The sequence below is a fragment of the Brevibacterium epidermidis NBRC 14811 genome, assembly GCF_001570805.1.
Lineage (GTDB): Bacteria > Actinomycetota > Actinomycetes > Actinomycetales > Brevibacteriaceae > Brevibacterium > Brevibacterium epidermidis.
The window spans coordinates 1-114,065 of the sequence record NZ_BCSJ01000018.1; the positions used below are offsets into that span (position 1 = coordinate 1).

At 65.0% G+C, this 114,065-nt stretch carries 101 protein-coding genes, 1 tRNA gene and 1 riboswitch (1 of these 103 running past the window's edge); of the genes, 28 read left to right on the forward strand and 74 right to left on the reverse strand.

All coding sequences use genetic code 11. The features are described from left to right. Window positions 1-30: 30 nt before the first annotated feature. The 8 genes from glpK to BEP01S_RS14570 form a co-directional block, all read right to left on the reverse strand. Complete coding sequence (gene glpK, locus BEP01S_RS14535) at window positions 31-1,563, reverse strand: glycerol kinase GlpK (RefSeq protein WP_039206505.1); 1,533 nt, start codon at window positions 1,561-1,563, stop codon at window positions 31-33. Window positions 1,564-1,628: 65 nt separating this feature from the next. Continuing rightward, window positions 1,629-2,351, reverse strand: a complete 723-nt coding sequence (locus BEP01S_RS14540; RefSeq protein ID WP_039206504.1) for an MIP/aquaporin family protein — start codon at window positions 2,349-2,351, stop codon at window positions 1,629-1,631. Between the two features lie 132 nt (window positions 2,352-2,483). Next, a complete protein-coding gene (locus BEP01S_RS14545; protein ID WP_062244647.1) occupies window positions 2,484-4,202 on the reverse strand; it encodes a glycerol-3-phosphate dehydrogenase/oxidase in 1,719 nt (572 codons plus the stop codon). 204 nt (window positions 4,203-4,406) lie between these two features. Continuing rightward, a complete protein-coding gene (locus BEP01S_RS14550) occupies window positions 4,407-5,384 on the reverse strand; it encodes a Ppx/GppA phosphatase family protein (protein ID WP_062244650.1) in 978 nt (325 codons plus the stop codon). Between the two features lie 9 nt (window positions 5,385-5,393). Beyond that, a complete protein-coding gene (locus BEP01S_RS14555) occupies window positions 5,394-6,221 on the reverse strand; it encodes an enoyl-CoA hydratase/isomerase family protein (RefSeq protein ID WP_062244653.1) in 828 nt (275 codons plus the stop codon). A gap of 22 nt (window positions 6,222-6,243) precedes the next feature. Continuing rightward, window positions 6,244-7,365, reverse strand: a complete 1,122-nt coding sequence (locus BEP01S_RS14560) for a bifunctional 2-methylcitrate synthase/citrate synthase (RefSeq protein WP_062244656.1) — start codon at window positions 7,363-7,365, stop codon at window positions 6,244-6,246. After that, window positions 7,362-8,267, reverse strand: coding sequence for a methylisocitrate lyase (gene prpB, locus BEP01S_RS14565; protein ID WP_039206498.1), 906 nt, complete (start codon window positions 8,265-8,267; stop codon window positions 7,362-7,364). Before prpB ends, BEP01S_RS14560 begins: the two co-directional genes overlap by 4 nt. After that, on the reverse strand, window positions 8,267-9,763 hold the full coding sequence (locus BEP01S_RS14570) for an MmgE/PrpD family protein (protein WP_039206497.1): 1,497 nt from the start codon (window positions 9,761-9,763) through the stop codon (window positions 8,267-8,269). Before BEP01S_RS14570 ends, prpB begins: the two co-directional genes overlap by 1 nt. 196 nt (window positions 9,764-9,959) lie before the next feature. Here BEP01S_RS14570 and BEP01S_RS14575 point away from each other — a divergent pair, with 196 nt between their 5' ends. The 5 genes from BEP01S_RS14575 (at window position 9,960) to BEP01S_RS14595 (ending at window position 14,811) form a co-directional block, all read left to right on the forward strand. Next, window positions 9,960-10,499 (forward strand): DUF4916 domain-containing protein, encoded by a 540-nt coding sequence (locus BEP01S_RS14575; RefSeq protein ID WP_039206493.1) that lies wholly within the window; start codon window positions 9,960-9,962, stop codon window positions 10,497-10,499. A 184-nt stretch (window positions 10,500-10,683) separates the two neighbouring features. Then, window positions 10,684-11,601 carry a universal stress protein gene (locus BEP01S_RS14580; protein ID WP_062244660.1) on the forward strand — a complete coding sequence of 306 codons (918 nt, stop codon included), beginning with the start codon at window positions 10,684-10,686 and terminating at the stop codon, window positions 11,599-11,601. A 79-nt stretch (window positions 11,602-11,680) separates the two neighbouring features. Continuing rightward, a riboswitch (TPP riboswitch) is annotated at window positions 11,681-11,789 on the forward strand. A gap of 22 nt (window positions 11,790-11,811) precedes the next feature. Next, on the forward strand, window positions 11,812-12,441 hold the full coding sequence (locus tag BEP01S_RS14585) for an ECF transporter S component (protein ID WP_062244663.1): 630 nt from the start codon (window positions 11,812-11,814) through the stop codon (window positions 12,439-12,441). After that, complete coding sequence (locus BEP01S_RS14590; protein WP_062244666.1) at window positions 12,441-13,973, forward strand: ABC transporter ATP-binding protein; 1,533 nt, start codon at window positions 12,441-12,443, stop codon at window positions 13,971-13,973. The genes BEP01S_RS14585 and BEP01S_RS14590 overlap by 1 nt, the downstream gene beginning before the upstream one ends. Then, window positions 13,966-14,811 (forward strand): energy-coupling factor transporter transmembrane component T family protein, encoded by an 846-nt coding sequence (locus BEP01S_RS14595; protein ID WP_062245183.1) that lies wholly within the window; start codon window positions 13,966-13,968, stop codon window positions 14,809-14,811. Before BEP01S_RS14590 ends, BEP01S_RS14595 begins: the two co-directional genes overlap by 8 nt. Window positions 14,812-14,841: 30 nt before the next feature. Here BEP01S_RS14595 and BEP01S_RS14600 read toward each other — a convergent pair whose 3' ends face one another. The 5 genes from BEP01S_RS14600 to BEP01S_RS14620 all read right to left on the reverse strand — a co-directional run bounded on the left by BEP01S_RS14600 (window position 14,842) and on the right by BEP01S_RS14620 (window position 18,126). After that, a complete protein-coding gene (locus BEP01S_RS14600; RefSeq protein ID WP_062244669.1) occupies window positions 14,842-15,384 on the reverse strand; it encodes a hypothetical protein in 543 nt (180 codons plus the stop codon). Window positions 15,385-15,434: 50 nt separating this feature from the next. Then, window positions 15,435-15,755 carry a putative quinol monooxygenase gene (locus tag BEP01S_RS14605; protein WP_062244672.1) on the reverse strand — a complete coding sequence of 107 codons (321 nt, stop codon included), beginning with the start codon at window positions 15,753-15,755 and terminating at the stop codon, window positions 15,435-15,437. A 117-nt stretch (window positions 15,756-15,872) separates the two neighbouring features. Further along, window positions 15,873-16,616: a class I SAM-dependent DNA methyltransferase gene (locus BEP01S_RS14610; RefSeq protein ID WP_241897123.1), complete on the reverse strand. Its 744-nt coding sequence runs from the start codon at window positions 16,614-16,616 to the stop codon at window positions 15,873-15,875. Window positions 16,617-16,625: 9 nt separating this feature from the next. Then, window positions 16,626-17,228, reverse strand: a complete 603-nt coding sequence (locus BEP01S_RS14615) for a class I SAM-dependent methyltransferase (RefSeq protein WP_062244674.1) — start codon at window positions 17,226-17,228, stop codon at window positions 16,626-16,628. Window positions 17,229-17,250: 22 nt separating this feature from the next. Further along, window positions 17,251-18,126: a LysR family transcriptional regulator gene (locus BEP01S_RS14620; protein ID WP_062244677.1), complete on the reverse strand. Its 876-nt coding sequence runs from the start codon at window positions 18,124-18,126 to the stop codon at window positions 17,251-17,253. Window positions 18,127-18,304: 178 nt separating this feature from the next. Here BEP01S_RS14620 and BEP01S_RS14625 point away from each other — a divergent pair, with 178 nt between their 5' ends. After that, a complete protein-coding gene (locus BEP01S_RS14625) occupies window positions 18,305-19,525 on the forward strand; it encodes an NAD(P)/FAD-dependent oxidoreductase (RefSeq protein WP_244882270.1) in 1,221 nt (406 codons plus the stop codon). A 103-nt stretch (window positions 19,526-19,628) separates the two neighbouring features. Further along, on the forward strand, window positions 19,629-21,164 hold the full coding sequence (amaB, locus tag BEP01S_RS14630) for an L-piperidine-6-carboxylate dehydrogenase (RefSeq protein ID WP_039206476.1): 1,536 nt from the start codon (window positions 19,629-19,631) through the stop codon (window positions 21,162-21,164). 65 nt (window positions 21,165-21,229) lie between these two features. Here amaB and BEP01S_RS14635 read toward each other — a convergent pair whose 3' ends face one another. Further along, entirely contained in the window at window positions 21,230-22,747 is a 1,518-nt protein-coding gene (locus BEP01S_RS14635; RefSeq protein WP_062244680.1) for a class I adenylate-forming enzyme family protein, read from the reverse strand. Between the two features lie 235 nt (window positions 22,748-22,982). Continuing rightward, complete coding sequence (locus BEP01S_RS14640; RefSeq protein ID WP_157070584.1) at window positions 22,983-23,252, reverse strand: hypothetical protein; 270 nt, start codon at window positions 23,250-23,252, stop codon at window positions 22,983-22,985. Between the two features lie 206 nt (window positions 23,253-23,458). Between BEP01S_RS14640 and map the strand changes: the two genes are divergently transcribed. The 3 genes from map to BEP01S_RS14655 all read left to right on the forward strand — a co-directional run bounded on the left by map (window position 23,459) and on the right by BEP01S_RS14655 (window position 26,147). Next, window positions 23,459-24,226, forward strand: a complete 768-nt coding sequence (gene map, locus BEP01S_RS14645) for a type I methionyl aminopeptidase (RefSeq protein ID WP_062244686.1) — start codon at window positions 23,459-23,461, stop codon at window positions 24,224-24,226. 117 nt (window positions 24,227-24,343) lie between these two features. Then, window positions 24,344-25,711 carry a DNA repair protein RadA gene (gene radA, locus BEP01S_RS14650; RefSeq protein WP_062244689.1) on the forward strand — a complete coding sequence of 456 codons (1,368 nt, stop codon included), beginning with the start codon at window positions 24,344-24,346 and terminating at the stop codon, window positions 25,709-25,711. A gap of 43 nt (window positions 25,712-25,754) precedes the next feature. Then, on the forward strand, window positions 25,755-26,147 hold the full coding sequence (locus BEP01S_RS14655) for a VOC family protein (protein ID WP_039206470.1): 393 nt from the start codon (window positions 25,755-25,757) through the stop codon (window positions 26,145-26,147). Between the two features lie 4 nt (window positions 26,148-26,151). On the opposite strand, the gene BEP01S_RS14660 is transcribed toward BEP01S_RS14655, so the two are convergent. Then, window positions 26,152-26,955 (reverse strand): hypothetical protein, encoded by an 804-nt coding sequence (locus BEP01S_RS14660; RefSeq protein ID WP_244882272.1) that lies wholly within the window; start codon window positions 26,953-26,955, stop codon window positions 26,152-26,154. A 36-nt stretch (window positions 26,956-26,991) separates the two neighbouring features. Here BEP01S_RS14660 and BEP01S_RS14665 point away from each other — a divergent pair, with 36 nt between their 5' ends. Next, entirely contained in the window at window positions 26,992-28,023 is a 1,032-nt protein-coding gene (locus BEP01S_RS14665; RefSeq protein ID WP_039206467.1) for an iron-sulfur binding domain-containing protein, read from the forward strand. 21 nt (window positions 28,024-28,044) lie between these two features. Here BEP01S_RS14665 and BEP01S_RS14670 read toward each other — a convergent pair whose 3' ends face one another. Continuing rightward, window positions 28,045-28,629 carry an amino-acid N-acetyltransferase gene (locus tag BEP01S_RS14670; RefSeq protein WP_083532754.1) on the reverse strand — a complete coding sequence of 195 codons (585 nt, stop codon included), beginning with the start codon at window positions 28,627-28,629 and terminating at the stop codon, window positions 28,045-28,047. A gap of 106 nt (window positions 28,630-28,735) precedes the next feature. Further along, window positions 28,736-31,276, reverse strand: coding sequence for an ATP-dependent Clp protease ATP-binding subunit (locus BEP01S_RS14675; protein ID WP_039206466.1), 2,541 nt, complete (start codon window positions 31,274-31,276; stop codon window positions 28,736-28,738). 150 nt (window positions 31,277-31,426) lie between these two features. On the opposite strand from BEP01S_RS14675, the gene BEP01S_RS14680 reads away from it, so the two are divergent. Beyond that, complete coding sequence (locus BEP01S_RS14680; RefSeq protein ID WP_062244696.1) at window positions 31,427-32,317, forward strand: macrolide 2'-phosphotransferase; 891 nt, start codon at window positions 31,427-31,429, stop codon at window positions 32,315-32,317. A 292-nt stretch (window positions 32,318-32,609) separates the two neighbouring features. On the opposite strand, the gene BEP01S_RS14685 is transcribed toward BEP01S_RS14680, so the two are convergent. The 13 genes from BEP01S_RS14685 to BEP01S_RS14740 form a co-directional block, all read right to left on the reverse strand. After that, window positions 32,610-32,939 carry a histone-like nucleoid-structuring protein Lsr2 gene (locus BEP01S_RS14685; protein WP_039206464.1) on the reverse strand — a complete coding sequence of 110 codons (330 nt, stop codon included), beginning with the start codon at window positions 32,937-32,939 and terminating at the stop codon, window positions 32,610-32,612. Further along, window positions 32,905-33,150 carry a hypothetical protein gene (locus tag BEP01S_RS16870; RefSeq protein ID WP_098730500.1) on the reverse strand — a complete coding sequence of 82 codons (246 nt, stop codon included), beginning with the start codon at window positions 33,148-33,150 and terminating at the stop codon, window positions 32,905-32,907. The genes BEP01S_RS14685 and BEP01S_RS16870 overlap by 35 nt, the downstream gene beginning before the upstream one ends. 5 nt (window positions 33,151-33,155) lie before the next feature. Then, complete coding sequence (gene lysS / locus BEP01S_RS14690; RefSeq protein ID WP_062244699.1) at window positions 33,156-34,715, reverse strand: lysine--tRNA ligase; 1,560 nt, start codon at window positions 34,713-34,715, stop codon at window positions 33,156-33,158. 44 nt (window positions 34,716-34,759) lie between these two features. After that, window positions 34,760-35,650 (reverse strand): Rossmann-like and DUF2520 domain-containing protein, encoded by an 891-nt coding sequence (locus tag BEP01S_RS14695; RefSeq protein ID WP_062244702.1) that lies wholly within the window; start codon window positions 35,648-35,650, stop codon window positions 34,760-34,762. Next, the gene (locus BEP01S_RS14700) at window positions 35,647-37,506 is read right to left on the reverse strand and encodes a PH domain-containing protein (RefSeq protein WP_062244705.1); all 1,860 of its coding nucleotides are present in this window, start codon (window positions 37,504-37,506) and stop codon (window positions 35,647-35,649) included. The genes BEP01S_RS14695 and BEP01S_RS14700 overlap by 4 nt, the downstream gene beginning before the upstream one ends. A gap of 2 nt (window positions 37,507-37,508) precedes the next feature. Beyond that, complete coding sequence (locus BEP01S_RS14705; protein WP_062244706.1) at window positions 37,509-38,009, reverse strand: PH domain-containing protein; 501 nt, start codon at window positions 38,007-38,009, stop codon at window positions 37,509-37,511. Continuing rightward, entirely contained in the window at window positions 38,006-38,467 is a 462-nt protein-coding gene (locus BEP01S_RS14710) for a DUF3180 domain-containing protein (protein ID WP_062244710.1), read from the reverse strand. Before BEP01S_RS14710 ends, BEP01S_RS14705 begins: the two co-directional genes overlap by 4 nt. A 13-nt stretch (window positions 38,468-38,480) precedes the next feature. Next, window positions 38,481-39,443, reverse strand: coding sequence for a 2-amino-4-hydroxy-6-hydroxymethyldihydropteridine diphosphokinase (folK, locus tag BEP01S_RS14715; protein ID WP_062244713.1), 963 nt, complete (start codon window positions 39,441-39,443; stop codon window positions 38,481-38,483). Beyond that, window positions 39,440-40,318 (reverse strand): dihydropteroate synthase, encoded by an 879-nt coding sequence (gene folP, locus BEP01S_RS14720; protein WP_218004348.1) that lies wholly within the window; start codon window positions 40,316-40,318, stop codon window positions 39,440-39,442. The genes folK and folP overlap by 4 nt, the downstream gene beginning before the upstream one ends. Before the next feature lie 24 nt (window positions 40,319-40,342). Continuing rightward, on the reverse strand, window positions 40,343-40,966 hold the full coding sequence (gene folE, locus BEP01S_RS14725; protein WP_039206458.1) for a GTP cyclohydrolase I FolE: 624 nt from the start codon (window positions 40,964-40,966) through the stop codon (window positions 40,343-40,345). Beyond that, on the reverse strand, window positions 40,966-43,152 hold the full coding sequence (gene ftsH / locus BEP01S_RS14730) for an ATP-dependent zinc metalloprotease FtsH (RefSeq protein WP_062244716.1): 2,187 nt from the start codon (window positions 43,150-43,152) through the stop codon (window positions 40,966-40,968). The genes folE and ftsH overlap by 1 nt, the downstream gene beginning before the upstream one ends. 179 nt (window positions 43,153-43,331) lie before the next feature. Further along, window positions 43,332-43,883 carry a hypoxanthine phosphoribosyltransferase gene (hpt, locus tag BEP01S_RS14735; RefSeq protein ID WP_062244719.1) on the reverse strand — a complete coding sequence of 184 codons (552 nt, stop codon included), beginning with the start codon at window positions 43,881-43,883 and terminating at the stop codon, window positions 43,332-43,334. A gap of 47 nt (window positions 43,884-43,930) precedes the next feature. Beyond that, window positions 43,931-45,202, reverse strand: a complete 1,272-nt coding sequence (locus tag BEP01S_RS14740) for an MFS transporter (protein ID WP_062244722.1) — start codon at window positions 45,200-45,202, stop codon at window positions 43,931-43,933. 115 nt (window positions 45,203-45,317) lie between these two features. Between BEP01S_RS14740 and BEP01S_RS14745 the strand changes: the two genes are divergently transcribed. Continuing rightward, window positions 45,318-46,592, forward strand: a complete 1,275-nt coding sequence (locus tag BEP01S_RS14745; protein ID WP_062244728.1) for an amidohydrolase family protein — start codon at window positions 45,318-45,320, stop codon at window positions 46,590-46,592. Between the two features lie 3 nt (window positions 46,593-46,595). On the opposite strand, the gene tilS is transcribed toward BEP01S_RS14745, so the two are convergent. The 3 genes from tilS to dacB are packed head-to-tail and all read right to left on the reverse strand — an operon-like array spanning window position 46,596 to window position 50,162. Then, on the reverse strand, window positions 46,596-47,651 hold the full coding sequence (gene tilS / locus BEP01S_RS14750; protein ID WP_244882273.1) for a tRNA lysidine(34) synthetase TilS: 1,056 nt from the start codon (window positions 47,649-47,651) through the stop codon (window positions 46,596-46,598). Next, entirely contained in the window at window positions 47,638-48,654 is a 1,017-nt protein-coding gene (locus tag BEP01S_RS14755) for an Rv3626c family coenzyme F420 biosynthesis-associated protein (RefSeq protein ID WP_062244731.1), read from the reverse strand. The genes tilS and BEP01S_RS14755 overlap by 14 nt, the downstream gene beginning before the upstream one ends. Next, entirely contained in the window at window positions 48,651-50,162 is a 1,512-nt protein-coding gene (gene dacB, locus BEP01S_RS14760; RefSeq protein ID WP_244882274.1) for a D-alanyl-D-alanine carboxypeptidase/D-alanyl-D-alanine endopeptidase, read from the reverse strand. Before dacB ends, BEP01S_RS14755 begins: the two co-directional genes overlap by 4 nt. Window positions 50,163-50,270: 108 nt before the next feature. On the opposite strand from dacB, the gene BEP01S_RS14765 reads away from it, so the two are divergent. Together BEP01S_RS14765 and BEP01S_RS14770 are read left to right on the forward strand one after the other, a co-directional pair. Further along, window positions 50,271-50,759, forward strand: a complete 489-nt coding sequence (locus tag BEP01S_RS14765; protein ID WP_039206454.1) for an inorganic diphosphatase — start codon at window positions 50,271-50,273, stop codon at window positions 50,757-50,759. Window positions 50,760-50,965: 206 nt separating this feature from the next. Further along, window positions 50,966-51,607 carry a VOC family protein gene (locus BEP01S_RS14770; RefSeq protein ID WP_062244735.1) on the forward strand — a complete coding sequence of 214 codons (642 nt, stop codon included), beginning with the start codon at window positions 50,966-50,968 and terminating at the stop codon, window positions 51,605-51,607. An 89-nt stretch (window positions 51,608-51,696) separates the two neighbouring features. On the opposite strand, the gene BEP01S_RS14775 is transcribed toward BEP01S_RS14770, so the two are convergent. The 12 genes from BEP01S_RS14775 to BEP01S_RS14830 all read right to left on the reverse strand — a co-directional run bounded on the left by BEP01S_RS14775 (window position 51,697) and on the right by BEP01S_RS14830 (window position 66,181). Next, entirely contained in the window at window positions 51,697-54,198 is a 2,502-nt protein-coding gene (locus BEP01S_RS14775; protein ID WP_062244738.1) for a PhoX family protein, read from the reverse strand. A gap of 211 nt (window positions 54,199-54,409) precedes the next feature. Beyond that, window positions 54,410-55,171, reverse strand: coding sequence for a CPBP family intramembrane glutamic endopeptidase (locus BEP01S_RS14780; protein ID WP_062244741.1), 762 nt, complete (start codon window positions 55,169-55,171; stop codon window positions 54,410-54,412). Window positions 55,172-55,195: 24 nt separating this feature from the next. Continuing rightward, window positions 55,196-59,035: an efflux RND transporter permease subunit gene (locus tag BEP01S_RS14785; RefSeq protein WP_244882276.1), complete on the reverse strand. Its 3,840-nt coding sequence runs from the start codon at window positions 59,033-59,035 to the stop codon at window positions 55,196-55,198. 141 nt (window positions 59,036-59,176) lie between these two features. Then, complete coding sequence (locus BEP01S_RS14790) at window positions 59,177-60,430, reverse strand: MFS transporter (protein WP_083532756.1); 1,254 nt, start codon at window positions 60,428-60,430, stop codon at window positions 59,177-59,179. After that, window positions 60,427-61,293, reverse strand: coding sequence for a nitroreductase family protein (locus tag BEP01S_RS16875; RefSeq protein WP_157070585.1), 867 nt, complete (start codon window positions 61,291-61,293; stop codon window positions 60,427-60,429). The genes BEP01S_RS14790 and BEP01S_RS16875 overlap by 4 nt, the downstream gene beginning before the upstream one ends. Continuing rightward, window positions 61,293-61,823, reverse strand: a complete 531-nt coding sequence (gene msrA, locus BEP01S_RS14800; protein ID WP_062244744.1) for a peptide-methionine (S)-S-oxide reductase MsrA — start codon at window positions 61,821-61,823, stop codon at window positions 61,293-61,295. Before msrA ends, BEP01S_RS16875 begins: the two co-directional genes overlap by 1 nt. A 51-nt stretch (window positions 61,824-61,874) precedes the next feature. Further along, window positions 61,875-63,050, reverse strand: a complete 1,176-nt coding sequence (locus BEP01S_RS14805; protein ID WP_062244747.1) for a hypothetical protein — start codon at window positions 63,048-63,050, stop codon at window positions 61,875-61,877. Window positions 63,051-63,137: 87 nt separating this feature from the next. Then, entirely contained in the window at window positions 63,138-63,803 is a 666-nt protein-coding gene (locus tag BEP01S_RS14810; protein WP_062244750.1) for a peptide deformylase, read from the reverse strand. Between the two features lie 13 nt (window positions 63,804-63,816). Further along, entirely contained in the window at window positions 63,817-64,620 is an 804-nt protein-coding gene (locus tag BEP01S_RS14815; protein WP_062244754.1) for an HpcH/HpaI aldolase/citrate lyase family protein, read from the reverse strand. Window positions 64,621-64,628: 8 nt separating this feature from the next. Then, window positions 64,629-65,159 carry a MaoC family dehydratase gene (locus BEP01S_RS14820; protein WP_062244759.1) on the reverse strand — a complete coding sequence of 177 codons (531 nt, stop codon included), beginning with the start codon at window positions 65,157-65,159 and terminating at the stop codon, window positions 64,629-64,631. 92 nt (window positions 65,160-65,251) lie between these two features. Then, window positions 65,252-65,737: an SRPBCC family protein gene (locus tag BEP01S_RS14825; protein WP_062244762.1), complete on the reverse strand. Its 486-nt coding sequence runs from the start codon at window positions 65,735-65,737 to the stop codon at window positions 65,252-65,254. A gap of 93 nt (window positions 65,738-65,830) precedes the next feature. Beyond that, window positions 65,831-66,181, reverse strand: a complete 351-nt coding sequence (locus BEP01S_RS14830; protein ID WP_039206441.1) for an ArsR/SmtB family transcription factor — start codon at window positions 66,179-66,181, stop codon at window positions 65,831-65,833. 157 nt (window positions 66,182-66,338) lie between these two features. On the opposite strand from BEP01S_RS14830, the gene BEP01S_RS14835 reads away from it, so the two are divergent. Further along, entirely contained in the window at window positions 66,339-67,160 is an 822-nt protein-coding gene (locus BEP01S_RS14835) for an HAD-IIA family hydrolase (RefSeq protein WP_062244766.1), read from the forward strand. Window positions 67,161-67,320: 160 nt separating this feature from the next. Here BEP01S_RS14835 and BEP01S_RS16880 read toward each other — a convergent pair whose 3' ends face one another. Continuing rightward, window positions 67,321-67,782, reverse strand: coding sequence for a hypothetical protein (locus BEP01S_RS16880; RefSeq protein ID WP_157070586.1), 462 nt, complete (start codon window positions 67,780-67,782; stop codon window positions 67,321-67,323). A 36-nt stretch (window positions 67,783-67,818) separates the two neighbouring features. On the opposite strand from BEP01S_RS16880, the gene BEP01S_RS14840 reads away from it, so the two are divergent. Continuing rightward, window positions 67,819-68,472, forward strand: a complete 654-nt coding sequence (locus BEP01S_RS14840) for a hypothetical protein (RefSeq protein WP_157070587.1) — start codon at window positions 67,819-67,821, stop codon at window positions 68,470-68,472. A 290-nt stretch (window positions 68,473-68,762) separates the two neighbouring features. Here BEP01S_RS14840 and cls read toward each other — a convergent pair whose 3' ends face one another. The 4 genes from cls to BEP01S_RS14860 all read right to left on the reverse strand — a co-directional run bounded on the left by cls (window position 68,763) and on the right by BEP01S_RS14860 (window position 75,280). Next, window positions 68,763-70,235: a cardiolipin synthase gene (cls, locus tag BEP01S_RS14845; protein WP_062244772.1), complete on the reverse strand. Its 1,473-nt coding sequence runs from the start codon at window positions 70,233-70,235 to the stop codon at window positions 68,763-68,765. 180 nt (window positions 70,236-70,415) lie between these two features. After that, window positions 70,416-71,588 carry an acyl-CoA dehydrogenase family protein gene (locus BEP01S_RS14850; RefSeq protein ID WP_062244775.1) on the reverse strand — a complete coding sequence of 391 codons (1,173 nt, stop codon included), beginning with the start codon at window positions 71,586-71,588 and terminating at the stop codon, window positions 70,416-70,418. Between the two features lie 57 nt (window positions 71,589-71,645). Then, window positions 71,646-73,643 (reverse strand): acetyl/propionyl/methylcrotonyl-CoA carboxylase subunit alpha, encoded by a 1,998-nt coding sequence (locus tag BEP01S_RS14855; RefSeq protein ID WP_062244777.1) that lies wholly within the window; start codon window positions 73,641-73,643, stop codon window positions 71,646-71,648. Between the two features lie 23 nt (window positions 73,644-73,666). Then, window positions 73,667-75,280, reverse strand: coding sequence for a carboxyl transferase domain-containing protein (locus BEP01S_RS14860; RefSeq protein ID WP_062244780.1), 1,614 nt, complete (start codon window positions 75,278-75,280; stop codon window positions 73,667-73,669). Between the two features lie 134 nt (window positions 75,281-75,414). Between BEP01S_RS14860 and BEP01S_RS14865 the strand changes: the two genes are divergently transcribed. Then, window positions 75,415-76,041, forward strand: coding sequence for a TetR/AcrR family transcriptional regulator (locus tag BEP01S_RS14865; protein ID WP_062244782.1), 627 nt, complete (start codon window positions 75,415-75,417; stop codon window positions 76,039-76,041). 66 nt (window positions 76,042-76,107) lie between these two features. Here the strand turns inward: BEP01S_RS14865 and BEP01S_RS14870 are convergent, their stop codons facing one another. From BEP01S_RS14870 to BEP01S_RS14880, 3 genes are all read right to left on the reverse strand, one after another. Next, a complete protein-coding gene (locus BEP01S_RS14870; protein ID WP_062244784.1) occupies window positions 76,108-77,028 on the reverse strand; it encodes an NADP-dependent oxidoreductase in 921 nt (306 codons plus the stop codon). A 138-nt stretch (window positions 77,029-77,166) separates the two neighbouring features. Next, the gene (locus BEP01S_RS14875) at window positions 77,167-79,344 is read right to left on the reverse strand and encodes a 3-hydroxyacyl-CoA dehydrogenase NAD-binding domain-containing protein (RefSeq protein WP_062244787.1); all 2,178 of its coding nucleotides are present in this window, start codon (window positions 79,342-79,344) and stop codon (window positions 77,167-77,169) included. Window position 79,345: 1 nt separating this feature from the next. Further along, on the reverse strand, window positions 79,346-80,554 hold the full coding sequence (locus BEP01S_RS14880) for an acetyl-CoA C-acetyltransferase (RefSeq protein ID WP_062244790.1): 1,209 nt from the start codon (window positions 80,552-80,554) through the stop codon (window positions 79,346-79,348). A 285-nt stretch (window positions 80,555-80,839) separates the two neighbouring features. Here BEP01S_RS14880 and BEP01S_RS14885 point away from each other — a divergent pair, with 285 nt between their 5' ends. Further along, window positions 80,840-81,244, forward strand: coding sequence for a hypothetical protein (locus tag BEP01S_RS14885; protein WP_062244792.1), 405 nt, complete (start codon window positions 80,840-80,842; stop codon window positions 81,242-81,244). Between the two features lie 92 nt (window positions 81,245-81,336). Here the strand turns inward: BEP01S_RS14885 and BEP01S_RS14890 are convergent. After that, window positions 81,337-81,409 (reverse strand) — tRNA-Thr (locus BEP01S_RS14890). A 208-nt stretch (window positions 81,410-81,617) separates the two neighbouring features. Between BEP01S_RS14890 and BEP01S_RS14895 the strand changes: the two genes are divergently transcribed. Then, the gene (locus BEP01S_RS14895) at window positions 81,618-82,736 is read left to right on the forward strand and encodes a M20/M25/M40 family metallo-hydrolase (RefSeq protein WP_062244794.1); all 1,119 of its coding nucleotides are present in this window, start codon (window positions 81,618-81,620) and stop codon (window positions 82,734-82,736) included. A gap of 40 nt (window positions 82,737-82,776) precedes the next feature. Here BEP01S_RS14895 and BEP01S_RS14900 read toward each other — a convergent pair whose 3' ends face one another. Next, on the reverse strand, window positions 82,777-83,934 hold the full coding sequence (locus BEP01S_RS14900) for a DNA polymerase III subunit delta' (RefSeq protein WP_062244797.1): 1,158 nt from the start codon (window positions 83,932-83,934) through the stop codon (window positions 82,777-82,779). A 1-nt stretch (window position 83,935) separates the two neighbouring features. Continuing rightward, entirely contained in the window at window positions 83,936-86,845 is a 2,910-nt protein-coding gene (tmk, locus tag BEP01S_RS14905; RefSeq protein ID WP_083532769.1) for a dTMP kinase, read from the reverse strand. 130 nt (window positions 86,846-86,975) lie between these two features. Between tmk and BEP01S_RS14910 the strand changes: the two genes are divergently transcribed. Both BEP01S_RS14910 and BEP01S_RS14915 read left to right on the forward strand, forming a co-directional pair. Next, window positions 86,976-87,710: a lipoate--protein ligase family protein gene (locus tag BEP01S_RS14910; protein ID WP_062244800.1), complete on the forward strand. Its 735-nt coding sequence runs from the start codon at window positions 86,976-86,978 to the stop codon at window positions 87,708-87,710. A 9-nt stretch (window positions 87,711-87,719) separates the two neighbouring features. After that, complete coding sequence (locus BEP01S_RS14915; RefSeq protein ID WP_062244803.1) at window positions 87,720-88,214, forward strand: GNAT family N-acetyltransferase; 495 nt, start codon at window positions 87,720-87,722, stop codon at window positions 88,212-88,214. 104 nt (window positions 88,215-88,318) lie between these two features. Here BEP01S_RS14915 and topA read toward each other — a convergent pair whose 3' ends face one another. Beyond that, a complete protein-coding gene (gene topA, locus BEP01S_RS14920; protein ID WP_062244806.1) occupies window positions 88,319-91,150 on the reverse strand; it encodes a type I DNA topoisomerase in 2,832 nt (943 codons plus the stop codon). A 168-nt stretch (window positions 91,151-91,318) separates the two neighbouring features. Further along, window positions 91,319-92,971, reverse strand: coding sequence for a methyltransferase (locus BEP01S_RS14925; protein WP_244882279.1), 1,653 nt, complete (start codon window positions 92,969-92,971; stop codon window positions 91,319-91,321). Between the two features lie 34 nt (window positions 92,972-93,005). Here BEP01S_RS14925 and sftH point away from each other — a divergent pair, with 34 nt between their 5' ends. After that, complete coding sequence (gene sftH / locus BEP01S_RS14930) at window positions 93,006-95,282, forward strand: DEAD/DEAH box helicase (protein WP_062244809.1); 2,277 nt, start codon at window positions 93,006-93,008, stop codon at window positions 95,280-95,282. A 9-nt stretch (window positions 95,283-95,291) separates the two neighbouring features. Here the strand turns inward: sftH and BEP01S_RS14935 are convergent, their stop codons facing one another. The 9 genes from BEP01S_RS14935 to BEP01S_RS14975 all read right to left on the reverse strand — a co-directional run bounded on the left by BEP01S_RS14935 (window position 95,292) and on the right by BEP01S_RS14975 (window position 103,478). After that, window positions 95,292-95,609, reverse strand: a complete 318-nt coding sequence (locus tag BEP01S_RS14935) for an Rv3654c family TadE-like protein (protein ID WP_062244812.1) — start codon at window positions 95,607-95,609, stop codon at window positions 95,292-95,294. Beyond that, window positions 95,606-95,992: a TadE family protein gene (locus BEP01S_RS14940; RefSeq protein WP_062244816.1), complete on the reverse strand. Its 387-nt coding sequence runs from the start codon at window positions 95,990-95,992 to the stop codon at window positions 95,606-95,608. The genes BEP01S_RS14935 and BEP01S_RS14940 overlap by 4 nt, the downstream gene beginning before the upstream one ends. Window positions 95,993-96,000: 8 nt before the next feature. Beyond that, window positions 96,001-96,246: a DUF4244 domain-containing protein gene (locus BEP01S_RS14945; protein WP_083532757.1), complete on the reverse strand. Its 246-nt coding sequence runs from the start codon at window positions 96,244-96,246 to the stop codon at window positions 96,001-96,003. Between the two features lie 187 nt (window positions 96,247-96,433). Beyond that, window positions 96,434-97,036 carry a GNAT family N-acetyltransferase gene (locus BEP01S_RS14950; RefSeq protein WP_062244820.1) on the reverse strand — a complete coding sequence of 201 codons (603 nt, stop codon included), beginning with the start codon at window positions 97,034-97,036 and terminating at the stop codon, window positions 96,434-96,436. 89 nt (window positions 97,037-97,125) lie between these two features. After that, window positions 97,126-97,758 (reverse strand): type II secretion system F family protein, encoded by a 633-nt coding sequence (locus tag BEP01S_RS14955; RefSeq protein ID WP_244882281.1) that lies wholly within the window; start codon window positions 97,756-97,758, stop codon window positions 97,126-97,128. Next, window positions 97,719-98,414 carry a type II secretion system F family protein gene (locus tag BEP01S_RS14960; RefSeq protein ID WP_039211356.1) on the reverse strand — a complete coding sequence of 232 codons (696 nt, stop codon included), beginning with the start codon at window positions 98,412-98,414 and terminating at the stop codon, window positions 97,719-97,721. Before BEP01S_RS14960 ends, BEP01S_RS14955 begins: the two co-directional genes overlap by 40 nt. Then, the gene (locus BEP01S_RS14965; protein WP_062244823.1) at window positions 98,411-99,583 is read right to left on the reverse strand and encodes a TadA family conjugal transfer-associated ATPase; all 1,173 of its coding nucleotides are present in this window, start codon (window positions 99,581-99,583) and stop codon (window positions 98,411-98,413) included. Before BEP01S_RS14965 ends, BEP01S_RS14960 begins: the two co-directional genes overlap by 4 nt. Beyond that, window positions 99,580-100,587 (reverse strand): septum site-determining protein Ssd, encoded by a 1,008-nt coding sequence (ssd, locus tag BEP01S_RS14970; RefSeq protein WP_062244825.1) that lies wholly within the window; start codon window positions 100,585-100,587, stop codon window positions 99,580-99,582. The genes BEP01S_RS14965 and ssd overlap by 4 nt, the downstream gene beginning before the upstream one ends. Window positions 100,588-100,829: 242 nt before the next feature. Then, entirely contained in the window at window positions 100,830-103,478 is a 2,649-nt protein-coding gene (locus BEP01S_RS14975; protein ID WP_062244828.1) for a hypothetical protein, read from the reverse strand. Window positions 103,479-103,814: 336 nt separating this feature from the next. On the opposite strand from BEP01S_RS14975, the gene acs reads away from it, so the two are divergent. After that, the gene (acs, locus tag BEP01S_RS14980) at window positions 103,815-105,752 is read left to right on the forward strand and encodes an acetate--CoA ligase (RefSeq protein WP_062244830.1); all 1,938 of its coding nucleotides are present in this window, start codon (window positions 103,815-103,817) and stop codon (window positions 105,750-105,752) included. Window positions 105,753-105,931: 179 nt separating this feature from the next. Beyond that, a complete protein-coding gene (locus BEP01S_RS14985; protein WP_025778074.1) occupies window positions 105,932-106,339 on the forward strand; it encodes a phage holin family protein in 408 nt (135 codons plus the stop codon). Window positions 106,340-106,445: 106 nt separating this feature from the next. Here the strand turns inward: BEP01S_RS14985 and BEP01S_RS14990 are convergent, their stop codons facing one another. After that, entirely contained in the window at window positions 106,446-107,447 is a 1,002-nt protein-coding gene (locus BEP01S_RS14990; RefSeq protein ID WP_062244833.1) for a TetR/AcrR family transcriptional regulator, read from the reverse strand. A 109-nt stretch (window positions 107,448-107,556) separates the two neighbouring features. On the opposite strand from BEP01S_RS14990, the gene BEP01S_RS14995 reads away from it, so the two are divergent. Then, entirely contained in the window at window positions 107,557-108,516 is a 960-nt protein-coding gene (locus tag BEP01S_RS14995; protein ID WP_083532758.1) for an ATP-binding cassette domain-containing protein, read from the forward strand. A gap of 58 nt (window positions 108,517-108,574) precedes the next feature. After that, window positions 108,575-109,420, forward strand: coding sequence for an ABC transporter permease (locus tag BEP01S_RS15000; protein WP_062244836.1), 846 nt, complete (start codon window positions 108,575-108,577; stop codon window positions 109,418-109,420). 28 nt (window positions 109,421-109,448) lie between these two features. Here the strand turns inward: BEP01S_RS15000 and BEP01S_RS15005 are convergent, their stop codons facing one another. Beyond that, window positions 109,449-110,180 (reverse strand): NUDIX hydrolase, encoded by a 732-nt coding sequence (locus tag BEP01S_RS15005; RefSeq protein WP_062244839.1) that lies wholly within the window; start codon window positions 110,178-110,180, stop codon window positions 109,449-109,451. Next, window positions 110,177-110,953, reverse strand: coding sequence for an endonuclease III (nth, locus tag BEP01S_RS15010; protein ID WP_062244842.1), 777 nt, complete (start codon window positions 110,951-110,953; stop codon window positions 110,177-110,179). Before nth ends, BEP01S_RS15005 begins: the two co-directional genes overlap by 4 nt. 231 nt (window positions 110,954-111,184) lie before the next feature. Here nth and BEP01S_RS15015 point away from each other — a divergent pair, with 231 nt between their 5' ends. Beyond that, window positions 111,185-111,862 carry a Crp/Fnr family transcriptional regulator gene (locus tag BEP01S_RS15015; RefSeq protein WP_039211346.1) on the forward strand — a complete coding sequence of 226 codons (678 nt, stop codon included), beginning with the start codon at window positions 111,185-111,187 and terminating at the stop codon, window positions 111,860-111,862. Window positions 111,863-111,969: 107 nt separating this feature from the next. Here the strand turns inward: BEP01S_RS15015 and BEP01S_RS15020 are convergent, their stop codons facing one another. The 3 genes in view from BEP01S_RS15020 to BEP01S_RS15030 are tightly spaced (each overlapping or abutting the next) and all read right to left on the reverse strand, a layout consistent with a single transcriptional unit that may run on beyond the window. After that, complete coding sequence (locus BEP01S_RS15020) at window positions 111,970-112,734, reverse strand: MBL fold metallo-hydrolase (RefSeq protein ID WP_062244846.1); 765 nt, start codon at window positions 112,732-112,734, stop codon at window positions 111,970-111,972. Next, window positions 112,731-113,702 carry an NUDIX hydrolase gene (locus tag BEP01S_RS15025; RefSeq protein ID WP_062244850.1) on the reverse strand — a complete coding sequence of 324 codons (972 nt, stop codon included), beginning with the start codon at window positions 113,700-113,702 and terminating at the stop codon, window positions 112,731-112,733. The genes BEP01S_RS15020 and BEP01S_RS15025 overlap by 4 nt, the downstream gene beginning before the upstream one ends. Then, window positions 113,692-114,065: the 3' portion of a RidA family protein gene (locus tag BEP01S_RS15030; RefSeq protein ID WP_062244853.1), read on the reverse strand. Its footprint extends 100 nt past the window's final position; 374 of the gene's 474 nt are visible here — the last part of the coding sequence; its start codon lies beyond the right edge, outside the window — the gene reads right to left on this strand; the stop codon is at window positions 113,692-113,694. The genes BEP01S_RS15025 and BEP01S_RS15030 overlap by 11 nt, the downstream gene beginning before the upstream one ends.

Here is a 114,065-nt window from a genome sequence, read left to right on the forward strand (position 1 = left end):
AAGGTTGCTGGGCCGCCGTCAGGTAGTAATTCAGCCGTAGAGGGTCTCGGTGTCCTCGTCGACCCAGCCCTTGGAACGTTCGACTGCCTTGTTCCAGAGGCGGTAGACGCGCTCGACCTTCTCGTCGTCCATCGACGGGTTCCAGCGCTTGTCCTCGCGCCAGTTGTTTCGCACGTCTTCCTCACCGTTCCAGAACTTCACGGCGATGCCTGCCGCATATGCCGCACCCAGTGCCGTGGTCTCGATGACCTCGGGACGGATGACGGGCACGCCGAGGAGGTCAGCCTGGAACTGCATGAGCGTTTCGTTCGCGACCATGCCGCCGTCGACCTTGAGCTCGGTGAGCTCGACACCGGAGTCGAGGTTCATCGAGTCAAGCACCTCGCGAGACTGGAAGGCCACGGACTCCAGGGCGGCACGGGCGATGTGGTTCTTGTTCACATACCGTGTCAGACCCACCATCACGCCGCGGGCGTCGGACTCCCAGTGCGGAGCGAAGAGTCCGGAGAACGCGGGCACGATATAGCAGCCGCCGTTGTCGTCGACCTTCTTGGCCAGGGTCTCGACCTCGGGGGCGTCGTTGATGATGCCGAAGTTGTCGCGCAGCCACTGCACGAGCGAACCGGTGACGGCCACCGAGCCTTCGAGCGCGTAGACGGCGTCGTCTTCGCCGATCTTGTACGCAACCGTCGTGAGCAGACCGTTCTTGCTGGCCACAGGCTCATTGCCGGTGTTGATGAGCATGAAGTTGCCGGTGCCGTAGGTGTTCTTCGCCTGCCCCTTCTCGAAGCAGGCCTGACCGAACGTCGCTGCCTGCTGATCACCGAGGATGCCGCAGATCGGGGTGTCGATGATGAGTCCGTTCTTCGCCCCGTACCCATAGACCTCCGAGCAGGACTTGATCTCGGGCAGCATCTCGACGGGGATGCCCATATCTGCAGCGATATCGGGGTTCCAGTCGAGGGTGTCGATGTTCATCAGCATCGTCCGCGAAGCGTTCGTGACGTCGGTGACGTGGATTCCGCCGTTGACCCCGCCGGTGAGATTCCAGATCACCCAGGTGTCCATGGTGCCGAAGAGCAGGTCCCCGGCCGCGGCGGCTTCCTTGACCCCGTCGACGTTGTCGAAGATCCACTTGGCCTTCGGACCGGCGAAGTAGGTGGCCAGAGGCAGCCCCACACGGTCCTTGTACTTGTCCGGTCCTTCGTCCCCGGCGAGTTCGTCGCAGACCTTCTGGGTGCGCGCGTCCTGCCACACGATGGCGTTGTAGACGGGTTCACCAGTGTTCTTGTTCCAGATGACGGTGGTCTCACGCTGGTTCGTGATGCCCACGCCCTCGAGCTGGTGGCGGTTGATGTTCGCCCGGGTCAGGGCCTGACCGATCGCCTCGTTGGTGTTCTTGATGATCTCGACCGGATCGTGTTCGACCCAGCCGGCGCGAGGGAAGATCTGCTCGTGCTCGAGCTGGCCGGACGACACGATCTGCCCGTCATGATTGAAGACGATCGCCCGCGACGAGGTGGTGCCCTGGTCGATGGCGAGGATGAACTTTTCCTGACTCATTCTGACTCCTGTGTCCGTGTGGTTGTGAGTGATCGTACTCACTTGTCTGTTGTCTGTGATCGTACTCAGATGAAGGCCTGCGAGACCAGGCCGGCGAGGACGGCACCGACGAGCGGTCCGAAGACCGGCACCCACGAATAGGCCCAGTCCGAGCTGCCCTTGTTCGGGATCGGCAGCAGAGCGTGCATGATGCGCGGCCCGAGGTCACGGGCGGGGTTGATGGCGTAGCCGGTCGGTCCGCCCAGGGAGGCGCCGATGGCGACGACGATCAGTGCAACTGCCAGCGGTCCGAGTTTGTCCGGTGTTCCGCCGAAGAGCAGGATGACGATGACGAGCACGAAGGTGGCCACAACCTCGGTGACGAAGTTCCAGCCGTAGGAGCGGATCTCCGGCCCGGTCGAGAAGGTGCCGAGGATGTTCCCGGCGTCCTTCTCCTCGTCGTAGTGCTTCTTGTACACGGCCCAGGCGAGGAAGGCACCGATCATCGCACCGATGAGTTCGGCGGCGAGGTAGGCCACGGTGTTGGCGAAGTTGACGGGGATGCCCTCGGCATATTCGCTCGCCCCGCTGGAGAGGATTCCGAAGGTCACAGCCGGGTTGAGGTGTGCTCCGGTCTTATAGGCGACGTAGACACCGGCGAAGACCGCCAGCCCCCAGCCGAAGGAGATCAGCAGCCAGCCGCCGCCATTGCCTTTGGTTTTGCCGAGAACGACGTTGGCGACGACGCCGACACCGAGCAGCATGAGCATCGCAGTACCGGCGATCTCATAGAGGAAGATAGTGCCCATATCTCACAAACTCCTATTGTTTGTATTTCCGGTGGGTATTCCGGTCGATGGTCGACCCGGAGGGTGCTCCGGGGTCGGTCGATTTTCAGTTGTCGATATTCGGTTGTGGTCCCGCACTTCGCTGTGCACGGTTCAGTGGAGAGTCTCCCCGACCAGGGCCGCCGCCGAGGCGTCGTCGTCGGTGGACTCGGCCGCGACCTGGGCGTCGACGTGAGCGTTGAAATCCTCGACCTCGGCCGATTGACGCTCGGCGTCCCATCCGAGGACGGATGCGACGATGGCTGCGACCGCATCGGCGGCGCTCTTGCCTCGGTCCGGGGATTCGTAGTTCAGCCGCATCCGCCTCTCGAGGATGTCGCCGAGGTGGACGGCCCCCTCTGCGGCGGCCGCGTAGTGGGCTTCGACGCGCAGGTAGCGTTCGGCGCCTTCCAGCGGCTGACCGAGTTCGGGATCCTCATCGACGAGGTCGAGCAGATCCTCGATGAGGGTGCCGTAGCGACGGATGAGCCGTTTGACGCGGTCTTCGTCCCATCCGTATTTCTCCGCGATCCCGGACTGGCCGCGGCGCAGCGCACCCACTCCCTGGGCGCCGAGCAGCGGCACGGATTCGGTGAGTGACCGGCGGTCCTTCGCATCGTCGCCGAGGACGAAGTCGACGGCGTCTTCGGCCATCACCCGGTAGGTGGTGAACTTGCCGCCGGCGATCGCGGCCAGGGCCGGTTCGACCTCCATCACGGTGTGTTCGCGGGAGACCTTCGTCGAGGCCTGCCCTTCCTTGACCACCGGCTGGAGCAGCGGGCGCAGTCCGGAGTAGACGCCGATGACGTCGTCGCGGGTGAGTTTGTCGGCGAGGATCGCGTTGGCGTGTTCGATCAGGTAGTCGATGTCCTTCGAGGTCGCCACCGGGGCGTCGACGTCTTCGTTCCACGGGGTGTCGGTGGTGCCGATGACCCAGTAGCCTTCCCAGGGGATGACGAAGAGGACGGATTTCTCCGTCTTCGAGATGATTCCGGTATTCGGGTCGGCCTTGATCTTGTCCTCGGCCACGGTGATGTGCACGCCCTTGGAGGCGAGCACCTTGAGCCCGGCATCGGCTTTCGCCAGATCCTGCTGCTCTTCGGTCCAGACGCCTCCGGCGAGGAGGGTGCGGCGGGCGTGGATGTCGAATTCCTCACCGCTGATCTCGTCTCGAGCATGGACGCCCGTGACCTGGTCGCCGTCGTGGAGGTAGCCGATGACGGAGACGTGGTTGGCGGCAGCGGCTCCGTAGCTCACTGCCGAGCGGACGAGGGTCATGACGAAGCGGGCGTCGTCGACCTTCGCATCGTAGTATTCGAGGGCTCCGACGGCGGCGTCGTCGGCCAGACCCGGGAAGTGGGAGGCCAGGGCCTTTTTTCCCAGGTGACGGTGCATCGGCACAGCGCGTTTGCGGCCCGGCCGGGTGGCCATCGTGTCGTAGAGAAGCACGCCGGATCCGATGAACGCCCGGTCGATGAGGCGGTGTTCGAAGGGGAACACGAAAGCGACGGGTTCGACGAGGTGAGGAGCGGTGTGCTGGAGCAGCAGATCGCGTTCCTTCAGCGCCTCGGCGACGAGTTTGAAGTCGAGCATCTCGAGGTAGCGGAGTCCGCCGTGCATGAGCTTCGACGAGCGGGATGAGGTTCCCGAGGCCCAGTCCTTCGCATCGACGACACCGACCTTGAGCCCGCGGGTAGCTGCGTCGAATGCCGATCCTGCTCCGGTCACTCCCCCACCGACGACGAAGACGTCGAGCGGGTCGGCCGCGCTCGTCTTCTTCAGTGTCTCGAGTGCCCGGTCACGGAAGTTCGGGGACAGCTCACCATTTCGCATCGGCAGAAGCGCACTTTCTTTCAGACGTTATTGTCATTCACCATTGTCACCCCAGCGGTTGATGCCGAGGGCGCACTGCGGAGAATAATCAAAAACTAGCAGGCAATTCTGAACAGCGATACCGACCGGTAGCAGGAGCTTGCCGCGATCGGCAGCCGCAGCGCGGTGTGACCGACAGCCGCTGCGGGGGCTGCGAGGGGCGGCTCAGTCGAGGGCGGAGACGGTCTCCATGCGCATCGCCGAGGACTGCTCGGCCGAGTCGAGGAGGTCGAGTTTGCGCATGATGATGCCTTCGCGCAGCGCCCATGGGGAGATGTTCATCACGCCGATGTCGAAGATCGTGAAGGCCGCCTCGGCGACGATCGCTCCGGCCAACACCTGACCGGCACGGGCTTCGGAGACTCCGGGCAGGTTCGCCCGCTCTTCGGGGGTGCGCGAAGCGAGGGTGTCGATGATGCCTTCGAGATCGCGGCGGAAGAGCTTCCTGGGAGCATAGATTCCGTCTCCGCTCGGAGCGGCACCGGCGATGCGCGCCAGGGAGCGGAAGGTCTTCGACGAACCGACGATCTGGTCGGGCACTCCGACCCGGTTGATGTCGCCGGCGATACGTCCGATCTGCGCCCGGGCATGCTTGCGCAGTCGGTGGATGTCTTCTGCGGCGGGCACCGGGTCCGGTAGGAAGTCCGAATAGGTGCGTCCGGCGCCGAGTGGGATCGACACTGCCGCCTGCGGGTATTCGTCCTGACCTGCCGCGATCTCCAGTGAACCGCCGCCGATGTCGAGCAGTAGGATCTTTCCGGCCGACCATCCGAACCAACGGCGGGCGGCGAGGAAGGTCACGCGGGCTTCGTCGCGGCCGGTCATGACGTTGAGGGTGACCCCGAGCTGAGCGTTGATCGATTCGATGAGGCTGACCCCGTTCGGAGCTTCCCTGACCGCCGAGGTGGCGAATGCGAGGATCTGCTCTGCGCCTTGGTCTTCGGCGATCTCGACGGCATCGGCGATGAAGGAGCGCAGTCGTTCCTGCCCGTCGGCGTCGATCGATCCGTCATCGTTGAGATACTCAGCGAGTCGGAGCACCTCCTTGTGCGAGGTGGCCGGCAGGGGCGGTGCTCCGACGTGGGCGTCGACGACCAGGAGGTGGACGCTGTTGGAGCCGATATCGAGGACTGCTAGGCGCATTCGCTCAGTTTATCCTCTCTGCGGGGCTCCGTGCTCACGGACTTCGGAACCGTTCTGCCAAGCAGATTTGGCGAAGCCGAAGTCCGGCGGTTCCTTGGCGAAGAACGCTTCCTGACCGCGGGTGATCTCTGCCCGGTAGGCCTCATCGAGCCACCGAGGCGGTTGGGTGCCTTCGGCCAGCTCACCGTCGAGGATCGCTTTGGCTCCGACCTGACTGAGTCGGGACAGTCCCACGATCCGCTCCCCCAGTGCCTGTGCGGCCTCCAACGGGGTGTCGGAGACTTCGTGGAAGAAGCCGAGTTCGGCCATCTTCTCGAACTTCACGATCGAGGCCGTGATCAGCAGGTACCTCGCCCAGGCATCGCCGAGGATCTGAGCCAGGCGCTTCGTGGGGCCGGCCGGGTAGACGAGCCCGAGTTTGGCCGCGGTGACGCCGAAGATCGAACCGGGAGCGGCGATGCGGATATCGCAGGCCGCGGCGATCTCCGTTCCCCCGCCCACGCAGTTGCCGGTGATTGCTGCGATCGTCGGGGTCTGCGAGTTCGCGAGGGCCGCCTCGGCGGTGGAGTTGAGTTCCCAGAAGTCGTCGAGCGGCACATTGAGGTCGGCGATGTCCGAACCGGCGGAGAAGTGCCCGCCGGCCCCGGTGATCACGAGCGCACCGATCGAATCGTCGGCGTCGACGTTCGCGATGATCTGCGGCAGCGCCCGCCACATCGGCCGGGAGATCGCATTGCGCTTTTCGGTCCGATCAATGACGAGGGTTCCGACCCCACCGGAGACGGTGAAGTCGAAACCCTCGAGATCGACCGGACGGTATGAACCGTCTGGTCCCATGTGTGTTCTGCCTTTCGAGAGGTCAGCCCCGGTTGTCGGGAACCTCGCGCTGGTCCTCACCGTCGTAGGCGCTGAGAGGACGGATGAGAGCGTTGTTCGCCTGCTGCTCGAAGATGTGAGCAGTCCAACCGGTGATGCGGGCCATCACGAAGATCGGGGTGAACTGCTCGGTGTCGAAGCCCATGAGGTGGTAGGCCGGGCCCGACGGGTAGTCGAGGTTCGGGTAGATGCCCTTGCGTCCGACGAAGTCCTCTTCGAAGGCGTTGTACAGGTCGAGCAGATCGTTCGCACCCTTGACGGCGACCATATCTTCGAAGGCCTTGCGCATGGTGGGAACGCGCGAATCGCCGTTCTTGTACACGCGGTGGCCGAAGCCCATGATCTTCGCCTTCTTGGCGAGCGCATCGTCGATCCAGGCCGAAGCCTTGTCGGCGGTGCCGACCTCTTCGAGCATCGCCATGACGGCCTCGTTGGCTCCGCCGTGCAGCGGGCCCTTGAGTGCGCCGACGGCACCGGCGACTGCCGAGTACAGGTCGGACGTCGTCGAGGTGATGACGCGGCTGGTGAATGTCGAGGCGTTGAACGAGTGCTCGGCGTAGAGGATCATCGACACGTCGAAGCAGCGCACGACCTCGTCTGCGGGAACCTCGTCGAAGACCATCTTGAAGAAGTTCGCGGCGTAGCCGAGGTCCTTCGTGGGTGCGACGGGGTCGAGGCCGTGACGGCGACGGTGGTCGATGGCCACGATCGTCGGCAGCTGGGCGTAGAGACGCTCGGCCTTGGCCAGGTTCGCCTCGGGGCCTTCGGTGTCGGCCTCGGGGTCGACAGCGCCCAGGTAGGCCACGGCCGTCTGCACGACGTGCATCGGGTGGCAGTCCTTGGGCAGGTCGAGGATGAGCTGGGCGAGCTTGTCATCGACGGCACGCTGAGCGCGCTCGCGCTCCTGGAATTCCTTCAGCTGCGCCTCGGTGGGCAGTTCGCCGTTCCAGATGAGGTAGGCGACGTCCTCGAAGCTGCGCTTGGCGGCGAGCTCCTGCACGGGGTAGCCGCGATAGGTCAGCGAGTTGGTCTCCTGGACCACTTTGGACACTGCGGTGGTGTCGACCACGACACCGGCGAGGCCCTTCTTGATTTCTTCGGTCACTGGTGACCCTCCTGTGAGAAGTTGAAGACTGCGGAGTCAAAATCGTTGTACGCCGCGTAGTCGATCGTGTCATACAGGTCCGCACGTGTCTGCATGCCCTCGAGCAGGTCCACCTGAGTGCCCTTGTCCCGAATGGTCTGCAGGCCCGATTTGATCGCACCCATGGCGATGCGCAGAGTCGTGACCGGGTAGATCACAAGCTTGACTCCGACATTCGCCAGCTGTTCGGTGGTGAACAGTTCGCTCTTTCCGAATTCCGTCATGTTCGCCAGGATCGGCACATCGACGCTGGACGCGAATTTCTCGAACTCTCCGAGATCTCGCATCGCTTCGGGGAAGATCATGTCCGCACCCGCATCGGCGTAGGCCTTCGCCCGGTCGATGGCGGCGTCGAGGCCTTCGCCTGCACGGGAGTCAGTGCGGGCGCAGATGACGAAGTTCTCGTCCCTGCGTCCCTTGACGGCGGCCTTGATGCGCTTGGACATCTCGGCCGTGGTCACGACCTCCTTGCCGTCGAGGTGGCCGCAGCGTTTCGGATTGACCTGGTCCTCCAGGTGCATTCCGGAGATTCCGGCGTCCTCGAATTCCTGGACGGTGCGGGCCACGTTCATGGCTTCGCCCCATCCGGTGTCGGCGTCGATGAAGGTCGGCAGGTTCGTCACTCGGGCGATATTGCGTCCGTGGTCGGCCACCTCGGTGAGGGTGGTCAGCCCGATGTCGGGCAGACCCATGGCCGCGGAGAACGCTCCGCCGGAGATGTAGACGCCTTCGAAGCCGGTCTGCTCGATGATCTGAGCGTTGATCGGGTTGATGGCGCCGGGGAACTGGACGATCTGGTCGCCGGCGAGCAGCTCGCGGAACTTGGCGCGGCGCTCGGCGGGGGTTGCCTGTGCGCCGAGCATCAGAAGATGCCCTTCGATCCGCTGTGCTCGAGTCCGTCGACGACGAAGCTGAGTTCGCCGACGCCCTTGGCGTCGAGGCTCTCGAGGTTCTCGGCCAGGTCAATGAAGCGAGCCTGCTCCGAGTCGGAGACGATGCCCTCGGCCAGGGTCTTGAACTTCTCGATGTAGTTCGCACGGGCGAAGGGACGCGCACCGAAGGGGTGGGCGTCGGCGACGGCAATTTCGTCGACGAGGGTAGAGCCGTCTTCGAATTCGATCTCCACGCGTCCGCCGAAGGCCTTCTCGTTCGGGTCGATCGAGTGGTAGCGGCGGGTCCACTCGGGATCCTCGGTGGTCTCGATCTTGTGCCACAGCTCGACGGTGTCGGGACGGCCGGCGCGCTCGGGAGCGTACGAGTGCTCGTGGTGCCAGCCCTGGTCCTGCATGGCCACAGCGAAGATGTACATGATCGAGTGGTCGAGGGTCTCGCGGCTGGCCTTCGGATCCATCTTCTGCGGATCGTTCGCGCCGGTGCCGATGACATAGTGGGTGTGATGCGAGGTGTGGATGACGATGCGCTTGATCTTCGAGAGGTCTTCGATCTGTCCGCCGAGCTTGCGGGCGAGGTCGATCAGGGCCTGCGCCTGGTACTCAGCCGAGTGCTCCTTGGTGTAGGTGTCGAGGATTGCGCGCTTCGCTTCGCCCTTGCCGGGCAGCGGGATGGTGTAGCGGGCTTCGGGGCCGGAGAGGATCCAGGCGATGAAGCCGTCCTCACCCTCGTAGATCGGGTTCGGTGCACCTTCGCCGCGCATCGCACGGTCGACGGATTCGACGGCCATCTTGCCGGCGAAGGCCGGAGCGTGGGCCTTCCACGACGAGATCTCACCCTTGCGCGACTGACGGGTCGCGGTGGTCACGTGCAGTGCCTGCTGGACGGCCTGGAAGGTGACCTCGGTGGGCAGGTGGAGCAGTGCGCCGATGCCGGCTGCGGCCGAGGGGCCGAGGTGGGCGACGTGGTCGATCTTGTGCTCGTGCAGGCACATTCCCTTGACGAGGTCGACCTGGATCTCGTAGCCGGTGGCGATGCCGTTGATGAGATCCTTGCCGCCGATGCCCTTGTGCTGGGCGACTGCGAGAACGGCCGGGATGTTGTCACCGGGGTGCGAGTACTCGGCGGCGAGGAAGGTGTCGTGGAAGTCGAGTTCGCGCACGGCCACACCGTTGGCCCAAGCGGCCCATTCCGGTGAGAAGCGGTCGCTCACCGGCAGGCCGAAGATGTTGGCACCGGGGTTGAACGCGTGGGTCTGGGCCTGCTCGCGAGCGTGGGTCGGAGCGGAGCGGCGCACCGAGGCGGCAGCAACGGCGGCGTTGTCGATGATGCGGTTGATGACCATCTCGGTGACGTCGGAGTCGACCGGAGTCGGATCGGATGCGACCTCGGCGATCTTCCAGGCGAGCTGATCTTCGCGAGCCAGGTTCTCTGAGCTCTTGTAGGTACGGACTTCATGATTGATCATGGTTACCCCTTCATACGTCCTTGACCGGTTCCGGTCAGAGAGTGCTGACACAACTGTAGGCCACGTCACTTCTCGTGATGATGAGCGGTCGGAAATTTATCTCGACATCAAGATACTTTACCCGATACGTGTTCCAGTTCACCACCAGGCCCTCCAAGCTCTTCTGCCGTGAGGGTGGTTGTGGGAATATGGGGTCATGACCCGGACAGCCTTGGATTTCGACGAGAACTGGTTCGACGACGCGGAATACGCGCAGCTGCGCAGGCGCATGCCGATCCCCTACGTCAACGCCATCCCCGTACGGGTGGGCGAGACAGGCAACGTCGAGCGCATCGGCCTCCTGCTGCGCAGCCTCGAGGACGGAACCTTGGGACGAGAGGTCGTGGGTGGCCGGATCCGCTTCCACGAGACCATCCGCACGGCGCTGGTGCGTCACGCAGAGAACGACCTCGGCCCGATGGCGCTGCCGGTCATTCCGCCCGCGATCGCCCCGTTCCACATCGCCGAATACTTCCCCACCGAGGGTTCCGCCCTCCTCCACGATCCGCGCCAGCATGCGATCGCCATGTGCTTCATCATGGAGGTCCGCGGCGAATGCACTCCGCGAGCCGATGCGCTCAGCCTCGATTGGCTGACTCCCGAGGAGACCCTGCGTCCCGATATCGTGGGCGAGCTCTGCTACGGCCAGGACCACATTCTGCGCATTGCGCTGGCCCACCTGGGCTTCCGCGTCTGAGACATAAGCCCCGAGACGCAGGCACTTAGACACAGGCTCCGACGGGTGAGACCGGGCTTCTCGCGACGTGACTTTTCTACGGCCTGTAGAACTGCATTGGTAGACTGGAGCTGACGCGGACGATACCGCCAGTCGGGGCCGTCGTCCGCGCCGGGTTGGACAGGCCCCGATCGAGAGGTGCGAGATGTCTGCTCAAAACAATTCGTCCGAATCCGGCCTGAACCAAGAACTCGGCGTCCTCGTCGGCTTCGACGGCTCCGAACTCGCTGCCCAAGCCGTCCGCTACGGCGCCATTGAGGCCGAACGCCGCAAAACCGTTCTCACCGTCGTCACCGCCTATGAGCTGCCGACGATGATCTACCCGAATATGGCCTCCATCCCCAGCGAACCCGAGGATGACAAGGCGAAGACGGCAGCAGAGAAGACCCTCGCCGAGGCGGTCGAACTTCTGCGCGACTACAACGGTGAGAAGTCCTTCCGCACTGCACCCGGCAACTCCGCCGGTGCGCTCGTCACGCTCAGTGCCGGTGCCGAAGTCGTCATCGTCGGCGCCCGCGGTCGCGGCGGTTTCATGGGCCGCGTCCTCGGATCCGTATCCACGGCCCTGCCGGCGCACTCGCACTGCCCGACGATCGTCGTTCCCGAACGATCGACGCCGGCGTCCGCCGACAACGGACCAGTGGTCGTCGCCGTCGACGGCTCCGACGCCGGACGGGTCGCCATGTTCACGGCAGCTGCCACAGCCGACGCACGCAAGTCGGAGCTCGAACTCGTCGCGGTGCTGCCGGCCGGTGAAGAATGGCTCTACTGGTATCCCGACCTCGAGCTCAGCGCCGAGGTCACCTCCCGTCGGCAGAAGCAGCTGACCGAAGGACTGGAGAGGGAAGCCGCGACCTTGTCCGAGCAGTTCCCGGATCTGAAGGTGACCACCTCGGTGCCGGTCGGCGATCCCACCGAGACCCTCGTCGAGATCAGCTCGCGCGCACAGCTCACGGTGATGGGTACGCGCGGTCGCGGACCGGTCCGCAGCGCCCTGCTGGGATCCGTCTCGCGCGGAGTCCTCAACCACGCCGAAGGACCGGTCATGGTGGTCCCGAGCTGATCAGCTGAGTCCGGCAGCCGACGGGCCTCAACGAACCGACCGGCCCGACGAAGCGCCTCGCTCCCCTGTTGTACAGTGGAGGCTACGACAGGGGAGCGCCGTCAGGGGCGCTGAGAGTGCAGAAGAAGCTGCAGACCCTCGAACCTGATGCGGTTAGCACCGCCGAAGGAAGTCGAGACTCTTCACCCCTCCTTGAAAAGAGGAGGCACAATGCCGAATACCACCGCACCGAAAACCACCCCCACCTCCGCACGCGCTTTCACCGCGGCACCGAAATCCAGGAAGTGGCGGGTGGTCGACTATGTCACCACCGCTGTCCTCGGCATCGCCGTCGGACTCGTGTTCTGGGTGTTGGCGCTGAGTTGGAAGGTTCTCGAACTCGCCTTCCAGGCCTTCCCGCCGTCGATCGGTCTCATCGCCGGACTCTGGGTGCTTGCCGGTCCGTTGGCTGCGGCGATCATCCGCAAACCCGGTGCTGCGCTGATGTGCGAACTCATCGCCGCCATCGTCGAGGCCGTCCTCGGATCCCACTTCGGAGCAACAGTGCTGCTCTCGGGACTGCTGCAGGGCCTCGGTGCCGAACTCGTCTTCGCCGCCTTCGGTTACAAGCGCTTCACCCTGTGGGTCACCGCGGCCTCGGGGATGCTGGCCGCGGCGTTCATGGCCGTGAGCGAGAACATCATGTACAACGCCGAATGGCAGTTCGACTTCCAGGCGATCTACGCCGTATGCGCGATCGTCTCCGGCCTCGTCATCTCCGGAATCGGCGCGTGGTTCGCCTACCGGGCGATCGCGGCCACCGGAGCGCTGAGCTCCTTCGCTTCCGGCCGTCTGCGCTGATGGCACTGCCGATCACTGCTTCCGGCTTCTCGTGGACTCACGCCGACCGTGATCAGCCTGCGGTCGGTCCGCTCAATCTGCAGATCGCCGCCGGTGAGAAAGTGCTGCTGCTCGGCGCTTCCGGAGCCGGCAAATCGACAATCCTTCACGCTGTCGCAGGCGTCCTTCCCGAGGAATCAGGTGAGGCCACCGGTGAACTCCTCGTCGGCGGCGAGAAACCGGATCCTCGCCGAGGCAGCACCGGGCTGGTCCTCCAAGATCCCGATTCGCAGGTGATCTTCTCCCGCATCGGTGATGATGTGGCGTTCGGGATGGAGAACCTCGGACTCCCGGCCGAGACAATCGAGGCCCAGACGCTGAAGTCCCTGCGAGCGCTGGGACTCGATCTGCCTCCGGACCATCCGAGTGCGGCTTTGTCCGGCGGGCAGAAGCAGCGGCTGGCTCTGGCCGGGATCCATGCGATGGCTCCCGAGGTCATCGTCCTCGACGAACCGACCGCCAATATCGATCCCGCCTCGGCGACCGAGGTCCGCGATGCCGTGCTCACCGTGCAGGCCGATACCGCGGCGACCGTGCTTGTCGTCGAACACCGGGTCGAGCTGTGGATCGATCACGTCGACCGGGTCATCGTCCTCGGCGGCGAAGGGATCGTCGCCCAAGGTCCGCCCGCGCAGATCTTCTCCGATCCCGATCTGACCGACGTACTCATCGACTGCGGAATCTGGATGCCGCGGCACTCCCCCACCCCGCGCCGAGGCGGAAGCGACGGAATCGGCAGGACGTCGGGCCGCCTCGGCGAGGTTCTGCTGCGCACCGATGGGCTCAGCGTTGCTCGACCGCGCATGGCCACCCCTGCCGCGACCGATCTGGAGCTGAGTCTGTGTGCCGGTCAGGCGCTCGGAATCGTCGGCGCGAACGGGGCCGGCAAGTCGACCACGGCCCTGACCTTGGCGGGTCTTCTGCCTGAATTCTCGGGGCAGGTCCTCGCCGAGGCGGCCCTACGGGAAGGGGCCAAACGTGCCCGTCCGTTCGCCTGGCCGTCGAAGCAGCTGGCGGCGCGCATCGGCATGGTCTTCCAGGAGCCGGCCCATCAGTTCCTCACCTCGAGCGTGGCAGCCGAACTCGAGCTGGGTCCCCGCCTGGCCGGGTGGTCTGCCACGGAGTCACAGGCCAGGGTGGACGAGCTTCTTGAGGGGCTCGGACTCACCGGATTGGCGCATGCACATCCGCAGAGTCTCTCCGGCGGGGAGAAGCGCCGTCTGTCGGTGGCGGCAATGTTGGCTCCCCGGCCTAGGGTGCTCGTCGTCGATGAGCCGACCTTCGGTCAGGACGCACTGACCTGGGCGGGTCTGGTCGAGATGTTCCTCGATGCCTTGGAGCACGGCTCCGCAGTGGTCGCGGTCAGCCATGATCATGCGTTCCTCGAGGCCATCGGGGCCGATCTCCTCGAACTCGGTGACCGCAGTCGTTTAGTACGAATCGGCACCAGCGATTCGGATTCCCGCGTCAGGGCGGGTGATCGCAGTGAGTGAGAGTCTCGATCAGCGCACTCGTCCCTCCCCCGAGGTCGCCGTTCAGGATCCTGGGCAGCTCATCCCCGTGGTGCGTTCCACTGCTTTGGGTCGGTGCAATCCTCTGACGAAGATCGCTGTGGCGCTCATCCTCATGGTCGGAGCTCTGTTGAGCATTGATCTGGTCTCTGCCGGAGTCGTGCTGCTGGCGGCACTGCTGGTTCTGCCGGCGACGGGACTCGATCTCGTGGCTGCAGCCAAGCGGCTGTGGTTCCTGCCCGCAGGAGCTCTGCTTGCCGCCTGGGGCACTGCACTCCTGGCGGAGAAGACCGGGGATGTGGTCGTCGACTTCGGTCCGGTCCTGTTCACCACGGGTTCGTTGGCGGCGGCCGCGGCGATCTTCGTCCGCGCCCTTGCCTTGGCGATTCCGCTCATCGTGCTCGCGTCGACGATCGATCCGCGTGATCTCGCGGATTCGCTGATCCAGCATCTGCGGCTGCCCGAGGTCGTCGTTGTCTCCATCCTGGCGGCCTCACGTCTGCTCGGGCTTCTGGTCAGTGAGTGGCAGGTGCTGGCGATGGCCAGGCGTGCCAGAGGAGTCGCCGGCGGTTCGCTTCTGCGGCGCACAGCCAGCCTCTTCAGCGGAGTCTTCGTCCTGCTCGTGGTGTCGATCCGCCGGGCAACGACCTTGGCGATGGCGATGGAGGGTCGGGCATTCGGTCGACCAGGGCGCACGTGGCGCAGGCGCTCGACTTTCGCGGGACGGGATGTCGTGGCGGTGTTGGTCAGCCTGGCGGTCTGCGGGGTCGCAATCGGAGCAGCTCATGTGCTCGGAGTCTGGAACCCGATCATCGGCTGAAACGATATCGCCCGAAACGAAGCGGGACCGTCAGAGCCGCTTGAGCAGATCCTTGCCGAAGGCCCGCCATTCTTCGAGAGCCTCGGGGCTGGGCAGTTTCGATGCGGTGAGGACGAAGAGGGTCTTGTCTTCGCTCTTCGTCTCGGCAGCGGCTTCGACCTTGATGCCGCCGTCGAGGTTCGCTCGCCAGAAGGAGCGCTTCGCCGTCTCTGAGGTGCGGGGATCACCGTCGAGGGCCACCTCGTTGAGGGTGTCGCCGACCAGGGAGGCGAACTTTTCGATGAGTTCGGAACGGTCGCCGGGGATCGTGCGGGACACGGCCACGTCGAAGGTGCCGTCTGCGCGCTGGCCGGGCACGCGCCGGCCGATCTCCTGCTCATAGGCGACGACTGCGCCTTGGACCCACCAGCCATGGTTGTCGACTTTGCCGTCGAACTGGGGATAGAGAGCGTCGGCGAGTTCTTTGTGACTCGCCGACGCTCCCCCGGCCGCTTCGAGGCGAGCACGGGTGTCAGCCCATGGTTCGCCTAGGGCCTTCTCGATCGATGCGATGTTCTGCGCTTTGGTCGCCATAACAGAAGTCTATTCGCCCAATCGTTCCGAGTTGAAGGCCTAAAAGTCGATCAGTCGATCTTGAGTTCGCCCATCTCGTCCCAGCCTTCACCGTCGATCTTGCGGGAGATGATCTTCGGGGTCGAAGCCAGGTGCGGGCGCATGGCTTCGAGGCCAGCGGCGAAGTGATCGCTGGTGACGTGCGGTTCTGCACCTTCGTCCGTGAACGCCTCGACGAGGACGAACTCGTTCGGGTTCTCCAAGCTCTTCGACCATTCGAAGAAGAAGTTGCCGGGTTCGGCGCGGGTCGCTTCGGTGAAGGTCCGAACGGCTTCGGGGAACTTCTCGACGCTTTCGGGTTTCACGTCATACTTCACGACGATGAAGATCATAGTGGTCTCTCCTTCAGCTGTTTTGTGAGTGGTTCGACTTCAGCCTAGTTCGCTCTGTCGCCCGAATCGACCGGTATTCGGCAATCATGGCCGCCGCCGTCGTCTGGGGTGACCGGGTCAGCCGGGGTTCTTGACTGCTTCAATCACCATCAGCGGCTCCGAGGCCTTTCCAGTGAACGGCGTCCGGTCCCATGATCTCCACACATTAACGACCCGCAGACCGGCGGCGGTCAGATCTCGAACCAACGTATCGAAGGAGCGAAACTGCAGACGCTGAGTGGTTTCGACGATTCGGCCAGCATCGATGAAGTCATTTGAACAGGTCATCGTCACGATTCCGTTCGAGTCTGGTTCCGAGACGGTCTCAGTCTCCCGCAGTTTCCCCACTGCCGTATTCCTCACCTCTCGCGATGAGTTCCACTTGGTCCACGCCTCCGCCAGCGGATTGCGGGATTCGAAGACGAGTCTGCCGCCGGGTTTCAAGCCACGCGCAATGTCTCGAAGCGCAGAAGACCAAACTTCTCCGAGAATATGCATCGCCACATTCCCGCTCATGATGATCAGGTCATTGGCTTCGCGATCGATGAGTTCAGAGGTGCCCAATCGCCATTCGACGCAGTCTCCCCCGGGACGGGATTCGGCCCGGGCGAGCATCGCAGCCGCTGGGTCGATGCCGGCTACAATGCGACCGGGTCCGGCGAGAGTGACTGTGAGGATTCCCGTTCCGCAGCCGAGATCGGTGATGGACGCGGCCGATATCTCGTCGGCCACTGACCGAAAGTAGTCGTGATCAGCCCCGTCGGGATTGTCATCATCGTAGATCGCAGCGAGGAGCTCATCGTCATAAGCGCCGACGTCCATCCGCGCGGCTCACAGCCTTTCGGCGATGAGGACGATGAAGTCGCTGTCAGCCTCGAACGGGCGGAGTTCCCAGGTGGAGAACTTCTGGTCGATGAACATCCCCGTGGCTTTGACGTCTTCGATGAAATCGTCGAAGTCGTAGCCTCGACCGGCACCGAAGCCGGCGACGAAACGTCCGCCATGTTTGAGCGTTGACTTGATGTTGCCCAAGGTCTGCCGACGGGAGGAAGGATCGAGGAAAGACAGGACGTTTCCGGCGCAGAACGCCACGTCGATCTCATTGATCCCGGCACCGGCAAAATCGAAGTCGGCCAGGTCGCCTGTGTGCCATTCACCGCTGGGGAAGTCCTCCTCGGCGACGGAGATGAGGAATTCGTCGAGGTCGACACCGAAGACCGTGTGCCCTTCGTCGATGAGCAGTCCGCCGGCCCGTCCGGTACCGCAGCCGGCGTCGAGGATGCGCGAACCCCGCGGAGCCATGGCATTGACGAACCGGGCCTCACCGCCGATGTCATGCCCGGCAGCCGCGAGATCACGCCACCGCTGTGCGTAGTTCGCCGAATGGTCAGGGTTGGCCCTGCGTACCTTGTTCCACTGATGGTCGAAGCTCATGCCCACATCCTAGGCCGGAACCTCATGCGAAGAGTTCGGTGACCACCTCGGCGACGGCTCGGACGGGATCGCTGGGGTCCGGGGAGGTCAACACGATGATCTCGCGTCCGCCCGCCTCGGCAACGGGATGGAGGTCGACATCGGGCCCGCCCAACGACATCATGATCGGCGTCGCCAAGGTCAGGCCGAGCCCCGTTCCGGCGAGTGCCAACGCGACCGCGGTGTCCGTGACGATGTGGGTCTCCTTCGCATTGATTCCCAGCGCCGAGGTGGCCAACCGCATCGCGCGGCCGAAGAGTTCCTCGGCCGGTGGGAGGATCCAGTCGGCCTCGGCCAGTTCGGCATCGCTGGGTCGGGACGTCCCCGCGGGGACGACGATGCCGAAGTCCTCGTCCGCCACGGCCTCCCAGCGCAGCCCGCGCATGGGTGGCAGCGGCGCGGCCGGATAGTTGATACCTATCCCCAAATCGATGACGCCGTCGATGACGGCCGCCGACATGGTCTCGACGTTGATCTCCCGCGCCCGGACCTCGATATGCGGATAGCGCTGAGCCAATTCCCGCACTACCTTTGGCAACGCCGTCGTCGAGGCGGAGCCGAAGACGCCGAGGGTGACGATCGCTTCACTGCGGAAGTCCCGCCCAAGCATCGCCATCTCCGCCTGCTGCTGAGCGGCGAGGATACTCCGGGCCCTGGGCAGCAGAGTTCGCCCGGCTTCGGCGAGGACGAGTCCGCGACCACGCCGCCTGAACAGATCGGAATCAACGACTTTCCGCAGCGCGGCCATGTGCTGTGACACGGCCCCGACGCTGTAGCCGAGATGGTCGGCCGCCCGTGTCATCGATCCGAGCTCGGCCACAGCGACGAATGTGCGCAGCTGTCCCAGCGTCCACGTCATGGCAGCCACCCCCTGTCTTTAGGTTTCCTGAAAGCAGTGTTCACAAACTCTCCCTTGCCCTTAAGTGTGATGGCAACCACAATGAAGTCAAGACACAGACGCCGACATCGTCGTCGGCATTCTCCGCTGTCGGGGCGACCAATGGGGGTCGCCCCGACAGCAGACAGCGAGGTGAACCGTGGAATCTCCAACCGCATCGACCACCGCACCCGACACCGACGGGTCCGCTAGCACGACCGGGCCTCTGCCCACCGAAGCCTCCGTCGTCATCATCGGCGCCGGCGTCATGGGAGCTGCCATCGCCTTTCACCTGGCCGAACGCGGAGTCGAGGACATCGTCATCGTCGAACGCGACACTCCCGGAGCCGGATCGACGTCGAAGGCCGCCGGAGGGGTGCGTTGCCAGTTCTCCGACGAGGTCAACATCGCCTTGGCCGCCCGCGGGCTCGAGGTGCTGCGGAACTTCGAGGCCGATTTCGGCAACGACATCGATCTCGTCAGCAACGGCTACCTGTTCCTCCTCGACTCAGACGAGTGCGCCAGGACCTTCGCCGAGAACGTGGCACTCCAACAGAGGATGGGCTTGGATTCGCGGATGCTCACCCTCGCCGAGGTGGCCGAGCTGGCCCCGTTCGTCAACACCGAAGGGCTCGTGGCCGGGGCGTACAACCCCGGCGACGGTCACTGCACCCCCGAGGCCGTCGTCGCAGGCTTCGTCACCGCCGCCCGCGAGCGCGGAGTCACGGTGGTCAAGCACTGTGAGGTCACCGGTTTCGACACCGGCGGTGGGACGGGTCGCAGAGCCACCTCGGTGATCACGAATCAGGGCACGATCAACTGCGAACAGGTTGTCGTCGCTGCGGGAGCCTGGTCCGGACCCATCGGGGACATGGCCGGGGTCGACCTTCCGGTGAAGCCCCTGCGGCGGGAGATCATGGTCTCCGATCCCGTCGATTTCGACACCTCGCGGATGCCCTTCACGATCGACTTCACCACCAGCTACTACGTGCACCCGGAAGGGGCCGGACTGCTGTTCGGCTGCCCCGATGAGGTCGATGACTGGTCCTTCAACGACAAACGCGACCCGAACTGGCTGGCCACCCTGGCCGAGCACATCGAAGCCCGCACCCCGGAACTCGGCGACGTCGAAGCGAAGCACGGGTGGGCGGGACTCTATGAGATGACGCCCGACCACAATGCGCTCATCGGTGAGGCTGAAGAACTCCCGGGATTCTTCTACGCCTGCGGGTTCTCCGGCCACGGCTTCCTCATGGGTCCAGCCGTCGGGGAGGTCGTCGCGGACATCATGACCGGACGCACTCCCTTCGTCGATGTGTCGCCCTTGGACAAACGGCGCTTCACCACCACCGGACTCCGCAAGGAGCTCAACGTGATCTGAGTCCTCGCACACCCTCTCCTCCCACCCGACCTCCCCAACAACCATTAGTCACCACCGACCGGCCACGCCGCCGATCGACACAGCAGATGACGAAAGGACAGAAATGACCGCACTGCCCACCGATCAGACCATCACCGACCTCCTCACCTCAGGACTGAGCGCCTGCGGAGTGGACACCTCCGTACTCGAGGGGTCGGCCGCCTCGGCGAGCCTGTCTGCCCGCTCCCCCATCACTGGACAGAACCTCGGCACGATCGCCGCGGACACAGCGCAGACGGCGAGCGACAAGATCGCCGCAGCCCAGACCGCGTTCGAGACCTGGAGGGACGTGCCCGCGCCCGTCCGCGGCCAGCTGGCGCAGCGGTGGGGACAGCTGCTCGGCGAGCACAAGGAGGACCTGGCGAAGATCATCACCGTCGAAGCCGGCAAGACACCGTCGGAGGCGGCCGGTGAGGTGCAGGAGATGATCGATGTCTGCGAATTCGCACTCGGTCAGTCCCGGCAACTGTGGGGCAAGACCATGCCCAGCGAACGACCCGGTCACAGGCTCATGGAGACGTGGCACCCCCTCGGCGTCGTCGGGGTCATCTCCGCGTTCAACTTCCCCGTGGCCGTATATTCCTGGAACACCGCGCTGGCCCTGGTGGCCGGTGATGCGGTCGTGTGGAAGCCGTCGGAGAACGCCGTGCTCGCAGCCCTGGGGGCACAGTCCTTGCTGGCCCGGGCCGCCGCCGAGGTGGGGGCTCCGGAGAACCTCGCACCTGTCCTCATCGGTGGCCGGGACATCGGCGATGTCATGGTCCGCGATGAACGCGTGGCCTTGGTCTCGGCGACGGGATCGGTCCGGATGGGACGCGAGGTCGGACCGGTCGTAGCCGAGCGCTTCGGTAAGATCCTGCTCGAACTCGGCGGCAACAATGCCGCCATCGTCGCCCCGAGTGCCGACATCGATCTGGCACTGCGTGGAGTGGTCTTCGCAGCAGCCGGCACCGCCGGTCAGAGGTGCACGACTCTGCGGCGGCTCATCGTGCACGAATCCATCGCCGATGAGTTCGTCGACAAGGTCGTCGCCGCATATAAGACACTGAGCATCGGCTCGCCCACCGAGGACGGAGTGCTCGTGGGACCGCTCATCAATTCGGCGTCGTACGACGGAATGCAGGCGGCTCTCAAGCAGGCAGAGGCAGAGGGCGGCGAGGTCCTGTGCGGAGGCGGCAGGGTGCTCGCCGATGAGCGCCCGGACGCCCACTACGTCGAGCCTGCCGTGGTGCGGATGCCCAGCCAGACTGCGGTGGTCAAGGACGAGACGTTCGCGCCGATCCTCTACGTCATCACGTATTCGGATCTCGATGAGGCACTGAAGATCCATAACGATGTTCCGCAGGGACTGTCCTCGGCGATCTTCACCGCCGAACTCGCCGAGTCCGAGAAGTTCCTGTCCCGCTCCGACTGCGGAATCGCCAACGTCAACATCGGCACCTCGGGTGCTGAGATCGGCGGTGCCTTCGGTGGTGAGAAGGAGACCGGCGGCGGACGGGAGTCCGGTTCGGATTCGTGGAAGGCCTATATGCGCCCGGCCACGAACACGATCAACTACTCCGGCGAACTGCCGCTGGCGCAGGGAGTGGAGTTCCTCTGACCAGGTAGGGGTACAGCAAGCGGGCGTCGGTCAGTGGCCGACGCCCGCTTGCTGTGGTCACACGATCATTCGCTGAGCTTGCGGCGCATCAGCTTGCCTGACGAGGTCGTCGGCAGAGATTCCCGGAACCGCACCTCTCTGGGTCGCTTATACGCGGCGAGTTGGTCCTTGCAGAATTCGAGGATGTCCTCGGCGGTGGGAGCAGTTCCCTCGCGGACGACCACATGGGCGACTGCGATCTCGCCCTTGACGTCATCGGGTTCGCGTCCGACGGCGACCATGGCCACGTCGGGATGCTGGGCGACGACGCGTTCGATCTCAGCCGGATAGACGTTGTATCCGCCGGTGAAGATCACGTCCTTGAGTCGGTCGACGATGAAGATGTGCCCGGTCTCGTCAAGGTAGCCGACATCGCCGGTGTGCAGCCAGCCATCGGCGTCGATGGTCTCGGCCGTGGCTTCGGGCCGACCGTAGTAGCCGAGCATGACCAGCGGTCCTCTGACGACGACTTCGCCCGGCTCGCCCTGCGGCACCGCACCTGTTCCTCCGTCGATCGGGGCGATGGCGATATCGAGCGTCGGCAGCGATACGCCGATCGAGCCGGGAGTCGAAGGGGCCAATGCCGAATGTGTCGTGCCCAGCCCGGACAGTTCAGTCATGCCCCACAGATCGAGCAGCGGAGCCCCGGTGAGCTTCTCCCATTTCTCGATGATGATCGGTGAGAAAGTCTGTCCGCCGACGGTGGAGAGTCGGACCGTGCCGAAATCCGTCGTTTCGGCCGCCGAGGAGGCGATCATCATCGAATACATCGCCGGGACGCCCTCGATGACCGTCACGCTCTTATCTGCAACGGTCTGCAGCGCATCCTTCGGGTCGAATCGTTCTTTGAGGACGGCCGTGCCGCCGGCCAACAGAGTTCCGTTGACGGCGACGTTGCCGTACACGTGCGCCAGGGGAAGCGCTGAGAAGGAGACCTCGGAGTCGAGTTTGCCATGCATCGTGGCCGTGTAGGAGCAGTTGAGGAGCACGCTCTGCAGGCTCTGCATCGCGCCCTTCGGATGCCCTGTGGTGCCTGAGGTGTAGCCGATGCTGCCGAGATCCGTCGGCTGGCGATCCGGCAGTTCGACATCCTCGGTGGAGGCGCCTTCGATCATCTTGTCCCACTGATCGTCGAAGGTGATGGCGAAGTCGAGCTGTTCGAGGCCTTCGATGGCAGCGCCGACCCGTTCCTTCTCCGCACCACCGAGGAACAGTCCGATCGCTTCGCAGTCATTGAGCACGTACTTGAGTTCGTGACCGCTGAGCATGACATTGACCGGGTTGACCACTCCCCCGGCTTTGAGGATGCCGTGGTAGGTCACCAGCCAACGCCAACTGTTCTGGCCGAACAGGGAGACGACCGCCCCGTCCTTGACGCCGCGGGAACGCAGCACCACAGCCACAGCGTTCGAACTTTCGTTGAGTTCCCGATAGGTCATCGTCGTCTCATCAGTGATGAGTGCGGTCTTGTCCGGATTCCGCTGTGCGGCCCAGGGAAGCAGTTCGGCGAGACTCACCTTCGGGCGAGGCAGGCGGGCCGTCATCGCTGATCACCCGCGGTGCGTTCGATCGCCAAGAGTGGTGAGTGGACGGGGGTGCTGATGACAGCAGACATGTGGCCTCCTTGCCATAGCCGGAACTTACGTTCCAGCAGAACGTAGCAGCAACATGCTATCTCCGTTCACAGCGCCCGAGTGCCGCCGGATCACGCCTTGGAGTTGCCGGTCGGCGGGCCGATCTGCTGGTTCGTCGCGCGACCACAGGAATCGGACACCAGCCTCAGCTGAGGGAGCTGGAGTGCACGTCGCCCTCAGTTGCATGGTCTGGCGCGTCCGAACGCTCCTTCACTGCCGCGTCAGCACGCCCTCCCTCTGCCGATTCCCGTCGCTTGTAGTCGCGGAGAGTGAAAGCGAGACAGAGCAATGCGCAGGCGGGAAATACGATGAGCGAAAGAATCCAGGGTCCGCCTGTCCGGAGGTCCTCTTCTCCTGCCAGCACCCAGACCGCGAGGCTCATGCCCGCGCTGAACGCCATGATGATGTACCTCATGCCCCGCACCCTACGTATCGGGGAACAACAGCACAAGTCTTCTTGCAGGAAATTCGAGCAACTGCGAGAATTCTCTGCCTCTCACTGACCTGTCTCCTTGCCCACAGATCCGGGTGCGACCGCGACTTCGGGACCGCCGAGTACTAAAATCGTGTCTGGACCTGTGAACGCCGTTGAACCCTGCACCTTGCTGAAGGAGACCACCTGTGATTGAGCTGAAGACGCCCGCCGAGATCGACAAGATGGCGGTGACCGGCCGTTTCATCGCGAAGACCTTGGCCGAGCTGACCTCGATCGCAGAACCGGGCATGGACATCATGCACCTGGAGAAGACCGCACGGAAGCTCATCGACGATGCCGGCGCGAAGTCCTGCTACTGGGATTACGCCCCGTCCTTCGGCTCCGGCCCCTTCCGCAATGTCATCTGCCTGTCCGTCAATGACGGCGTCCTGCACGGCAAACCGCACAGCTATGTGCTGAAGGACGGCGATCTGCTCACCCTCGACTTCGCCGTATCCATCGACGGCTGGGTCGCCGACGCCGCACGCTCCACCGTCGTCGGCAACGGCAGCGAAGAGGACCAGCGCCTCATCGACACCACGTGGGCCGGCCTCGAAGCCGGAATCGGTGCCGCCCAAGCCGGGAACCGCCTCGGCGATATCTCCAAGGCCATCGGTGACGTCGCCGATTCCCACCGCATCCCCGTCAACCTCGACTTCGGCGGGCACGGCCTCGGCCACACGATGCACGAGGATCCGCACGTGCCCAACCGCGGCAAGGGCGGTCGCGGGCTCGTCCTCAAGCCCGGACTGACCCTGGCGATCGAACCGTGGTGGTCGTTCACGTCGAAGAAGCTCACCGTCGACAAGGACGGCTGGACCCTGCGTCTGGCCGACGGTTCGAATGGTGCGCATTCGGAGAACACGATCGCCATCACCGAGGATGGTCCCCGAATCCTCACCGCGCTCGACTGACCGAACTGCCGCACTCTGGACGCAAGGGGCGCCCGACGAACTCATCGTCGGGCGCCCCTTCGCCTTTGTCAAAGCTATCCGGACTCCCATGTCAGTGGCCCGTGCCAGAATTGCGGTATGTCTTTCACGTGCTCGGAATGCGGCTATGCGACGGTCAAATGGTTGGGACGCTGTCCCGAATGCCAGGCCTGGGGCACTCTTGAGGAAAAGGGTGCGAACTCGTCGAAAGTGAAGACGAAGGTCAAGAAGTCCAATGCGGCGAAGCCGATCAGCGAGATCGACTCGACGCTCGCGCAGGCGAGGTCGACGTTCGTCCCCGAGTTCGATCGGGTTCTCGGCGGTGGCATCGTCCCCGGAGCCGTCGTCCTGCTCTCGGGAGAACCCGGAGTCGGCAAGTCGACGCTGCTTCTCGACGTCGCCGCGAAGATCGCGATGTTCGGGGTCAAGGTCCTCTACGTCACCGGTGAGGAATCTGCCGGGCAGGTTCGCCTGCGTGCAGAACGGATCAACGCTCTGGCCGACTCGCTTCTCCTCGCCGCCGAGACCGATCTGGGATCGGTGCTGGGAATGATCGAATCCGAACAGCCGGAGCTGCTCGTCGTCGACTCGATCCAGACGCTGGCCTCCTCCGAGGTCGAAGGCATCCCCGGCGGAGTCACCCAGGTCCGCGAAGTCGCCTCCGCCCTCATCCGAGAGGCCAAGGCCCGGTCTCTGCCGACAGTGCTCGTCGGCCACATCACGAAGGACGGCACCATCGCCGGCCCGCGCCTCCTCGAACACCTCGTCGATGTCGTGTGCACCTTCGAAGGTGAGAGGCATTCGCGTCTGCGCATGCTGCGAGCGGTGAAGAACCGCTTCGGCCCCACCGACGATGTCGGCTGCTTCGATATGGAGGAGAACGGGATCAAGAGCCTGGAGGATCCGTCGGGGCTGTTCCTCTCCCGCAGCGGCGCGAACCCGCCGGGAACGTGCCTGACGGTGACGCAGGAGGGCAAGCGTCCGCTGCTCGTCGAAGTCCAATCGCTCATCACCGAATCCGCCGGGGGTCAGTCCCGCCGGTCCGTCTCCGGAGTCGACTCCTCCCGTGTGGCGATGATGTTGGCCGTGCTCAGCCAGAACGTCGCACAGGCGAACCTCGCCAAGAGCGATGTCTTCACCGCCACGGTCGGTGGGGCGAAGCTGTCGGAACCGGCCAGCGACTTGGCGATCTGCATGTCCCTGGCCTCCGCAATGCTCGGCAAATCACTGGCTCGCCAACTCGTCGCGATCGGCGAGGTCAGTCTGTCCGGCGAGATCCGAAACGTCCCCAACCTGGGCCAACGCCTCAACGAAGCCAAACGCCTCGGCATCACTCACGCGGTCGTGGCTAAGGGAGCGATGACCAACGTGGCGGCACCGGAGAAGATGAAAGTCGAGGAGTGCGAGCACATCGCTGGGGCGGTCGAACTGATGCTGACGAAACAGGCAGTTCGGGGTGAGATTTGAGAAAGTTCGGGACTTTCGCACGGTTTTGAAGCATCCTGGTGTCATGACCACGACAGTTTTTCCAGCATTCCGGACCACCGATGCGGCAGCGACGATCGAACTGCTGATCACGCTCGGATTCACCGAAAGACTGATCGTGCGCAATGAGCAGGATCCTGCACTCGTCGATCATGCCGAATTCGCGCTCGGCGACACCGGCGGAATCATGTTCGGCTCGGTCCGCAACGACGGGTCGGCGCTCGACGCGGTGGGCGGTGGCTCGATCTATGTCGTCGTCGACACCGAACGCGAAGTCGACCGGCTCTACCAGGAGATTGTTGACCTGGGACATGCGATCGTCCGACCGGTTGCGACTCAGGAACACGGCGGCCGCGAATTCGACTTCCGCGACCACGATGGAAACTCGTGGGGAGTCGGGTCCTACCGAGGCGCCTGAGGACTCAGTCCTGCGGCTCCTCTGACTTCTGATCACCCGAGGAATCCGTCTCGCCTGAATCCTCCGCCGACTTCTTCTCCTCGTCCGCTTTCTTCTTCTCCTCCGCGGCCTTCTTCTCCTTGGCCTTGGTGGCGGCATCCTTTTCGAGCGTGAACTTCGTCGGTTCGCTCTTCTTGTCGTCGAGCTTCACGATGAGCTCATAGTCGCCGGGGGCGAAGTCATCGTCGGTGCGGTTGCAGTTTTTGTCGACCTTGATCCGGTTCCACTTGAGCTTTGCGGTCTTCTCCGACTCAGGAGCGAACTCGGTGGAGGCCTCTGCATTCTCGTCTTTCGCTGCTGCACAGTACTCCGACGACCACACGACGTCACCGCCCTTTTCGACGATGAATTCCTGCTTTTCGGTGCCGACCTCGATGAGGCACGTTGCGGTGTGCCTGTTCTCGATGACCATGCCGAATTCGGGTTCTTTCCCGTCCTTCACGGATTTCGGATCGACCTTTGCCTTGAGTGAGACCTTGTCCTCGGGGCACTTTCCGCTCGCTGCCTTCTCATCCGGCACCGGTGCCGCGGTCGTCGTCTCCGCCGGGGTCGTCTCCTCTGCTGCGACCTTGTCCGAGCCGTCGCTGCCACCACCGATGGCCTTGACGATGCCGACGATTCCGAGGACCAGGAGTCCTACGACGACGAGGCTGAGCACACCGAGTGTGATGCGGCGTCTGCGGTACACGTGAGCAGGCAGCTTCCCGCTAGACTGGCGAGGCTGCCCGGCAGCTCTGTTCGGCTGCGAACCACGATTGGAAGGAGTCATCGCTTTGAGCCTAGGCCGAAGCGAATGAGCATCCAAATGACACACCGAGCCGGTCCCGAAACGAAATCCTCCGGGTCGTCAGCCGCCTTCCCCGAGGTGGCCGAACCTGAACTCAGACGAGTCCAGGACACCATCATCACCTGGTTCGAAGAAGCCGCCCGTGACCTGCCCTGGAGGCATCCGAACACAAGCGCCTGGGCGATCCTCGTCAGCGAGATCATGTCCCAGCAGACCCCTGTATCCAGGGTGGAGCCCAGGTGGCGTGCCTGGATGGACAGGTGGCCGACACCAGCTGACCTCGCTGCCGCATCGACTGCCGAAGTCCTCCACGCCTGGGACCGGCTGGGATACCCGCGCCGGGCCCTCCGGCTGCAGGAAGCCGCCGAAGTCATCGCAGCGGACCTGGACAACCAGGTCCCCGAGACGACCGAAGAACTCGAACGCCTGCCGGGCATCGGTTCATACACCGCAGCTGCGGTCTCCTCCTTCGCCTTCGGCCGCAAGACGACCGTCCTGGACACGAACGTGCGTCGAGTCCTCATCCGTCTCTTCGCGGGCCGAGAGCGCCCCACCACCTCACCCGGCCGGAAGGAGACCGCTTGGGCGTCGGGCTTCGTTCCCGAGGACAAGCATGTGGAGTGGAATGCCGGAGTCATGGAGTTCGGGGCCCTCGTCTGCACGGCACGCAATCCCGACTGCCCTGCCTGCCCGCTCCAGGACATCTGCACGTGGAACCAATTGGGCAGGCCCGCCTCGGCGACGAAGCCGAAGACTCAGAAGTGGGCGGGCACGGATCGACAGCTGCGCGGAGCGATCATGGACGTCCTCAAGGCCGCACATGCCGCCGGGGATGACCGGCACGGCGTCAGCCTCGACGTCTTCACCACCTCGGTGACTGATTTCGATCCCACGCTCGCCGAATCTCTGGCGGAATCGACGGCCGCAGCGGTGGCACGAGTGCGTGAACTCAGTGCCGACAAGGACAGGATCTCTCGGCTCATCACCGATCTCGTCACCGACGGACTGGCACAACAGATCGACGGCCGTTTGGCACTGCCGAACCGGTGAGAGGTTCGACCAGTATCTGCCTCAGAGGTATTTGATCATCCGCGAGTTGCCCAGGGTGTTCGGTTTGACCCGGGCCAGGTCGAGGAACTCTGCGACGCCCTCATCGGTGGAGTGAAGCAGCTCGACGTAGACCTCGGGTGAGACGGGGATGCCCTTGATCGGCTCGAACCCGAGCGATCCGAAGAATCCAGTTTCGAAGGTCAGGCAGAACACCCGGTCGACACCGATCTCACGGGCATCGGCGAGCAGCTGTCGGATGATCGCCTTGCCCACTCCCCTGCCTCGATAGTCCGGTGAGGAGGCGACAGTGCGGGCCTCGGCGAGGTCCGACCAGATGATATGCAGGGCGCCACAGCCGGCGAGGATCTCAGAACCATCGGGCTGTGGGTCGACGACCAGCCAGAACTCCTGCAGCGATTCGAAGTACGTCACTGTGTCCTTGGCGAGCAGGATCCGCTGTTCGGCCAGCGGGGCGACCAGGGCTTCGATTCCTTTGACATCACCGGTCCTGGCCCGTCGCAGGTACAGGCCTCCGGGGAGTTCGTGTTTGGAGTGGTGGTCCGCGGAGATCCGTCCGTGATCGAAGGTGCCTTCATCAGTGCTCATACCGACATTCAACACCATCATCAGGGGCGGACACGAAAGAGTCCGGGGAGCCGGCTGCTGCCGACTCCCCGGACTCTTAATTGTCATCCGAGAAGGTGACGAACGATCAGGCCGATGTCTCCGAGGATCCGCTCGAACCGGACGAACCCAGACCTGCGAGTTCGCTGTCGGCGTCCTCCGCGGGCTTCAGGCTCTCGGTTTCGATGCCTTCGAAGGTGAACTCAGCGTCCTTTCCTTCACCCTTGACGTCGACCTTGATGGTCTGGCCGCGTCCGATCTCCTTGAACAGGATCTTCTCCGACAGCGTGTCCTCGATCTCGAGCTGGATGGTCCGACGCAGCGGACGGGCACCCAGGACGGGATCGTAGCCGCGCTCGGCGAGCAGATCCTTCGCCTCGGACGTGACTTCGACCTTCATGCCCTGATCGGCCAGGCGGACGTCGAGGCGTTCGAGGAAGAGATCGACGATCTTGATGATCTCGGTCATGCTCAGCTGCGGGAACACGATCGTGTCATCGACACGGTTGAGGAACTCGGGACGGAAGTGCTGCTTGAGCTCTTCGTTGACCCGCTGCTTCATCCGGTCGTAGTTGGTCTTCGTGTCACCCTCGACCTGGAATCCGAGCTGGAGTCCACTCGAGACATCACGCGTACCGAGGTTGGTCGTCATGATGATGATGGTGTTCTTGAAGTCCACCTCACGACCCTGCGAGTCGGTCAGGCGACCGTCTTCGAGGATCTGCAGCAGCGAGTTGAAGATGTCCGAGTGGGCCTTCTCCACCTCGTCGAAGAGGACGACCGAGAACGGCTTGCGGCGGACCTTCTCCGTGAGCTGACCGCCCTCTTCGTAGCCGACGTATCCCGGAGGCGAACCGAACAGTCGCGAGACCGTGTGCTTCTCCGAGTATTCGGACATATCGAGGCTGATGAGCGAATCCTCATCACCGAAGAGGAACTCCGAGAGTGCCTTGGCCAGCTCGGTCTTGCCGACGCCCGTGGGGCCGGCGAAGATGAACGAACCGGAGGGACGCTTCGGATCCTTCAGTCCTGCGCGGGTACGACGGATCGCCCGCGAGATCGCCTTGACTGCGTCGTCCTGACCGATGACGCGCTTGTGCAGCTCGTCTTCCATCCGCAGCAGACGCGAGGACTCTTCCTCGGTGAGCTTGAAGATCGGAATACCGGTGGCAGAGGCGAGCACTTCGGCGATGAGATCGGCGTCGACGACCTTGGAGGTGTCGGTGCCGGACTTGCGCCAAGCCTCGGTCTGCTCTTCCTTCTCCTTCTGCAGCTTCATCTCGGAGTCGCGCTCCGAGGCTGCCAGTTCGAAGTCCTGAGCATCGATGGCGGCTTCCTTGCGGTGGCGGGCCTCGAGGATCTTCTCCTCCAGGTCACGGACCTCCTGGGGAACCGACAGACGCGAGATGCGCAGCTTGGCACCGGCTTCGTCGATGAGGTCGATCGCCTTGTCCGGCAGGTACCGGTCGTTGATGTAGCGATCGGACATGTTCACGGCGGCAGCCAGGGCACCGTCGGTGACGGTGACCTTGTGGTGCGCTTCGTATTTATCGCGCAGACCCTTGAGGATCTCGATCGAATGCGCCAGCGACGGTTCGGGAACCTGGATCGGCTGGAACCGGCGCTCAAGAGCGGCATCCTTCTCGATGTGCTTGCGGTACTCGTCCAGAGTGGTCGCACCGATGGTCTGCAGCTCTCCGCGAGCCAGCATGGGCTTGAGGATCGAAGCGGCATCGATCGCACCTTCGGCGGCTCCCGCACCCACCAGGGTGTGGATCTCGTCGATGAAGAGGATGATGTCGCCGCGGGTGCGGATCTCCTTGAGCACCTTCTTCAGGCGCTCTTCGAAGTCACCGCGGTAGCGGGAGCCCGCGACCAGCGAACCGAGGTCGAGGGTGTAGAGCTGCTTGTCGGTGAGGATCTCGGGCACTTCGCCGTTGACGATGGCTTGTGCGAGTCCTTCGACGACAGCGGTCTTGCCGACGCCGGGTTCACCGATGAGGACCGGGTTGTTCTTCGTGCGGCGCGAGAGGATCTGCATCACGCGCTGCATCTGCTCGTGGCGGCCGATGACCGGGTCGAGCTTGGCCTCGCGGGCTTCAGCGGTGAGGTTGGTGCCGAACTGGTCGAGCACGAGCGATCCCGAGGGGGTTCCCTCTTCGCGACCGCCGGCGGACACGGGTTCCTTGCCCTGGTAGCCCGACAGCAGCTTGATGACTTCCTGACGGACGCGTCCGAGGTCCGCGCCGAGCTTGACGAGCACCTGCGCGGCAACGCCTTCGCCCTCACGGATGAGGCCGAGCAGAATGTGCTCGGTGCCGATGTAGCTGTGACCCAGCTGCAGTGCTTCACGGAGGCTGAGCTCGAGGACCTTCTTCGCCCGCGGGGTGAAGGGAATGTGGCCGCTCGGAGCCTGCTGACCCTGACCGATGATCTCCTGAACCTGGTCGCGCACCTGCTCGAGGGAGATGTCCATGCCCTCCAGAGCCTTCGCTGCCAGACCTTCACCCTCGTGGATGAGGCCGAGCAGAATGTGCTCGGTGCCGATGTAGTTGTGTTTGAGAAGTTTCGCTTCTTCCTGCGCGAGCACCACAACGCGTCGTGCTCGGTCGGTGAACCGCTCGAACATATTCATCCTCCTCGGTCTTCTGATTCTTCTGAGCCTAACCACCACGACCGCGGTTCTATTGCACGTTTCGCCATGAGCCGAAAGCGTTTGGCTGTGGGCGAAATTCTCTAGACTCGAGAGTCACGCGGCGCAGACAGAGAGGTTGCCGACATGTCCACCGACCAATCGACCATCACAGAGCTGGCCCGGGCCCATGGCCTTCACATCATTGCCGATTCCATCGTCATCAACGAGCTTGGCCTCGATTTCCAGGTCGCCATCGCCGAGGCGGTCGACGGAGATTCGTGGGTGCTTCGGATACCTCGGCGTCCGGATGTGTCCGCCCGTGCCGCCGTCGAGGACCGTTTCCTGAGAGCCATCGCACCGCACCTGAGCATCGCGGTCCCCGATTGGCAGATACACACCGAGGAGCTCATCGCGTACCCGCTGCTGCCGGGAACTCCCGGACTGACGATCGATGACAGTGGACAGCCGCAGTGGCATTTCGATGTCGAGTCCCCCGAATACGCTGCGTCGCTCGGATCATTCCTCGCCGAACTCCACACCGTCGCCCCGGAAGCTGTCCGTGGCTCCGGGATCTCGGAGTACTCCCCCGCCGAGATCCGGCAGCGCAAGCGAGACGATATCGATCAGGTCGCATCGGAGTTCGACGTGGCACCGCACCTGCTCCGGCGGTGGACCGCGTGGCTCGACGACGACAGCTATTGGCCGACGTTCACGACCGTGACCCACGGCGAGGTGTATCCGGCGCATCAGCTCATGGACGGACCCGTGAACCTGAGCATCCTCGACTGGACGACGGCCTCGATCGGCGATCCGGCCCGCGATTTCATATTCCACCACTCCAGCGTTTCGGCTTCGGCGTTCGAAGCGACGACTGCGCGATATGTGGAAGCCGGTGGTCGGGTCTGGCCCAGATTCGCCGAGCACTGTGGCGAGCTCTACTCGATGTCGCCTGTCGAATTAGGTCTTTTCGCATTGCAGACGGAAGTACCGGAGTATTTGGACGCGGCAAAGGCTCAACTCAACCCGAACGACTGAACCACCAACATAATCGGCTCGATACTCAGCAGAGTTTCCTCGCACACACTTCAGGCTCCCTTGATTCGTGACTCACATCATCGAATCATTTGCCGGATCATTGATCGATATGATCTTCAACTACTCAGTGTCTGGCAATTGTCTGTGTTGTTTGATCACTGATGTTCTGCTACATCGTTCGAAGAGGCATTTGATAATGCCGGGAACGCATATAAAAGACCCGAGGGGCCAGCGATTCAATTCGCTGACCCCTCGGGTCTAATCGGAAGTTATCGGCTTTCGAATGAGCCTCTTACTTCTCCGCTGCTTCGTATGCTTCGACGATCTCCAGTGGGATCCGTCCGCGGTCACCGAGCTGGTATCCGTTGTTCTGGGCCCACTCGCGGATCTTCGCCGTGTCCCGCTTGGGACCTGACGAACCCGCACGGCGGCCACGGCCACCGGTGTTGGCTACACGACGTGCTTTGGCGATGAATGGGGCGAACGTTTCGCGGAGCTTTTCGGCATTCTCGGTTGAGAGCTCGAGTTCATACGTTGCCTGGTCGAGGCTGAAGCGAACGGTTTCCGCCGCTTCGCTTCCGTCGAAATCATCCGTGAGAACGAGGCGCATTTCCCTTGCCATGTTCACTCTTTTCGTAATCAGAGGATTTTGTCGATGTCATCTTAACATCCGTTTCGGGATTATCGTCGACTTCGCTAACTTCAATCTCTGAATAGTATTTATCAACCTGTTCGCGTTCATTGCGATCTGCGCGGATGATATTCCGGAACACATACCAGAACAGCAATCCCACACAGATCGACGGGAGCAGCGCTTTGAGGATATCCAACATCGTAATCAGCCCTCCTGAGCCGAGTCCTCCTGCGAAGAAGCCAAAGGCTTAGTGAATGGGAACAGAATGGTTTCGCGGATTCCCAGACCCGTCAGTGCCATGAGCAGACGGTCGAGTCCCATTCCCATTCCGCCGGTCGGCGGCATTCCGTGCTCCATCGCCATGAGGAAGTCCTCGTCGAGGCCCATCGCCTCATCGTCACCGCGGGCGGCGTCGGCAGCCTGGGCTTCGAAGCGCTGACGCTGGATGATCGGGTCGACGAGCTCCGAATAGCCGGTAGCCAGCTCGAAGCCGCGGACGTACAGATCCCACTTCTCCACGACGCCCTTCTTCGTCCGGTGCTCACGCACCAGAGGTGAGGTGTCGACGGGGAAATCGGTGACGAAGGTCGGAGCCCACAGCTTGTCCTGGTAGAAGTGCTCCCACAGCTCTTCGACGTACTTTCCGTGTGAGCGGAAGACTCCGCCCAGGTCGACGTTGTTGTCTGCGGCGATCTTGTCGAGCACGTCCAGACCGGTCTCCGGGGTCACCTCGACGCCGGATTCCTCGGACAGGGAGTCGTACATGCTCACGACCGGCCAGTCTCCGCCGAAGTCGTATTCGGTGCCGTCGTCGAGTGTGACGACGAGCGATCCGGTGGCTTCCTGAGCGGCGTTCTGGATCAGGGTCTTCGTCAGATCGGCGATCGAGTGGTAGTCGCCGAAGGACTGGTAGGCCTCGAGCATCGCGAATTCCGGGGAGTGAGTGGAGTCAGCGCCCTCATTGCGGAAGTTGCGGTTGATCTCGAAGACGTTCTCGATTCCGCCGACGATCGCCCGCTTGAGGAACAGCTCCGGGGCGATGCGCAGGTACATGTCGATGTCGTAGGCGTTCATATGCGTCTTGAACGGACGCGCGGCGGCACCGCCGTGCATGGTCTGCAGCATCGGCGTCTCGATCTCGACGAATTCCTGGTCTGCGAAGGTCTTCCGCAGTGAGGACATCACCTTTGCGCGGGTGAGCATGGTCTCCCGGGCCTGTTCGCGGGTGATGAGGTCGAGGTAGCGCTGGCGGACGCGAGTGTCCTCGGCGAGTTCGGTGTGCAGTCCGGGCAGCGGGCGGATGGCCTTCGATGCCATGGTCCAGGAGTCCGCGAGCACGGAGAGCTCACCGCGCTTGGACTTGATGACTCGTCCGTGCAGGAACAGGAAGTCGCCGAGGTCGACATCGGTCTTGAAGTCATCGAGGCGTTCCTGCCCGACTTCGCGCAGCGAGAGCATGCCCTGCAGGCGGGTGCCGTCACCGGCCTGCAGTGTGACGAAGCAGAGTTTGCCGGTGGTGCGGACGAAGACTACGCGGCCGATGACGCCGACGACGTCGTCGGTCTCCTCCCCCGTTTCGAGTCCGTCGTGGGCGGCGTGGACCTCGGCGAGGCTGTGGGTGCGGGGCACCGTGACCGGGTAGGCGTCGGTTCCGTCATCGAGGAGACGCTGGCGCTTGTCCTTACGGATCCGGATCTGTTCCGGATCGAGGTGTTCGGGTGAAAGGTCTGCGTTCTCAGGTGTCTTCGAGTCGGTATTCGCCATGCTTCAAGGCTACCGTGGACGGGCCGTACGGGGTAATTCGGCGGTCAGTCCAGAGCAGTCAGAATCTGCTGTGCCTGGGCTTCTGTGATCCGTCCCATTGCCAGCGCCTTCGCGGCCGTCGATCGGGCGAGTGCGATATAGCTGTTGCGCACGGACGGGTTCGACCGACTGAGGCTGAACTCGCTCAGCGCCGCCAGGTGCGCTTCGACGGTTCCGACGTCACCGCGACTGATCGGGCCGGTCAGCGCCTTGGGCCCGTTCTGCATGGTGTTGGCGACACTGGCATCGACGAGGGCGTGGAGGACGGCCGAGGGATCGGCGACCCCCGCCTCGCTGAGCAGTTCCATGGCTTCAGCGAGGATCGTGATCGAATGATTCGAAGCATGCGTGATTGCCGCGTGGTAGAGGGGACGGTCCGCCTCGGCGATGTCGATCGGTTCGGCACCGAGTTCGACGACGAGGGCCTCCCCCACCGGGCGGATCGGTGCGGGTGCGGTGACCGCGATCGTCGCCTGCCGCAGTCGGCTGAGATCGACCTCGGTTCCGGTGAACGTCAGGGACGGGTGCAGGGCGATGGGCAGAGCGCCGAGGCTGGTCCCGGCTTCGAGGACGTCCGTTCCGTACCGGCCGGAGCAGTGCATGAGGATCTGTCCGGCGTGGATGTGTCCGAGGTTCGCCAGTCCTGTCACCAATGGTGCGATCTCGTCATCGGGGACGGCGATGAGGACGAGTTCGGCGCGTTCGGTGATCTCGTCGGGGTCGAGGACGGGCACTCCGTGCAGCATCTCTTCGGCCCGTTCGAGGCTCGCCTCCGAGGTGGCGCTGACTCCGATGATCGCGTGCCCGGCCTGCCTCCAGGCGGCTCCGATGGTGGCTCCGACTCGGCCACAGCCGATGATTCCGATGCCCAGCCTCGGTGCGTCGCCCTGGTTCATCCTTCGTCCTCCTCAAGGGTCTGTGTTCGGTTAGTGTGGGCACTCTTCGCCGCCGCGTCGAAGGTCTGGCGGGCGATCCGAGTGCGTTCGGCATGTTCGTTGAAGAAGCGTTTGGCTCCGTCCATGCTCTGGTGCTTCACGAGCGGGGTGATGGGTCCGGCCGTCGAATGCACGGCCACCGACCCCAGGTTGAGCGCCCGCATCAGCGGTCCCTGATAGTAGCGCAGGGATTGGACGCGCACATGCGGCACGAAGTCGACGCGACGGTCGAGGATGCCCAGGCGCAGCACGAGCATCGAATCGGTGAGCGCATAGGCCCGTCGTTTCCATACGAACGGGTCGACCAGTCGCGACGATCGCGGCTGCGGGTGGAACAGCTCTTCGGCCGCGGCTGCGTTCGGGTCGGCAGACTTCCGGTCGTACATCGCCGAGCGCACCAAGGTGTCGGCGCCGATGCCCTCGGGCAGCTGCGGATCCGGCAGTGAGAGACCGACCATGAGCAGTGCCTGGTCGATGTCGCCGACGGGCAGCAGCAGGTTCGACTCGGTCTTCCCGCCGTCACTGGCGATATTGAATTGGGCCTCCCACCATCCGGCCCACCGCCACAGCAGGGGCTGGTGCAGGGCCACTGCCTGGATGCGGTCGAGCGGAATGACCTTGCGCGAGGTGGAGAAGAGTCCGTGGTTGACCGCCAGTCCGTTCTCGCCGAGGCGGACGACGAAGTTCGCATTGTCGAGGTTCTTCCGGAACACGGAGAACGCCATGAAGACACCGGGCAGGACACCGACGAGGATCGGGAAGAACGCCTCTTTGATTCCGAAGGCCAAGAGCACGATCGCCGTGATGACGACGATGATGACGACGGCCACGGACACCAGGGTCTCGGCCTTGAGCAGGGAGGAGACGACGACCCGGTGGACGGGCACGCGGATGATCTCACCCTCGTCGCCCACCCGCGGATTGAGATTGTATGGGGCGAGCAGGTCGCCGAGGCTGGATTCGGCTTCTTCGGAGACTTCATCGGCAAGGGTGCCCAGTCGCTTCGTCAGCCGCACACCGAGGCTGTCCCCGCCTCGTTCCGGAACCGACAGATCGGTTCCGGACTGCCCACCGGGCCCCGAGGCGCCGTCGGCCGGGCCGGTGACCCCGGACGAGTCCGCACCGAGATCCGCTGCCGCACCGTCGGCCGCAACCTCGGAACCGACCGACCCGTCACCGACCGGACCGGACGCGGACGAAGCGGATCCGGGGATGCCGGGAGTCGCCTCGGTGCGGGTGTGTCCCTGTCTGCGGGAGCGGACGGCGGAGAGAAGTTCGTCGCGCAGCTCTTCGGCCCGCTTCTTCGACAGATACTTCAGGGAGATGTTCGAGTCGGTGCCGCCGGCGACGTCGAAGACGAGTTCGGCCATGCCGAGCAGTCGCGGCAGCAGCTTCTGCTGCAGATCGATGGACTGCACGCGGTCGAGTCGGGCCTTGCGCAGCTTCTTCGACAGCAGTCCGCGCCGATAGTAGATCGCTTCGGCGTCGACGCGATAGCCCATGACTCGCCACGCCAGCCAGCTGAAGAGAGCGGTGAGCAGGAGGACGAGGATGATTCCGCCGACGACGGCGAGGATCACCAGCGGATGGGCGCCCAGCCATTCGGCGAAGGTGAGGTTGACGGAACGGCCGGACGCGAGGTCTTCGACGGCGCTCTGGAAGAAGTTCTGCAGACCGTAGGCCGCGGCGACGAAGATACCGACGAGAACGCCGAGGCTCTCGAGAATCGGCGTCAGCGGATGGACGCGGTGCCAGACCTCCGGTGCGGCCGCCTCGGTGCTGGCGTTCGGGTTGTCGGGCGAGGGTTCGTCGCTCATGGTCACAGTCCGGCGAGATTGGCCTGGCCGAGTCCGGCGAGGCTGTCGCGCAGGCGATCGGCTTCGGCACGGGGCAGACCGGGGATCGTCGCGTCGGTCGCGGCGGAGGCCGTGTGGAGTTTGACGGTGGCCAGGCCGAACATGCGGTCGATGGGGCCGGCGTCGACGTCGACGAACTGGAGTCGGCCGTAGGGCACGACGGTGGCGCGGTGGAACATGATCCCGCGGCGGACGAGCAGGTCGTCCTCACGTTCGGCATAGCCGATGGCGCGGGCCTGGCGGAGGATGATGATCGTCGAGATGATGCCGTACGCCAGGACGGCGATCCAGATCACGTGCAGCCAGGGCACCTCGGAGGTGAAGATGATCGCGAAGACCAGGGCGGCGATGAACAGCGGGACGAGCAGCGTCAGTGAGGCGAGGACCTCTTTCAGCCCGTACTTCGGGCTGATCCGGTTGAAGGGCACATCGGCTCCGATGGAGAAGGAGAGGTCGCGGTTCATGCTGTTTCAGCTCCCGGCGGGTCTTGGGGTGGGATCTCGCAGAATCCCTCGACGATCATACCGACGATCATGAGCACGGCGGCGGAGATCATTGCGACAAGCATACCTGCGGCGATGTCGTTGCGGATCCCCGGCGCGGACAGGAAGTAGTACCCCGCGTTGCCGAGGTACCAGCCGGAGAGACCGGCCCCGGTCAGGGCGCTGGCCTTGGCCATGATCGCGACTCTCGCCGCTTGGAGCGGGTCGATCTCCTTCGTCCGGTCCCCGTCGTTCCATTTCTTGATGGGCCAACCGAGCAGCAGAAGGATAGCGGAGAGCACGAGCATGCCGATGACTGCGAACCATGGCAGGCCGGGCAGTGAGAACCCTTGGCTTTCGAGCACCACGTCGGCCACGACCGCGAGAACCGTGCCGATGACGGCCCAGACTGCGAGGGTGGACGAGGAGGTTCTCTGCATGGTTCCCAGTCTCTCAGATCGCGGTCGGTTCTCCAGAGGTGATTCGGTCGATGTCCTGGTCGTCGAGTTCGGCCAGAACCGCGCTGATGGGGCGGCGCCCCTGCGGGGTGTCGATGAGTGTGTCTCCGACGAGCTCGGCCCACGGAGCGAGGACGAAGGCGCGTTCGTGGGCGCGTGGGTGCGGCAGCGTCAGTCGCGGGGTCTGGCTGCGCAGCTCCTCGTCCTCGGTTCCGAAGCGGATGAGGTCGATGTCGAGGGTGCGCGGTCCCCACCGGAGTTCGCGCGTGCGCCCGCAGGCGACTTCGATCCCCTGCGCCACCGAGAGCAGTTCGAGTGCCGGCAGCGTGGTGGTCACGAGCACTCCGAGGTTGAGGAAGTCGTCCTGTTCGACTCCGCCCCAAGGTGCGGTGCGGAAGAGTGAGGACCGGCGGGTGACAGTGATGTCCGGGTGACGGTCGAGGGCCGCCACTGCCTGGTCGAGGGTGTCCGCAGCATCGCCGATGTTCGCCCCGAGGTTGAGATAGGCTTCGGTCCCCCCGTCCTTCGCGCTGTCCGTGTCAGGCGCGGAGGTCGCGGGATTGACGGTCTCCCCCGCCGAGGCGGTGGTGCGGCTGCGTTCGACGCGGATGCGCACATCGTCGAAGGTCCGTTGGATCGGTGCCGAGGGTTTGTGGACGACGACTTCGACGTGCTCGCACAGGCTCAGGCAGTGGTCGGCGATGCGTTCGGCCAGGGTTTCGATGAGGTCGAAGGTGTTGTTCTCGACGATTCCCGCAACATCTTCGGCGAGTTCGCCGTAGTGGATCGTCTCGGCGAGATCGTCGGTGGCTGCGGCGCGTGCGACCGAGGTGTGGAGGGTGACGTCGATGACGAAGTCCTGGCCTTCGCGCTTCTCGAAGTCGAAGACGCCGTGGTTGCCGCGGACCGTGAGTCCGCGCAGTTCGATGCGGTCGGGGGCCGCCTCGGTGCCGGTCATCGTTCGGTTCCCTCGTTGTCGATGTTCGCTGCGGGGTTCGCTGCTGAGGAGTGTTCCCTGACCGCGGCGACGACCTTGCAGGCGACCGCCGAGGTGGCCGGATCGTGGACGCGGACCGCCCAGGCTCCGGCCTGTGCGGAGATCGCGGAGATCGTGGCCGTGGCTTGATCCTTCGCCGCCTGTTCGGCCTGTTTCGGGTCGTCGGGGGTGAGCAGGGACGCGATGAAGCGCTTCCGGCTGGCTGCGACGAGGAGCCTGTGGTCGAGAGCGGAGAATTCGTCGAGCGCGCCTAGCAGCTGCCAGTTGTGTTCGGCGTTCTTCGAGAATCCGAGGCCGGGGTCGACGATGATGTTCGCAGGGTCGACGCCGACGGCGATGGCTTCGTCGATGCGGGTGCGCAGTTCGGCGATCACCTCGGCGACGACATCGTCGTAGTGGAAGGTGGCCGAGGCCTGATCGAGGTAGCCGCGCCAGTGCATGAGCACGATGGGGGCCCCGGATTCTGCGGCGACGCTGAGCATAGTCGGATCCGACTGCCCGGCGGAGACGTCATTGATGATGTGCGCACCAACCTCCAGGGATTCTGCGGCAACACTGGCACGCATCGTGTCGACGCTGATGACGGCTCCGGCGGCAGCGAGCTCACGGACGACCGGGATGACTCGGCGCAGCTCTTCGGCTTCGTCGACGCGAGCCGATCCAGGACGCGTCGACTCCCCTCCGACGTCGATGATGTCGGCGCCGTTGGCCATGAGTTCGAGCCCGTGGGCGACAGCCCGGTCGTGGTCGAACCACAGTCCGCCGTCGGAGAAGGAATCGGGGGTGACGTTGAGGACGCCCATGATCTGCGTCGTCTTCACTGCTGCATCGTCCATCGCTGTGGGATCCGTGTTCCGGCCTCAGCGGCCGAGGATGAGACTCATCGCTTCTGCTCGGGAGGCGCTTTCGCGCAGCTGCCCGCGCACGGCCGAGGTGATCGTCGAGGCTCCGGGTTTGCGGACGCCGCGCATGGTCATGCACAGGTGTTCGGCTTCGACGACGACGATGACGCCCTGTGGGTCGAGATGCTCGACGAGCGCATCGGCGATCTGCGAGGTCAGGCGTTCCTGCACCTGCGGGCGACGAGCATAGATCTCGACGAGGCGGGCCAGTTTCGACAGCCCTGTGACCTTGCCGTTCTTGCTCGGGATGTAGCCGATGTGGGCGACGCCGTGGAAGGGTACGAGGTGGTGTTCGCAGGTGGAGTAGAGGTCGATATCGCGGACGAGGACGAGTTCCTCGTGGCTGATGTCGAAGGTGACGCCGAGGACTTCTGCCGGGTCGCGGTGGAGTCCGGCGAAGATCTCCTCATAGGCCCTGGCCACTCGGTCCGGGGTCTCGAGCAGACCTTCGCGGTCGGGGTCTTCGCCCACGGCGATGAGGATCTCACGCACGGCAGCGGCGATGCGCGCTTGGTCGACCTTGTTCGCCTGCCCTGTGGGGGCGGGGCCGAGACCGGCGGAGACCTCTTCGATATCGGCCATCAGTCGTTGTTCCCTCTGTCTTCGTTCGTGCCATTCGTCGTCGGTCCCCCGGTTCCGGGACCACCCGTGCCGGGTCCTCCGGTCGGTCCCCCGGTGGGGCCGCCCGTCGGGCCGGTCGGGCCGTTGGGGTTCTCGGGGCCCGGAGGGTTGTGCGGGACGTGGGGTCCGCTGACACCCGTGGGTCCGCCTCCGGGGATGTCGGTGGTGTCCACCTCGGCCCCGGTCGATCCTTCACCGTCGTTGCGCTCACTCAGCGGTGCCGGCGGGTCGATGGGGCCGCGTTCGGATACGGGACGATCATCGTGGGCCAGCCACACTTCGCGGGTGGGGCGTTTGACGACGGGGGCGAAGATCTCCGTGAGGGCGGCCTGATCCAGCGTTTCGCGCTCAAGCAGCTGGTAGGCGAGGTTGTCGAGGACATCGCGGTTGTGCGTCAGCGCCCAGTAGGCGTCGGCGTGTGCGGAGTCTATGAGGCCGCGGACTTCGCGATCGATCGAGGACAGAGTCGAGTCCCCGTATTCGTCGCCGCCGCCGTAGCCGCGCCCGGCGAAGGGCTCGGACTGGTCGTCGCCGATCTTCACCATGCCCAGCTTCTCGCTCATTCCGTACTGAGTGACCATCTTCCGGGCGATGTTCGTCGCCTTCTCGATGTCGTTGCTGGCGCCGGTGGTCGGATCGTGGAAGACGATCTCCTCGGCCACGCGCCCACCCATGGCGTAGGCGAGCTGGTCGAGCAGCTCGTTGCGCGTCGTCGAGTACTTGTCCTCGCTGGGCAAGACCATCGTGTAGCCCAGAGCCCGTCCGCGTGGGAGGATCGTGACCTTCGTGACCGGGTCGGTCTGGTTCATGGCCGCGGCGACGAGGGCGTGACCGCCCTCGTGGTAGGCGGTGACGAGGCGTTCCTTGTCGTTCATCAGCCGGGTCCGCTTCTGCGGGCCGGCGATGACTCGGTCAATGGCTTCGTCGAGGATCCGGTTGTCGATGACCTTCGCGTTCTCACGCGCGGTGAGCAGGGCCGCCTCGTTGAGGACGTTCGCCAGGTCGGCACCGGAGAATCCGGGGGTCCGCTTCGCGACCTGACCGAGGTCGACTTCGTCGGCCAGCGGCTTGTCGGCAGCGTGGACCTCGAGGATGTGCTTGCGGCCCTTCATGTCCGGGGCTTCGACGGGGATCTGCCGGTCGAAGCGGCCCGGGCGCAGCAGCGCCGGGTCGAGGACGTCGGGACGGTTGGTCGCTGCGATGAGGATGACGTTGGTCTTGACGTCGAATCCGTCCATCTCGACGAGCAGCTGGTTGAGCGTCTGTTCGCGCTCATCGTGTCCGCCGCCCATTCCTGCACCGCGCTGGCGTCCGACGGCGTCGATCTCGTCGATGAAGATGATGCACGGGGCGTTCGACTTCGCCTGTTCGAACAGGTCACGCACACGGGAGGCACCGACTCCGACGTACATCTCGACGAAGTCGGAACCGGAGATCGAGTAGAACGGGACTCCGGCCTCACCGGCAACGGCCTTGGCCAGCAGGGTCTTGCCCGTACCGGGCTGACCGTAGAGGAGCACACCCTTGGGGATCTTCGCTCCCACGGCCTTGAACTTCTCCGGTTCGGCGAGGAACTCCTTGATCTCTTCGAGCTCTTCGAGGGCCTCGTCGACTCCGGCGACGTCCTTGAAAGTGACGTCCGGGTTCTCCTTGTTGACGAGCTTCGCCTTCGACTTGCCGAAGTTCATCATCTTCCCGCCCGACATCTGCGAGATGAGGAACCAGAAGACGACGAAGATGATGACGAACGGGATGAGCGTGCCCAGCAGCGACATCAGCCACGACTGCTTGGGAACCTCATCGGTGAAGCCCTTGTCCGGGCTGGCGGAGTCGACGGCCTTGACGACCTGCTCGCCGCGCTGTTCGACGTAGAAGAACTGGACCTTCTTGCCGAAGTCCTTGTCCTCGACCTTGAAGTCGTCTTTGAGAGTGAGGTCGACGCGTTGGTCCTTGTCGACGATCTTGGCCTGTTCGACCTTGTCGTCCTTGAGCAGCTGCAGACCCTGTTCGGTGTCGATCTGGCTGAACCCGGACTGGCTGAACAGCAGAGCACCGATCGATACGACGAGCAGTGCCAGGACGATCCAGACCAATGGGCCCTTCGTCGCCTTGTTCAGCAGGGGGCGACGTTTGTTCGACTCGGCCATAAGTCCTCTCAGGAAAAAGATGTGGGCAACCGTTTCAGGCTACCGAGGCTGCCTGGGAACATCCCCCACAGCCTAGTACTTCGCACCCCTATAGCCCGAATGCGTGCCGAATCTATTCCGTCACAGACCCCGGACCCGGCCCGGGTTCGCCGCGGGCGTAAAAAGCGGTGCGGTCAGGCTCAGCTGTAGACGTGTTGAGCCAGGGTCGCGACGAACGGCACGTTGCGGTACTTCTCCGCGTAGTCCAGTCCGTAGCCGATGACGAATTCGTTGGGCACATCGAAGCCGACGTATTTGACGTCGATATCGACCTTGACGGCTTCGGGCTTGCGCAGCATTGTGCAGATCTCGACGGTTGCGGCTCCGCGGGTGCGCAGGTTCTGGATCAGCCAGGACAGGGTGAGGCCGGAGTCGATGATGTCTTCGACGATGAGGACGTGACGGTCGGTGAGGTCGGTATCGAGGTCCTTGAGGATCCGCACGACGCCGGAGGACTTCGTGCCCGATCCGTAGGAGGACACTGCCATCCAGTCCATCGTCACCGGTGAGTGCAGGGCACGGGCGAGGTCGGCCATGACCATGACCGCACCCTTGAGGACGCCGACGAGGAGGATGTCCTTGTCCTTGTAGTCTTCATCGATGGCGGCGGCCAATTCAACGAGTCGTGCGGCTATCTGCTCTTCCGAAACGAGTACTTTTTCGATGTCATTGCCGAGATCGTTGATGTCCACGAGTGTCGATTCTCCTCAGAAGCGGGTCCTTGAGATTCCATTATGGGTCACTTTGCCTCACCGGTGCCACCGTGCCCGGAAGTCGGTGCCAGTTCGTCGTCGACATTCCCCGGACCTGCCGACAGCCAGCCGGTGATCGCCATGAGCGCGGAGATGATGACCATGAACCACAGCGGCACCTGCCAACCGCCGCTGAGGCCGAGCAGTCCGCCCACCGCCAACGGGCACAGCGCGGCGAGCACGTAGCCCGTGGACTGGACGAAAGCCGAGGTCGAGGCCGTGACAGAGACTTCGCGGGTGCGAGAGGTGATCAGGGCGAGCGCAGCGGGGAACGCGAACCCGCCGTAGCCGAGCAGGACCGCCCACAGCCAGGGGACGGTGGCCGGGCTGAGCAGCAGTCCCGTATAGCCGATGACGGCGCTGACGCCGAAGGAGACGAGGAAGGCTCGCGGGGCGATGTTGCGAACGATGATCTGCGGGGCGAGGAATCCGCCGGGCAGTCCGCCGAAGGTCACAATGGTGAGCATGATTCCGGCGAGGAAGGGGTCGAGCCCGGCATCGCGGTAGATCTGCGGCAGCCAACCGAACTGGACATAGGCGTTGGCCGATTGGAGGCCGAAGAATATCGCCATATACCGAGCCTTGGGTGAGGTGAAGACCGCTCGCCGAGGCGGCGCTTCCACCCGTTCGCCCCCGGGCTCCGCCGCCTGTCCGGAGAGGACGGGCACGGACTTCAGGGTCCGCAGCACCGACCAGGTGATGAGTGCGGAGAAAGGCAGCACCACCCAGAAGCCGAGGCCGACGCGCCACCCGCCGAAGGCTTCAGCCAGGGGTGCAGTGAACAGCGAGGGCAGCATCGAACCGAGTCCCAGCGAGACGGTGAACGTCGTCGCGCCCAAGGTGGGCCGGTGTGGGAAGCGGGACTTGACGTAGACGGGCAGGATGACATTGCCGATCGACATTCCGGCCAGGGCGAGGACCGTGAGCAGAGCGAAGGCCACCCATTCGGTGACGACCGCGCGCAGACCGACGCCGGCGACGATGAAGGCGGCGCTCATGGCCAGGGCCGTGAATAGACCGAGTCGTTTGAGCACGGGTACGGCGATGATGCCGCAGATGGCGAAGACGAGTCCCGGCAGTGCCGTGAGCAGACCTGTCTGCCATTCGGCCAGGGAGAATCCGTCTTTGACCTCGGAGAGCACGGGCCCCAGGGAGGAGGCGGCCGGGCGCAGTGAGGCGCCGATGAGGACGAGGCAGGCCAGGGCCAGAACGTCGAGGCCGCGGGAGCGTCGGAACCCCTGCTCGGGCGAAGTCGTCATGGCCTCATCCTTTCAGACTGCTGTTGCTGTGGTACACGCGGGCCACGGGCCTCCCGAGCGCACAATCGAGCACAAGTTCCGATGGTATACCGTCCTGCGGTCGTAGGCTGAGCCCATGACCGTTGTGAAGAACGTGCGCCTCTTCCCGCGCACCCCGGATACTCCCGCCGTCGATGTCGAGATCACCGAGGGACGATTCTCTCGCATCTCCCCCGCCGAAGATGCCGCCCACGACTCAACCCAACCGCGAACCGGGTCTGCACCGACCGGGGCTGAGGTCATCGACGGGGCGGGACGGATCCTGCTGCCCAGCCTCGGCGACGCCCATGCTCATCTGGATTCGAATCGGATGGGCCAGACGTTCCGCCCGCATACCGCCGACGGCACTCTGCACGGCTTCATCAAGAACGATCGGGAGAACTGGCGAGGCGGCGAGCGCAGCATCGCCGATCAGGCAGCGTATGCGATTGGGAAGATCGTCGCGTCCGGAGGCACGCGCATCCGCTCGCATGCTCAGGTCGACGCCGACTGCGGACTCGAACGCTTCCACGGGGTCAAGGCCGCGCTCGAAGCTCATGCCGATGTCCTCGACTTCCAGATCGTCGCCTTCCCACAGGCAGGGATCGTGCGGGAACAGGGTGTCCGCGAACTGCTCGATGCGGCTCTGGCCGAGGGCGCAGACCTCGTCGGCGGACTCGATCCGCTGCTCTATGACCGAGATCCGGTCGCACACCTCGACACCGTGTTCGCTCTGGCGGACAAGCACGGCAAGGGCATCGACATCCACCTCCACGAGGCGGGCACCGCAGGGCTGTTCTCGCTCGAAGAGATCGCGGCCCGCACCGCAGCTGCGGGCATGGCCGGACAGGTCACGGTCTCCCACGCATTCGCCCTCAACACGAACCCGGAAACCGAGGTCGCGAAGGTCCTCGACGCCCTCACCGAGGCGGGAGTGGTCCTGACGACGGTCGCTCCGGCCAAGGGTGTGCTGCCGCAGGCGCTCATCCGTGAGCGCCGCATGGCTCTCGGGCTCGGCGAGGACGGGCAGCGGGACTACTGGAGCCCGTACGGTGACGGTGATCTGCTGCGTCGGACCTGGCAGCTGGCGTTCACGAACGGGTTCCGTGCCGATTCCGATATCGAAGGCTGTCTCGATATCGCCTCCCGCGGAGGCGCCCAGGTCATGGCCGGTGCCCGTCCCGACGGCTCATCGCTGGCCGACGATGCCCGGTTCGGTCTGGGTGTGGGTGCTCCCGCCGACTTCGTGCTCGTCGCCTCGGATACGGTCACCTCGGCGATCATGGACTGCCCGCAGGACCGCGATGTGTTCAAGGCGGGTCGGCTCGTCGCCTCCGGCGGAGTACTGGCAGGCGGTGCTCGTCTGGGCTGAGGCTCAGCGCGCTTTCGCCGCGAGCTGGAACACGGCGTGACTGTCGGAGATAACGACCTCCGTGTCCCCGGGCAGGGACAAACGGCCCCGCTTGCGGTCGCGGATGAGTGCACAGAGTTCGGCGACGCGCTTCGCGCCGAGGTTCTGTCCGGGCACGCCGAGTGAGATCACCCAGTCGCGCACGACTCGGCTGAGCACGGCATCGTCGAGAGCAGTGAAATCCTCCACCGGCACTGAGGCGGCTCCCCGGATCCACTGCCCGGCCGCCTCGGCGCGGGCATCGATGAAATCCGCGTCCGCCCGGCACAGGTCGGCGGTGCGGGCGAGATTCGCGGTGATCGGCTGGCCGAGTTCGGTTTCGAGTCCGGCAAGCAGCTGCCGGGCCCGGACTCTGGAATACGCGGTGTCGGCGTTCATCGGGTCATTCCAGATCTCAATGCCCTGGGCCCTGCAGGACGCTTCCGTCTGGTCCCTGTCGAGGCCGAGCAGCGGGCGCATGAGGTGTCCGGAGACCGGGCTCATCCCGGCCAGGGACCTGGTGCCCGATCCGCGCATGAGGCCGAGCAGAACGGTCTCGGCTTGGTCGCTGCGGGTGTGGGCGGTGAGGATCCAGTCGGCCCCAGCCTCGACTCGTGCGGTTTCGAGGGCGGCATAGCGGGCGGTTCGTGCCGCGGCTTCGAGCCCTTCTTCGCCGGCGTCGATACTCACCGTCGCCACTTCGGCGGGCGCTCCCCATGATTCTGAGGTGGCGGCGACCCGTTCGGCCACCTCGGCGGTGACGGTCTGGAGTCCGTGGTCGACGGTGACGGCTCGGGCGCGGATCTCACCGCGCCGGTGGAGGAATGCGACCGCATGGAGCAGCGCCATCGAATCCGCTCCCCCGGACACCGCGACGATGAGCCCCGGGACTGACGGTTCAGTGACGGCGGGGACGGCATCGGACGATCCTGCCGTGGTCTCGTCTGCGGCGGCGAGAGCTGCGCGCACGGCGTTGCGAATGGCTCCGCTGGCCGGGTCGAGGGTCGGCCGCCTCGGCGAGGAACCCTCAGCCGTGGACACGATCGAGCCAGAGCTGCGGGTCGTGGATCTCTGCCGTGCGCGGAAGGTTCGCAGGTTCCGCATAGATGCGGGAGAAGCCCTTCTGCCCGACCTCACGGCGGACGGCGCGGACGAACTTGGCCCCGTCGCGATACTGCGCGAGTTTGAGGTCCATCCCGAGCAGGTTGGTGAGGAACCCGCCTTGGCTGGCGTCACGGCGGGCCTCGAACCTGCGGCGCAGTTTGCGCACGCTCGGGATCACTCCGGCGCCCACTTCGTCCATGACAACATCGGCGTGGCCTTCGAGCAGGGACAGGATCGCAGTGGCTTCGTCGAGAGCGGCGCGCATCTTCTCGTCGCGTATGAGGTCGACGATGCTGGCCTCACCCTTGATGATGCGTCCGAAGGTGGCGAAGAGGTCGACGATCCCGCCGACCCCGGGCATCGTCAGCCGGGTCGACACGGCTCCGGAGAGCAGAGTGCGCATATGCTCGCGCAGCCAGGGTGCGGTCGCGAACTGCACTTGGTGGGTGGCTTCGTGGAGGGCCACCCACATGCGGAAGTCACGCGGGTCGACGTCCATGGCCTTCTCGGCGATGAGCACGGCGGGGGCGACGAACATCAGCCGTCCCGTCTCCACTGCGAAGGGGTCGAACTGGCCGAGCACACGAGTCGACAGCAGAGAGAGCACCCCGGCGACCTCGACGGCACCGGCCATCGCGGTGGCGGGGCTGACCGGGGCGGGCAGGGCCGCCTCGTCGAGCATTCCGTTGACGGACTGGGCATTGGCCTTGACCCAGCTGACCTGGTCGAGGACGAGCACCGAACCGGCAGCGAGCCGGCCGCGCACATCATCGGCGTGATCCGGCGGCAGCAGGAACGAATCGAGCACGAGGTCCTGAGCGGTCAGGGCGTTGTCCTTCATCCCTTCGACGAGCTCATCGAGGACGCCTGGTTCGGGGACCTTCGCTGCGGAGACGAGCTCACGGGCGGTGCGGGCGGCGAATCCCTCGTCGATGATCATCGGCAGCCGCAGTTCGCGAGTGCGGTGACGATATCGTCCACGGTCTTTCTGGCTTCCAAGATCTTGTCCTTATCCACGTCGTCGATCTGGATGGAGAATACGAGGTAGCGTCCCTCCGCGTCGAGCACTCCCCCGGCCAGGGAGGTCACGGTGGACAGCGTTCCGGTCTTCGCGTGCACGACTCCGGAGGCGTTCTTCTCATCGAGGAACCGGTCGTGCAGGGTGCCTGTCAGTCCGCCGACGGGGAAGTAGCTGACGAGTCCGGCCAGTGAGTCATCGGCGACGACCGAGGCCTGCAGGACGGTCGTGAGATCGTGCGGGGCGATCCGGTTGTCATAGGACAGACCCGAAGTGTCGACGAGATGTGTGCGCCCGAGATCGACAGATTCGCCGAGGGCTTCGAGCACGGCGTCGGGACCGTTTTCGAGGCTGCCGTCCTTGCCCTGGGCGATGGCGACCTCGTTGCCGAGCACTTCGGCGACGACATTGTCGCTGTGCACGAGTGCGTATTCGACGATCTCGGAGATCGTCGCCGATTCCACCCGGGCGAGTTCCTTCGGGTCCGCGGATTCGGACGAATTCTCGGAATCGGACGGCTCCTCGGAATCGGACTCGGCGGCCGCCTCGGTGACGGTGATTCCGGTCTTCTTCAGTTCCTTCTCGAAGATCGAGAACGCGTCCTTGGCCGGGTGTTCGCTGCGGCCGCGCCATTCGGCGTTCTTCGACCCGACGTAGGCGGTGTCGACCATGATCGGCTGGATCGGGGTGATCACGCCCTTGGCGATATCGACCCGTTCCCAGCCGGAATCGAAGTCCTCGCCGACGTACCGGCTCGTATCCAGGCTGAGCGCCACCTCGGTGACGTTCTGGTCCTTGAGGGCGGCCGCGGTGTCCTCGGCCAGGGTCCGCAGGCCAGCGTGCCCGTTGACCGAGCCGGGGTCCGAATCTCCGGCGGACAGGAGCACGTCCCCACCTCCGGTGAGGGTCAGGGTGTTCGTGTCCGCGTCGAAGTCCGTCGTCGTCGCCAGGCGCTTCTCCCCGCCGATCGCGGACAGGGAGGCGGCCGCAGTGAGCACCTTCGTCACGGAGGCGGGAGTGCGCGGCTTCGTCTCGTCCTTCGCGTAGAGGACATCGTCGCTGAGTCCGTCGCGGACTTCGAGGCCGAAGCCCTTGACCTTCGAGTCCTTGAGCACAGCGTCGATCGTCTTCGGGATCTGCGTGGGCACGGGAGCGGAATCGTCGACCGCCGAGGCGGGGGCGGGCACCTGCTGGGCGTTCGCCTGCGGGGTGGGCACGGTCTGGACCTCGACCTGGGGTTCGGTGGTCAGCACGCTCGGCAGTCCGGGCACGAGGTCATAGGCGTCGACCGCGGCATAGGCACCGAGAGCCAGCACAATGACGCCGGCGGTGATCGCACCGCCCTTCTTCCGTCGCGATCTGCCCTCTCTGCGGTCGCGGCGCGGGGAGCCGGAGTCCGACGGGTTCTGCGGCGCATCGGTGTCGTTCAAACGCAGACTCTCATTCCTCGACGACCGTGAGGTGGTCGCCGTCGGTGGGCGGTGACGGGGACTTGTACCATCTATTCTAGTGATGCACCCCTAACGTGAAGGAGCACTATGGAACTGTTGGCCACAATCGAGATCCCCCAGGGGTCCCGCAACAAGTACGAAGTCGATCATGAGACCGGTCGGGTCAAGCTCGATCGCTACCTCTATACCTCGATGCAGTACCCCGCAGATTACGGCTTCATCGAGGACACGCTCGGAAACGACGGCGACCCTCTCGATGTGCTCGTGCTGCTGCCCGAGCCGCTGTTCCCCGGTGTGCTCATCGACATCCGCCCCATCGGCATGTTCCAGATGGAAGACGAGGCCGGCGGCGATGACAAGGTCCTCGCCGTTCCTGCTGGAGATCCCCGCTGGGATTCCTACACCGATATCTCGGATGTGGACCAGTTCATGCTCGACTCGATCGAACACTTCTTCAACCGGTACAAGGACCTCGAGCCCGGCAAGTACGTCAAGGGTTCGAGCTGGGCCGGTCGCGAAGCCGCCGAGGCGGAGATCAACGCCTCCATCGAACGTTTCAAGGCCGAGGGTCACTGAGCCTTCCCCTCTCCATGCGCTGAGGATTCAGCTCTGGTTCACGACCGCCCGGATATCATCATCCGGGCGGTTTCGTTTTGGCCTCGACCGTCGCGCGGGACGCCGTGCGGGAGAACGCCTGGGGCACCGCTTGGGCGTGACAATGATCACGATTTCTTAGGTGACCCTAAGGGGCAGTGTGAGCCAGGTTATGCGATTGTCGAGTCATGAAACTCGATCATGTGTCATACGCCAGTGAACCTGACGGCTACCGTGCGACCGCCGAGCGGATCGCGGAGAAGCTCGGAGTGGTTCCCTACGACGGCGGTGTGCATCCTCGATTCGGCACCAGAAACCTCATCTTCCCCCTAGCGAACGGCCATTACCTCGAAGTCGTGGAAGCCTTGGAGCATCCGGCCGCTCTCTCGACACCGTTCGGCCAGGCGGTCCGGGCTCGTTCCGAGCTCGGCGGCGGCTGGATGGGCTGGTGCGTCTCGGTCGAAGATCTCACTGCCGTCGAGGCCCGCCTCGAACGCAAGGCCGTCGATGGAAACCGCACGCCGGAGTCCGGTTTGGAACTCAGGTGGCTGCAGATCGGCGTCAAGGGGCTCATCGCCGACCCCCAGCTGCCGTTCTTCATCAAGTGGTCCGCCGATTCCTCGCAGCATCCTTCGACGTACAAGACGAATGAGGGCGTCGCTATCGACACCCTGCAGATCGCCGGGGACCGCGATCGTCTGCGCGATTGGCTGGGCACTCAGGATGCCAAGCCGATCTCGGAGATCAACATCGACTGGTCCGCACCCCACGGGACGCCGGGCATCATGTCGGTGAGCTTCAACACGGAGAACGGCCCCGTCACCATCTGAGCACATCAGAGTCCGCGTACTCTGCGGAGTCGAAGAAGGCCAGAGGCAGTGTCGCCTCTGGCCTTCTTCAGCTTATGGTCGTGGAGTCATCAGTCGCCCTGAGTCTCCATCGGCGATCCCTGCTCGCTTTCCGTCCCGTCTGCTTTCTTCCGACGCAGATGAGCGGCCGTCGCCATCGCACCGCCGGCGGCGAGGAGACCTGCTCCGCCGCCGAGCAGCGGCAGAGTGCTGTCAGTGCCGGTCCACGGCAGTTCACCGCCGTCCGAAGAACCGCCGCCCGAGCCGGATCCGCCGGAGCTGCCTGAACCTGAGCCGCCGTCGCTTCCGGCGCTCGCGGCCGCACCAGCTGCCGCGGCATCCTTCGCGCCGTCCTGCGACCCGGCAGTCGATCCGGAGCTGTCGGCGTCCGTTCCGGTCCTGTCGCCCTTGGCATCGGTGTCCTCACCCGTTCCGGCACCATCTGAGCTGCCGTTCTCATCCGAGTCCTTGGCCCCTTCATCTGTGCCGTCGGCGTCGGAGTCCTGGTCCTTCGGCGGTTCAGTCGGATCCGGTGCCGATCCGCCGTCGCCCTTGATGACCTGCACGACCGTGGGCCGCGGCATCGCGGCCACTCCCTTATCGACATCGGTCGCGTCGACATAGTCGGGGAACTGCGAGTGCTGATCGGCATAAGAGCCGTCCTCACCTGGGTGCTGGACCGCAACGAAAGCTGACTCATACTCGTCATGGACGAGTGGTCCGCAGACCTCGGCTTCGCGAGGCACGGACAGGAACTGTTCGACCCGACCGCGCTGGTCACCGTCGATCGTGACCTTGAACAGCCCGTCGCAGTAGCCGATGCCGTCGGGAGCACCGTCGGTGGAGATCCACAGGTTTCCGGCGGTGTCGAAGGCCACATTGTCCGGGCAGGAGATCGGTGAGACCTGATCGGCGGGGAAGCCGGAGAAGTAGGTGGCGTCGCCCTGCTTCGGGTCTCCGCAGACCAACAGCAGCGTCCAGTCGAATTCGGTGCCCGTATGATCGCCGGAGCGCTCGGTGATTTCGACGATGTGCCCGTCGCGGTTCTCCGTGCGCGGATTGGCCTCATCTGCGGCGGCCTTCCCGTCGGTGCCGCGGTCGGAGTTGTTCGTGCAGGCGACGTAGATGCGGCCGTTGACCGGGTTCGGTTCGACGTCTTCGCAGCGGTCCATCTTCGTCGGTCCGACCTTGTCGGCGGCCAGTCGGGTGTTGACGAGGACCTCTTCGACGGAGAATCCGGACACCTGCGACTTGCCGTCCTTGACCAGCGGAAGCCACTGTCCGCTGCCGTCGAACTCGCCGTCGGCGGGCACCTCACCGCTGCCGTCGATCTCGGACTTCGGTGAGTTGCCGGTGAACTTCGCGACGTAGAGGTCGCCGTCGGTCAGCAGCGTCTTGTTGTGTTCGCGGTCGCCCTCGACGTAGGTGTCCTTCGAGACGAACTTGTAGAGGTAGTCGAACTTCTCATCGTCTCCCATATAGGCCACGGCGTGGCCCGAATCGGAGATCGTGATGTTCGCCCCTTCGTGTTTGAAGCGGCCCATGTTCGTGTGCTTATGAGGGGTGGAGTTCGGGTCCCAGGGGTCGACTTCGACGATCCAGCCGAAGCGATTCGCTTCGTTCGCGTAGCCCGGGTTGTTCGTATCGAATCGGTCGACATCGGCTTCCCACCCGTTGGCCGAGTCTTCGCTGTCGAGACCGTAGCGCTTATCGGCCGCCGAGGTGCCCTGCGCCTTGAAGTACGAGTTGAAGTTCTCCTCACCGGACACCAGAGTGCCCCAGGGCGTGAGCCCGCCCGAGCAGTTGCCGAGAGTGCCCTGCGCCTTGTCACCGTTCGGATAGTCCTTCGTCCGCAGCAGATCGGAACCGGCGGCGGGACCGGTGAACTCGTATTCGGTGTCGATGAGGAACCGGCGGTTCTTCTTTCCGTTGACATCGATCGTCCACGTCGACTTCTCGTCCGTGCGAATGAGTTCGGCAACGGTCAGTCCGTGGGCTTCACGGCTGATCGCCCGCTGATCGGCTCCGTCCATGTCCTCGGGGTACATGATGGCGTCGTTCGTGTATTCCTGGTTGGCGAAGAGCACGGCCCGGTTGGAGTCATCGGGGTCGATCTGGATGGACAGGAAGTCGTTGTTGTAGCCGAACTGGCGGCGCTGCGCCTCTGGGCTCTGATTCTCCGGGTCAAATTTCGGAGAGTCGGGGAACAAGGGGTCTCCCCAGCGGACGATCGGATGCCAGGAGTAGCCTTCGGGGACGACGAATTCGTCGACCTCATGCTGGACCGGGTCGATGGCGGTGAAGGCCAGACTGCCTGCGGTGGCTGCGGTGGCTGCGGCGGCAGAGCGTGCGGTCGGACTCGGTGCGGTGGTCACTGCGATGGCCAAGGCACCGGCAGCAGAGGCACCGAGAACCGCGCGACGGCTGAGCTTCGCATTGACGATATCGCGGAAATACCCATTTGCCGATGTGTTGCAGGTGGCCTTGAGGCAGGCGTTGTCGCACTTCAGTGCGCACGTGACGGGGCTGCGCTTGCCACGCACATGGTCGGCCATCGGCAGAAAGGTTCGCATAGATTCTCTCCTTGTATCGGGTATCTTCCCAGTCCGGGGCCCGCCCGGCACAGAGGGCGGAACCGGGAGGGCTCACCCGGTCGAGACTGTCACCGGCAAGCGGCCCTGGAACTACCCGTCGGTGAACTGCCGGTGAACCCAGCAGGTCGAGTGAGTGTCCCATTCGCCTGTCCCGGCTTCGGGTCCTGGTCTCAGCCTGGGGCTCCTGGCCTCAGCCGAAGTCGACGAGGGCGAGCACTCCCGGGGCGAGGAATCCGACGGCGTCGATGATGACATGCGCCCACACCAGCGGCATGAGTCTGCCCTTGCGCAGGAAATACCAGCCGAAGATGATGCCCATGGCGACGTTGCCGATGAACGGGCCGATGCCCTGATAGAGGTGGTAGCTGGCGCGGAAGAGAGCCAGGGAGATGATGATAGGCCAGGGCCCGAACCCCAGCTGCCGCAGTCGCAGCCACCCGAAACCGAAGATGATGACCTCTTCGACGATCCCGTTCTTCGCGGCCGAGAGCAGCAGGACGGGAATCGTCCACCAATGATCGCCGAGGTTGGACGGCTGGATCTCGGCCGTGATCCCCAGTGCCCTGCCGCCCGCGTACACCCCGAGGGTGCCGATGCCGATCACGAGGAAGATGAGGACACCGTGGCCGAGGTCGCGCCCTCGGTGCCCGTCGACTCCGAGTCGGGTCGACAGCGGCTGCGCCGGCCGGTCTCGGCTGAGCAGGTAGATCGCGAGGGCGACGGGAACGAGGGTGAAGCCGATGTCGAGAAGCTGGTAGATGAGGTCGAAACCCGGCCGGGGTGAGATCGAGGTATTGAGCTTCGCCTGGGCGTCGCTGATCGGCCCACGGGTGGCGATATCGGCCAGGCGCACGATTGCATAGACGGCCGACTGGCCCAGCGACAGGGCCGCAATGAGGCCGAGCTCGAACCACAGGCGCTTTCTCTCCTGTGGTTCGAGCTCGGTCGTCATGGACTCAACTCTAGCCGGGACGGATCAGTGTTTGGGTTCACCGTCCCCGTCGTCGCGGCGCGGGTTCTGGCTGCGCAGGGTGAAGTCCGTTTCCTGCCCGCTGCCTCGCTCCGCGTCGGCCTCCCGCCCGCCGCCTCCGTGGTCGGCGTCCGTCGATTCATCCGACGCCGAGGCGGTGCTGCCCGAATCCGTGGACCTCGGGTCCGCAGTCGGTGCGGCCTCCTCGGTGGGGGCCTCCCCCTCTGTCCGTGTCCGAGGTTCACCGAAACCGGCGGCTGCGGCTCCCGCACCGGCGGGCACCGTGGCGGTCTCCCGCTGGTTCGCCCGGGCTTCGGCGGCGTCGAGGACCTCTCCGCGGGCCATGTTCTTCACGTACTTCTTCTCGGCCCGGCGTTCCTTCACTCCTTCGAGCAGCAGGTAGAGCACCGGCACGAGGATGAGCGTGAGCAGCGTCGAGCTGACCAGGCCGCCGATGACGACGATCGCCAACGGCTTCGAGATGAACACTCCCCCGCCGGTGAGCCCGAGGGCCATCGGCAGCAGCGCGAAGATCGTGGCGGCCGCGGTCATGAGAATCGGACGATAACGCAGCCGGGCGCCGTGGACGACGGATGTGCGCAGGTCGACCCCGCGAACGCGGAAGTGGTTGATGAGGTCGATGAGCACGATCGCGTTCGTGACCACGATGCCGATGAGCATGAGCAGACCGATCATCGACGTCAGCCCCAGCGGGGTGTTGGTGATGAGCGAGAGCGCTACCGAACCAGTGGCCGCGAACGGAATCGAGACCAGCAGGATCAGCGGCTGCAGCAGCGACTTGAACGTGGCGACCATGATGACGAAGACGATGAGGATCGCCGCGAGCATCGCCAGTCCCAGCTGGGAGAACGCCTCGTTCTGCTCCTGAGTGGCACCGCCGGTGTCGACGGACACCGTATCGGGCAGGTCCACCTCGTCGAGTGCGGACTGCACCTCGGTCGAGACTGCACCGAGGTCGTCGCCCTCTGGAGTCACGGACACGGTGGTCGAGCGCTGTGAATCCGTGTGGCGGATGGTCGGAGCGGTCTTGACCTCCTTGACGTCGGCGACCTCATCGAGCTCGATGAAGCGCGGCTCCGAAGTCACGGGAGCACCCGCATTCGGATCTCCGCCGGCTGCGCCACCGGCGCCACCTGCTCCTCCGGCTGCACCTGCGTCGCCCGAACCTCCGGCTCCACCGGCAGCTCCTGCTCCACCGGCCGCGCCGGCGTCACCTGAACCACCGGCACCGCCGGCTCCTCCGGCAGCGCCTGCCGCACCGGCTCCGCCAGCGGGCGCCGTTTCTTCCGGCTTGCCCGGGATCTTGAGTTCGCGCAGCTTCTCCACGGTGTCGGCATTGCGGTCGAAGAGCAGCACCGAATGCGAGACATCGTCGATGACGACCTCACCGATCTGCTGACCGTGCATGGCCCGCTGCACATACTGGCCGATGGATGCCTCGGTGAGGTTCTCCTCGGCGGCCTTCTCATGATCGACCTTGACTTCGATCACAGGCTGGACCGCAGCGATATCGCTGGTCACCGACTGTGCTGAGGACACGCCCTCGAGCTTGTCGCTGACCTTCTTCGTCGCGTCCTCGAGCTCCTCGGGATCGGTCGCCGTGAGAGTGACGTCGATCGTCTGCGCACCGGGCGTCGAACTCTGGCTTGCCACCTCGACATCACCGGCACCATCGAGGTCGTCGAACTGCTTCTGCAGGTCGGCGGAGATCGACTGAGCGGAGACTCCGGACTTCGTGTTGACGATATACGTGCCCGTCAGGGACGAGTCATCGGTGAAGCCGAACGTCGTACCGCCCAGGGACAGCTGGTAGTTGTCGACATCAGCGGTATCAGCGAGGATGTCCTCGACCTTCTCCGCCTGCTTCGAGGCCTCATCGAGGTCGGTGCCCGGGTCGAAGGTCTGCGAGATCTGCAGGGAATCCTGCCCGGTGTCGCCGAAGAGTTCGGTCTTCAGCTGCGGAATCATCGCTCCGGTGCCCGCAAGGACGAGCACGGCGACGAGGATCATGACGATCGGGTGCTTGGTCGAGAACCCGATGACCGGCATATAGGTCTTCTGCAGACGCGTCACCGGCGAATGCATTCCGGCGAGCTCGTCGACGGCTTCCGTGCCGTCTTCGGATTCACCGTAGCGCGGACCGTCCGCGGCGACTCCGGCCGACTCGGAACGAGTGGAGGCCACGGCACTTTCGCGGGGACCGGTGTCCTCGGCTTCAGCACCGGCGGCGACGATGTCGCGCTTCTTGTCGGCCTTCTTCGCTGCCTTCTTCTCGGCCCGCCACTGCGACAGCATCGACTTGCGGCTGCGACGGATCTCCGCCTTCTCCGCACGGGTGAGCTTGACCTTCGCCTCACGCTGACGCAGGAACCAGTAGGCGAGGACGGGCACGATCGTCAGCGCCACGAACAGGGACGAGAGCAGAGCGATCGTCGCGGTCAGGGCGAAAGGTCGGAACATCTCGCCCGTCTGGCCGGTCACGAACGCCAGTGGCAGGAACACGGCCACTGTGGTCAGAGTCGAGGCAGTGATGGCCCCGGCGACCTCGGAGACGGCGGCGAGGATGTTCGAGAATTTGTCGCCGCCGGAGGCATGGCGTCTGCGGATCGCCTCGATGACGACGATGGAGTCGTCGACGACGCGGCCGACGGAGATTGTCAGCGCGCCGAGGGTGAGCATGTTGAGGGTCTCTCCGCCCATCCACAGCCCGACCATGGCGATGAGGAGGGAGAGCGGGATGGAGATGGCGGTGATGATCGTCGCCCGCACCGACAGCAGGAAGACGAGGATGACGAGGACCGCGAAGATCAGGCCCAGCCCACCCTCGTTGAGCAGGTCGTGGATGGACTGCTCGATGAACGGAGCCTGGTCGAACGCGGAGACGAACTCCGTGTTGTCGCCCATCATCTTCTCGAGTTCGGGCAGCTTGTCGGCCACCGCGTGTGAGACGTCGACGGTGTTCGCGTCGGATTCCTTCATCACCGACACGGACAGCGACGGCTGTCCGTTGGTGCGCGAGATCGATTCGACGGGCTCGTCGACGAGCTTGACGTCGGCGACGTCGGAGACCTGGATCGGTCCGTCCTTGCCGGAGATGACGAGGTCCTTGATCGCATCGATCGAGCGGATGCGCGTGCCGACCTCGACCGGGGCCGTGCCGTCGGCGCCCTTGAGCTCACCCGCCGAGGTGGGGACGCCGTTGGATTGGAGGATTCCGGCCACCTCGTCGAGGTTGGCTCCTTCGTCCTCGAGATCGTCACGACGGATGCTGATCTCGACCTGTTTGGTCTTCGCACCGGCGATCTGCACCTGGGAGACTCCGTCGACCTTCTTCAGCTCCGGTTCGACCATGTCCTCGAGATTCGCGGCCAGCTGGTCTTCATCGGCGTCGGAGGTCACGGAGAGGGCGAGCACCGGAATATCGTCGGTGCCCATCATCATGACGTTCGGTTCGACCCCGTCGGGCAGGGTCGGCTGCACTTGGGAGACCGCGCGCTGCAGAGCACGGACGACGTCATCGGAGTCGTCGCCGTACTTCGTGCCCACGGTGATCTGCGAACTGCCCGCCGAGGATGTCGAGGTCATGTCCTCGACTTCGGGCAGTGCGGTCAGCGCCCCTTCGAGGGGGTCGGTGACTTCGGATTCGACGGCCTCGGGGGTCGCCCCCTCGTAGGAGGCGGTGACCGTGGCCTGTGGGTTGTCGAGGGATGGGAAGAGCTCTTGCTTGAGGGCACCGGCTCCGATGACGCCGAAGATGACGGCAACGACGGAGATCAGCGCGATGAGCGCCCGGTTCTTCAAGCTCAGTCGAGTCAGGAAACTCACAGAAGGGGACTTTCTTTGTCGTAGACAGGGCGACGACGCAGAACGCCGACAGAGCCATCCTAGTGAGTGTCCGCTGAGCCGCCCATGAGGAAAACCTGACTTCTCGGAATCAGAACCGGGGCGCGCCCAGCCGCACCTGCGTCACTGAGTCGAAGCCGGCTGCCTCGGTCGGGTCTCGCGGCCGAAGAACCACAGACCGGCGGCGATGATGCCGAGGACACCGGTGAGCAGGAACGCCCACGAGTAGTCGAAGTGGTCGACGACGGCTCCGGCGATGATCGGGCCGAGGATCGCTCCGCCGTCGAGGGCCATCTGGTAGCGGGCGAGCACTCGGCCGCCCTTGCGTTCGCGGCCGATGACATCGGCGACGGTGGCCTGTTGCGCGGGATTGGCCAGGCCGGATCCGACTCCGGCGATGACCGAGAAGGCGAAGAACAGCCAGATCGAGTCGATGAAGGCCAACGCCGCGGTCGTCACGCCGAGGACGAACAGACCCCATTGGATGAAGGGCTTGCGCCCGACGGTGTCCGCGAAGCGCCCCACGACCGTGACCGCCGAGGCATTGCCGATGGCGAACATGGTCAGAGCCAGTCCGGCCACGGCCGTATCGGCCTTGAGTGCCTGGATGGCGAAGAGCGGGTAGATGGCCACGCGGATGCCCATCGCCGACCAGCCTTGGACGAAAGCGGAGATGAGCGCGGAGCGGTAGGCCGAATCCTTCCAGGCTTCCCGGAAGGACATGACTTCCTGCTGCTCCTTGTCCTTCTCCGCCTCCAGGCGGGCACGCCCGGACTTCGTGGAGGAGCCGAATGAGGCGGTGGAGCCGAGGAAGACGCGGACGACGATGGCGGCGATGAGCAGACCGACGGCGTAGATGACGAACGGGATGCGCATCCCCCATCCGGCCATCGCTCCGCCGAGGACGGGGCCGGCGATATTGCCGACAAGGAACGCAGTCGCATAGGTCGACGAGGCTTTCGCACGGGCGTCGATCGGGGCGAGGCGGACGATGAGCGCCATCGCGGAGACGCTGAACATCGTCGAGCCGATGCCGCCGAGTCCGCGGAATATCAGCAGCTGCCAGTAGCTCTGGGCGAAGGCGACGGCCGCGGTGGAGGCGGCGACGATGAGGAGGCCGGTGATGTAGATGCGGCGTTCGCCGAAGGCATCGACGAGGCGGCCCGACGAGGGTGAGAACACGAACCGGAAGAACGCGAACGAGGAGACGACGATGGTTGCGGCGGTGACTCCGAAATTGAAGCTCGCCGCGAACTGCGGCAGGACGGGAGCGATGATGCCGTACCCCAGGGCCACGATGAAGGCCGCTGCCACGAGGACGTAGATCTCCTTGGGCAGGCGGCGGGTTTCTGGAGTCTCGGTGTCGGGTGTGCTCACAGGGTATCGAGGAACTGTTCGGGTTTCGGCAGAGGGCGGGTGCTCGTGGTCAGGCGCTGTCGGTAGCGTTCGGGAACGGCTCCGATGTAGAACCAGCCCATGAGCAGTTCGTGGTCGTCAAGGCGGTGGAGGCGGCGCACCGATTCGGTGTTCGTCAGGGTTCCCGACCGCCACATCACTCCCCAGCCTGCTTGCCACAGGGCGAGTTCGAGAAGGTGTCCGGCACCGGCGGCGGTGGCGTGCTGCTCCCATTCGGGAACCTTGTCGTGCTTGACCGGTGAGGAGACGAGGGCGAGCAGGAGTTCTGCTCGCAGCGGCTTCGTGTTGGTCTCTCCCGGTTTGCGGACCACTCCGGCGGCTTCGTCGAGGGCCTCGCCGAGGCGGTACCGGTCGTCTCCGCGGATGATGAGGAAGCGCCAGGAGCGCAGGGCCTTGTGGTCAGCGACCGAGGAGATCGAACGGATGATCTCGAGCAGATCGGAGTCGTTCGGGGTCTCCGGGTCGACCTTCGAGATCGACCGCCTTGTGCTCAGGGCGTGGAGGACGGGATCGGCGACGATGTCGATCGATGACGGGACCGAGTAGTCGGGTCCGCGGCGGGTGGACGCGATGGTCGCGGTGCCGGCCTTCGCCGAGGAGGCGGCATCCTCGGCGAGGTCGGTGTTCTTCTCACTCCGCGCCGAGCGAGCGGTCCGTGCGTCTTGCGCGGCGAGATCCTTCGCCCACGGGCCGGTGTTGCCGTCGAGGAAGTGGGCGCGCACGCGGTCTTTGGTCACTTCGCAGGCGTCGCCGCTCGCGTCCTTGGACCGTTTGTGGTGCTTGTGTTTGGACTTCTTGCACTTGTCCTTCTTGTGGCTGCCCATCAGCTCACCCATTCGGCGAACGCGGTGCGTGCCTTGCTGAGTTTCGGGTCGATGATGACACGGCAGTAGCCGTTGCCGGGGTTCTGGGTGTAGAAGTCCTGGTGAACATCCTCGGCGGGATAGAACGTGGCGAGGGGTTCGAGGGTAGTGACGATCGGATCGTCGAACAGGGACTGCGCGGATTCGATGGCTTCGGCGAAATGCTGCTTCTCGGTTTCGTCACGGTAGAACATGGCCGACCGGTACTGGGTGCCGACGTCGTAGCCCTGACGATTGAGGCTCGTGGGGTCGTGGCCGGTGAAGAACAGGCCGAGGATGACCTCTTCGGGGACGATGTCGGCGTCGAAGGTCACCTGCAGGGCTTCGGCGTGGCCGGTCATGCCGGAGCAGACCTCGCGGTAGCCGGGGTTGTCGGTGTGGCCGCCGGTGTAGCCGGAGATCACTTCTCTCACGCCGGTGGTCCGCTGGTAGACGGCGTCGAGGCACCAGAAGCAGCCGGCGCCGAGGGTGAGGGTATGAAGATCGCTCATAATCCGTATAACGATGACACGCTCAGGTTATTCCCGGCACCGGCGGTTCGGTCAGTTGCCATCGGTTCGAAAGGTCAGCTGATCGGGCGCGGGCCACGTCGCCAGCATGGTCGACTGTTCTTCCTCGTCGATGATCTCGAAGCTGCTCCAATAGCCCGCATCGTCTGACTCCTGTTCGAGCCCCTCGGGGTGAAGCGTTCCCGGCACAGAATCAGCAGGAAGATCATCGGAGACTCTGACCTCGGAATCGGGAGCGCTGAACGAGATTCCGTCGAGATAGCCGTTGACGATGCTCAGGCTCAGTTCCATCACAGATGTCGCCCCCGGCTCCTTATCCATGGTGTCTCTGATGCCGACGACTGGGTATGTCTGCGTTCCCGGGACCACGCGCGGGGATGAAGCAGAGGGATAGACATCGATGCGCTCGATGTCCTCGTCACCGATGACCTCGGCCAGCTGGTCGGGGGCCAGCGTGATCGGTTCGTTTCCCGGATACTCAGTACGCGGGTAGTTGACCCAGACGACGAAGCGGGCGGTGTCGAGCTGCTCGGACACAGCCTCAGCGGTGGTCTGCCCTATGGGATGCGGCTGTGACAGCAGGAGGTTCACGGACTCCCGGATGTGGGTGGGCAGTTCGATCTCGACCGGTGCGTAGTCGAGGTCCTCGACGTCGTCGGCCCAGCTCTCGACCTTGTCGATGAGAACGGCTGTCAACGCGACGATTCCGCCGTTGACGACGGCGTTGAGACCGCGGCCGACTCCGCTCGGAAGTTTCTCATCGACTTTCTCCGCCAACCGCTCCGTCAGCGGCCAGAGCGCCCAGGAAGCCGCTCCCGCTGCTGCCGCGGTGACCGCATTGAGGAACGCCGGTGACGTCACGCTCGCGTGCTCGTCCCACCAGGTATCCGCGTCGGCATCGCTGTCGAGTGCTCCGACGTCAGAGATGTGCGCAGGAGTGGAAGCATATCGGACGGGTCCGCTGTCTCTGCTGGTGAAGACCTCGAGGAACTCGTTGAGGCCGCTCGATCCACCGACCCGTCCGAGGAAGGCGCTCGACCCGGTCAACCAGGTCAGGCCCGCATTGGCCAGGGCGTTTCCCGCTCTCAGGCCGGTCTGGCGTTCGGCAGAGACGTCGCGGCGGCGCACCAGTGCGAGGGCACCGGTACCGAGTGCGGCAGCGGTGCGGACGGTTCGGTGATGACGAAGGGGGATGTCGGGAAGTCGCATGTCCTCATCGAAACATGCCCGCCTGTGACGCAGATGAGAGCGGTCAACAGTCCCGGCGGCGTCCGGACCGGCGACCGCGGCGGAAGTTCACATCACCATGCCCGAAGGCAAAGAGAAGCCGAGTTCGGCGGCGGCCTTCTGCGTCGAGGGGTGGTGCCAGAACTTCGCCACGGATTCGTTCGTCGCCAGGGACCGCATCTCGGCTTTGTCGAGGAAGAGGATCCCGGACAGGTGGTCGGTCTCGTGGGCGACGATGCGCGCCGACCAGCCGCTGACCTCCTCGGCGATGGGGTTGCCTTGCAGGTCACGGCCGGTCAAGGCGATTTTGCGCGGACGGGCGACGACGGCCTGGTAGCCGGGGATCGACAAGCATCCCTCATAGAAGGCGACGTCCTCACCACCGGCGCGTTCGTAACCCGCGTTGAGGACGACTCGCAGCGGCATCGGTTCCCGCTGCCTGACTTTCGCGACTTCGGGATCGCGGGCGCCGGGATCCTCGGCGACGAACATCGACAGGGCGATGCCCACCTGCGGGGCGGCGAGGCCGACGCCAGGCGCTGCGAGCATGGTTGCTCGCATCACCTCGGCGAGCTGCTCGAGTTCGGCGTCATCGACCTGCCCGTCGAAGGGGCGGGTGTCGGTGCGCAGGACCGGGTCTCCGGCCTCGACGATGGGCGCGGTCCCGTCCCCCGCCTCGGCGGCGGTGAGGACGGCGCGGATCTGGTCGGCGACGAGCGCGTCGGCGGCGTTCACGAGGCGGTGCCCCTCAGCTCGCGCGGGCGACGATGAGTTCGGCGTGCTTGAGCAGCGGGGCGTCGATCATCTTGCCCTCGAAGGAAAACGCACCCTTCTCCGTCTTCGCCAGATCGAGCACGGACTGCGCCCATTTCAGCTGTTCGTCGCTGGGACGGAAGGCGTCGCGGACGACGGGCACGTGATTGGGGTGGATGGAGACCTTGCCGGAGAATCCGGACTGCACGGCGTCTTCGGCTTCGGCTGCCAGTCCTTCGAGGTTCGGGATGTCGGCCCAGATCGAGTCGAGGGCGAATTTGCGGTGGGCCCGGGCGGCGAGGAGGGTCTGGCTGCGCACCTGCTTGGCCACGTCCCGGTAGTCACCGTCGTCCTTACGCGACGAGCCTCCGCCGAGGTCGGCGATGAGATCCTCTGATCCCCACATCAGCGCGAAGACATTCGGGGCGGCGGCGATCTCGGCGACGTTGACGGCCCCGAGCGCGGTTTCGATGAGTGCGATGACCTGGAATCCGGACAGGATCGACAGATCCGTTGCAAGCTCTGCCTTCGGCAGCATCACGGCCGTGTACTCGGTGCGCGCAAGCATCTTCAGGTCCTCGCCGAGGTGGCCCGAATCGTGGGAGTTCACCCGCACGACCGTACGGGTGGGGTCGAGCGGGAAGTCGACGACGGACTCTCGCGCCGCGGCTTTGTCGGCCTCATTGACGGCATCTTCGAGGTCGAGGATGACGATGTCAGAGCGTTCGGCCGCTTTCGTGTAGCGGTCGGGGCGGTCGCCGGGGACGAAGAGCCAGGCGGGTTTGAACTCGAGTGCCATGTGGGTGCTCACTTTCCGGATTCGGACTGGTCGGCGGTGTCAGCTGCGGACTTCGTGGTTGCGGACTCGTGGCTGGAGTCGAACATCATCGCCTGGCGGACGGCCTTCGCAACGAGCTTGCCGTCCTGGTTGTAGCCGCGGTGTTCGAAGGTGACGATGCCCTGGCCGGGACGCGACTTCGAATTGCGTTTGTCGAGGATCGTCGTCTCCGCGTAGAGGGTGTCGCCGTGGAACATCGGTGCCGGGAAGCTGACCTCGGAGAAGCCGAGGTTGCCGACAGTCGTCCCCTGCGTCAGCTGGGACACGGACAGACCGATGAGGGTGGCCAGGGTGAACATCGAGTTGACGAGGCGCTCACCGAAGGGCTCGGTGGCCGACCATGCTGCGTCGAGGTGCAGGGCCTGGGTATTCATGGACACGGCCGTGAACAGGGTGTTGTCCGCCTCGGTGATGGTGCGGCCCGGTGCGTGCTTATAGGTGGCGCCGACTTCCATCTCGTCCAGCCACAGACCTCGTTGTGCAATGACCTTGTCGCTCATGTAACGCTCCTCACTAGTCGTGATTTGAGTTTATCGCCATTCACCGGATCCCTGCGACCCCGGGTCGCAGGGGTCCAGTGGAAGCAGTTCGACTAGGCGCTGAGTTCGGTGTCGAGTTCGTTGAAGGCCGATGACCATCCGTCGTACGCGCTTGCGTCCGAGCCCGAGTCGTTGGGCAGACCGATGAGAGTGAAGGTCATGCGGGTGTGGTCGGCGTCGATCTCCTCGAGTGCGACGCTCATGCGCGGAGCGTTATCAACGTCACCGGGACTCCCCCACGTGAAGTCGAGGCGGGCCGGTTCGTCGATGTGGAGGTACTTCCCGGCGGTCGGGAATTCCTGGCCCGTGTCGGGGATCCGCATCGTGTAGGTGTATTCGCCGCCGACCCTCAGGTCGACGGATACGGATTCGCGTGGGGTCACCAGCGTTTCGGGGTGAAACCAGCGGGCCATGACGTCCGGATTCGTCCAGGCTTCCCAGACGCGGGCGCGCGGTGCGGCGAATTCGCGGACGATGGTGAATCCGGGCTCCCCCGCCTCTGCGCTGATGGGGTCGATTACTGTGCTCTCGGCGTTCATCGCTGTTCTCCTCCTTGAGTCGTGCATGATGCTGAGTCGTATTTGATGTCGGCGTCGTTCGGTTCGTCGTTTTGTCGATGTCGGTGCCGCGGTTCAGTCCGCGGCCGACGGATCGGTCGTTGCAGGGTCGGTGGGCACCTCCTCGGCGAGGATGCGGTCGAGGTTGTCGAAGCGCTGCTGCCATTCGTCGTGGGCCGACTGCAGCCAGCCGGTCGCCTCGGTGAGAGCATCAGCATTGAGCGAGACGATGCGCTGCTGCGCGGATTTCGACCGCGTGATGAGCCCTGCCGTCTCGAGCACCTTGAGGTGCTGGGAGACCGCGGAACGGCTGATCGGCAGCGGCTCCGCAAGCTCACCCGCACTCTTGTCTCCTTCGCGCAGCCGATCGATGATCGCCCGACGAGTCGGGTCGGCCAACGCCGCGAAGACGAGATCCATACTCATTTAAGCATCCCCTTAATTAAGTGATTACTACAATACACTTCTCGGTCACGACGTCAAGGGATACGGCATCATCGGATCGGACTTCTCAGCACACTTGCGTCCAACCCGACTAGGCTGGAAGCAGCCGCTTCGGCCCACCCCGAGCTCGAGGAGAGACATGGATCGCGATTCGATCGACTGCTGGCTGACCGACATGGACGGCGTCCTGGTCAAGGAGAACAATCCTCTGCCGGGAGCCGCAGAGCTGCTCGCCCAGTGGCGCCAGGCCGATATCCCCTACCTGGTGCTGACAAACAACTCCATCTACACCGCTCGCGACCTCTCCGCCCGGCTGCGCTCGAACGGGCTCGACGTCCCCGAGTCGAACATCTGGACCTCGGCGATGGCCACCGCGGATTTCCTGTCCAATCAGGTCGAGCGCGGAACGGCCTACGTCGTCGGCGAGGCGGGGCTGACCACGGCGATCCACGAGGCCGGGTTCGTCATGACCGAGCACGACCCGGACTTCGTCGTCGTCGGCGAGACCCATTCCTATTCATTCGAGGCGATTACGAAGGCCATCCGCCTCATCGATGCCGGCTCCCGGTTCATCGTCACGAACCCGGACGCCACCGGCCCCTCCCCCGAGGGCGTCCTGCCGGCCACCGGCGCCATCGCCGCCCTCATCACGAAGGCGACGAACCGCGAGCCCTACGTGGTGGGCAAGCCGAACCCGATGATGTTCCGCTCGGCCCTGAACAGGATCGGCGCCCATTCGATGAGCACCGCGATGATCGGCGACCGCATGGACACCGACATCATCGCGGGTATGGAAGCGGGCATGCACACCGTGCTCGTGCTGTCGGGAATCTCCACCGCCGAGGATGTCCGCCGCTTCCCGTTCCGACCCAACGAGATCGTCGACGGAGTCCACGAGCTGCTCGATGTGCCCCTGGAGAACCGCGGAGAGCTCGGCCCCGACCCCACCGGCTCCGCCTGAGGCAGCCCCGCACCTGCGGCGCCGGACATACAGCCTCCCAGCGGCGAGAAGCTGGCGCCTGCAGCCTCCACCTGGCGACAAACGGGTTGAGGCACACGTCGATTCGCCGAAAAACGGGCTGAGTGTCGAGACACGGGTGTGCCCACGCGTTTTTCGACACTCAGCCCGTTTCTCGATGAAGCTGCCCCGGCGACCGCTCCGCGGCCCGCGGCCGCCCCAGCACAGGAGAGCACCCACGCCAGACTCTCCGGAACCCGATTACCCAATGCTGAATATGCGGTTTGATGCCATTTGATCTTTTTTCATTGCATTTATTGCGTATTTGGTTCATGCTTGATGAATGTTCCAAGTGCTGACGACGCGGCAGCTCCGTGAACTCGGTATGACCCGCAAACAGATGGCCGAAGCGGAACGATGCTGCCTGCGCAGAGTCAGGAAGGGCCACTTCGTGATCCGCAGGGCCTGTGACGATGACCATCACGGACCCATCCGCGGTCTTTCTACGGATCACGACACTTCGTTCCCGACTGTTTTCGGAGATCTGCGAGACGAAGCCGAGGAACTGCGGGTCCAGATCGCATGCCGCCTCGATTCTCTTCGACCGGGAGATGTGTTCTCTCATGTATCGGCTGCGCTCATCCACCGTCTCGACCCGGCCTTGATCGAATCATCGAAAGTCGAAATCTCCAGGGACTCCCCTACCCGCAACTACGATGACGTGCTGATGTACTCGCGAAGACTTCCACCGGAAGAGATCTCATCCGAGTTCGCTTATCCGGTCACTACTCTGCCCAGGACCTTGGCCGATGTTTCCCTTGACCGTTCGCTCGAGGTTTCCGTGCCGCTCATCTCTCAAGCGCTCCGTGCGGGAAAGGTCGACCGGTCGGACATCACAGAGCGGCTGGTGAAAGGGAAGCGGGGACGCAGAAGAGCCCTATTGGCTGTCGAGCTCTCGAGTGCTGAGTATGAATCCCCTGCCGAGGCGGTATGTGCGGTGAAATTCCACCGGTTCGGAATCACTGGGATGGTCCCGCAGGTCGAGACCTTCACAGAGTCAGGCAGATTCATCGGCCGAAATGACTTTCGGCACAAGTGTGCAGCCGTCGCAGTGGAAGTCCATGGTGTCGGCAAGTTCTACCTCAGCCCTGACGGTCCCGATGAAGCGTCCAAAACGAGCCATCAGCGCAATATGGATCTGCTCAATGCAGGCTTCACCGTCTTCAACCTGAGCTTCGGAGACCTCTTCAGGCCCCGTATTTTCGCCGCGATCAAGCGAGCTATCGAGACCGCGAATCAGCGAAAAACGGGCTGAGCGTCGAGACACGGGGGTGCCCACGCGTTTCTCGACGCTGAGCCCGTTTCTCGGTGAAGCAGCCTTGCCGCAACCCGTTTCTCGACACTCAGCCCGTTTCTCGATGTGTCAGTACACTGCACCCGAGCGCTTCAACAGCCCGTACATCGGAGAGCATCGGGGCGAGAGGAGGTCTCGCTACGAGTCAGGCGCCTCGAGCGCCCCGCGCTGCACCGCCCGCGCCGCAATGCGAGCGCCTGCCCCTCACCGCAGAACCCGCACCCGCCGCACACGCGGCCCCAGCTGCCCGGCTACTGCAGCGAAGAGGTCAGGCGCATGACGGACTCCATATACCGGCGGGGCCATGGCCGCTTCTCCCATTCCTCGAGGGTGAGTTCGCGGCTGACGTCCTGGTAGTCGGCGACGACGTCGATGATGTCATCAACTAAATCCCCTCCCGTGGTCAGCAGGCTGATCTCGTAGTTGAGGCCGAAGGAGCGCATGTCCATGTTCGAGGAGCCCATCACGGCATAGATGTCGTCGACGATGAAGCACTTCGTGTGCAGCACAGCGGGTTTCGGGTACAGGAAGATCCGCACCCCTGCCTCGAGCAGCGATCGGTAGTACGACGACTGTGCCCGGTCGACCATGTACTGGTCGGCCTGCTCGCTGACGTAGAGCTCCACGTCGACCCCACGCCGGGCCGCGGTCTCCACTGCGGCCAGCAGCGATTCGTCGGGCACGAAGTAGGGACTGACGATGGCCAGACGCTTCTGCGCCAGATACATCATCGACGTGAAGACCTTGAGGTTCGGAGACGTCGTGAATCCGGGCCCGGAGGGAATCAGCTGCATGGCGCTCGTCGCTCCGCCGACCTCGGGCTCATTGCCGTCGCGTTCGTAAGGGCGGATGCCCAGCGCCTGCCCCGATTCGGAGTACCAGTCGGTGGAGAACGCCGCTTCGATCCCAGCGACGATGGGCCCGGAGAGCTCGACCATGATGTCGTGCCAGTTCCGGCCGATCTGCGAGTTCTTCCTGTTGAGGTAGCTCGAGTCGATCATGTTCTGCGAGCCCATCATCGCCCGCCTGCCGTCGATGACGAGCAGCTTGCGGTGATTGCGCAAGTCGATGCGACGGGCTTTGCCGCGCCACGGAATGAACGGCAGCATCAGGTGCCACTCGATTCCCGCGGCGTTCAGGCGCTTTCCCAGCCGATGGAATCCCGGATACTTCCGCGACCCGATGTGGTCGAAGAGGACGCGGACTTCGACTCCGCGTGCCGAGGCCCGCTCCAGCGCCCGGAAGAACACGTCCGTCGTCTGATCCCACGCCATAATGTAGATCTCGACGTGGACGTACTCTGCGGCTTCGTCGACGAGTTCAGCCATCCGCTCGATCGATTCTTCGTAGTCCGCGATCACTCCATGGCTGTCGCCGGTGACCATCGGCAGTGCGGTCAGTGCCCGTCCCAGCTGGGCGACGGAGACGAATTCCGGCTCGGCGACCAGCGACGGCGGCACATCGGGCAGGTCATCGGCACCTTCGTGCATGAGTTCGTTCGCTTCGGCCTGGATCCGGGCGCGGCGCTGATTGATATAGGGGCTGCCGAGCAGCAGGAATGCGGGAATTCCGACGATCGGCACGAACAGGATGAGCAGCAGCCAGGCCGAGGACGATGACGGGCGACGGTTCTCCGGCACCACACCGACCGCGATGATCTTCACGATGTATTCGATGACGATCCACGTCGTCGTTGCCACCGATGCCACCATGCTGAGATCCATGTGCTCCCACTTCCCCTTCGGTCGCCGTCTCACCTCACGGTGTTATCGGACCAGAATATCGCCCGCCGAGGCGGCCCTGCACGTCCGTACGGAGGCGCGGGACCGCCTCGGCGGGCGATGTCGGCATGGGTGACCGACGGAAGGTCGGCACCCACACTCAAGTCAGGATGTGAACTGAGCTCAGAGTCCGAGTTCGCGGGCGATGAGCATGAGCTGGACCTCGGTGGTGCCTTCGCCGACTTCGAGGATCTTCGAGTCGCGGTAGTGGCGGGCGACGAGGTATTCGTTCATGAAGCCGTAGCCGCCGTGGATCTGGGTGGCGTCGCGCGCGTTGTCCATGGCCGCTTCGCCGGCGATCATCTTCGCGATGGCGGCTTCCTTCTTGAACGGCAGTCCGGCGAGCATCCGCGAGGCCGCGAGGTAGTACGCCGACCGGGCGGCGACGACGCGGGCCTCCATACGGGCGATCTTGAAGGAGATGCCCTGGAAGTCGGCGATCGGCTTGCCGAAGGCCTGGCGCTCCTTCGCGTACTTCACGGATTCGTCGACACAGCCCTGGGCGGCACCGACGGACAGGGCGCCGACGGCGATGCGGCCCTCGTCGAGGATGCGCAGGAAGTTCGCGTAGCCGCGACCGCGTTCGCCGAGCAGGTTCGCTTCGGGCACCTGCACGTTGTCGAAGGTGAGCGGGTGCGTGTCCGAGGAGTTCCAGCCGACCTTGTCATAGGCCGGTTCGGCGGTGAAGCCGGGGGTGCCGGTCGGGATCATGATCGTCGAGATCTCAGGCACTTCGCGGCCCGACTTCGACGTTCGGGTTCCGGTCACGGCGGTGGCGGTGACCAGGCGGGTGATGTCGGTGCCGGAGTTCGTGATGAAGCACTTGCTGCCGTTGATCGTCCAAGTCCCGCCCGCCAGCGTGGCCTTGGTCCGGGTGCCGCCGGCATCCGATCCGGCCTCGGGTTCGGTCAGGCCGAAGGCGGCCAGGCCCGAGGCGTCGGTGAGCTTCGGCAGCCATTCCTTCTTCTGCTCTTCGGTGCCGAAGCGGTAGATCGGCATCGCTCCGAGCGAGACTCCGGCTTCGAGGGTGATGGCCAGGGACTGGTTGACCCGGCCGAGTTCTTCGATGGCCAGGCACAGGGCGAAGTAGTCGCCGCCCATTCCGCCGTACTCTTCGTCGAAGGGCAGGCCGAAGAGTCCCATCTCGCCCATCTTCGCAACGAGGTCGTAGGGGAACTCGTGCTTGGCGTCGAGTTCGGCCGAGACAGGTGCGACCTCTTCGTCGGCGAACTTCGCGACGCCCTGGCGCAGGTCTTCGTATTCTTCGGGCAGCATGCCCGGAACAAAGGTTTCCATTGTTTCCTCCCGCTTGTGGCGTGGTTGTGGCGTGGTTGTGGTGTGAGTGGCTGGTGACTATTCGGTGGCCTCGGCTGCGGCTTCGTCGACGACGGTGGCGAGCACCTCGTCGAGTGCGACCTGGGCGCCTGCGACGGCGACGACGTTGACGATTCCGGCGGCGGGTGCGGTGAGCACGTGTTCCATCTTCATCGCCTCGACGACGACGATCGCATCGCCCTGTTCCACTGAGTCCCCGGTCTCGACCTTGATGTCGACGACGGAGCCGGGCATCGGTGCGAGCACCTCGGCGCCCTCGAGTCCCGGCGTCAGCGACGAGTCCGCCAACGGTCGGGTGAAGACGTGGATTCCGGAGTCGGTGCTCACCCAGATGCTGCGGTCACGGGCGTCGGAGAAGATCCGGGCGGTGTGCTGGATCCCGTCGAGCGTGACGTGCCACAGACCGTCGGCATCGACGTCGACGGCTCCTGCACGGACGTCGACCTCGCGGCTCTGCCCGCCGCCGGCCAGGGTGACCGTGGGACGGAAGTCCGGACGCGAGGTGCGCCAGGCGCTCGGTCCGGCCCACACCGAGGCGGTCGGCCGATTCGCTGAGAGCTCGGCGGCCGTGACCGGCCCGGTCAGGGTAGTGCCTGCCGCTCCCCCGGTGACCGTGACGGCTGCCGCCGCCAGCTGCGCGTGGAGCTCACCGGCGGGGTGCGCCAGCTGCTCCTCGCTGAGGTTGTCGATGAGTGAGGTGTCGAGGTCACCCGCGACGACCTCGGGCAGGCTCATGAGGGTGCGCAGGAAGTCGATGTTCGTCACGATTCCCGGTACCGCAGAGGCGGCGAGCGCCGAATCGAGGCGGGCGATGGCCTGGGCACGGTCATCGGCGCGGACGATGAGCTTCGCGATCATCGGGTCGTAGTCCGAGGCGATGGTCTGCCCGGCTTCGAGTCCGGCGTCGACGCGAATGCCCTCCCCCTGCGGGAAGACGACGTCGAGGGCACGACCGCCGGTGGGCAGGAATCCGCGCGAGGGATCCTCGGCGTAGATGCGGGCCTCGATCGAGTGCCCCGTCAACGTGATGTCGTCCTGGGTCAGCGGCAGCGGTGCACCGGTGCCGACGAGCAGCTGGAGTTCGACGAGATCGACCCCGGTGACCTCCTCGGTGACGGGATGTTCGACCTGCAGACGGGTGTTCATCTCCATGAAGAAGAACTCGTCAGGGCGGTCGGCGCCGACGATGAACTCGACGGTTCCGGCGCCGACGTAGCCGACGGACTTCGCGGTCTCGCAGGCGGCCTGACCGATCCGTGCTCGGGTCGCCTCGTCGAGGAGTGCGGACGGGGCCTCCTCGATGACCTTCTGATGGCGACGCTGCAGGGAGCATTCGCGTTCGCCGAGGTGGATGACGTTGCCGTGCGCATCGGCCATGATCTGGACTTCGATATGGCGCGGGGTGGCGACGAGGCGTTCGAGGAACAGGGTGTCGTCGCCGAAGGAGCTCGCGGCTTCACGGCGGGCGGTCTTCAGCGACTCCGCCAGCTTCTCGGGTTCGAAGACCGCGTGCATGCCCTTGCCTCCGCCGCCGGCGGAGGGCTTGATGAGCACGGGGAAGCCGATGTCGTCCGAGGCAGCGATGAGGGCCTCGTCGCTCATCGCGGCGTCCTTCGTACCGGGAACGAGAGGCACACCGCGCGAGGACACCGCCTGCTTCGCCGTGATCTTGTCACCCATCGTCCGAATCGCCTCGGCTCCGGGGCCGAGGAATACGATTCCCGCGTCGGCGCAGGCGGCGGAGAATTCGGCGTTCTCCGACAGGAATCCGTAGCCGGGGTGGATGGCTTCGGCTCCCGTGGCCTGTGCTGCGGCGATGACCTTGTCGATGCGCAGGTAGGACTCTGAGGCGGCGGCGGGCCCCAGGTGGACCGCTGTGTCCGCGGCTTTGACGTGGGCGGCGTGGGCGTCGGCATCGGAGTAGACGGCGACGGTGCGGATGCCGAGACGGCGGCAGGTGCGGATGACGCGCAGGGCGATCTCGCCGCGGTTGGCGATGAGGACGGTTGTGAACATAGTGGATGTCGTCATGGAGGGGCTCACATTCTGAAGACGCCGTAACCGCTGGCATTCAGCGGGCGCTCCATCGGTCCGAAGCGGGAGAGTTCGAGGGCCATGGCCAGCACCTGGCGGGTGTCACCGGGTTCGATGATTCCGTCATCCCACAGACGTGCCGTCGAGTAATACGGGTTGCCCTGGGCTTCGTACTGGTCGCGGATGGGCTGTTTGAAGGTGTCTTCGTCCTCCGTGCTCCATTCTTCTCCGCGCGCCTCGAGCTGGTCGCGCCTGACGGTGGAGAGCACGCTGGCGGCCTGTTCGCCGCCCATCACGGAGATGCGGGCATTGGGCCACATCCACAGGAACCGCGGGGAGTACGCGCGGCCGCACATCGAGTAGTTTCCGGCACCGAAGGAACCGCCGATGACGACGGTGAACTTGGGCACGCGGGCGGTGGCGACGGCGTTGACCATCTTCGCTCCGTGCTTGGCGATGCCGCCGGCTTCGTAGTCGCGGCCGACCATGAAGCCGGAGATGTTCTGCAGGAACACCAAAGGCACGCTGCGCTGGTCGCAGAGTTCGATGAAGTGGGCGCCCTTCTGCGCGGATTCGCCGAAGAGGATGCCGTTGTTGGCGATGATGCCGACGGGGTGTCCGTCGAGGTGAGCGAATCCGGTGACGAGGCTCGTGCCGTATTCGGCTTTGAACTCGTGGAACTCGGATCCGTCGACGAGGCGGGCGATGACTTCGCGGACGTCATACGGTGTGCGTGAGTCCACGGGCACCACGGAGGTCAGTTCGTCCGGGGAGTGCGCGGGCAGGCGGGGTTCGATGACGTCCCAGTTCGCATTACCCTTCGGCCCGAGGGTGGAGACGATGTCGCGCATGATCTCCAGCGCGTGGGGGTCATTGGCTGCGAGGTGGTCGGTGACGCCGGAGACGCGGGAGTGCAGCGCTCCGCCGCCGAGCTCTTCGGCGGTGACTTCCTCACCCGTGGCGGCTTTGACCAGGGGCGGGCCGCCGAGGAAGATCGTCCCCTGCTCGGAGACGATGATCGATTCGTCGGCCATGGCCGGGACATAGGCGCCGCCGGCGGTACATGAGCCCATGACGGCGGCCAGCTGCGGGATTCCGGCCGCCGAGAGTGTGGCCTGGTTGAAGAAGATGCGGCCGAAGTGCTCACGATCGGGGAAGACGTCGTCCTGGTTCGGCAGGTTCGCACCGCCGGAGTCGACGAGGTAGATGCACGGGAGGTTGTTCTCTTTCGCGACTTCCTGAGCGCGCAGGTGCTTCTTCACGGTCACCGGGTAGTAGGTGCCGCCCTTGACGGTGGCGTCGTTGGCCACGATCACGCATTCGCGTCCGGCGACCCGGCCGATGCCGGTGATGATTCCGGCTCCCGGGCTGGCGTCGTCGTACATGCCGTTGGCGGCCAGCGGTGAGAGTTCCAGGAAGGGGGTGCCGGGGTCGAGGAGTTGTTCGACGCGGTCTCGGGGCAGAAGCTTTCCGCGATCGATATGGCGCTGTCTCGACTTCTCGGAACCGCCGCGGGCCGTGGCCGCGATGCGCTCCCGGAGTTCAGCGATGAGCTCGGCGTGGGCCTCGGAGTTGACTTGCCCCGTCGCCGGACTGACCGCAGTTCCCACTGCTCTCATTCCATCCTCATTTCAGTTAATAACTGTTAACTGACTGCTATGATACTGCTCACAAGCAAAACTGACAACGTATGAGCTCGACCGCACCGACGGGTTCCGAGACAGTGGGGACGAGGCTCAGGGAAGGACGCCGGATGGCGATCTCAGACGAGACCAAACCGACGGCACGGGCAGCTGCGAAGGCAGCCAGACGCGAACAGCTGCTCGAGGTCGCGAAGACGCTCTATGCCCGGCACGGCTTTCACGGGGTCCGCCTCGACGACCTGGGCAAGGGCGCGGGAATCTCGGCACCGGCGGTCTATCGGCACTTCTCATCGAAGGAGGCCGTGCTCGAAGAGCTGCTCGTCGGCATCTCCGCCTATCTGCAGTCCGGTGGCGAGGAGATCGTCTCCGCAGCCTGTGACACCGATACGGGGATCTCCCCCACCGAGGCGGCCCAGACCCTTCGTCGCCTCATCGACTTCCACGTCGACTTCGCCATGAGCGAGCCCGAACTCATCCGCATCCAGGACCGTGACCTCGAGGCACTGCCGGACGAATCGCGGCGGACCGTGCGCCGTCTGCAGCGCGCCTATGTCAGCCGGTGGGCCGAGGTCGTCGAAGCCGCACATCCGACCTGGACGCTCGAGGAATCCACGGTGCGCGTGCACGCGGCGTTCGGAATGATGAATTCGACCCCGCACCAGGCTCGCCGCTCCAGCGCCGAGGTAGTCGAGGTCGAATTGCGCGCCGCGGCAGCCGCGGCGCTGGGGCTCAACTGAACCTGACCGGATCAGCCGAGCCCCGCCTCGGCGATCTTTCGACCACCGAGGATGGTCACCCAATGGTCAGGGGACGATGACGAGTTTGCCGCGCACGTGGCCAGCGGCGCTGTCCTTGAACGCCTGGGGCACTTCGTCGAGACCAAAGGTTCCGGCAACCTCGACGGTCAGCTTGCCTTCGTCGACGAGGAGACCGAGCCTGGCCGTCTCGGATCCGTCGGGACGTACCCAGATGTAGCGTCCGCCGTGTTCGGCGACGCTGGGATCGGCCACCGAGGCGTGGCTGCCGCCCTCGGCGAGCACGGCCAGGGTGTCTTCGAGGACTCCCCCGACGAAGTCCGCGACCCCGTCGACCTTGCCGTCGGCGACCTCGAGGACGCGCTCGACCAGACCGTCGCCGTAGGTCACGGGTTCGGCGCCGAGCCCACGCAGGTACTCGTGGTTGGCTTCCGAAGCGGTGCCGATGACGCGGGCGCCGGCGGCTCGGGCGATCTGCACGGCGAAGCTGCCCACTCCCCCGGACGCTCCGTGGACGAGCACGGTCCTGCCTTCCAGGTCACCGAGGGACTCGAGGGTGCGCAGAGCGGTGCCGCCGGCCAGCGGCAGACCGCCGGCCTGTTCCCAGCTGAGGCTCTTCGGCTTCGGAGCCACCGCATGGACCGGGACCGCAACCTTCTCTGCGAAGGTTCCTCCGCCCAGCACGTCCTTACGGGCATAGGCGACGACTTCGTCCCCGATCGAGAATTCCGGGGTGTCGAATCCGAGACCGACGACGACTCCGGCGACATCCCAGCCCGGGGTGACGGGAAACTGTGTGGGCATGACCGGGTCGAGGTGCCCGCCGACGAGCTTCCAATCGACAGGGTTGACCCCTGCCGCTCTGACTTCGATAAGCACCGAGGCCGGCGGCACCTTCGGGTCGGGCAGGTCCCGAACCGTGATGTCGTCGAAGTTCTCGGTGTAGGCGTCATAGACGGCAGCGCGCATAGCAATGGCCTTCCGGTAGATGTCAGTGACACTGAGATTTCAGTGTCATCGGACAACACCGGAAGGCCATCTGGCTATTCCAGGTGCCGTCCCGCCTCGGCGATCGTCAGGGCGGGAACGGCACAGCTGACCTGCGATTTACTCGTAGGTCTCCCCGGTCTTCGCGCGCTCGACCAGCGATGCCGGCGGGGTGAAGTGCTCGCCGTACTTCGCGGCGAGTTCGTTCGCGCGTTCGACGAAGCCCTGCAGTCCGCCTTCGTACTGGTTGATGTACTGGAGGACGCCGCCGGTCCAGGCGGGGAATCCGATGCCGAAGATCGAACCGATGTTCGCATCCGGAACCGAGGTGAGCACGCCCTCGTCGAGGCACTTGACCGTTTCGATCGCCTCGGCGAAGAGCATCCGCTCCTGGAGGTCGGCGAAGGGCTGATCATTCGATCCCGATTCGTACTTCTCGCGCACACCCTGCCACAGCGTGGTGCGTTTGCCGTTCTCGTCGTAGTCGTAGAAGCCGGCGCCGTCCTTGCGTCCGGTCCGTCCCTGCTCGACCATCCAGTCGAAGACGGCTTCGGAGGGGTGGGCTATCCAGGTGCCGCCCGCGGCCTCAACCGCGTCGCGGGTCTCCTGGTTGATCTTCTGCGACAGGGTCAGCGTCAGCTCGTCGAGCAGCTGCAGGGCACCCGTGGGGTACCCGGCCTGCAGGGCCGCCTGTTCCACGCTGGCCGGTTCCACTCCCTCGCCCACGGCGGCGACCGCCTCGGCGATGAAGGTGCCGATGACGCGGGAGGTGAAGAATCCGCGCGAGTCGTTGACGACGATCGGAGTCTTCCGGATCTGCTGCACGAGATCGAAGGTGCGCGCGAGGACCTCATCGGAGGTGTTCTCGCCGCAGATGATCTCGACCAGCGGCATCTTGTCAGCCGGCGAGAAGAAGTGGACGCCGATGAAGTCCTTGTCCCGGGTGACGCCCTTCGCCAGGTCGGTGATCGGCAGGGTCGAGGTGTTCGAACCGAGGACCGCATCAGGCTCGACGATGTCCTGGATCTCCTGGAACACCTTCTGCTTGAGATCGACGGACTCGAAGACCGCTTCGATGACGAAGTCGACACCGGCGAAATCCTCGGCCGAGGCGCTCGGGGTGATCCGGTCGAGGACAGCCTGCGACTTCGCCTCGGTGGTCTTGCCCTTGGCCAGGGCCGATTCCTCACGCTTGGCGGCGTAGGCCTTGCCCTTCTCCGCGTTGGCGAGCTCGACGTCCTTGAGGACGACCTCGATGCCCGACTTCGCAGCGCTGTAGGCGATCGCCGCCCCCATCATTCCGGCGCCGATCACGCCGAGCTTCTTTACCTGACGGGGTTCGAAGCCGTCAGGGCGCGAGCCGCCGGAGTTGATGTGGCCGAGGTCGAAGAAGAACGCCTTGATCATGTTCTTCGCCACCGGAGTATGGGTGACGTTGACGAAGTAGCGGGATTCGACCGTCAGCGCGGTGTCGATGTCGACCAGCGCGCCTTCGACGGCTGCTGCGACCACGGCTCGCGGAGCCGGCATCGGTGCACCCTTGCCCTGCTTGCGCAGCAAGGACGGCAGAGCGGGAAGCATCGCGCCGATCTTCGGCGAGGACGGCGAGCCACCCGGGATCTTGAAGCCCTTGACGTCCCACGGCTGCACAGCCTCGGGGTTGGCTTTGATCCAGGCCTTGGCCTTGGACTCGAGTTCGGCCGCAGGAGCGAGTTCGTCGATGAGGCCGAGCGCCTGGGCGTCGGCGGCCTTGAACTTCGTCGACGGCAGGATGGCCTTCTGCAGGGCGGTCTGGATGCCGAGCATGCGCACCGACCGGGCGACTCCGCCCCCTCCTGGCAGCAGGCCGAGTGAGACCTCGGGGAAGCCGAAGCGGGCGCTCGGGTTGTCGTCGGCCGCGATCCGATGGTGGGCGGCCAGAGCGAGTTCGAGTCCGCCGCCCAGGGCCGCGCCGCCGAGGGCGGCGACAACGGGTTTGCCGAAGGTCTCGAGTCGGCGCAGCACCTTCTTGAGGTGTTCGACAGCCTCGAATTCCTCTGCGGCATTGGCCGGGTCGGCTTCACGCAGCTTGTTGAGGTTGCCACCGGCGAAGAAGGTCTTCTTCGGGGAGGTGAGGATGACGCCGGTGATGTCGTCGACATTGGCTTCGAGCCATTCCACGGTCGCCTCGAGGGCGGCCGCGAAGTAGTCGTTCATGGTGTTGACCTTGGCACCGGGCTCGTCGATGACGACGGTGACGATGCCATCGGCATCGGTGTTGCGCTGGTAGTCGGCAGCTGTGGTTTCAGTGTTCGTCATGTCAGACCCTTTCGATGATCGTCGCGATGCCCATGCCTGCGCCGATGCACAGGGTGACGAGTCCACGCTTAAGGTCGCGGCGCTCGAGTTCGTCGAGAACAGTGCCCAGAATCATGGCGCCGGTGGCTCCCAGCGGGTGGCCCATGGCGATGGCTCCGCCGTTGACGTTGACCTTCTCGTGGGGGATGTTGAGATCCTTCATCCACTTGAGCACGACGGCGGCGAATGCCTCGTTGAGTTCGAACAGATCGATGTCATCGACGGTCATGCCGGCTTTGTCAAGGGCCTTCTTCGTCGCCGGAGTCGGACCGGTGAGCATGATGGTGGGTTCGGACCCAGTGACTGCGGTGGAGACGATCCGGGCGCGGGGCTTCATCCCCATCTTCTGACCGACTTCCTCGTCGCCGAGGATGACGAGCGCAGCTCCGTCGACGATTCCGGAGGAGTTCGCGGCGGTGTGGACGTGGTCGATGGCTTCGATCCAGTGGTACTTCTGCAGGGCCACCTCGTCGAACCCGGTCTGAGCGGCGAGCTTGGCGAAGGCTGGTGGCAGCTGAGACAGCGATTCGACGGTCGATCCGGGACGCATGTGCTCATCGCGGTCGAGCACGGTGATGCCGTTGATGTCCTTGACCGGGATGATCGAATTTTCGAAGAGGCTGTTCTCCCAGGCCGCGGCGGCTCGCTTCTGCGATTCGGCGGCGAAGGCGTCCACGTCTGCACGGCTGAAGCCCTCGGTGGTGGCGATGAGGTCGGCACCGATTCCCTGGGGCACGAAGTACGTGTCATAGTTCGTCGCCGGATCCTGCGCCCAGGCTCCGCCGTCGGATCCCAGCGGCACACGGGACATCGATTCGACGCCACCGGCGAGGACGAGGTTCTCGAATCCGGAGCCGACCTTCTGGGCGGCGATGTTGACGGCTTCGAGCCCGGAGGCGCAGAAGCGGTTGACCTGAACGCCGGCGACGGACTCGTCGAGGCCGGCGGCGATCGCGGCGACACGGGCGATGTCGCTGCCCTGTTCGCCGACTGGAGAGACGACGCCGAGGACGATGTCGTCGATGGCCTTGTCGTCGAGATCGGGGTTGCGCTCGCGGAGAGCGTCGATGAGCCCGGTCACGAGATCGATGGGTTTGACGCTGTGCAGCGCCCCGCCGCGGTTCTTACCGCGTGGGGTGCGCACCGCGTCGTAGATGAACGCTTCGCTCATGAATTCCTCACAGACTGGATGGAAGATCGACCCTGAGATCTGATCGATCGTTCAGTAACATTCGCACGTCCCATTGTGCCCCGGTTTCGGGTGACGAGCAACACACGCTGGTCCCGTTCGGAGCATGGCGCGACCGCGGATCGGAGAGGCGCGGATTGAGACGACAGCCCCCACTGACCTCTCGAACTGATAACAGTTCTCCGGCCGAGTCATTTCGGCGGCACCGAAAGACAGCAGGTGTGGTTAAGATGGCTCGACTCATCATTTCTGACCCCCTGGAGAATCATGTCCTTGACCACCCCTGCCCGCACGAAGATGGGCTCGAAGCTGATGGCGCTGACCCTTGCGGCCGGCCTGCTCGCCGGCCCCATCGCCGTCGACGCGGCACCTGCCGAAGCTGCGACGAAGAAATGCGCAGTGAAGATGTCTAACTCGAAGCCCCGCCAGTACTCGAACACCTGGGTCAACGTCTCGAAGGTCGGGCCGAAGGCCAAGGTTGAGACCATCGCTCACTACAAGACGACGAAGACGAAGAAGAAGGCCACCGCATCGAAGAAGGGCAAGGCCTCACTGAAGTACTACATCTCCGGAGCGACACCGGGCAAGAAGGTTTCCGTGACCGTGACGGCAAAGAAGGGCAAGACGACGTGGAAGTGCTCGACGTCGTTCAAGCCCGTGAAGAAGCGCTGAGCGTCTGAGAGTCTCGCGTCCTCGGCGCAGACACGACGGATGCAAAATGCCCCTCTGATCATCATTTCTGCTGATCAGAGGGGCTGTTGCCGAGCCGCCTGCGGGAATCGAACCCGCGACCTATTCATTACGAGTGAATCGCTCTGCCGACTGAGCTAAGGCGGCAACCGAACCAACTTTAGCCAACTTCTCTGCCAGCGGTCAAAACGGCGATCGCCCTGCTGGGCGGTAGAGACAGAGAGCTTCGTCACCCCCTTACTGACGGGCGACATCCGGGCGTCCGGCCCGCCGTCGAGCGGGTGCCGCACAGCAACAGTCGCGCACCCGCTAACCTTGAAAGGACAGTTGGCACAGACACGAGGGTGAGACATCCATGGCAGAGTTCGACTCCGACGACTTCATGAGTGATTTCCAAGCGCTCATCGAATGCGAGTCGTTCTCCAACGACCTCTCTTTATTGGCCCGCAGCGCCCGGCTCGTCTCGCGCATCGGCACCGGGATGCTCGGTGCCGCGCCTCAGATCATCGAGACCGACGGCCACCCGCATGTGCTGTGGCGCTTCGGCACCGGCCCGCGCAAGGTCGTGCTCATCGGTCACCACGACACTGTCTGGCCCACCGGCACGCTCGCCGACTTCCCGTACTCGGTCAAGGACGGGGTGGTCCGCGGACCCGGCGCCGATGATATGAAGGGCGGACTGCTCATCGCGATCTACGCCTTGGCGAAGGTCCGTGCCGAACTCGGCAGCCTCGATGGTGTCAGCCTCCTCATCACTGCCGATGAGGAACTCGGCTCCCCGGGCTCTCGGCAGATCATCGAAGACGAAGCCCGCGGGGCGAAGGCCGCTCTCGTGTTCGAAAGCGGCGCCGCGCATGGTGCCGTCAAGATCGCTCGCAAAGGAGTGGCGATCTATCAGCTCCACGTCACCGGTCTGGCATCGCACGCCGGAGTCGAACCGGAGAAGGGAATCAACGCCACCATCGAAGTGGCCAACCAGGTCATCGAAATCGCCGCACTGCACAAGCCCGCGGTCGGCACCTCCGTCGTTCCGACCGTGATGACCAGCGGATCGACCACGAACACCGTGCCTGCCAAAGCCGTCGTCGGCATCGACTCCAGAGCAGCCTCGGCGAAAGAGCAGGTGCGCATCGATGACGCTCTGCGTGCGCTGTCGCCCACCGTGGCCGGTGCCAAGATCGAACTCAAGGGTGGCATCAACCGCGCACCGCTCGAAGAGGACATGGCCATGGGCCTCTATGCCCGAGCCCAACGTCTGGCCGGACGACTCGGACATCCACCGCTGCGGTCGGTCGCAGTCGGCGGCGGATCTGACGGCAACTTCACCGCCGGAGTCGGAACACCGACTCTTGATGGTCTCGGCACAGTCGGCGGAGGATCCCACGCCCGCACCGAACATGCTCTGCAGATCTGGATTCCCCGCCGCATCGAACTCACCGCGGCACTCGTCGCAGAGCTCCTCACGGAGAGCTGAGGGGCCTGCTGCTCCCCCAGCAGCTGTCGGGCCCCGGAACTTAGATCGCGCCGGTGCGGTCTTCCTGCAGCCAGGGGTTCGACAGCAGCACGAAGGCTGCTTCGACGATGAGCACCGGCGACATGTTCGTCTGCAGACGCTGGCGGGCCTCGGTGATGGCGTCGATGCGCAGCAGCGTGGTGTCGGGACCATCCCGGTTCGCCTGTTCGGCGATGAGGTCGACTTCGCCCGCGTTGATCCACCCGTCACGGATCCCCAGCTGGTACATGAGGATGTCGCGGTAGAGGCTCATGAGTTCGAGGAAGATCCGGTCGAGCTCATCGTTGCGGGCCCGCACCGAGCGGCGCTTCTGCTCCTCCTCGAGCTTCCTGATCTGCGCTCTGGCCGACGGCGGAATCGTCTTCTCCCCTTCGACACCCAAGGTGGTCAGCAGCTGAGTCCGCTCGGCGGCGTTGCGCTCTTCGACTCGTGACTTCGCGGTTTCGGCAGCGTTGTCGACGATGCGGCCGGCCAAACGGATCGTCGCCCCCACGGAGGTGAGTTTGCCGGGGATCGCGAGAATCTGTTTACGTTCGGCATCAGCCGATTCGTTGAGTGCGAGGTATTTCGCGCGCCCGATGTGGTTCTGGGCCACTGCGGCAGCCCAGTGTGCGCGATCTTCCGAGACGTTGTCGCGCTGCATCAGCAGCTGTGCCACGGCATCCCGAGAGGGGATGCGCAGTCGCACAGGACGACACCGCGACCGGATGGTGGTGAGCACATCGATCGGACTCGGCGCGCACAGCAGCCACACGGTTCCCGGAGGCGGCTCTTCGATGGCTTTGAGCAGCACGTTCGCGGTGCGCTCCATCATCCGGTCGGCATCTTCGATGATGACGACGCGCCATTTCGAGTTCACGGGCGACGCCTGTGCCTTGGACACGAGTTCACGGACCTCTTCGATCGATATGACCGATTTCTGCGTCGACATGATCGTCAGGGACTCGTGATGACCCGACAGCACTCGGGCGGTCACGTCATTCGATTCAGTGCCCCCGGAGATGAGCGCGGCGGCGAAGGCGCGTGCCGCATTCGATCGGCCCGACCCGGGCGGTCCGGTGAACAGCCACGCATGGGTCATCGCCGCCGGGTTGTCGAGCGCATAGCCGAGCTGGGTGATGACGTCATCCTGGCCGACGAGTTCGTCGAAGACGCTCACTTCAGGAATCCTCCCGGTTGGTGAAGCGACGGTTGCTGCGTTCGCGCTGCCGGCGCAAGCGCTCCCGAGCCTGCCGTTCGATCTCGGCCTGAGCCTGCAGTCGTTCACGGCTCATCTCGCGGGAGGTGCGGGCTGGCAGAACCGTGGTCTCCGCGTCCCCGCCGTCGACCGAGTCGCCTGCTGCGTCATCCGGGCCGGTTTCGGCAGGTGGATCGGCACGGTGGACAACGCGAGTTTCGGCGTCTTCGGGGTCGACGCGGTTGACGATCCGAGTCTCAGCATTCTCGTCCGTGGCGATTCGGTCCGTCGGCACCCCATCGGCCTCGTCGCTGTCGTCGACGAGCGCCTCCGAGGCGGTCCCGCTGGCCGGCAGCACCGTGGTCGCCGCGTCCTCGTCGGAACGGTTCGGGGCCTCATCTGAACGATGCGAGCCCTTCGGTTCCAAGAAGGACGGAAGTTCCTCCTCATCGCCTTCCGAATCCCGGTCCGCATTCTCATCCGCGGATGCCGGGGATGCGGAAGCGGCGGAGCGTTCCACATTCGCCGAGGCGGCCGGATCCTCCCGCAGATCGGCCCCGAGGTCGACGCGTTCGGTGGGAACCGCACCGGAGATCTCGGCCTCGGCGTCGGTGATCGCAGAGGGAACGAACCGATCGCTGGAGGCCGGGACGAAGCGCGGTCCGCGTTCGTGCACCGCATCGTCGATATCGTCGGTGTCTGTTGCATCAGCGGCTGCTTCGCCTATTGCTTCGCTGCCATCGACGGCGTCGTCTTCAGTCTCGCGGGCATCGACCGAGTCTGCAGAGCTGTCGCCGGAGTGGGCGTCGTCGGAACCGTCGTCTGCCTCGGCCGTGCCGTCGTCGGGCACGGTCCCGGCGGCTACGGCAGCGATCGGCACGGAACTGCGTTCCGGACCGTTGTCGGCCTCAGCCGTCGACGTTGAGGCGGGGGCCGCCTCGGTGCCGGTGTCGCGTTTGACCAGCGTCTGCGGAAGGCGGGCGCGGATGGCTGCGAGGATCTGTTCGGTGAGCTCATCGGCGTCGACCGAAGCGTCGAGGACGACGTACCGGTCGAGTTCCTTGTGGGCACGGGACAGGTAGGTCTGGCGCACCCGCTGGTGGAACTGCTGGTTCTCCTGGTCGAGGTAGTTGCTGTCGCCGCGCTTGCCCATCCGCTCGGCGGCGACCTCGGGTTCGATGTCGAGGACGATCGTCAGGTTCGGCACGAGCCCCTGGGTGGCCCACCGGCTGAGCGCGAGGATCGTCTTCTCGTCGAAGCTGCGGCCGGCCGACTGGTAGGCGATCGTCGAATCGATATATCGGTCGGTGATGACGATGTTTCCGGCGTCGAGGCTGGGATCGACCAGGGACGCCACATGGTGGGCGCGGTCGGCGGCGAAGAGCAGGGCTTCGGTACGCGGGCTCGGCGGATCGGAGTCGAAGAGGACTGAACGAATCTTCGTGCCCAGTTCGGTGCCGCCGGGTTCGCGCGTGGACTCCACGTGATAACCGTCATCGGCCAGGGCGGCGGAGATGCGTTTGATCTGCGTGGTCTTGCCCGAACCGTCTCCGCCTTCGATGGCGATGAAGAACCCGGCGCCGAGGCGCTCAGCCGAGTTTCCGAGCCCGCCTGCCGCGGTCTCGGGCTGGCTGGGCGGACGGAATCCGTGGACGATGTCGACGGACAGACCCTGCAGTTTGTGGGGGTCGAACGTGAAGAGTCCGATGACTCCGGCGACGAGAGCGGCGATGCCGAAGATGAGGAACGCGACGTCGCTGGGGGCCAGAACCCAGTCCGGGCTCGAACCGACTTCGACCGTGCCGCCGAGGTCGAGTGCGTTGATCACCAATGCCAGGCCGGCACCGGCGACGGCACCGTAGCGGCGGGAGAAGTCATAGGGCTGAGCGCGCACGCCGATGCCGACGAGGAACGCGATCGCGGCCGAGAGCACGACCTTGCCGGAGAGTTCGTTGATGCTTCCGGTGGCCAGCAGCAGCACACCGGAGACGAGCAGACCGAAGGTGGACACGCGCGGACGGGACATTCCGGGAGCGAAGGTCGGACCCATCTCGAATCCGATTGCCCATCCGACGAGACAGCAGGCGATGATGACCGCGAAGCCAGCTTGACCGTAGCCGTGGCCGATCGCCGTCGGCTGAGCGAGCATGAAGGTGGCGCCGAGGACGGCGAAGAGGCCGATGCACACCCACGGATTCGAAATCGATTCGGCGGGGCGGGCCACCCGGGCTTTGAGTTCGGGGAACTGCCCGGTCGTCGCGGACTCCGCGTGCAGGGCGCGTTCGGGGGCGAGGAAGATGATCACGGAACCGGCGGCCATGCCGATGCCCACCAGCAGTGACACCCATCCGAGCGCCTGGGTTCCCGCAGCGGAGCCGCCGAGGATCTGGAAAGCGCAGGAGACGAACACGAGGACGGCCGCGGGAATGCCGACACGACGCCACGGCTTCTCATGTCTGAACGGGTTGATGCTCATGAGCAGTCCCACCACGGCGCCGAGGAACAGGGCCGCGACCCAGGTCAGCCAGGCACTGGGAGCGAGGCTGAGGACGACGAGGACCGCGGCTTCGATGATCGCGGAGATCGACAGAGCGGTCTTGCGCACCCCCGGAGGTCGTGAGGCGAAGACCTTGGAGGGGATGAAGAGGCCGGCGCAGGAGAGGGCGAAGACGATGAGCAGCGACAGGCTGCCCATCTGGTTGTCGAATCCTCCGGCGCTCAGCGACTCCCCCATGGCGGTGAAGGCGCGTCCGCCCACCGTCGCGACGAGTCCGCTGGTTCCTGCCACGACATAGCTGATCGCGACAAGAACGATCAGTGCACCCCAGGCGGCGGTCTCGGTGACCAGGCGGCCGGGGGCTCCGGGCAGTCGGTGTCCTGTAGTCGTCAACATGCTCACAGCCCTACACTATCTGCCCGAACTGACATATCTCTTGGAAACGAGTGCGATCTGCGACAACCCGAACCCGGTCAGAGCCTGCCGATCCTCTACCCTTGAACTCGTGCACACAGACAGACTGGCGATGACCACGGTGGCCGCAGACGGTTTGGGACCGGTGGAAGAACTCGCGTTCGCCCGCGTCCTCCTCGATTCGGTCAAGGCCGGACGTCGCGGGGCGACTCTGCGGATGTACCGGCCTGCCCCGACTCTGGCCTTCGGTGCCCGTGATCGTTTCCTGCCCGGCTTCGCCACCGCCATCGAAGCGGCCCGGGACCACGGTTTCACGCCTGCTCTGCGCAGCCTCGGCGGGCGTGCGGCTGCCTACCATCCGGGATCTCTGGTCATCGATCACATCGAACCGAGTGATTCGTTCATCACGAACACCAACGCACGGTTCACCGGTTTCGGTGAGGATTATGTCGAGGTGCTGCGGGGGCTGGGCATCGACGCCCGCCTCGGCGAGATTCCCGGCGAATACTGCCCGGGCGAACACAGCGTCAATGTGGCCGGGCGGATCAAGGCGATCGGCACCGCGCAGCGTGTGGTCTCCGGGGCGTGGCTGTTTTCGTCGTCCGTCGTCATCGAGGATCCGGATCCGATCCGTGCGGTGCTCACCGATGTCGAAGCCGCCCTCGGCATCGAATGGGATCCGTCTACGGGCGGATCGATCAGCGAGATCCACCCCGAGGTGACGATCGATTCCGTCGCCGAGGCGTTCGCCGCCTTCTACTCCGACGCGCATCCGGAAACACCCCAGTCCCCCACCGCCGAGGAGCTGGCCGAGGTGGCCGCCCACGCAGACAAACACCGACTCTGAGGACACACCATGACCGTCACCGTTCGTGAAGCAGAGCCCGCGGATCTGCCCGACATCCTGCGCCTCGTCCATGCCCTGGCCGTCTACGAGAAGGAACCGGATGCCGTCGAGGCCACCGAGGCGGACTTCGCGGCCGTGATGTTCCCCGAGGGTGGCCATGCGAATACCTTCGGCCTCGTGGCCGAGTCCGCCGGCGAGGTCATCGGCATCGCAATCTGGTTCCATTCGTTCTCCACTTGGACGGGCAAGAACGGCATCTGGCTCGAGGACCTCTTCGTCGCCCCCGAGCATCGGGGCTCGGGAGCCGGAAAGGCACTGCTCGGCCGGCTGGCGCAGATCTGCCAGGAGCGTGGACTGACCCGGCTCGAATGGTGCGTGCTCAAATGGAACACACCGTCGATCGGTTTCTACGAATCGCTGGGAGCGAAGCCGCAGAACGAGTGGGAGACCTATCGCCTCGACGGCCAGGCGCTCACCGACTTCGCGGATTCATCGCGCGCTTAGAACGAGGTCAAGCGAAGAGACAGACTCTGGATACACTTTCGCCCCCTGCCTGATGCTTCAGGCAGGGGGCGAAAGTGAATGCTGCGGGCTCGGCGGCCGTCGACTCAGGGAGTCTTCGGTTTGGCCGTGCTCGTCTTCTTCGCAGCAGTGGTCTTCGACGCCGTCGATTTAGTGGCCGTCGTCTTCTTCGCAGCGGTGCTCTTCGCCGCTGTCGACTTGGACGCAGTGGTCTTCTTCGCGGCTGTCGTCTTGGTTGCCGTCGTCTTCTTGGCGGGTGCCTTCTTCGCCGGAGCCTTGCGCGTCGTCTTCTTCTTCGCCGGTCCCTTCGCGCGCTTCTCAGCCAGCAGAGTTGCGGCACGTTCGAGGGTCACGGCTTCGACGGAGTCGTCCTTGCGCAGAGTCGCATTCGTCTCACCATCGGTGACATATGGGCCGAAGCGACCGTCCTTGACGACGACGGGCTTCTTCGTCTCCGGATCCTCACCGAGTTCCTTCAGCGGTGCTGCGGCACGACGACCGCCGCGCTGCTTCGGCTCGGAATAGATCTTCAGCGCCTCCTCGAGGGTGATGTTGAAGATCTGCTCCTCATCCGTCAGCGAGCGGGAGTCCGTGCCCTTCTTCAGGTACGGTCCGTAGCGGCCGTTCTGCGCGGTGATGTCCGTGCCCTCTTCGTCCTGGCCGACCACACGCGGAAGGCTGAGCAGCTTGAGCGCGGTCTCGAGGTCGATCGAGTTGAGGTCCATCGACTTGAACAGTGAACCGGTGCGCGGCTTCGGCTTCTTGGCTCCACGCTTCGGCTTCGCCTCGGGCTCGGGCAGCACCTCGGAGACATAGGGTCCGAAACGACCGTTCTTCGCCACAATGGTGTGTCCGGTCTCCGGGTCGACACCGAGCTCACGGTCGCCGTCGCCCTGGGATTCGATGAGTTCGGCCGCTTTCGCCGCCGTCAACTCATCGGGTGCCAGATCGTCGGGGACGGAGACGCGCTTCGGGTCCTCGCCTTCCTTCTCCGAGGTGACTTCGAGGTAAGGACCGTAGCGGCCAACGCGCAGGTTCACACCTTCGCTGATGGCGACGGTGTTGACCTCGCGGGCATCGATATCGCCGAGGTCGTCGACGATGGCTTTGAGTCCCTCACGGTCCTGATTCTTGTCTCCGAAGTAGAACCCGGCCAACCAGTCGTTGCGGTCCTCTTCGCCCATCGCGATCCGGTCGAGCTCGGCTTCGAGGTCGGCGGTGAACGCGTAGTCGACGAGACCGGTGAAGTGCTCTTCGAGCAGACGGACGACGGAGAACGCCAACCAGCTGGGCACCAGTGCGTTGCCGCGAGTGGTCACATAGCCGCGGTCCTGGATGACGGAGATCGTCGCAGCATACGTCGAGGGACGGCCGATGCCGAGCTCCTCGAGCTGCTTGACCAGGCTGGCTTCGGTGAAACGCGGCGGCGGAGCGGTGGTGTGTCCGTCGGCTTCGGCCTTGACGACCGACAGCGACTGGCCCTCTTCGACCTGCGGCAGTCGCGACTCCCCGGACTTCGTGTCGTAGCGAGACGCATCCTGCCCTTCTTCATACGCGGCGAGGAAACCGCGGAAGGTGATGACAGTGCCGCTGGCGCTGAATCCGGCTTCGTGCCCGTCAGCGAGTGCCGCACTGACCTTGATGGTCGCGGTCTTGCCCTTCGCATCGGACATCTGGCTGGCGACGGTGCGCTTCCAGATGAGGTCGTAGAGACGGAATTCGTCGCCGTTGAGCTGCTTGGACACCTGCGCCGGGGTGCGGAAGGAGTCACCGGCAGGGCGGATCGCCTCGTGGGCTTCCTGTGCCGATTTCTGCTTGCTCGCGTACTGGCGCGGTGACTGCGGAACGAATTCGGGGCCGTAGAGTTCGGTCACCTGCTTGCGCGCAGCAGAGATGGCCTGACCCGACAGCGCCGAGGAGTCGGTACGCATATAGGTGATGTAGCCGTGTTCGTACAGCGACTGGGCGGTGCGCATCGCCTGACGGGCGCTCATGCGCAGTTTGCGTCCGGCTTCCTGCTGCAGGGTCGAAGTCGTGAACGGAGCGGCCGGGCGGCGGGAGTACGGCTTCGACTCCACCGCGGTCACCGTCAGTGCATTCTTCGCACTGCCGTTGAGCTCAGTGGCCAGGGATTCCGCGCGTGCCTGGTCGACGATCGTCGCCGAGGTGTTCTTCAGCTCGCCCTTGTCATTGAAGTCACGACCGGAAGCCACTCGGGACCCGTCGAGGGTGGTGAGGTTCGCAGCGAACGGGTTCGTCCCGTCCGGCAGACCGAGGTCGATGTCGAGGTCCCAGTAGTCGGCGGGCACGAAAGCCATGCGTTCGCGTTCGCGTTCGACAACGAGTCTGGTGGCCACGGACTGGACGCGTCCGGCCGAGAGTCCGGCACGGATCTTGCGCCACAGCACGGGTGAGACCTCGTAGCCGTAGAGACGGTCGAGGATGCGGCGGGTCTCCTGCGCATCGACGAGCGAGGTGTCGATTTCGCGGGTGTTCTCCAGGGCACGTTCGATCGCCTCAGGCGTGATCTCGTGGAAGACCATGCGCTTGACCGGGATCTTCGGCTTGAGGACTTCGAGCAGATGCCAAGCGATGGCCTCTCCCTCGCGGTCCTCATCCGTTGCCAAATAGAGTTCGTCGGCGTCCTTGAGCAGACGCTTGAGTTCGGTGACCTTCTTCTTCTTGCCCGGATCGATCCGGTAGTAGGGATCGAAGTTGTTGTCGACGTCGACAGCGAACTTTCCGTACGGCCCCTTCTTCATATCGGCGGGCAGCTCCGAGGGGGTAGGCAGGTCGCGGATATGACCGACGGAGGCCTCGACGTCATAACCGTCGCCGAGGTATCCCACAATCGTGCGCGCCTTCGTCGGAGACTCGACGATGACGAGGCGACGGGGCTTCTTCTCGGTTGTGGTCACGCTTTCACATTCCTCTCACGGCATCAGATGCCCGCTTCAATGGACGATCCGGCCCAATGTAACACTGTTGTTCGGGCACGAACCTCATCGACCCTCGCGGCCCGGAGGCTGCCCGGACCACGTCCGATCTCAGCTCGGACACGGGGTCAACGGTTTCCGATCCTATCCCTATTCCACGGTCGTCCGAGTCGTCGAGGCCTCGACAGAGCCGCTGTCGGGCAGCAGTGCACCCGCCGCGCACAGGGCTCTGACCTGCGCCACGAGCTGATCTTCCAAAGCCGTGGGATCGACCTCGAGAAGCTGGGCCAGGGCCCCGGCCGTCTGCCTCAGCGTCAGTGTCCCATCCGCGACGGACACGAATCCGGCCAACGCCGTATCGAGGTCGAAGACCTGCCCGAAGCCGATCCCCTGTTCCAAGGTGATCGAGGTGGGTTCCGGTGCGCCGGGAACGAAATGGCGATGTTCGACGAGGTCGGGCGAACGGGTGAATGCGGTCTCGGCGATCTCCTCCGGTCCGGCCGCGGCCAGCCAGGATCGGATCGCAATGATCGTGGTGAGGAACTCTGCGAGTCCGTGCGAATTGTTCGCCGGCGCCGAGGTGACTCTCACCCGGGTTTTGAATACTCCCTCCCCCGACGGCCCGCCGGCGAGGCTCGACGTGTCTTGGCTGCCCGCGGAGTCTGCAGATTCAATCGTTGGCACATCGTTATCGGAACGGCTCATCAACACGTACCCGAACACGATTTCGTCCACACCTCTGGTGGCGAAGTCGTCGATCCAGGCAGATGCCGCCTCGTTCCAGGCGGTGCTGGCACGAGGGATCCCGCCGTCGCGGATCCACGTTTCCGCGTAGGCGATGGGGTCAAGGGCCTCGCGTTCGATGACGAACACCGATGTATCCGCATCGTCGACCCAGGTCTCCGGTCCATCGTCCGTCCCCGAGGCGGCTTCCCAGTTTCCGAGGCAGACGCTGCGTCCGCCCGCGGTGAGGTGCGCAGGGATCCGGGTGAAGAGTTCCCGAACCAGTCGGTCCCCGGTCATGCCGCCGTCTCGGTACTCGAAGGTGGTGTCCGTGCTGCGTGGGGTGATGACGAACGGCGGATTCGACACGAGCAGATCGACGGGATCGCTCAGCGGTTCGAGGAGAGACCCGTGCCGGAATTCGATCGTCGTCACACCGTTGAGTCCGGCCGAGAGTTCCGCCAGGCGCAGGGCTCGGTGGGAGATGTCGGTGGCGATGACCCGGTCGCTATGGCGTGCCAGCAGCAGGGCTTGGATTCCGCAGCCGGTGCCGATATCGGCGGCCACGCCGACATGGTCGCGCGGGGTGATGGACACCAACGTCCGGCCGGCACCGCCGAGTCCGAGCACGAACTTGCCGTCGAGAACATCCGGGTTGGTCAGGGTGCCGTGATCGGCGACGAGGTAGAGGTTCTCGTCCCCGGGACGGAAGCCGCGCGGGACACCGACGGGAAGTTCATAGGGGGTCAGCGCGAACGGGGCGGTCACCTCGTCGTCGTCCACGGTGATCAGCCCCGCCTCGGCGGCGGTGTCGAATGACTCCCCCAACAGGGCACGGACCTCGGTGACCGGGATGGTGCGGTGGAAGTGGAAGAGCAGCGCGGCACCGGCCAGTGCGCGGTCGGCGGCCGTCGCCGACTGGTCCGCCAGCGTCCGGGCGCAGTGGTGGATGGCGGGTGCGGCGTTGTTGCGCAGCAGCGCCTCCGAGGTCGCGGCACCCCAGAACTGGCGCAGCCGCGGTTCGGTGTATCCGGAACGGTAGAGGGTCTCGCCCAGGTGGGCCAACGGCAGATCAGTCACAGAAGAATCCTAGCGACTGCGCCATAATTGACTCATGGCCTCCTCTGCTCTTCTCGATATCGTCACCGGTTTCGGTGCCCGGGATGAGCGGATCGTCCATGTCCGCGATATCCCGCAACGGTTCGAACGGGACGCGGAATGGCCGGACTGGATCGACGAGGAACTCAAGCACGCCTGCCATGCCATCGGCGTCGACGCTCTGTGGCAGCACCAGCTCGAAGCGGCACAGACAGCCAGGGACGGTTCCGACGTCGTCATCGCCACCCCCACCGCGTCGGGCAAGTCGTTGGGATTCTGGCTGCCGGTGCTCGAAGCGATCCAATCGACTCGCGGGAAGCTGCGCACCGCCTCGGCGATCTACATCGCGCCGACGAAGGCGCTGGCCGCCGATCAGCTGGACAAACTCGAACGGTTCGTCTTCCAGGGCATGCGGCCGGCCAGCTATGACGGGGACACCTCGCAGGTCTCGAAGGACTGGGCGAGACGGCATGCGAACATCATCTTCACCAACCCGGACATGCTCCACCGCAGCGTTCTGCCCCAGCACGAGCGCTTCGCTCGGATGTTCAAGAACCTCCGCTTCATCGTCATCGATGAGGCCCACCGGTACCGCGGAGTGTTCGGGTCCCATGTCGCGCTCATCCTGCGCCGCCTGCTGCGCATCGCCGCCCACTATGGCGCGTCCCCGGTCGTCATCGGAGCCTCGGCGACGATGGCTGACCCGGACGTGGCTTTTGCGAAGCTGACCGGTCGGCCCGCACATGCGGTGACCGAGGATTCGTCGCCGCGGGCGGCCGGCAGCTTTGCGCTGTGGGAACCCCCGGTGTCTCCGGGCGGGGACCGGCGCAGCGGTCTGGTCGAGGCAGCCGATGTCATCACCGATTCGATGTGCGCGGGCTTTCGGTCGATCACGTTCATTGCCTCCCGCCGCGGCACCGAAGCCCTCGCGCAGACCGTCCGCGACCAGGTGGGACAGGTGGACGAGACCCTGACCGGCAAGGTCGCAGCGTACCGGGGCGGGTATCTGGCCGAAGAGCGCAGGATGCTCGAGACCGCTCTGCGGTCGGGCCAGCTGCTGGCCGTGGCGTCGACGAATGCCCTGGAGTTGGGCATCGACATCTCCGGGCTCGACCTCGTCATCATCTCCGGCTGGCCGGGAACTCTGGCGTCCCTGTGGCAGCAGGCGGGGCGCGCCGGCAGGGCCGGGCAGCGGTGGATGGCCGTGTTCATCGCCCGCGATGATCCGCTCGATACGTACGTCGTCCATCATCCCGAAGTCATCTTCGACTCCCCCGTCGACGCCGGCATCATCCATCCGGGCAATCCGCATGTGCTCTCGGGCCACCTCTGTGCGGCTGCCGCCGAAGTGCCGCTGAAGTCAGCCGACCTCGTGCACTTCCCGGACAATTCGTCCGAGGTCATCGACGACCTCGTGGAGGCGAAGTTGCTGCGGGCACGACCAACCGGATGGTTCTGGGCCAAAGACCAACCGGCCACCGACCTGTCCGATATCCGCGGTTCCGGCGGTGGACAGTTCAGCCTGGTCGAGGCGAGCACCGGCACTCTGCTGGGCACTGTCGACGAATCGGGTGCCCACACGGGCGCCCATCCGGGAGCGGTGTATACGCATCAGGGCATCGATTTCACCGTCCTCGATCTCGACCTCGAGGACCGCATCGTCGCCGTCGAACGTGCCGAGGTCGACTACACGACTCAGCCGCGCTCGCAGACTGAGATCTCGATCGTCGACACCGATGCACAGCGCGTTCTGGCCTCCGGAGTGGCGGTGTGCAGCGGCACCGTCGACGTCAAGGATCAGGTCGTGGCCTACCGGATGCGAGCCAAGCGCGGTGGAGCGATCATCGCCGAACACGAACTGGACCTGCCGGAGCGCACTCTGCGGACGAAGGCCGTGTGGTGGACGATCCCGCAGAGCGTCCTCGACGAGGCAGAAGTCGTCTCCGGCGACCTGCCCGGCGCCGTCCATGCCGCCGAGCACGCATCGATCGGTCTGCTGCCGCTCTTCGCCGGCTGTGACCGCTGGGACATCGGCGGAGTGTCGACCGCACTGCATGCCGACACCGGACTGGCGACGGTGTTCGTCTACGACGGCCTGACCGGTGGTGCGGGATTCGCCGAACGCGGCAGCGAGGTCATCGAGGAGTGGCTGGGTGCGACCCGGGATGCCATTGCAGCATGTGAGTGCATCGAGGGGTGCCCGTCGTGTGTGCAGTCGCCGAAGTGCGGCAACGGGAACGAACCGCTGGAGAAGGACGCTGCGCTGCGGCTGCTGCGCACCGTTCTCCGGTAGCGGTCCCCCTCATTTCCCAGCGACAGCCTCCTCTCTGACCTTCGGCAGAGGCCCGGGGATGTCGACTTCGATGACGACATAGGCGGACTGTTCGCTGAGCGAAGCACGGCAGTCCTCGAGGTGACCGCCATTGCGCTTCGCGACTTCCTTCGCCATCTCACACGGTTCTCCGGTGGCCAGTCCCCGCACGGCGTCCGCGGCGGCGAGCGCAGCCAGGTCCGCAGCGCTCTGCGCCCGACTGTGGGCGACGAAGGCCTGGCCGAGGCTGCCGATGGCGGCGACGAGGACGAACACGATCGAGCAGAGCCCCACGACGATGTTCGTCATGACGGCCCGCTCCTGTCGCCTTCGAATCGCGCGGTGGCATTCGCATCGACGGTGTCGAGGAAGAAGATCGCGGCCGGCAGTTCGATCGTGACCGTGACGACCGAATATCCGCCGTCGGCTCGGACGCGAACCGTCGAGGAGTCACCGGCGTGCTTCTTCGCTTCGGACACGACTGCCGCCTGGGGTTCGCCACGGGCGATCTCACGGGCCGCGGACCGTGCCGCGTCGAAGGCTCGCAGCTGGGAGAAGCCGACCGCGGCTGCTCCCGTGAGCAGGACGATGAGAAGCACGACGGCCGGCATGACGACGGCGAATTCCGCCGTCGCCGTTCCCAAATCGCCGTCCTTTCCTCGCTGCCGCTGACGGGAGCGTCCGCGTGCCATGAGACGGCTCAGCTTCCCAACCCGAGCGCCGAGGAGATGACCCCGGTGATGAGTTCCTTGATCGGTTCGGATTTGAGAACCACGACGAGCAGAGCGGCGAATCCGCACGCGGCCAGAGTGGTGATCGCATATTCGGCGGTGGTCGCTCCGGTGTCGGGCTCCCAGAACTCTTCGATCACCTGGTGATCCTCGACGGGTTCGATCTGCCGCGTCGGCGGATCATCGATCTCCGGGGGCGGTGATGTGGTGGCCATGCTCTCCTCCTTGGCTGAAATCCCGTTCGCACTCTGCGAGCGGACCTTCATCCTGGGAGTGAGCGCACCGACGTGTCCAGACTCGGTTTCGCGCCTGTGGAAACGGGTTCTGGGTCCACAGGATCACGGTGGTCGAGTGGAGAGTCCGTCCACAGGAAACTGCGAAGGAGTCAGTGCTGCCGACGCATCAGGTGTTGCCGGCCCAGTCGTTTTTGAGGATGGCCATGATCACTTCGTCGTGACGACGGCCGTTGAAGAACACGGCTTCGCGTCGACGGCCTTCTTCGACGAATCCCGCCTTTGTATAGGAGGCGATCCCGCGGGTGTTGAACGCCCAGGTCTGCAGCTCGATGCGGTTGAGTCCCAGCTGGAGGAACCCGTATTTCACGGCCAGTCGCACGGCGTCCGAACCGTATCCGCGGCCGTGGAATTCGGGGCCGAGCACGATCGCCAGAGTGGCGGACTGATTGATGGGGTTGCGTCCGTAGAGCGTGACGTGACCGACGAACTCTTCGGTTTCGGTCAGTTCGATGCTGAAGCCGACTGCCTCGCTCGACGTGTTCGCGCTCCACTGCGAGAACTGTTCGGACACTCCCCCTTCCGGCCGCGGCAGAACCGTGTGATTCTGCAGGACCACGATCGAGGGATCGAACCACCACTGTTCGAGGTAGGGCAGATCATCCTCCCTCAAGGGGCGCAGACGCACGGATCGACCGATGAAGAGGTTCTCGGCGTAGTTCTCGGCTTGTTCGACATTGGACAGCTGATTGAAGGGTGTGACCGGTGCCATGTCCCGAGCCTATCGGTCGAGCCTGAAAACCAGGTCACCGCCGCTTCCGGGCCGGGTGAAAACCGCCGCGTGCCGCGGTCGCGCACACCTCAGAAGAACACGGTCGTGAGGTCGGAGAGCAGCGAGATCACGACCGGCACGACCGAGAGCAGCAGGAACGCCGGCAGAATGCACACACCCAAGGGCAGCACCAGCTGCACTCCCAATGAGGCGGCGGCCTCCTGCCGACGACGGCGGGAGGAGGCTCGCAGCTCCTCGGCCACGGACTCGATGAGAGGTGCCGGGCCGACACCCGTGTGTTCGGAGAACTCGAAGACCTCGAGCACCGGCAGCAGCCGGTCGTCGTCGGCGAGTCTGCGTCCCCCGATCGTCATCGCACGCGCGATCCTCTGCAGACCCGATCGGTCGTCGGTCGCCTCGGCGGTCAGGGTCAGCGCCACGGGAATCGGCAGGCCCGAGGTCAGGCAGATCGCCACGAGGTCAAGGTCGAACGCCAACTGATCATCGGCCACCGCCCGCTCTGTGCCCGATCCGGCCGTTCCCGCCTCCGGTGCGGCCGCCTCGGTGTCGGTGGGATCGGTCCTGCTCTCGCCGAGGAGGCTCTGCAGTCTCCCGCGGGTCGTTCCCGACCACAGCAGCACGCCGAGCCCGACACAGACACCGATGAGCAGGGGAATCATGGTCACCTCTGCGCCCGCAGCATCATCGTCCGCATCCACCATCGGCCGGCCCCATACAGAAGGAGGCCGGCCCCGATGCTCAGCTGTCCCGGCAGCCCGCTGATGAGCTCCAGAGGACGGACGCCGATGAGCAGGCCGAGTCCGACGCCGATGAGCGGCAGCCAGCTGAGCACCCGCACCGTCGACCTCGGTCCGGCCATGGCGATGCGGCGTTCGCGTTCGGCATCGAGTGCGTCTCTCTGAGCTGCCGCATAGCGGAGGATCATCTCCGCGGCGGGGGCTCCGGAGCGTTCGGACACCGTCCACACGGCGGCCATTCCGGACAGCACATGAGCGGCGGTTTCAGACAAGGCGCTGCTGCGGGTGGCGATGGCGCGTCCGGGTTCCTCACCCAACGAGATCGCGCGTGAGATCGGGGCCAATGCGTCATTGTGCCGACTCAGTGTGGTCATCACCGCCTGCGGAGTCATCCCCACCTTGAGCAGGTGGGCGCAGTTCTCGACGGCGGCGATCGCCCACAGCCGTTCGGCCTGATCATCGGCGGTGTGGCCGCCTCGGCGAAAGAAGGCACGCACTCCTTTCCGCGCCGGTTCGCCGCCTTCGCCGCGGTGGAGGAGCTCCCGCAGTCTCGACCCCGGATCCGGGGGTGCGGCGAGGATGATCCCGGCCGCGATGAGGACGGCGGTGAGAACGATCATCGGGCGGATTTCTGTTCGAGCACGGCTTCGAACCGAGCCAGGGCACGTCGATTGACGGTGCCCGTCGTCGATGGTGACGGGCGGCCCCACACCGGTTCCATGACGACTCCCTCGGCTCCGGTCCTCGTCGGGATCGCCAGTTCCGTGATTCCCCGTTCGGAACCGGTGCGACGCAGATGGATGACGAGGTCGATTGCAGTGGAGAACTGCGAATACACGGCGTCCGGGCTCATCTGCGCCAGCGCACCGAGCGCGGCCACCCGGCTCGGCACAGCCTCGGCGGTGTTCGCGTGGATCGTCGCGCACCCACCCTCATGACCGGTGTTGAGCGCGGTGAGCATGTCCCGGACCTCGGCGCCGCGGCACTCCCCGACGACGAGGCGGTCGGGCCGCATCCGCAGGGCGTTGCGAACGAGGTCGGTCAGGGTCACTTCGCCGCCGCCTTCGACATTGGCCTGGCGGGCGGCGAGTTGGACGGTGTGGGGGTGGGTGACGATGAGTTCGCGGGAGTCCTCGACGATGACGATGCGCTGGATCGTCTCCACCAGGGACAGCAGAGCGCCGAGGAGGACAGTCTTTCCCGTGCCCGTCCCGCCGGAGATGAGGATGTTCGCCCGGGAGGTGACCGCCTCGGCGATGAGGGGGCTGATCTCGTCGGGGACGAACCCTTCGGCGCAGAGCTGGGAAAAGGGGAATCCGGCCCGTTTGGGCACGCGGAAGCTGATCGTCGTCGTCTCCCCGGAGATCGGTGGGACGATCGCGTTCATCCGCACCCCGTCGGGCAGGCGCACATCGACATAGGGACTCGAATCGTCGAGGCGGCGTCCGCCGAGGGCTGCCAACCGCACCGCCAAGGACCGCACGTCCTCCTCGGACCCGAGCGTGAGGTCGAGCAGCCGGGGTCCGTCACCGGTGTCGGCGAAGATCTCTCGCGGTCCGTTGACGAACACGTCCGTGGTGCCGGGCACCTCGAGCACGGATTGCAGGGGCCCGGCTCCGGACAGCTGCGCGGACAGCCGGGTGACGAGTTCGAGCAGGGCGGAGGAACCGAGCACGCGTCCGGTGCGTTGGACCGCCTCGGCGACGGCGGACGTGGTCACCGGTCCCGGGTTGTCGAGCAGCGTTTTGCGGACGTCGGCGACCAGGGAGGCGTCGAGCCATTCGCTCATTCCACCCACTCCCCCAGCAATCGGTCGACGAGGCGGCCGAGGTGCGCTCCGCCCGGAATTCCCTCGCCGCGATCGACGGCGGCGGACAGGCCCCGATCATCACGGATGCTTCCGGCCAGGCTCAGACCGATGGAGTCGGCGAGGAGGTCGGCGTCGAGTCCGCCGGCCCCGGTTTCGCGGACCACGAGGCGCACGTCCGGGTGAGCCTGGGAGAGGCGTTTGGCCACTTGGGAGGAGGCGACGGCAGATCGCACCCGGGCCGGGGAGACGAGGAGGACATGATGGCAGCGCCTGGTCCATTGGGGCGGGGCATGGCGGGGAAGGTCGACGATGACGAGGTCGAAGGCCTGACCGGCCGCGGCGAGGAAGTCGTCGAAGACGTCCGGGTCGAGGTCGACGGTGTCGTCCCGACCCCAGGACAGCAGAGCGAGTCCGTCGTGGCGGGGCAGCGCATCGGCCAAGGTGGAGGGGCGCAGCTGTCCGCGGGAGGCGCTGAGGTCGGTCCACCTGGGCCCGGGCACCGCTTCGGCGCCGAGGACGAGGTCGACTCCACCACCGAGTGGGTCGGCGTCGACGAGGACGGTGCTGTAGTCGGCTCCGGCCCGTCGGGCGAGTGCGCATGCGAGCACGGAGGCTCCCGCTCCTCCGCAGCCGGCAACGACGCCGACCGTGGTTCCGGGTGCGCTCGGCGGTTCGACAGCCGCGATCATCCGCCCGCTCAGCCATTCCGCTGCGGCGGGCAGCATGGCGAGCTGGTCGACGCCGAGGTGGGCTGCTCTCGCCCAGGTCGAGGAGGGTTCGTCATCGTCGAGGACGACGAGGATCTTGTCCGCCTTGTCGGTGGCTGGGGCCTCGCGGACGTCTTCGCCGAGGAGGATGAGCGACGCGGACTGCCAGCCTCCGGAGTCGGGAGGCAGGACGGTCAGTGAGATGCCGATGCTTTCGGCGACTCGGGCGCATTCTTCGGTGATCGCACCGAGGTCGGTGATGAGGGCTACCTGCATGCACCGAGCCTGGACTCGGCCGGCGGACGAAGGCCAGACCGGAGCACTGTCCTGTGGAGGGAACGGCGAAGGGGCGCCTCCTGTGAGTTTGAGTCACAGGAGGCGCCCCTTGTTATGGTCTGCAGCCTCAGTCCAGGCCAGCCACGGTGGACCGGCCTGTCGGTGACCTCACCTGGTGCCGGTGGCACCGAGTCGACCGAGGCCTGTCCACAGCATTGACGTGCGAGTGGCTGCCAGCCGAATCAGCCGCGCTGGATTCCTTCGATGTTGCGCAGGAGACCCGTGGTGCTGCCGTCGGAGTCGCGGACCTTGAACCAGGATCCGTTGTCCTCGAGGCTGAGGTACCAGTCGCCGGGGTAGATCGTGAACACCGGCATTCCGGTGGTCTCGTCCACAGCTTCGCGCGGCTCGGGGACGGCGAACCAGAACGCTTGGATGATGGGGCGTCCACCGTCCTGGTTCTCGGCCTGACCATTGTTCTGATCGGCGTTCCGACCGTCGCTCTGAGCATCGCCGGACCGGTTCTGACCGGCATCGGCGGGCACCGGCTGGCTGTCGACGGCCGTCTGCGCCATGGTCTCCTCGTTCGACCTGTCCGAACGCGCGTCGGTCTCGGGACGGTTGGCATAGTCGGCGACGGGAACGTACTGAGTCGGCTCTTCGCTTTCGGGAGCGGTCGTCCGCTCCCCACCGGTCGCCGGCTCCATCACAGCGGTCGCCTGCTCATCGTCATCCGCGGTTGCCTTGTCATCGGCCGTGGGCTTGTCGTCGGCCACGACCTTGTCCTCGGCCGGGGTGCTGACGACGGTGGCTTCGGTGGAGCGGACGTTCGCATCGTCGTCCGGACCCTGTGCCGTGGCCTCGTTGTTCGCTGCCGAGGATTCCGCTGGCGAAGCGTTCGAGGCCGCATCTGCCGAAGTCGCGTCCGCAGATGCGTCACCTGCCGACGCCTGATCGGCGTCGGTCGAAGCCCCATCGGCATCGGTCGAGGACTGTGCAGCCGAGGCCGCACCGGCAACGTTCGCGCCTTCGGCGGCGTTCGGGCTTTCTGCGGCGTTCGTGTCCGAGGTCTTTGAGTTGACCTTGGAGACGAGGTCGCTGCTCTCCGCCGGTGACACCACCGTCGGGGCTTCGTCTTCCCTCACCGAGGCGGCCGCGGACTTGTCCGCAGACGTTTCCTCGTTCACTTCGTCCTGCGGAGCAGTCGACGTTGGGTCGGTCGGTTCTGCACCGGTCTCCGATTCGGGAGCGGCGTGGCGGCCCCGGCGACGTTCGGAGTCCGAATGCACAGCAGCGACACCGGCCACACCGGCACCGATCACTCCGGCGCCCGCGGCAGCGGCCACGGCACCCGAATGTGACGAGTCGTCCGACTCTGAGGGCTGGGCATCGGCTCCCGCAGACTGGTTATCGGTCGTGGTCGGCTGATCGCCGCTCGCACTGGGCTGGCCGTCGGTCGCATCTGCCTGCGGCTGGCCGGCGCCCACACCGAATGCCTGAGTCGGTTCGCTCTGCGAATGCTGCGGGGCCTCCGAATCGTGACGGCCCAGGTAGGTCTGGCCGTCACCGGTGCTGTGCACCGGTCCGTCAGCGGCGTCGTGGTCCGAGGTCGCGCCTGCGGATGTGGGTGCGGCGCCCGCGGCCGATGCGCCGGCAGCGGGGGCGGCGAAGGAGCTGGCCGAACGCTCGGCTTCCTGATCCTGCGGCGGAGCATAGGGGCTGGGCTGAGCCTCCTGGTCGGAGGGCTGACCGAACTGCTCGGACGGCTGAGCCGGCTGTTCGGGAGCGGCGAACTGGTCCTGCTGTCCCGGAGCTCCGTACTGAGCGGACTGTCCGTACTGGTCGGCACCCGGCTGGCCCGACTGTGCAGGCTGACCCGACTGTCCCGACCCAACGAACTGGTCCTGCTGTCCGGGCGCACCGAACTGAGCCGGCTGTCCGGGTCCTTCCTGACCCGGCCCCGCAGGAACCGCGCCATAGGGTGCGAATCCGGGCGCACCGGCGCCAGGGCCGGCAGCACCGGGCACATTGGCCACCGGTGCCGGATGCTGGGTGTGCTTGGCGACGGGGCGAGCCTTCGGATGGGTTTCGATGTCCTCGCGGCCGGCGAATTCTTTGGCGAAGAACGGCAGCATCGTGAACACACCGGCGAAGAACGCAATGAGCGCAGCAAAGAACGTCAGGTACGAGCCCACATGCCAGTAGACCGCCGAGGTGAGCAGGTCGATGAACACATAGGTGAAGGCGATCGCCGAGAGTACGGAGATGAACTGGTCGAGGCTGAGGGATCCGACCCGCAGCCGACTGTTGCCCAGTTTGTTGACGAGCACAGCCGCCACGATGAGCAGGATCGTGAGCACCCCGAACACGAGCGCGCCCATGTCCGCGACATTCCAATGCCACAGGGTCGTCGTCTCGCGTCCGAAGCCGTAGCTGTAGCCGCGGTAGGGCACGAACAGGGCGATGAAGGCGAGCAGACCGGCAAAAAGGAGGAAGAGGTCGCGCAGAGTCAGCGGTCCGAGGATTCCCGGGCCGGTCTTCTGCTTCGGCGCAGGTGCCTGACCGAACTGCCCCTGCCCCGGAGCTGAACCATACGGTCCCGGTGCCGAGCCGTATTGCCCTGGGGCAGAACCGTAAGGCCCGGGTCCCGACCCGTACTGGGCCGGAGCCGAACCATAGGGTCCCTGCGCGGCGGGCTGACGCGGTGCCGATCCGTAGGGTCCCGGTGCGGAACCGTAGGCCGGCCCGGGCGCCGAGCCGAACTGTCCCGGTCCCGAACCGTAGGCCGGCGGCTGACCGCCGGGCTGCTGCGCGTTCTGGCCAGGGTACTGCGGGGGCTGATCCTGCCACGGCTGTGGCCCGGACCCGGTTGGATGCTGCGGCGAACTCATCGCTGACTCCAGTCGATCTCGGGGAAAGGTAACTGTGTTTCCGTGTCCGCGCGGGACAGATCCCGACAGACTCTGACCCCATCCTTGCAGAACACAGGCCTCCTGTGCACTCATATGCCCATTCTCAGGCACGTCGATAACTCCTCATTCTCCCGCCGAGGCGGCCCTTCGGTCTCCCCAAGACCGCCGAAACCATGTGAGCCATACCACAGTAACTGTGCAGCGGCTACCCCCGATTTCCCCGCTCATCGAGTGAAACTGCCCTCCACTGCCCTCGAGCACAGGTATACAGTGCAACTAGAATTTTCGATCCACCAAGGAAGTCGGAGGGAAAGCATGACCGAAACCGCTGCCGAGCAGACCGAGACGTTTGCCCCGCCTGAGCAGTTCGCCGCGAACGCCAACGTCAAGGCAGACGAATACGAACGCGCCGAGGCAGACTATCTGAGCTTCTGGGCTGAGCAGTCCCGTGAGCTCGTCGATTGGCACGAAGACTTCGGCGAGGTCCTCGATTGGACCAACCCGCCCTTCGCCAAATGGTTCGTCGGCGGCAAGCTCAACATCGCCTATAACTGCCTCGACCGTCATGTCCTCGCCGGCAACGGCGACCGGGTGGCCATCAACTTCGAAGGCGAACCCGGCGACTCGCGCAGCTTCACCTATGCCGAACTCCTCGCCGAGGTGTCGAAGGCGGCGAACACGCTGACCGATCTCGGCGTCAAGAGCGGAGACCGAGTCGCCATCTACCTGCCGATGATCCCCGAAGCCGTGATCTCGATGCTCGCATGTGCCCGCCTCGGTGCGGCACATTCCGTCGTCTTCGGCGGATTCTCCGCCGATGCTCTGCACTCGCGCATCATCGACGCCGAAGCCCGCGTCGTCATCACCGCCGACGGCAGCTACCGTCGCGCCAAGCCCACGAGCCTCAAGCCCGCCGTCGATGAAGCGATCTCCCAGGGAGACACCCCGGTTGAGCACGTCCTCGTCGTCAAGCGCACCGGTCAGGACGTCGACTGGGTCGAGGGCCGCGACCAGTGGTGGGAGGATTCCGTCGGCCAGGCCAGCGACGAACACGAATGCGAGTTCTTCGACTCGGAGCACCCGCTGTTCATCCTCTACACCTCCGGTACGACAGGGAAGCCCAAGGGCATCCTCCACACCACCGGCGGCTACCTGACCCAGGTGCTGTACTCGATGAAGGCCGTCTTCGACATCAAACCCGAAACGGATGTCTTCTGGTGCACCGCCGACGTCGGTTGGGTCACCGGTCACTCCTATGTCACCTATGGCCCGCTGGCCGCCGGCACGACTCAGATCATCTACGAAGGCACCCCCGACACCCCGCATCAGGGCCGTTGGTGGGAGATCATCGAGAAGTACAAGGCCACGATCCTCTATGCCGCCCCGACTGCGATCCGCACATGCATGAAGTGGGGCGAGGAGATCCCCGCGAAGTACGACCTGTCCAGCCTGCGCCTGCTCGGCAGCGTCGGCGAACCGATCAACCCCGAGGCCTGGCGCTGGTACCACCGCGTCATCGGCGGTGAGCGCTGCCCGATCGTCGACACCTGGTGGCAGACCGAGACCGGGGCCCACATGATCGCTCCCCTGCCCGGCGTCCTGTCGACCAAGCCCGGTTCGTCCCAGCGTCCGATCCCCGGCATCTCCGTCGACGTCGTCGATGATTCGGGCGAGAACCCGGCGGGCCCCGAAGGCGGACTGCTCGTCATCCGCCGCCCGTGGCCGTCGATGCTGCGCGGAATCTGGAAAGACCCGGAGCGCTTCAAGGAGACCTACTGGTCACGGTTCGAAAACACGTACTTCGCCGGCGACGGCGCCCGCCGCGATGAGGACGGGGACATCTGGTTCCTCGGTCGAGTGGACGACGTGATGAACGTGTCCGGTCACCGCCTGTCCACCGCGGAGATCGAATCCTCGCTCGTCGCCCATTCCAAGGTCGCCGAGGCGGCCGTGGTCGGCGCTGCCGACGACACATCGGGTCAGGCCGTCATTGCGTTCGTCATCGTCGTAGGCGGCGTCGAGGATTCTCCTGAGACCGCCGAAGAGCTGCGTCAGCATGTGGGCAAGGACATCGGCCCCATCGCGAAGCCGAAGAAGGTCCACATCGTCACGGACCTGCCCAAGACACGCTCCGGCAAGATCATGCGCCGTCTGCTCAAGGACGTCGCCGAGAACCGGGAGGTCGGCAATACGTCGACCCTCGCCGACGCCTCGGTGATGGACCAGATCGAGAAGTCCGTCGCAGGAGCCTGAGCCTCTCGCCCTGAGGCCGGACTCGGTTGACCCGTCGGTGACAGACGACCCTGCCGCATAGCGGCCGTCGTCGGGATCCGACGGGTTTTCCCGATTCCCCGCCGATTCGCCTTTGGCCGAAGGGCGCGTTCAGACTACTCTTAAGTTAGATTGTCCTCGTTCTCGATTTAGGAGCTCTCATGGCCGAACGGTCCATCAGCGAACTGATCAAAGGCATCAGCGACGATTCCAAGGCGATCGCCGAAGAAGAGATTGCCCTTGCCAAGGCCGAAGCCACTGCCGGTGCGAAGAACCTGGGCATCGGTGCGGGACTGGCCGTCGTCGCGCTCTTCCTGCTCTTCCTGTCCTCGTTCATGGTGATCTTCGCCGGTGCGGCCGCATTCCATGAGGGTCTGGGCTGGCCGTGGTGGGGAAGCTTCCTCATCGTCTTCGGCATCCTCGCCGTCATCGCGATCATCCTCGTGCTTGTCGCCCTCCCGCTGTTCAAGAAGGGCAACCCGGTACCCGGCACCGCGATCGGCTCGGCCAAATCGCTCGTGGCCTCGGTCAAGCGTGCGGTGAAGAACCCCTCGGGACCCCGTTACTGAACCACTACTGACAGGACCCGCTCGGTCCTCGACAGCGAGACAATGAAGCGGCGCCGGACATCGTGTCCGGCGCCGCTTGTCACTTTCTCACTCGGCGCATTCGCAGTCAGCGCCGCTTCGCCACCCGCTCCTTGGCTTCACGTCGCACCTGACGTTCCCGCTTGCGCGCTTCGGCCAGCACCTTCTGCGCCTGCCTGACGGCTTTCTGGGCCTCTCGCAGCTTCTTATCGGCGATGACATCGGGGTCATCATCAGCGATCGTGGCCTTCCCATCAGCCGCTTCCCCGGCAGCGTCGCCGGAGGAGTCGGCCGGGGCTGTCGCGCCCGAGCCGTCCGCCGTCCCGGATTCGGCGCCGCTCCGCCTGCGCTCGACCCCGTCGATGAAGGCCTCCACTCCGTCGAAGCCGCGTTCGAGTCCGAAGTCGAAGGGATCGGACTCCGAGGTGAAGACCCCCGCATCGATCGCCCTTCTGAGGAACGGATATCCATCCTCGGTGATGACCGCGTCGAAGAGCCGCTGCTCCCGGGACGCCACCTCGGCGGCATCCAAGCCGGTCGTTCGACTCTGCTCCTCATAGCCTGCGGCGATCATTCCCTTCCAGCGGGCGACACCGGTGACGAGCAGGGAGACGGCGATCCGCTCCTCTTCCGACAGACCGGTATCCGAGAGCGCCTCGAGGCCGGCCTCCAGCCACGCCGAGCTGTTCGGGGTGATCGGGCTGCCGGTGATCGGCATCGACAGCAGCCAGGGCTGTCGGACATAGATCAGTGACTGGGCCTGGTAGAGCTCGCTGAGGCGAGCCCTCCAACTGAGAACTTCCCCGTCCGCCTCCGGCGGCAGACCGGTCGCCTCCTCCTGCATGAGCAGGAGCAGATCGTCCTTCGAGCTCACGTATCGATAGAGCGACATCGGCGTGTACCCGAGGCGCTTTGCGACCGCGGACATCGACACCGCCTGGATGCCGTCGCTGTCAGCGATCTCGATGGCGGCGTCGACGATCTTCTCGACGCTCATCTCCCGCTTCGGTCCTCGCTGCGGTGTCGCCGCGACTCCCCACGCCAGCGCGATTCCGCTGGGGAGCTGCTCGATCGTGTCGTCAGAACTCATGTCGCCATCTTATATTGTGTATGCCATATATTGCGTGTTAGTGTCATATACAGTTTCTGACGTATACAGAAACCTGCTCGGTGATTCCGACCTGTGAGAGGACCCCATCATGACCACCGACGGCTCCATCAGCACCGCTTCTCATCCAACCGCTCCATTGCCGCTCCCGGCGGAGGGCACCGCCACGGATGACACCCGAACTGCCGCCATCTCGTTCACTGGCGTGGGCAAGCGCTTCGGTGCGAAGTCCGTCCTCGACGGGCTCGACTTCCATGTCCGCAGGGGCGAAGTCTTCGCCCTCCTCGGCTCCAACGGCACAGGAAAGACCACCTGCATCAATATCCTCACCACCCTCGTCCGCCCGGACACCGGATCGGTTCGGGTCATGGATGTCGATGTGTGCGAATCACCCGCCGAGGCGAAACGTCGCTTCGCAGTCACCGGTCAGTCTGCGGCCGTCGACGCCCACCTCACGGCCGAGGAGAATCTCGTCCTCCTCGGCCGCCTCTCCGGACTGAGCCGTCGCGCCGCGAAGGCGAGAAGCCGGGAGCTGGCCGAGAAGCTCAGTCTCACAGCCTTCTTGTCCGCTCGGGTCGCCGCGCTCTCCGGCGGCATGCGTCGCCGCCTCGACCTGGCGCTCAGTCTGGTCGTCCCGGTCGAGGTGCTCATTCTCGATGAACCCACCACCGGTCTGGACACCCGCTCCCGGCAGGAGCTGTGGAACGAGGTCGGCGAGCTCTCCCGAGGCGGCGCGACGGTGTTCCTCACCACGCAGTACCTCGACGAAGCCGATGCCCTGGCCGATCGGATCGGGTTGCTCGACAGCGGACGCATGGCGGGCCTGGGCACACCGGCAGAGCTCAAGGCACGCATCGGCGAAGACACCGTGTCCATCCGCGGAAGCGACGGGACCCAGCTGGATGAGATTCCCACAGACGGCACCGTCGACGGCCTCGCCTCGGCGATCGAGCCGTGGGTCGGTCGATCGTCCCGGGCCTCAGTGTCCCTGCACAGTCCCAGCCTCGATGATGTCTTCCTCGCCTTCACCTCGGCCGACAAGCCTCACTGACCACCCGCACCTCTGCCCGCGCCGCCGTGCATCATCACCGTCCAGAGAGGACACCGCAATGTCACACAGTCACCCGACCACCACGTCCGCGACAGCAGCAGCACCGAACGCAGCCGACCTCCCCCGCCGGACGACCCGGACACGCCCTCACGGATTCTCCGCCGATGCGACCTTCATCGGCAGAAGCCTGCGTCACGCTGTTCGAGACGTCGAATCACTGCTCATGGCCGTCGCTCTGCCGGTCATGCTCATGCTCATGTTCACCTTCGTCTTCGGCGGCGCCCTCGATCCCGATGGCGGATACGTCGACTACGTCGTCCCAGGAATCGTCCTCACCTGCGCCGGCTTCGGTGCCGCTTCGACTTCGCTCTCGGTGGCCTCGGATATGACCTCCGGGTTCGTCGACCGGCTGCGGACGATGCCCGTGCGAGCGTCTGCTGTCATCACCGGCCACGTTGTGGCGAGCCTTGCAAGGAATCTGTTCGCGACCTCCGTCGTCCTCCTCGTCGCCGTCGCCATCGGGTTCCGACCCTCCGCAGGAGTCGGAGAGTGGCTGGCGACCATCGGACTCGTCGCTCTCTACATTCTGGCGATCACGTATCTCTTCGCCGCCATCGGCCTCGCCGCAAAATCTCCCGAATCCGCAAACGGGTACGGTTTCATCCTCCTCTTCCTCCCCTACGTCTCCAGCGCATTCGTGCCCGTCGAGACCATGCCGAGGTGGTTGGAGGTGTTCGCCGACAACCAGCCGATCACTCCGATCATCGACGCCCTGCGAGCATTGCTCATCGGCACCGATATGGGCGCCTCACTCTATCTCGCCGTCGGCTGGTGTCTGCTCATTCTCGCCGTGACAGCGGTATGGGCCGCAGTGCTGTTCAACGCGAAGGCCGGACGTCGCTGAATAGCTGCGGACGCCTCGGTGATCGAGTTCAGAAGTCGATCGCGATAGGAGCGTTCTCGTCCCATTCGCGGGCCCAGCCGAGGTGGTCGAGGGCGAAGTCGAGGATGCCGGCGGTGAAGCCCCAGACCTTGAGGACTCCGACGTCGAAGGCCGGGGTCGAGAACTTCAGATCGGGGCGCGCAAAGGTGCCGCGATTGGCAGGGGCGACGAGGTCGGCGATGGCCACCCGATAGACGGAGTAGGACTCCCGCTGATCCATCACCTGCACGCGGCCCGGCTGACGCCAGTAGCCGACCACCGGCGTCACCTCGAACTTCGAGACCGGGATGTAGAGCGGGTCCATCTCACCGAGCACTTCGACGGTCTCCGGGGAGATTCCCGCTTCCTCCTCCGCTTCACGCAGCGCCGCGGCCGCCATGGAATGGTCTTCGGGATCACGGCCGCCTCCGGGGAAGGCGACCTGACCGGGATGGTGACGCAGGGTCGCAGCCCTTTGGAGCAGCACGATGTCGACATCGGCGACACCGATTTCGGCCAGGCGTGATGCCTCTGAGCGCCCCGCCTCGGTGCGCGCTTCTCCCCCACGTCCGAAGAGCATGAGCACGGCGGCGTCACGAGCGGCATCCTTTGCCGAATCCTTCTGCCGGCGCAGCCACAGCGGGGACCCGTGCGAGGTGGCGAAGTCTTCGAGCTGACCGCGCAGGACACCATCGGCGATCGTCGCCGATTCGGGTGGAATGTCGGGGATTTCGGTGCTCACTGTCCGTCCTCGGAGGCGGCCTCCTCGGCGGGGGTGGCCAAGGGCGCCATTTCGAAACGGAGCATGGCGCGGGCCTTCTCCGGGTCGAGCTCCCCGATGCCGAACGAAGGGCACAGCGCACTCAGCGGGCAGGCGCCGCAGGCGGGCTTGCGGGAATGGCAGATGCGCCGGCCGTGGAAGATCACCCGATGCGAGAGCATGGTGAGGTCCCTCTTCGGGAACAGCGCCGCGATCTCGTGTTCGGCCTTGACCGGATCGGTCTCCTCCGTCCAACCGAAGCGGCGGGCCAGCCGGCCCATATGGGTGTCAACGGTCAGCCCCGGGGTGTCGAAGGCGTTGCCGAGGACGACGTTCGCGGTCTTGCGCCCGACTCCGGCGAGCTTGACGAGCTTGTCGAGCTTGTTCGGCACCTCGCCGTCGTACTCGTCGACGAGTTCGTTCGCGAGTTTGACGATGTTGCGGGCCTTCGCCCGGTAGAACCCGGTGGAGCGGATGTGCTCCTCGACCTCGACGAGGTTGGCCACGGCCAGGGCGTGGGCGTCGGGGAAGGCGGCGAAGAGGCTCGGGGTCACCGAATTGACGCGGATATCGGTGGTCTGAGCGGAGAGGACGGTGGCGATGAGCAGCTGGAACGGGGTCTCGAAATCGAGTTCGCATTTCGCGTTCGGGTACACCTCGGCGAGGACGCGATGGATCTTGCGGGCCCGGCGTGTCCGGCCCAGCGGGGTCTCCTTCGCGAATTTCCGCGCGCTCTTCTCTGCCACAGTCAACACGACTCACCATCCTAATCCGTGCCCTGTCATTCCGCAGTCATGCCGGTCACACCCTCGAATCGTGCTCATGCGCCCGGAACTGGCCGTCTGCGGGAATGGTGTGGGCGGGAGTAGTGTCGGGCGACGCGGAAGGCGTTTTCATACTGATGGGCCACACTCCCGCGTCTTTGCTGGTATCGATGCAGATGACCAGGTAGATTTATGTGTGATTATCACGACAAGGAGGAACCAGTGGATATTGAAGTGGTGCGGGGCGCGACGCTCTTCGCAGGTCTGGACGATGAAGCCACCAGTGCATTGATGAAGTTCATGAACCCGCGGAGCCTCCGTCGGGGAACCGTGCTCTTCCATGAGGGCGATGCCGGTGACGAGCTCTACATCGTCTCCTCGGGCAAGCTCAAGATCGGCCGCGAGTCCTCCGATGGCCGCGAGAACCTGCTGTCCGTGGTCGGCCCCGGCGAGATCATCGGTGAGCTCAGCCTCTTCGATCCGGGCCCACGTTCGACCTCCGTCACCGCTGTGTCCCAGTCCGAGCTGCTCAGCCTCAAGCACGACGACCTCACCACCTGGCTCAATGAGCGCCCGCAGGCCGCAATGAACCTGCTCAAAGCTCTCGCCCAGCGTCTGCGCCGGACGAACGAGACCGTCGGCGACCTCGTCTTCTCCGACGTGCCCGGCCGCGTCGCCAAGGCGCTGCTCGACCTGGCCGCCCGCTTCTCGAAGCCGGCTCCCGACGGTGTGCTCGTCGCTCACGACCTCACCCAGGAAGAGCTGGCTCAGCTCGTCGGTGCTTCCCGTGAGACCGTGAACAAGGCACTGGCCGACTTCGCCGCCCGCGGCTTCATCCGCCTCGAAGCTCGCTCCGTCGTCATCCTCGACATGGACCGTATGCGCAACCGCGCCCGCTGACCCTCCCAGCGACGTCCGGCCGCTGTGGCCGGGTGAATCGCCGCGATGCAAGGACGCCCCAGCCGATTCGGCTGGGGCGTCCTTCACGTTCGGGCGGCGAGCCTCGTTCAGGCATCGTCGGCGGGCAGGGCGTCGAGATAGGCCAGCTGCGCCTTGACGATCTGTTCGGCCGCCGGTCGCACGCTCGGGTCGACGTCGTGGTAGACGATGTCACAGACCTCCGAGGCGGTGCTCGCTCCCTGTTCGAGTGCCGCTTTGACCTGTTCGATGCGTTCGAGCCGGTGTGAGCGGTAGTAGTCGATCACCTCGGCGGGAGCGTCGATCCGCTCACCGTGGGCCGGTTCGATGATCGCGAACTCGCCGTCGTCGAGCAGTTCCCGCAACCGGTCGAGGGAGTTCAGGTAGTCGCGCAGCGAGCCTTCCGGATGGGTGACGATCGTCGTCCCCTCTCCCAGGATCGTGTCGCCGCTGTAGAGGGCTCCGGCGTGGATGAGGCTGATGCTGTCGCTCGTGTGTCCGGGGGTGGCGACGACGCGCAGCACGTCGGCCGGGGTGGAGCCGAAGGCGATCTCGTCGCCGTCGGCCACCGGGTCGGTATGGCGGGCGAATCGCCCGAGCACGGCGTAGACGGGCACCTCGGGGGCCCACTGTTCGATGCTTCCGAGCATCTCGGAATGGTCGGCGTGCTGGTGAGTGAGCACGATGGCCGTCAGATCACGGTCGGCCACCTCGGCGAGGAAGGCCTGCCGGTGTTCGGCCATCTCCGGGCCGGGGTCGATGAGGACCGCAGAGGTGTCATCCTGGCTGGTGAGCACGTAGGTGTTCGTTCCGGTCAGGGTCATCGGGCCGGGATTGTTCGCACGGATTCTCATGAGTCGTCGTTCTCCTCGTCTGTCGTTTCCTCATCATCGTCACCGCTGAAGGACAGAAAACCGGGGTTCTGGTCGTTGTCGGTCTCGCCGACGGCCACGGCCCGGTCGCGCAGGCTGCCCTTGCTGTGGGGGTCCTTGCCCGTGTGGATGACGACCTTCCAATCACCGTCGTCGATGATCTCCGGACGCAGCGGGTGGACGTTGCGGATCTGCGCCATGGCCGCGCCCACGGTCGGAACCTCGGTGAGGCTTTCGACGATGATGCGGGCGGCCGCGCCGATGCGGTCGGGGTCCCCTCCCACCTCGGCGAGGACTTGGCCGGGACGTTTCCACCCGGCGGAGGTCTCGTTCGGTGACAGGAAGTCGACGTCCTGGCCGAAGGGCACGGTGGCGATGAAGTAGGTGGTGTCGAACCTGTGCAGCTGGGTGGGGGTGTTGATCCAGCGCAGCCACGGTTTGCACAGGTCGGGGCGCAGCCGCAGATCTCGGTCGCGCAGGACCTGCGACCAGGTCACTTCGTTCGAGAACAGCCGCGATCGGGTGGTGCGCCAGTCCGTCTGCGGTGCGGCCACGATCTCCCGGTCGACATCCTCGGCGAGCAGAATTCCGGTGGCCGCGAAGGTGATGCGGGCGGCCGCGGAGAAGTGGTGGAGGGCGCGGGATTTGTTCTCGATGCTCAGCGCACGTGCGCACCGGGCCGAATTCCATCCGGCCAGAGGCAGCTTCCGCACATCGCCCGGGCGCAGGCTGCTGGTGGGGAATGCCCACCGATTGCGGTCCTCGACGCCGCGGGCGTCGAGCTGCCGGGTGATGAAGAGTTCCAGCCCGTCCGCGGAGTCCCGGATCAGCACGATCGCCGAGGTGGGGCGCGGGGCCTCCGGGACGGGCCACCGTCCGTCGGACTGCCAGTGGTCAAGCAGCCACCGCAGTTCCGACGAAACGGGAAGAGTACGTCCGCTAAGCGGCATCGCCTGAGACCTCGACGATGACCTCGACCTCGACGGGGGTGCCCAGGGGCAGAGTGTTCACACCGACCGCGCTGCGGGCGTGCTGCCCACGGTCTCCGAAGATCTCACCGTAGAGCTCGGACACGCCGTTGATGACGGCCGGCTGCTGGGTGAAGTCGTCGGCGGAGTTGACGAAACCGGTGACCTTGACGACGCGCACGATCTTGTCGAGATCGCCGATGACTCCGGCGATGGCGGCCAGAGCGTTGAGCCCGGCGGTGCGTGCCAGCTGGTAACCGGTGTCGAGGTCGACGTCCGTGCCCAGGTGACCGGTCGCAGGCAGCTTGCCGTCGACGACGGGCAGCTGGCCCGAGGTATAGACGT

Excerpts from the sequence above, each read along its gene's own strand:
- lysS (WP_062244699.1), bottom strand. The coding sequence starts at position 34,715 with ATGGCGAATACCGACTCGAAGACACCTGAGAACGCAGACCTTTCACCC.
- amaB (WP_039206476.1), top strand. The coding sequence starts at position 19,629 with ATGACCGCACTGCCCACCGATCAGACCATCACCGACCTCCTCACCTCA.
- acs (WP_062244830.1), top strand. The coding sequence starts at position 103,815 with ATGACCGAAACCGCTGCCGAGCAGACCGAGACGTTTGCCCCGCCTGAG.
- BEP01S_RS14885 (WP_062244792.1), top strand. The coding sequence starts at position 80,840 with ATGTCCTTGACCACCCCTGCCCGCACGAAGATGGGCTCGAAGCTGATG.
- BEP01S_RS14975 (WP_062244828.1), bottom strand. The coding sequence starts at position 103,478 with ATGAGTTCGCCGCAGCATCCAACCGGGTCCGGGCCACAGCCGTGGCAG.
- BEP01S_RS14635 (WP_062244680.1), bottom strand. The coding sequence starts at position 22,747 with ATGACGGCCCGCCTGCCTCGCCCGAAGGTGAGTCTCGCCGAACTGCTT.
- BEP01S_RS14615 (WP_062244674.1), bottom strand. The coding sequence starts at position 17,228 with ATGAGCTTCGACCATCAGTGGAACAAGGTACGCAGGGCCAACCCTGAC.
- radA (WP_062244689.1), top strand. The coding sequence starts at position 24,344 with ATGTCTTTCACGTGCTCGGAATGCGGCTATGCGACGGTCAAATGGTTG.
- BEP01S_RS14855 (WP_062244777.1), bottom strand. The coding sequence starts at position 73,643 with ATGTTCACAACCGTCCTCATCGCCAACCGCGGCGAGATCGCCCTGCGC.
- BEP01S_RS14685 (WP_039206464.1), bottom strand. The coding sequence starts at position 32,939 with ATGGCAAGGGAAATGCGCCTCGTTCTCACGGATGATTTCGACGGAAGC.
- BEP01S_RS14710 (WP_062244710.1), bottom strand. The coding sequence starts at position 38,467 with ATGCAGAGAACCTCCTCGTCCACCCTCGCAGTCTGGGCCGTCATCGGC.
- BEP01S_RS14940 (WP_062244816.1), bottom strand. The coding sequence starts at position 95,992 with ATGGCACGCGGACGCTCCCGTCAGCGGCAGCGAGGAAAGGACGGCGAT.
- BEP01S_RS16870 (WP_098730500.1), bottom strand. The coding sequence starts at position 33,150 with ATGTTGGATATCCTCAAAGCGCTGCTCCCGTCGATCTGTGTGGGATTG.
- BEP01S_RS14805 (WP_062244747.1), bottom strand. The coding sequence starts at position 63,050 with ATGCGACTTCCCGACATCCCCCTTCGTCATCACCGAACCGTCCGCACC.
- BEP01S_RS14935 (WP_062244812.1), bottom strand. The coding sequence starts at position 95,609 with ATGACGAACATCGTCGTGGGGCTCTGCTCGATCGTGTTCGTCCTCGTC.
- BEP01S_RS16875 (WP_157070585.1), bottom strand. The coding sequence starts at position 61,293 with ATGGGCAGCCACAAGAAGGACAAGTGCAAGAAGTCCAAACACAAGCAC.
- BEP01S_RS14600 (WP_062244669.1), bottom strand. The coding sequence starts at position 15,384 with ATGGCGACCAAAGCGCAGAACATCGCATCGATCGAGAAGGCCCTAGGC.
- BEP01S_RS14640 (WP_157070584.1), bottom strand. The coding sequence starts at position 23,252 with ATGAGGTACATCATCATGGCGTTCAGCGCGGGCATGAGCCTCGCGGTC.
- BEP01S_RS14605 (WP_062244672.1), bottom strand. The coding sequence starts at position 15,755 with ATGATCTTCATCGTCGTGAAGTATGACGTGAAACCCGAAAGCGTCGAG.
- BEP01S_RS14550 (WP_062244650.1), bottom strand. The coding sequence starts at position 5,384 with ATGCGCCTAGCAGTCCTCGATATCGGCTCCAACAGCGTCCACCTCCTG.
- glpK (WP_039206505.1), bottom strand. The coding sequence starts at position 1,563 with ATGAGTCAGGAAAAGTTCATCCTCGCCATCGACCAGGGCACCACCTCG.
- BEP01S_RS14705 (WP_062244706.1), bottom strand. The coding sequence starts at position 38,009 with ATGAACCGCGACCTCTCCTTCTCCATCGGAGCCGATGTGCCCTTCAAC.
- BEP01S_RS15025 (WP_062244850.1), bottom strand. The coding sequence starts at position 113,702 with ATGCCGCTTAGCGGACGTACTCTTCCCGTTTCGTCGGAACTGCGGTGG.
- BEP01S_RS16880 (WP_157070586.1), bottom strand. The coding sequence starts at position 67,782 with ATGAGAGAACACATCTCCCGGTCGAAGAGAATCGAGGCGGCATGCGAT.
- BEP01S_RS14655 (WP_039206470.1), top strand. The coding sequence starts at position 25,755 with ATGACCACGACAGTTTTTCCAGCATTCCGGACCACCGATGCGGCAGCG.
- sftH (WP_062244809.1), top strand. The coding sequence starts at position 93,006 with ATGGCCTCCTCTGCTCTTCTCGATATCGTCACCGGTTTCGGTGCCCGG.
- BEP01S_RS14770 (WP_062244735.1), top strand. The coding sequence starts at position 50,966 with ATGAAACTCGATCATGTGTCATACGCCAGTGAACCTGACGGCTACCGT.
- BEP01S_RS14670 (WP_083532754.1), bottom strand. The coding sequence starts at position 28,629 with ATGAGCACTGATGAAGGCACCTTCGATCACGGACGGATCTCCGCGGAC.
- BEP01S_RS14825 (WP_062244762.1), bottom strand. The coding sequence starts at position 65,737 with ATGAACGCCGAGAGCACAGTAATCGACCCCATCAGCGCAGAGGCGGGG.
- BEP01S_RS14745 (WP_062244728.1), top strand. The coding sequence starts at position 45,318 with ATGACCGTTGTGAAGAACGTGCGCCTCTTCCCGCGCACCCCGGATACT.
- BEP01S_RS14740 (WP_062244722.1), bottom strand. The coding sequence starts at position 45,202 with ATGACGACTTCGCCCGAGCAGGGGTTCCGACGCTCCCGCGGCCTCGAC.
- tmk (WP_083532769.1), bottom strand. The coding sequence starts at position 86,845 with ATGTTGACGACTACAGGACACCGACTGCCCGGAGCCCCCGGCCGCCTG.
- BEP01S_RS14580 (WP_062244660.1), top strand. The coding sequence starts at position 10,684 with ATGTCTGCTCAAAACAATTCGTCCGAATCCGGCCTGAACCAAGAACTC.
- BEP01S_RS14775 (WP_062244738.1), bottom strand. The coding sequence starts at position 54,198 with ATGCGAACCTTTCTGCCGATGGCCGACCATGTGCGTGGCAAGCGCAGC.
- BEP01S_RS14555 (WP_062244653.1), bottom strand. The coding sequence starts at position 6,221 with ATGGGACCAGACGGTTCATACCGTCCGGTCGATCTCGAGGGTTTCGAC.
- BEP01S_RS14835 (WP_062244766.1), top strand. The coding sequence starts at position 66,339 with ATGGATCGCGATTCGATCGACTGCTGGCTGACCGACATGGACGGCGTC.
- BEP01S_RS14895 (WP_062244794.1), top strand. The coding sequence starts at position 81,618 with ATGGCAGAGTTCGACTCCGACGACTTCATGAGTGATTTCCAAGCGCTC.
- BEP01S_RS14955 (WP_244882281.1), bottom strand. The coding sequence starts at position 97,758 with ATGGTGGATGCGGACGATGATGCTGCGGGCGCAGAGGTGACCATGATT.
- BEP01S_RS14590 (WP_062244666.1), top strand. The coding sequence starts at position 12,441 with ATGGCACTGCCGATCACTGCTTCCGGCTTCTCGTGGACTCACGCCGAC.
- BEP01S_RS14570 (WP_039206497.1), bottom strand. The coding sequence starts at position 9,763 with ATGATCAATCATGAAGTCCGTACCTACAAGAGCTCAGAGAACCTGGCT.
- BEP01S_RS14675 (WP_039206466.1), bottom strand. The coding sequence starts at position 31,276 with ATGTTCGAGCGGTTCACCGACCGAGCACGACGCGTTGTGGTGCTCGCG.
- BEP01S_RS14870 (WP_062244784.1), bottom strand. The coding sequence starts at position 77,028 with ATGCGCGCTGCCGTCTATGACGCCTACACCGAGAACTTCGACGACATC.
- BEP01S_RS14910 (WP_062244800.1), top strand. The coding sequence starts at position 86,976 with ATGACCACGGTGGCCGCAGACGGTTTGGGACCGGTGGAAGAACTCGCG.
- BEP01S_RS14915 (WP_062244803.1), top strand. The coding sequence starts at position 87,720 with ATGACCGTCACCGTTCGTGAAGCAGAGCCCGCGGATCTGCCCGACATC.
- folE (WP_039206458.1), bottom strand. The coding sequence starts at position 40,966 with ATGGCCGATATCGAAGAGGTCTCCGCCGGTCTCGGCCCCGCCCCCACA.
- BEP01S_RS14820 (WP_062244759.1), bottom strand. The coding sequence starts at position 65,159 with ATGAGCGACAAGGTCATTGCACAACGAGGTCTGTGGCTGGACGAGATG.
- BEP01S_RS14585 (WP_062244663.1), top strand. The coding sequence starts at position 11,812 with ATGCCGAATACCACCGCACCGAAAACCACCCCCACCTCCGCACGCGCT.
- BEP01S_RS14985 (WP_025778074.1), top strand. The coding sequence starts at position 105,932 with ATGGCCGAACGGTCCATCAGCGAACTGATCAAAGGCATCAGCGACGAT.
- BEP01S_RS15020 (WP_062244846.1), bottom strand. The coding sequence starts at position 112,734 with ATGAGAATCCGTGCGAACAATCCCGGCCCGATGACCCTGACCGGAACG.
- BEP01S_RS14945 (WP_083532757.1), bottom strand. The coding sequence starts at position 96,246 with ATGGCCACCACATCACCGCCCCCGGAGATCGATGATCCGCCGACGCGG.
- cls (WP_062244772.1), bottom strand. The coding sequence starts at position 70,235 with ATGGATCTCAGCATGGTGGCATCGGTGGCAACGACGACGTGGATCGTC.
- BEP01S_RS15000 (WP_062244836.1), top strand. The coding sequence starts at position 108,575 with ATGTCACACAGTCACCCGACCACCACGTCCGCGACAGCAGCAGCACCG.
- folK (WP_062244713.1), bottom strand. The coding sequence starts at position 39,443 with ATGACCGGCACCGAGGCGGCCCCCGACCGCATCGAACTGCGCGGACTC.
- BEP01S_RS14620 (WP_062244677.1), bottom strand. The coding sequence starts at position 18,126 with ATGACGTGGACGCTGGGACAGCTGCGCACATTCGTCGCTGTGGCCGAG.
- BEP01S_RS14880 (WP_062244790.1), bottom strand. The coding sequence starts at position 80,554 with ATGAGCGAAGCGTTCATCTACGACGCGGTGCGCACCCCACGCGGTAAG.
- BEP01S_RS14545 (WP_062244647.1), bottom strand. The coding sequence starts at position 4,202 with ATGCGAAATGGTGAGCTGTCCCCGAACTTCCGTGACCGGGCACTCGAG.
- folP (WP_218004348.1), bottom strand. The coding sequence starts at position 40,318 with ATGGACGATGCAGCAGTGAAGACGACGCAGATCATGGGCGTCCTCAAC.
- BEP01S_RS14830 (WP_039206441.1), bottom strand. The coding sequence starts at position 66,181 with ATGAGTATGGATCTCGTCTTCGCGGCGTTGGCCGACCCGACTCGTCGG.
- msrA (WP_062244744.1), bottom strand. The coding sequence starts at position 61,823 with ATGAGCGATCTTCATACCCTCACCCTCGGCGCCGGCTGCTTCTGGTGC.
- BEP01S_RS14860 (WP_062244780.1), bottom strand. The coding sequence starts at position 75,280 with ATGAGAGCAGTGGGAACTGCGGTCAGTCCGGCGACGGGGCAAGTCAAC.
- BEP01S_RS14540 (WP_039206504.1), bottom strand. The coding sequence starts at position 2,351 with ATGGGCACTATCTTCCTCTATGAGATCGCCGGTACTGCGATGCTCATG.
- BEP01S_RS14680 (WP_062244696.1), top strand. The coding sequence starts at position 31,427 with ATGTCCACCGACCAATCGACCATCACAGAGCTGGCCCGGGCCCATGGC.
- BEP01S_RS14665 (WP_039206467.1), top strand. The coding sequence starts at position 26,992 with ATGACACACCGAGCCGGTCCCGAAACGAAATCCTCCGGGTCGTCAGCC.
- BEP01S_RS14695 (WP_062244702.1), bottom strand. The coding sequence starts at position 35,650 with ATGAACCAGGGCGACGCACCGAGGCTGGGCATCGGAATCATCGGCTGT.
- BEP01S_RS14850 (WP_062244775.1), bottom strand. The coding sequence starts at position 71,588 with ATGGAAACCTTTGTTCCGGGCATGCTGCCCGAAGAATACGAAGACCTG.
- BEP01S_RS14875 (WP_062244787.1), bottom strand. The coding sequence starts at position 79,344 with ATGACGAACACTGAAACCACAGCTGCCGACTACCAGCGCAACACCGAT.
- BEP01S_RS14660 (WP_244882272.1), bottom strand. The coding sequence starts at position 26,955 with ATGACTCCTTCCAATCGTGGTTCGCAGCCGAACAGAGCTGCCGGGCAG.
- BEP01S_RS14865 (WP_062244782.1), top strand. The coding sequence starts at position 75,415 with ATGGCGATCTCAGACGAGACCAAACCGACGGCACGGGCAGCTGCGAAG.
- ftsH (WP_062244716.1), bottom strand. The coding sequence starts at position 43,152 with ATGGCCGAGTCGAACAAACGTCGCCCCCTGCTGAACAAGGCGACGAAG.
- prpB (WP_039206498.1), bottom strand. The coding sequence starts at position 8,267 with ATGCTCGGCGCACAGGCAACCCCCGCCGAGCGCCGCGCCAAGTTCCGC.
- BEP01S_RS14755 (WP_062244731.1), bottom strand. The coding sequence starts at position 48,654 with ATGATCATCGACGAGGGATTCGCCGCCCGCACCGCCCGTGAGCTCGTC.
- BEP01S_RS14700 (WP_062244705.1), bottom strand. The coding sequence starts at position 37,506 with ATGAGCGACGAACCCTCGCCCGACAACCCGAACGCCAGCACCGAGGCG.
- BEP01S_RS14765 (WP_039206454.1), top strand. The coding sequence starts at position 50,271 with ATGGAACTGTTGGCCACAATCGAGATCCCCCAGGGGTCCCGCAACAAG.
- BEP01S_RS14780 (WP_062244741.1), bottom strand. The coding sequence starts at position 55,171 with ATGACGACCGAGCTCGAACCACAGGAGAGAAAGCGCCTGTGGTTCGAG.
- ssd (WP_062244825.1), bottom strand. The coding sequence starts at position 100,587 with ATGCAGGTAGCCCTCATCACCGACCTCGGTGCGATCACCGAAGAATGC.
- BEP01S_RS14575 (WP_039206493.1), top strand. The coding sequence starts at position 9,960 with ATGACCCGGACAGCCTTGGATTTCGACGAGAACTGGTTCGACGACGCG.
- BEP01S_RS14815 (WP_062244754.1), bottom strand. The coding sequence starts at position 64,620 with ATGGCACTCGAGTTCAAACCCGCCTGGCTCTTCGTCCCCGGCGACCGC.
- BEP01S_RS14610 (WP_241897123.1), bottom strand. The coding sequence starts at position 16,616 with ATGGACGTCGGCGCTTATGACGATGAGCTCCTCGCTGCGATCTACGAT.
- BEP01S_RS14995 (WP_083532758.1), top strand. The coding sequence starts at position 107,557 with ATGACCACCGACGGCTCCATCAGCACCGCTTCTCATCCAACCGCTCCA.
- BEP01S_RS14960 (WP_039211356.1), bottom strand. The coding sequence starts at position 98,414 with ATGATCGTTCTCACCGCCGTCCTCATCGCGGCCGGGATCATCCTCGCC.
- BEP01S_RS14990 (WP_062244833.1), bottom strand. The coding sequence starts at position 107,447 with ATGAGTTCTGACGACACGATCGAGCAGCTCCCCAGCGGAATCGCGCTG.
- BEP01S_RS14965 (WP_062244823.1), bottom strand. The coding sequence starts at position 99,583 with ATGAGCGAATGGCTCGACGCCTCCCTGGTCGCCGACGTCCGCAAAACG.
- BEP01S_RS14950 (WP_062244820.1), bottom strand. The coding sequence starts at position 97,036 with ATGGCACCGGTCACACCCTTCAATCAGCTGTCCAATGTCGAACAAGCC.